This is a genomic window from Streptomyces sp. NPDC049687, assembly GCF_044465285.1.
Classification (GTDB): domain Bacteria; phylum Actinomycetota; class Actinomycetes; order Streptomycetales; family Streptomycetaceae; genus Streptomyces.
Genome location: NZ_JBITLN010000001.1, coordinates 1 through 111,958, shown reverse-complemented (window position 1 = coordinate 111,958; position 111,958 = coordinate 1). Strand labels below are relative to the sequence as shown.

108 protein-coding genes and 1 riboswitch (1 of these 109 cut by a window edge) are annotated in these 111,958 nt (G+C 71.8%); of the genes, 54 read left to right on the top strand and 54 right to left on the bottom strand.

Going from position 1 to position 111,958, the window contains the following annotated elements; translation table 11 throughout:
* From ACIBVL_RS00540 to ACIBVL_RS00530, 3 genes are all read right to left on the bottom strand, one after another.
* Nucleotides 1-1,108 carry the 5' portion of a peptidoglycan D,D-transpeptidase FtsI family protein gene (locus tag ACIBVL_RS00540; RefSeq protein ID WP_399089417.1) on the bottom strand. 344 nt of this gene lie to the left of the window's left edge, so 1,108 of the gene's 1,452 nt are visible here — the first part of the coding sequence; its start codon is at nt 1,106-1,108; its stop codon lies beyond the left edge, outside the window.
* 89 nt (nt 1,109-1,197) lie between these two features.
* Entirely contained in the window at nt 1,198-1,668 is a 471-nt protein-coding gene (locus ACIBVL_RS00535; protein ID WP_399089414.1) for a GNAT family N-acetyltransferase, read from the bottom strand.
* Nucleotides 1,669-1,671: 3 nt separating this feature from the next.
* A complete protein-coding gene (locus ACIBVL_RS00530; protein ID WP_399089411.1) occupies nt 1,672-2,445 on the bottom strand; it encodes an IclR family transcriptional regulator in 774 nt (257 codons plus the stop codon).
* 149 nt (nt 2,446-2,594) lie between these two features.
* Between ACIBVL_RS00530 and ACIBVL_RS00525 the strand changes: the two genes are divergently transcribed.
* The 8 genes from ACIBVL_RS00525 to ACIBVL_RS00490 all read left to right on the top strand — a co-directional run bounded on the left by ACIBVL_RS00525 (nt 2,595) and on the right by ACIBVL_RS00490 (nt 10,756).
* Nucleotides 2,595-4,124, top strand: coding sequence for an aldehyde dehydrogenase (NADP(+)) (locus tag ACIBVL_RS00525; RefSeq protein WP_399089408.1), 1,530 nt, complete (start codon nt 2,595-2,597; stop codon nt 4,122-4,124).
* A gap of 102 nt (nt 4,125-4,226) precedes the next feature.
* Nucleotides 4,227-4,835, top strand: coding sequence for a DUF1349 domain-containing protein (locus tag ACIBVL_RS00520; protein WP_399089405.1), 609 nt, complete (start codon nt 4,227-4,229; stop codon nt 4,833-4,835).
* A 139-nt stretch (nt 4,836-4,974) separates the two neighbouring features.
* Nucleotides 4,975-6,465, top strand: a complete 1,491-nt coding sequence (locus ACIBVL_RS00515) for a metallophosphoesterase family protein (protein WP_399089402.1) — start codon at nt 4,975-4,977, stop codon at nt 6,463-6,465.
* 57 nt (nt 6,466-6,522) lie between these two features.
* Nucleotides 6,523-7,041, top strand: a complete 519-nt coding sequence (locus ACIBVL_RS00510) for a GNAT family N-acetyltransferase (RefSeq protein ID WP_399089399.1) — start codon at nt 6,523-6,525, stop codon at nt 7,039-7,041.
* 75 nt (nt 7,042-7,116) lie between these two features.
* Nucleotides 7,117-7,833, top strand: a complete 717-nt coding sequence (locus tag ACIBVL_RS00505) for a DsbA family oxidoreductase (protein WP_399089396.1) — start codon at nt 7,117-7,119, stop codon at nt 7,831-7,833.
* Nucleotides 7,834-7,929: 96 nt separating this feature from the next.
* Nucleotides 7,930-8,982, top strand: a complete 1,053-nt coding sequence (locus ACIBVL_RS00500) for an aminotransferase class V-fold PLP-dependent enzyme (RefSeq protein WP_399089393.1) — start codon at nt 7,930-7,932, stop codon at nt 8,980-8,982.
* Nucleotides 8,983-9,030: 48 nt separating this feature from the next.
* A complete protein-coding gene (locus tag ACIBVL_RS00495; RefSeq protein WP_399089390.1) occupies nt 9,031-9,678 on the top strand; it encodes an RNA polymerase sigma factor in 648 nt (215 codons plus the stop codon).
* Nucleotides 9,679-9,706: 28 nt separating this feature from the next.
* Nucleotides 9,707-10,756: a maleylpyruvate isomerase family mycothiol-dependent enzyme gene (locus ACIBVL_RS00490; RefSeq protein ID WP_399089386.1), complete on the top strand. Its 1,050-nt coding sequence runs from the start codon at nt 9,707-9,709 to the stop codon at nt 10,754-10,756.
* A gap of 9 nt (nt 10,757-10,765) precedes the next feature.
* Here ACIBVL_RS00490 and thpD read toward each other — a convergent pair whose 3' ends face one another.
* The 8 genes from thpD to ACIBVL_RS00450 all read right to left on the bottom strand — a co-directional run bounded on the left by thpD (nt 10,766) and on the right by ACIBVL_RS00450 (nt 18,147).
* Nucleotides 10,766-11,653 (bottom strand): ectoine hydroxylase, encoded by an 888-nt coding sequence (gene thpD, locus ACIBVL_RS00485; protein ID WP_399089383.1) that lies wholly within the window; start codon nt 11,651-11,653, stop codon nt 10,766-10,768.
* 7 nt (nt 11,654-11,660) lie between these two features.
* Nucleotides 11,661-12,086, bottom strand: a complete 426-nt coding sequence (locus tag ACIBVL_RS00480) for an ectoine synthase (protein WP_399089380.1) — start codon at nt 12,084-12,086, stop codon at nt 11,661-11,663.
* A gap of 11 nt (nt 12,087-12,097) precedes the next feature.
* Nucleotides 12,098-13,372, bottom strand: coding sequence for a diaminobutyrate--2-oxoglutarate transaminase (gene ectB / locus ACIBVL_RS00475; protein ID WP_399089378.1), 1,275 nt, complete (start codon nt 13,370-13,372; stop codon nt 12,098-12,100).
* Between the two features lie 23 nt (nt 13,373-13,395).
* Entirely contained in the window at nt 13,396-13,917 is a 522-nt protein-coding gene (gene ectA / locus ACIBVL_RS00470; RefSeq protein ID WP_399089375.1) for a diaminobutyrate acetyltransferase, read from the bottom strand.
* 257 nt (nt 13,918-14,174) lie between these two features.
* Complete coding sequence (locus ACIBVL_RS00465; protein WP_399089372.1) at nt 14,175-14,702, bottom strand: DinB family protein; 528 nt, start codon at nt 14,700-14,702, stop codon at nt 14,175-14,177.
* A 46-nt stretch (nt 14,703-14,748) separates the two neighbouring features.
* Nucleotides 14,749-15,645 carry an RNA polymerase sigma-70 factor gene (locus ACIBVL_RS00460; RefSeq protein WP_399089369.1) on the bottom strand — a complete coding sequence of 299 codons (897 nt, stop codon included), beginning with the start codon at nt 15,643-15,645 and terminating at the stop codon, nt 14,749-14,751.
* A gap of 37 nt (nt 15,646-15,682) precedes the next feature.
* Entirely contained in the window at nt 15,683-16,903 is a 1,221-nt protein-coding gene (locus ACIBVL_RS00455) for an NAD(P)/FAD-dependent oxidoreductase (RefSeq protein WP_399089366.1), read from the bottom strand.
* A 143-nt stretch (nt 16,904-17,046) separates the two neighbouring features.
* Nucleotides 17,047-18,147, bottom strand: coding sequence for a pyridoxal-phosphate-dependent aminotransferase family protein (locus tag ACIBVL_RS00450; RefSeq protein WP_399089364.1), 1,101 nt, complete (start codon nt 18,145-18,147; stop codon nt 17,047-17,049).
* A gap of 173 nt (nt 18,148-18,320) precedes the next feature.
* Between ACIBVL_RS00450 and ACIBVL_RS00445 the strand changes: the two genes are divergently transcribed.
* From ACIBVL_RS00445 to ACIBVL_RS00405, 9 genes are all read left to right on the top strand, one after another.
* Nucleotides 18,321-19,172, top strand: coding sequence for a transporter substrate-binding domain-containing protein (locus ACIBVL_RS00445; RefSeq protein ID WP_399089361.1), 852 nt, complete (start codon nt 18,321-18,323; stop codon nt 19,170-19,172).
* A complete protein-coding gene (locus ACIBVL_RS00440; RefSeq protein WP_399089358.1) occupies nt 19,169-20,002 on the top strand; it encodes an amino acid ABC transporter permease in 834 nt (277 codons plus the stop codon). Before ACIBVL_RS00445 ends, ACIBVL_RS00440 begins: the two co-directional genes overlap by 4 nt.
* Nucleotides 19,999-20,820 carry an amino acid ABC transporter ATP-binding protein gene (locus ACIBVL_RS00435; RefSeq protein WP_399089355.1) on the top strand — a complete coding sequence of 274 codons (822 nt, stop codon included), beginning with the start codon at nt 19,999-20,001 and terminating at the stop codon, nt 20,818-20,820. The genes ACIBVL_RS00440 and ACIBVL_RS00435 overlap by 4 nt, the downstream gene beginning before the upstream one ends.
* A gap of 186 nt (nt 20,821-21,006) precedes the next feature.
* Nucleotides 21,007-22,098: an amidohydrolase family protein gene (locus ACIBVL_RS00430; protein WP_399089352.1), complete on the top strand. Its 1,092-nt coding sequence runs from the start codon at nt 21,007-21,009 to the stop codon at nt 22,096-22,098.
* A 219-nt stretch (nt 22,099-22,317) separates the two neighbouring features.
* Entirely contained in the window at nt 22,318-23,172 is an 855-nt protein-coding gene (locus tag ACIBVL_RS00425; RefSeq protein ID WP_399089349.1) for an ABC transporter permease, read from the top strand.
* Entirely contained in the window at nt 23,169-24,056 is an 888-nt protein-coding gene (locus tag ACIBVL_RS00420) for a carbohydrate ABC transporter permease (RefSeq protein ID WP_399089346.1), read from the top strand. The genes ACIBVL_RS00425 and ACIBVL_RS00420 overlap by 4 nt, the downstream gene beginning before the upstream one ends.
* A gap of 56 nt (nt 24,057-24,112) precedes the next feature.
* Nucleotides 24,113-25,765, top strand: a complete 1,653-nt coding sequence (locus tag ACIBVL_RS00415; RefSeq protein WP_399089343.1) for a sugar ABC transporter substrate-binding protein — start codon at nt 24,113-24,115, stop codon at nt 25,763-25,765.
* Between the two features lie 57 nt (nt 25,766-25,822).
* Nucleotides 25,823-26,908: a LacI family DNA-binding transcriptional regulator gene (locus tag ACIBVL_RS00410; protein WP_399089340.1), complete on the top strand. Its 1,086-nt coding sequence runs from the start codon at nt 25,823-25,825 to the stop codon at nt 26,906-26,908.
* Nucleotides 26,905-28,788, top strand: coding sequence for a DUF2264 domain-containing protein (locus ACIBVL_RS00405; protein WP_399089337.1), 1,884 nt, complete (start codon nt 26,905-26,907; stop codon nt 28,786-28,788). Before ACIBVL_RS00410 ends, ACIBVL_RS00405 begins: the two co-directional genes overlap by 4 nt.
* Here ACIBVL_RS00405 and cobC read toward each other — a convergent pair.
* From cobC to cobM, 6 genes are read right to left on the bottom strand one after another with little or no spacing between them, the layout of a single operon-like run.
* Nucleotides 28,736-29,797: an Rv2231c family pyridoxal phosphate-dependent protein CobC gene (cobC, locus tag ACIBVL_RS00400; protein ID WP_399089334.1), complete on the bottom strand. Its 1,062-nt coding sequence runs from the start codon at nt 29,795-29,797 to the stop codon at nt 28,736-28,738. The two genes, ACIBVL_RS00405 and cobC, sit on opposite strands and share 53 nt — an antisense overlap.
* Nucleotides 29,787-30,710 carry a sirohydrochlorin chelatase gene (locus tag ACIBVL_RS00395; protein ID WP_399089331.1) on the bottom strand — a complete coding sequence of 308 codons (924 nt, stop codon included), beginning with the start codon at nt 30,708-30,710 and terminating at the stop codon, nt 29,787-29,789. Before ACIBVL_RS00395 ends, cobC begins: the two co-directional genes overlap by 11 nt.
* Nucleotides 30,707-31,294, bottom strand: a complete 588-nt coding sequence (locus ACIBVL_RS00390; protein WP_399089328.1) for a precorrin-8X methylmutase — start codon at nt 31,292-31,294, stop codon at nt 30,707-30,709. Before ACIBVL_RS00390 ends, ACIBVL_RS00395 begins: the two co-directional genes overlap by 4 nt.
* Nucleotides 31,291-32,973 (bottom strand): precorrin-3B C(17)-methyltransferase, encoded by a 1,683-nt coding sequence (cobJ, locus tag ACIBVL_RS00385; protein ID WP_399089325.1) that lies wholly within the window; start codon nt 32,971-32,973, stop codon nt 31,291-31,293. Before cobJ ends, ACIBVL_RS00390 begins: the two co-directional genes overlap by 4 nt.
* Complete coding sequence (cbiE, locus tag ACIBVL_RS00380) at nt 32,970-34,232, bottom strand: precorrin-6y C5,15-methyltransferase (decarboxylating) subunit CbiE (protein WP_399089323.1); 1,263 nt, start codon at nt 34,230-34,232, stop codon at nt 32,970-32,972. Before cbiE ends, cobJ begins: the two co-directional genes overlap by 4 nt.
* Nucleotides 34,229-35,047, bottom strand: coding sequence for a precorrin-4 C(11)-methyltransferase (gene cobM, locus ACIBVL_RS00375; protein WP_399089320.1), 819 nt, complete (start codon nt 35,045-35,047; stop codon nt 34,229-34,231). The genes cbiE and cobM overlap by 4 nt, the downstream gene beginning before the upstream one ends.
* Nucleotides 35,048-35,147: 100 nt before the next feature.
* Here cobM and ACIBVL_RS00370 point away from each other — a divergent pair, with 100 nt between their 5' ends.
* Nucleotides 35,148-35,876, top strand: coding sequence for a ZIP family metal transporter (locus tag ACIBVL_RS00370; protein WP_399089317.1), 729 nt, complete (start codon nt 35,148-35,150; stop codon nt 35,874-35,876).
* An 11-nt stretch (nt 35,877-35,887) separates the two neighbouring features.
* Here ACIBVL_RS00370 and cobI read toward each other — a convergent pair whose 3' ends face one another.
* The 9 genes from cobI to ACIBVL_RS00325 form a co-directional block, all read right to left on the bottom strand.
* The gene (gene cobI / locus ACIBVL_RS00365) at nt 35,888-36,652 is read right to left on the bottom strand and encodes a precorrin-2 C(20)-methyltransferase (protein WP_399089314.1); all 765 of its coding nucleotides are present in this window, start codon (nt 36,650-36,652) and stop codon (nt 35,888-35,890) included.
* On the bottom strand, nt 36,637-38,001 hold the full coding sequence (locus tag ACIBVL_RS00360; protein ID WP_399089311.1) for a cobyrinate a,c-diamide synthase: 1,365 nt from the start codon (nt 37,999-38,001) through the stop codon (nt 36,637-36,639). The genes cobI and ACIBVL_RS00360 overlap by 16 nt, the downstream gene beginning before the upstream one ends.
* Nucleotides 37,995-38,594, bottom strand: coding sequence for a cob(I)yrinic acid a,c-diamide adenosyltransferase (gene cobO, locus ACIBVL_RS00355; RefSeq protein WP_399089308.1), 600 nt, complete (start codon nt 38,592-38,594; stop codon nt 37,995-37,997). The genes ACIBVL_RS00360 and cobO overlap by 7 nt, the downstream gene beginning before the upstream one ends.
* A complete protein-coding gene (locus tag ACIBVL_RS00350) occupies nt 38,594-40,588 on the bottom strand; it encodes a putative cobaltochelatase (protein WP_399089305.1) in 1,995 nt (664 codons plus the stop codon). The genes cobO and ACIBVL_RS00350 overlap by 1 nt, the downstream gene beginning before the upstream one ends.
* Entirely contained in the window at nt 40,585-44,241 is a 3,657-nt protein-coding gene (cobN, locus tag ACIBVL_RS00345) for a cobaltochelatase subunit CobN (RefSeq protein ID WP_399089302.1), read from the bottom strand. Before cobN ends, ACIBVL_RS00350 begins: the two co-directional genes overlap by 4 nt.
* Nucleotides 44,238-45,746, bottom strand: coding sequence for a cobyric acid synthase (locus ACIBVL_RS00340; RefSeq protein ID WP_399089299.1), 1,509 nt, complete (start codon nt 45,744-45,746; stop codon nt 44,238-44,240). Before ACIBVL_RS00340 ends, cobN begins: the two co-directional genes overlap by 4 nt.
* Entirely contained in the window at nt 45,743-46,684 is a 942-nt protein-coding gene (locus tag ACIBVL_RS00335) for a cobalamin biosynthesis protein (RefSeq protein WP_399089296.1), read from the bottom strand. Before ACIBVL_RS00335 ends, ACIBVL_RS00340 begins: the two co-directional genes overlap by 4 nt.
* Before the next feature lie 99 nt (nt 46,685-46,783).
* A riboswitch (cobalamin riboswitch) is annotated at nt 46,784-46,926 on the bottom strand.
* Between the two features lie 126 nt (nt 46,927-47,052).
* The gene (locus ACIBVL_RS00330; protein ID WP_399089293.1) at nt 47,053-47,274 is read right to left on the bottom strand and encodes a hypothetical protein; all 222 of its coding nucleotides are present in this window, start codon (nt 47,272-47,274) and stop codon (nt 47,053-47,055) included.
* A 34-nt stretch (nt 47,275-47,308) separates the two neighbouring features.
* Entirely contained in the window at nt 47,309-48,550 is a 1,242-nt protein-coding gene (locus tag ACIBVL_RS00325) for an anion permease (RefSeq protein ID WP_399089290.1), read from the bottom strand.
* 286 nt (nt 48,551-48,836) lie between these two features.
* Between ACIBVL_RS00325 and ACIBVL_RS00320 the strand changes: the two genes are divergently transcribed.
* From ACIBVL_RS00320 to ACIBVL_RS00310, 3 genes are all read left to right on the top strand, one after another.
* Nucleotides 48,837-49,538, top strand: a complete 702-nt coding sequence (locus ACIBVL_RS00320) for a class II aldolase/adducin family protein (protein WP_399089287.1) — start codon at nt 48,837-48,839, stop codon at nt 49,536-49,538.
* 135 nt (nt 49,539-49,673) lie between these two features.
* Nucleotides 49,674-50,810, top strand: coding sequence for an alpha/beta hydrolase family protein (locus tag ACIBVL_RS00315; protein WP_399089284.1), 1,137 nt, complete (start codon nt 49,674-49,676; stop codon nt 50,808-50,810).
* Nucleotides 50,811-50,980: 170 nt separating this feature from the next.
* Nucleotides 50,981-52,417 carry a hypothetical protein gene (locus ACIBVL_RS00310; protein WP_399089281.1) on the top strand — a complete coding sequence of 479 codons (1,437 nt, stop codon included), beginning with the start codon at nt 50,981-50,983 and terminating at the stop codon, nt 52,415-52,417.
* Nucleotides 52,418-52,436: 19 nt separating this feature from the next.
* Here ACIBVL_RS00310 and ACIBVL_RS00305 read toward each other — a convergent pair whose 3' ends face one another.
* Nucleotides 52,437-52,850, bottom strand: coding sequence for a VOC family protein (locus ACIBVL_RS00305; RefSeq protein ID WP_399089278.1), 414 nt, complete (start codon nt 52,848-52,850; stop codon nt 52,437-52,439).
* Between the two features lie 277 nt (nt 52,851-53,127).
* On the opposite strand from ACIBVL_RS00305, the gene ACIBVL_RS00300 reads away from it, so the two are divergent.
* The 3 genes from ACIBVL_RS00300 to ACIBVL_RS00290 all read left to right on the top strand — a co-directional run bounded on the left by ACIBVL_RS00300 (nt 53,128) and on the right by ACIBVL_RS00290 (nt 56,216).
* The gene (locus ACIBVL_RS00300) at nt 53,128-54,726 is read left to right on the top strand and encodes an ABC-F family ATP-binding cassette domain-containing protein (RefSeq protein ID WP_399089275.1); all 1,599 of its coding nucleotides are present in this window, start codon (nt 53,128-53,130) and stop codon (nt 54,724-54,726) included.
* A gap of 348 nt (nt 54,727-55,074) precedes the next feature.
* Nucleotides 55,075-55,296, top strand: a complete 222-nt coding sequence (locus ACIBVL_RS00295; RefSeq protein WP_004002281.1) for a helix-turn-helix domain-containing protein — start codon at nt 55,075-55,077, stop codon at nt 55,294-55,296.
* A 116-nt stretch (nt 55,297-55,412) separates the two neighbouring features.
* A complete protein-coding gene (locus tag ACIBVL_RS00290) occupies nt 55,413-56,216 on the top strand; it encodes an enoyl-CoA hydratase/isomerase family protein (protein WP_399089272.1) in 804 nt (267 codons plus the stop codon).
* Between the two features lie 3 nt (nt 56,217-56,219).
* Here the strand turns inward: ACIBVL_RS00290 and ACIBVL_RS00285 are convergent, their stop codons facing one another.
* The gene (locus ACIBVL_RS00285; RefSeq protein ID WP_399089270.1) at nt 56,220-56,930 is read right to left on the bottom strand and encodes a nucleopolyhedrovirus P10 family protein; all 711 of its coding nucleotides are present in this window, start codon (nt 56,928-56,930) and stop codon (nt 56,220-56,222) included.
* 87 nt (nt 56,931-57,017) lie between these two features.
* Here ACIBVL_RS00285 and ACIBVL_RS00280 point away from each other — a divergent pair, with 87 nt between their 5' ends.
* From ACIBVL_RS00280 to amaP, 5 genes are read left to right on the top strand one after another with little or no spacing between them, the layout of a single operon-like run.
* Nucleotides 57,018-57,500, top strand: a complete 483-nt coding sequence (locus ACIBVL_RS00280; RefSeq protein WP_399089267.1) for an Asp23/Gls24 family envelope stress response protein — start codon at nt 57,018-57,020, stop codon at nt 57,498-57,500.
* Nucleotides 57,501-57,528: 28 nt separating this feature from the next.
* Complete coding sequence (locus tag ACIBVL_RS00275) at nt 57,529-57,714, top strand: hypothetical protein (protein WP_399089264.1); 186 nt, start codon at nt 57,529-57,531, stop codon at nt 57,712-57,714.
* Nucleotides 57,711-58,130: an Asp23/Gls24 family envelope stress response protein gene (locus tag ACIBVL_RS00270; protein ID WP_399089261.1), complete on the top strand. Its 420-nt coding sequence runs from the start codon at nt 57,711-57,713 to the stop codon at nt 58,128-58,130. The genes ACIBVL_RS00275 and ACIBVL_RS00270 overlap by 4 nt, the downstream gene beginning before the upstream one ends.
* Entirely contained in the window at nt 58,127-58,774 is a 648-nt protein-coding gene (locus ACIBVL_RS00265) for a DUF6286 domain-containing protein (protein ID WP_399089258.1), read from the top strand. Before ACIBVL_RS00270 ends, ACIBVL_RS00265 begins: the two co-directional genes overlap by 4 nt.
* Nucleotides 58,771-59,358, top strand: a complete 588-nt coding sequence (amaP, locus tag ACIBVL_RS00260) for an alkaline shock response membrane anchor protein AmaP (protein WP_399089256.1) — start codon at nt 58,771-58,773, stop codon at nt 59,356-59,358. The genes ACIBVL_RS00265 and amaP overlap by 4 nt, the downstream gene beginning before the upstream one ends.
* A gap of 24 nt (nt 59,359-59,382) precedes the next feature.
* Here the strand turns inward: amaP and ACIBVL_RS00255 are convergent, their stop codons facing one another.
* Genes ACIBVL_RS00255 through ACIBVL_RS00235 form a run of 5 tightly spaced genes read right to left on the bottom strand, consistent with a single transcriptional unit; the run spans nt 59,383 to nt 64,405 of the window.
* Entirely contained in the window at nt 59,383-60,138 is a 756-nt protein-coding gene (locus ACIBVL_RS00255) for an SDR family oxidoreductase (RefSeq protein ID WP_399089253.1), read from the bottom strand.
* Nucleotides 60,139-60,143: 5 nt separating this feature from the next.
* A complete protein-coding gene (locus tag ACIBVL_RS00250; protein ID WP_399089250.1) occupies nt 60,144-61,931 on the bottom strand; it encodes a glycoside hydrolase family 15 protein in 1,788 nt (595 codons plus the stop codon).
* A gap of 34 nt (nt 61,932-61,965) precedes the next feature.
* Nucleotides 61,966-62,280 (bottom strand): hypothetical protein, encoded by a 315-nt coding sequence (locus ACIBVL_RS00245; RefSeq protein ID WP_399089247.1) that lies wholly within the window; start codon nt 62,278-62,280, stop codon nt 61,966-61,968.
* Entirely contained in the window at nt 62,277-62,852 is a 576-nt protein-coding gene (locus tag ACIBVL_RS00240) for an RNA polymerase sigma factor (protein WP_399089244.1), read from the bottom strand. Before ACIBVL_RS00240 ends, ACIBVL_RS00245 begins: the two co-directional genes overlap by 4 nt.
* Nucleotides 62,849-64,405, bottom strand: coding sequence for a sodium:solute symporter (locus ACIBVL_RS00235; protein WP_399089242.1), 1,557 nt, complete (start codon nt 64,403-64,405; stop codon nt 62,849-62,851). The genes ACIBVL_RS00240 and ACIBVL_RS00235 overlap by 4 nt, the downstream gene beginning before the upstream one ends.
* 225 nt (nt 64,406-64,630) lie before the next feature.
* Between ACIBVL_RS00235 and ACIBVL_RS00230 the strand changes: the two genes are divergently transcribed.
* The 3 genes from ACIBVL_RS00230 (at nt 64,631) to ACIBVL_RS00220 (ending at nt 68,095) form a co-directional block, all read left to right on the top strand.
* The gene (locus ACIBVL_RS00230; protein ID WP_399089239.1) at nt 64,631-66,784 is read left to right on the top strand and encodes a carbon starvation CstA family protein; all 2,154 of its coding nucleotides are present in this window, start codon (nt 64,631-64,633) and stop codon (nt 66,782-66,784) included.
* The gene (locus ACIBVL_RS00225; protein WP_399089236.1) at nt 66,781-66,972 is read left to right on the top strand and encodes a YbdD/YjiX family protein; all 192 of its coding nucleotides are present in this window, start codon (nt 66,781-66,783) and stop codon (nt 66,970-66,972) included. Before ACIBVL_RS00230 ends, ACIBVL_RS00225 begins: the two co-directional genes overlap by 4 nt.
* 169 nt (nt 66,973-67,141) lie before the next feature.
* The gene (locus ACIBVL_RS00220) at nt 67,142-68,095 is read left to right on the top strand and encodes a hypothetical protein (protein WP_399089233.1); all 954 of its coding nucleotides are present in this window, start codon (nt 67,142-67,144) and stop codon (nt 68,093-68,095) included.
* 10 nt (nt 68,096-68,105) lie between these two features.
* Here ACIBVL_RS00220 and ACIBVL_RS00215 read toward each other — a convergent pair whose 3' ends face one another.
* From ACIBVL_RS00215 to ACIBVL_RS00205, 3 genes are all read right to left on the bottom strand, one after another.
* Entirely contained in the window at nt 68,106-68,900 is a 795-nt protein-coding gene (locus ACIBVL_RS00215) for an SURF1 family protein (protein ID WP_399089230.1), read from the bottom strand.
* Nucleotides 68,901-68,977: 77 nt separating this feature from the next.
* A complete protein-coding gene (locus ACIBVL_RS00210) occupies nt 68,978-69,211 on the bottom strand; it encodes a hypothetical protein (protein WP_078947469.1) in 234 nt (77 codons plus the stop codon).
* 80 nt (nt 69,212-69,291) lie between these two features.
* Nucleotides 69,292-70,311 (bottom strand): DEDDh family exonuclease, encoded by a 1,020-nt coding sequence (locus ACIBVL_RS00205; protein ID WP_399089227.1) that lies wholly within the window; start codon nt 70,309-70,311, stop codon nt 69,292-69,294.
* Between the two features lie 256 nt (nt 70,312-70,567).
* Here ACIBVL_RS00205 and ACIBVL_RS00200 point away from each other — a divergent pair, with 256 nt between their 5' ends.
* On the top strand, nt 70,568-71,290 hold the full coding sequence (locus ACIBVL_RS00200) for a VIT family protein (protein ID WP_399089224.1): 723 nt from the start codon (nt 70,568-70,570) through the stop codon (nt 71,288-71,290).
* A gap of 12 nt (nt 71,291-71,302) precedes the next feature.
* Here the strand turns inward: ACIBVL_RS00200 and ACIBVL_RS00195 are convergent, their stop codons facing one another.
* A complete protein-coding gene (locus ACIBVL_RS00195; protein ID WP_399089221.1) occupies nt 71,303-74,377 on the bottom strand; it encodes an NACHT domain-containing protein in 3,075 nt (1,024 codons plus the stop codon).
* A 148-nt stretch (nt 74,378-74,525) separates the two neighbouring features.
* On the opposite strand from ACIBVL_RS00195, the gene ACIBVL_RS00190 reads away from it, so the two are divergent.
* The gene (locus ACIBVL_RS00190) at nt 74,526-75,404 is read left to right on the top strand and encodes a sterol desaturase family protein (RefSeq protein ID WP_399089219.1); all 879 of its coding nucleotides are present in this window, start codon (nt 74,526-74,528) and stop codon (nt 75,402-75,404) included.
* Nucleotides 75,401-76,078 (top strand): lysoplasmalogenase, encoded by a 678-nt coding sequence (locus ACIBVL_RS00185; RefSeq protein WP_399089217.1) that lies wholly within the window; start codon nt 75,401-75,403, stop codon nt 76,076-76,078. The genes ACIBVL_RS00190 and ACIBVL_RS00185 overlap by 4 nt, the downstream gene beginning before the upstream one ends.
* Here the strand turns inward: ACIBVL_RS00185 and ACIBVL_RS00180 are convergent.
* Nucleotides 76,055-77,458 (bottom strand): CoA transferase, encoded by a 1,404-nt coding sequence (locus ACIBVL_RS00180; protein WP_399089214.1) that lies wholly within the window; start codon nt 77,456-77,458, stop codon nt 76,055-76,057. The genes ACIBVL_RS00185 and ACIBVL_RS00180 overlap by 24 nt on opposite strands.
* A gap of 46 nt (nt 77,459-77,504) precedes the next feature.
* The gene (locus ACIBVL_RS00175) at nt 77,505-79,034 is read right to left on the bottom strand and encodes a S8 family serine peptidase (protein ID WP_399089213.1); all 1,530 of its coding nucleotides are present in this window, start codon (nt 79,032-79,034) and stop codon (nt 77,505-77,507) included.
* 237 nt (nt 79,035-79,271) lie between these two features.
* Here ACIBVL_RS00175 and ACIBVL_RS00170 point away from each other — a divergent pair, with 237 nt between their 5' ends.
* From ACIBVL_RS00170 to moaA, 3 genes are all read left to right on the top strand, one after another.
* On the top strand, nt 79,272-79,628 hold the full coding sequence (locus tag ACIBVL_RS00170; protein ID WP_399089210.1) for a DUF485 domain-containing protein: 357 nt from the start codon (nt 79,272-79,274) through the stop codon (nt 79,626-79,628).
* Nucleotides 79,625-81,253 carry a cation acetate symporter gene (locus ACIBVL_RS00165; RefSeq protein ID WP_399089207.1) on the top strand — a complete coding sequence of 543 codons (1,629 nt, stop codon included), beginning with the start codon at nt 79,625-79,627 and terminating at the stop codon, nt 81,251-81,253. The genes ACIBVL_RS00170 and ACIBVL_RS00165 overlap by 4 nt, the downstream gene beginning before the upstream one ends.
* 145 nt (nt 81,254-81,398) lie before the next feature.
* A complete protein-coding gene (gene moaA, locus ACIBVL_RS00160) occupies nt 81,399-82,388 on the top strand; it encodes a GTP 3',8-cyclase MoaA (RefSeq protein ID WP_399089205.1) in 990 nt (329 codons plus the stop codon).
* Nucleotides 82,389-82,400: 12 nt separating this feature from the next.
* Here moaA and ACIBVL_RS00155 read toward each other — a convergent pair whose 3' ends face one another.
* Entirely contained in the window at nt 82,401-82,616 is a 216-nt protein-coding gene (locus ACIBVL_RS00155; protein ID WP_399089202.1) for a hypothetical protein, read from the bottom strand.
* A 187-nt stretch (nt 82,617-82,803) separates the two neighbouring features.
* Nucleotides 82,804-83,217: a DUF3099 domain-containing protein gene (locus tag ACIBVL_RS00150; protein ID WP_399091940.1), complete on the bottom strand. Its 414-nt coding sequence runs from the start codon at nt 83,215-83,217 to the stop codon at nt 82,804-82,806.
* Between the two features lie 201 nt (nt 83,218-83,418).
* On the opposite strand from ACIBVL_RS00150, the gene ACIBVL_RS00145 reads away from it, so the two are divergent.
* Entirely contained in the window at nt 83,419-83,700 is a 282-nt protein-coding gene (locus ACIBVL_RS00145; protein WP_399089199.1) for a GlsB/YeaQ/YmgE family stress response membrane protein, read from the top strand.
* A gap of 80 nt (nt 83,701-83,780) precedes the next feature.
* Here ACIBVL_RS00145 and tyrS read toward each other — a convergent pair whose 3' ends face one another.
* Genes tyrS through ACIBVL_RS00130 form a run of 3 tightly spaced genes read right to left on the bottom strand, consistent with a single transcriptional unit; the run spans nt 83,781 to nt 88,005 of the window.
* Entirely contained in the window at nt 83,781-85,046 is a 1,266-nt protein-coding gene (gene tyrS / locus ACIBVL_RS00140) for a tyrosine--tRNA ligase (protein ID WP_399089196.1), read from the bottom strand.
* A gap of 44 nt (nt 85,047-85,090) precedes the next feature.
* Nucleotides 85,091-86,485 (bottom strand): metallopeptidase TldD-related protein, encoded by a 1,395-nt coding sequence (locus ACIBVL_RS00135; protein ID WP_399089193.1) that lies wholly within the window; start codon nt 86,483-86,485, stop codon nt 85,091-85,093.
* Nucleotides 86,482-88,005: a TldD/PmbA family protein gene (locus ACIBVL_RS00130; RefSeq protein ID WP_399089190.1), complete on the bottom strand. Its 1,524-nt coding sequence runs from the start codon at nt 88,003-88,005 to the stop codon at nt 86,482-86,484. Before ACIBVL_RS00130 ends, ACIBVL_RS00135 begins: the two co-directional genes overlap by 4 nt.
* Before the next feature lie 243 nt (nt 88,006-88,248).
* On the opposite strand from ACIBVL_RS00130, the gene fabG reads away from it, so the two are divergent.
* The 3 genes from fabG to ACIBVL_RS00115 all read left to right on the top strand — a co-directional run bounded on the left by fabG (nt 88,249) and on the right by ACIBVL_RS00115 (nt 90,210).
* Nucleotides 88,249-88,953, top strand: coding sequence for a 3-oxoacyl-[acyl-carrier-protein] reductase (fabG, locus tag ACIBVL_RS00125; protein WP_399089187.1), 705 nt, complete (start codon nt 88,249-88,251; stop codon nt 88,951-88,953).
* 5 nt (nt 88,954-88,958) lie between these two features.
* Nucleotides 88,959-89,726 carry an enoyl-ACP reductase FabI gene (gene fabI, locus ACIBVL_RS00120; RefSeq protein WP_399089184.1) on the top strand — a complete coding sequence of 256 codons (768 nt, stop codon included), beginning with the start codon at nt 88,959-88,961 and terminating at the stop codon, nt 89,724-89,726.
* Nucleotides 89,727-89,886: 160 nt separating this feature from the next.
* Nucleotides 89,887-90,210, top strand: coding sequence for a hypothetical protein (locus ACIBVL_RS00115; RefSeq protein ID WP_399089181.1), 324 nt, complete (start codon nt 89,887-89,889; stop codon nt 90,208-90,210).
* Here the strand turns inward: ACIBVL_RS00115 and ACIBVL_RS00110 are convergent.
* Complete coding sequence (locus tag ACIBVL_RS00110; RefSeq protein ID WP_399089178.1) at nt 90,191-90,880, bottom strand: FadR/GntR family transcriptional regulator; 690 nt, start codon at nt 90,878-90,880, stop codon at nt 90,191-90,193. The genes ACIBVL_RS00115 and ACIBVL_RS00110 overlap by 20 nt on opposite strands.
* Before the next feature lie 70 nt (nt 90,881-90,950).
* On the opposite strand from ACIBVL_RS00110, the gene ACIBVL_RS00105 reads away from it, so the two are divergent.
* The 4 genes from ACIBVL_RS00105 to ACIBVL_RS00090 all read left to right on the top strand — a co-directional run bounded on the left by ACIBVL_RS00105 (nt 90,951) and on the right by ACIBVL_RS00090 (nt 93,508).
* Nucleotides 90,951-92,393, top strand: a complete 1,443-nt coding sequence (locus ACIBVL_RS00105; protein WP_399089175.1) for a CynX/NimT family MFS transporter — start codon at nt 90,951-90,953, stop codon at nt 92,391-92,393.
* Between the two features lie 4 nt (nt 92,394-92,397).
* The gene (locus ACIBVL_RS00100; protein WP_399089172.1) at nt 92,398-92,514 is read left to right on the top strand and encodes an SGM_5486 family transporter-associated protein; all 117 of its coding nucleotides are present in this window, start codon (nt 92,398-92,400) and stop codon (nt 92,512-92,514) included.
* A gap of 159 nt (nt 92,515-92,673) precedes the next feature.
* Nucleotides 92,674-92,889 (top strand): hypothetical protein, encoded by a 216-nt coding sequence (locus ACIBVL_RS00095; protein WP_399089169.1) that lies wholly within the window; start codon nt 92,674-92,676, stop codon nt 92,887-92,889.
* Nucleotides 92,890-92,989: 100 nt separating this feature from the next.
* Nucleotides 92,990-93,508, top strand: coding sequence for a SixA phosphatase family protein (locus ACIBVL_RS00090; protein ID WP_399089166.1), 519 nt, complete (start codon nt 92,990-92,992; stop codon nt 93,506-93,508).
* A gap of 74 nt (nt 93,509-93,582) precedes the next feature.
* Here the strand turns inward: ACIBVL_RS00090 and serB are convergent, their stop codons facing one another.
* The gene (serB, locus tag ACIBVL_RS00085) at nt 93,583-94,803 is read right to left on the bottom strand and encodes a phosphoserine phosphatase SerB (protein ID WP_399089163.1); all 1,221 of its coding nucleotides are present in this window, start codon (nt 94,801-94,803) and stop codon (nt 93,583-93,585) included.
* Between the two features lie 225 nt (nt 94,804-95,028).
* Nucleotides 95,029-96,942, bottom strand: a complete 1,914-nt coding sequence (locus ACIBVL_RS00080; RefSeq protein ID WP_399089160.1) for a streptophobe family protein — start codon at nt 96,940-96,942, stop codon at nt 95,029-95,031.
* 247 nt (nt 96,943-97,189) lie between these two features.
* Here ACIBVL_RS00080 and ACIBVL_RS00075 point away from each other — a divergent pair, with 247 nt between their 5' ends.
* Nucleotides 97,190-99,697: an FHA domain-containing protein gene (locus tag ACIBVL_RS00075; RefSeq protein WP_399089157.1), complete on the top strand. Its 2,508-nt coding sequence runs from the start codon at nt 97,190-97,192 to the stop codon at nt 99,695-99,697.
* Nucleotides 99,698-99,762: 65 nt separating this feature from the next.
* On the opposite strand, the gene ACIBVL_RS00070 is transcribed toward ACIBVL_RS00075, so the two are convergent.
* The 3 genes from ACIBVL_RS00070 to ACIBVL_RS00060 form a co-directional block, all read right to left on the bottom strand.
* A complete protein-coding gene (locus ACIBVL_RS00070; protein WP_399089154.1) occupies nt 99,763-100,482 on the bottom strand; it encodes a transglycosylase SLT domain-containing protein in 720 nt (239 codons plus the stop codon).
* Nucleotides 100,483-100,780: 298 nt separating this feature from the next.
* A complete protein-coding gene (locus ACIBVL_RS00065) occupies nt 100,781-101,866 on the bottom strand; it encodes an S-adenosylmethionine:tRNA ribosyltransferase-isomerase (RefSeq protein WP_399089151.1) in 1,086 nt (361 codons plus the stop codon).
* Nucleotides 101,863-102,561, bottom strand: a complete 699-nt coding sequence (locus ACIBVL_RS00060) for an SDR family NAD(P)-dependent oxidoreductase (protein ID WP_399089148.1) — start codon at nt 102,559-102,561, stop codon at nt 101,863-101,865. The genes ACIBVL_RS00065 and ACIBVL_RS00060 overlap by 4 nt, the downstream gene beginning before the upstream one ends.
* A gap of 241 nt (nt 102,562-102,802) precedes the next feature.
* Here ACIBVL_RS00060 and ACIBVL_RS00055 point away from each other — a divergent pair, with 241 nt between their 5' ends.
* The 3 genes from ACIBVL_RS00055 to ACIBVL_RS00045 all read left to right on the top strand — a co-directional run bounded on the left by ACIBVL_RS00055 (nt 102,803) and on the right by ACIBVL_RS00045 (nt 104,995).
* Nucleotides 102,803-103,969, top strand: coding sequence for a GAF domain-containing sensor histidine kinase (locus tag ACIBVL_RS00055; protein ID WP_399089145.1), 1,167 nt, complete (start codon nt 102,803-102,805; stop codon nt 103,967-103,969).
* Entirely contained in the window at nt 103,962-104,603 is a 642-nt protein-coding gene (locus tag ACIBVL_RS00050; RefSeq protein WP_399089142.1) for a response regulator, read from the top strand. Before ACIBVL_RS00055 ends, ACIBVL_RS00050 begins: the two co-directional genes overlap by 8 nt.
* Before the next feature lie 146 nt (nt 104,604-104,749).
* Nucleotides 104,750-104,995 carry a chaplin gene (locus ACIBVL_RS00045; protein ID WP_399089139.1) on the top strand — a complete coding sequence of 82 codons (246 nt, stop codon included), beginning with the start codon at nt 104,750-104,752 and terminating at the stop codon, nt 104,993-104,995.
* 195 nt (nt 104,996-105,190) lie between these two features.
* On the opposite strand, the gene ACIBVL_RS00040 is transcribed toward ACIBVL_RS00045, so the two are convergent.
* Complete coding sequence (locus tag ACIBVL_RS00040; RefSeq protein WP_399089136.1) at nt 105,191-105,979, bottom strand: hypothetical protein; 789 nt, start codon at nt 105,977-105,979, stop codon at nt 105,191-105,193.
* 154 nt (nt 105,980-106,133) lie between these two features.
* On the opposite strand from ACIBVL_RS00040, the gene ACIBVL_RS00035 reads away from it, so the two are divergent.
* The 3 genes from ACIBVL_RS00035 to ACIBVL_RS00025 all read left to right on the top strand — a co-directional run bounded on the left by ACIBVL_RS00035 (nt 106,134) and on the right by ACIBVL_RS00025 (nt 108,528).
* On the top strand, nt 106,134-106,931 hold the full coding sequence (locus tag ACIBVL_RS00035) for an ABC transporter ATP-binding protein (RefSeq protein WP_399089133.1): 798 nt from the start codon (nt 106,134-106,136) through the stop codon (nt 106,929-106,931).
* Nucleotides 106,932-106,991: 60 nt separating this feature from the next.
* The gene (locus ACIBVL_RS00030) at nt 106,992-107,426 is read left to right on the top strand and encodes an NfeD family protein (protein WP_399089130.1); all 435 of its coding nucleotides are present in this window, start codon (nt 106,992-106,994) and stop codon (nt 107,424-107,426) included.
* 151 nt (nt 107,427-107,577) lie between these two features.
* Nucleotides 107,578-108,528 (top strand): SPFH domain-containing protein, encoded by a 951-nt coding sequence (locus ACIBVL_RS00025; RefSeq protein ID WP_399089127.1) that lies wholly within the window; start codon nt 107,578-107,580, stop codon nt 108,526-108,528.
* Between the two features lie 59 nt (nt 108,529-108,587).
* Here ACIBVL_RS00025 and ACIBVL_RS00020 read toward each other — a convergent pair whose 3' ends face one another.
* The 3 genes from ACIBVL_RS00020 to ACIBVL_RS00010 form a co-directional block, all read right to left on the bottom strand.
* Nucleotides 108,588-109,094 (bottom strand): HNH endonuclease, encoded by a 507-nt coding sequence (locus tag ACIBVL_RS00020; RefSeq protein WP_399089124.1) that lies wholly within the window; start codon nt 109,092-109,094, stop codon nt 108,588-108,590.
* A 182-nt stretch (nt 109,095-109,276) separates the two neighbouring features.
* Complete coding sequence (locus ACIBVL_RS00015) at nt 109,277-109,816, bottom strand: YbhB/YbcL family Raf kinase inhibitor-like protein (protein ID WP_399089121.1); 540 nt, start codon at nt 109,814-109,816, stop codon at nt 109,277-109,279.
* 172 nt (nt 109,817-109,988) lie between these two features.
* Nucleotides 109,989-110,771 (bottom strand): sporulation protein, encoded by a 783-nt coding sequence (locus ACIBVL_RS00010; RefSeq protein WP_399089118.1) that lies wholly within the window; start codon nt 110,769-110,771, stop codon nt 109,989-109,991.
* A 150-nt stretch (nt 110,772-110,921) separates the two neighbouring features.
* On the opposite strand from ACIBVL_RS00010, the gene ACIBVL_RS00005 reads away from it, so the two are divergent.
* The gene (locus tag ACIBVL_RS00005) at nt 110,922-111,572 is read left to right on the top strand and encodes a DNA-3-methyladenine glycosylase (RefSeq protein WP_399089115.1); all 651 of its coding nucleotides are present in this window, start codon (nt 110,922-110,924) and stop codon (nt 111,570-111,572) included.
* Nucleotides 111,573-111,958: the final 386 nt, after the last annotated feature.

The window sequence follows — 111,958 nt, the reverse complement described above, 5'->3', positions numbered from 1 at the left end:
CGTCACCGCCGCTGTCGGTGATCTGCGAGACCATGTGCGGCGAGACCAGTTCCCCGCCGTTGGCTATGGCCGCCGACACCATCGCCATCTGCAGCGGCGTCGCGGTCACGTCGAACTGGCCGATGCCGGTGAGGGCGGTGGACGACTCGTCCATGTCGGAGGGGTACACGCTCGGGTACGCCCGCACCGGCACATCCAGACTGTCGTCGTTGAAGCCGAACTTCTCGGCCATCGCCTTCACCTTGTCCTGCCCGAGCTGAACGGCCATGTGGGCGAAGACGTTGTTGCAGGAGTACTGCAGCGCCACCCGGATCGAGGCGTTCTCGCAGGGCGCGGAGGTGTTCTCGTTCTTCAGGACCGTGCGTGTGCCCGGCAGCGTGTAGGGGTCCTCGCTGTCGGTCCTCTCGTCCACCGACGCGTACAGCCCGTCCTCCAGCGCGGCCGCCGCCACCACCAGCTTGAACGTCGAGCCCGGCGCCAGCGGCTGCCGCAGCGCGCGGTTGACGAGCGGTTTGTCGGAGTCGGCGTTCAGCTTCTTCCAGGCGGTGGCGGCGGTGTTGGCGTCGGTGAGCGACGAGGGGTCGTACGACGGCGTCGACACGACGGCCAGGATCCTGCCGGTCGCCGGATCGATCGCGACGGCCGCGCCCTTCTTGTCGCCCAGCGCGTCGTACGCCGCCTTCTGCACGCCCGGGTCGATCGTCGTGATCACGTCACCGGGATCGGCCCGCTGGTCGGTGACCATGTCCATCGCGGTCTTCAGCCGGGTGTCCGTCCCGTTCAGCAGGTCGGCGTAGATGCCCTCCAGCTGGGTGGGTGCGTAGGCCTGCGAGGCGTAGCCCGTCACCGCCGCGTAGAGCTTGCCGTTCGTATACGTGCGCTTGTACCTGAGGTCGCCGCCCGAGGTGACGGCCGAGCCGGTGATCGCCTTTCCGGCCACGATGATGTCCCCGAGCGGCTCCGCGTACGTCTCGATCGCGTTGCGCCGGTTGTCCGTGTCGTCCGCGAGTGCCTGGCCCTCGTAGAACTGCACCCAGGTCGCCCTGATCAGCAGGGAGAACACCAGCAGCAGCGCGAAGACCGAGGCACGCCTGATCGTCTTGTTCATTGCGAACGGAAGGACGAACGGGCGGAGAGGGATCGTTCCCGACCTCCGCTTTTCTCATCTTTCTCACCGTATGTTCACCCAGGGTCCGTTCAGGCCTCCAGGCGCAGCACGACCTCGTCGATCTCCTCGCGGCGCGCGTTCGCGTACCCGACCGCCCACGCGGTCGTCCGGAAGCCGCACTTCTCCAGGACCCGGAGGGAACCGGCGTTGTCGGCCGCCGCCCGGGCGTAGAGAGGACGCTCCCGGACCTCGGCGAGCAGCGCCCGCAACGCCGCCGTGGCGATGCCCTTGCCCCAGTACGCGCGGTCCACCCAGTACGTCACCTCACGCTCGCCCGGCTCCCCGTACACCGCCGTGCTGCCGACGACATCCCCGTCGGCGAGGATCGTGCGCAAAACGGCGGACGAGGAGCGGATCTTGTTCCAGTGGGCGTCGAAGGCGTCCCGGTCGGCCGGATCCTCCGGGGTGAACGCGGCCATCCTCAGGGCCTCGGGGTCGTTCATCTGGCGGTAGAACACCGGCAGGTCGCTGTCGTGGACGTGGCGCAGATCGATCAGCATGCCTCAGAGCCTACGGGTTGCCAGGGTCAGCCGGTCCCGCGCGTCGAAGAGGGCGTCCTTCACCATCTGCTCGTGCGCCGGGGTCAGCCGGGCCACCGGCACCGAGCAGCTGATCGCGTCCCGGGCCGGGGTGCGGTACGGGATCGCCACGCCGAAGCAGCGCAGGCCCAGGGTGTTCTCCTCGCGGTCCACCGCGAAGCCCTGCTCGCGCACCTGGTGCAGCTCCTCGATGAGCTTCTCGCGGTCCGTGATCGTGTGCTCGGTGAGCCCCGGGAGTGTCTCCGGGAGCATCTTGCGGACCTGCTCGTCGGTGTACGTGGACAGCAGTGCCTTGCCCAGGGAGGTGGAGTGGGCGGGCAGCCGGCGGCCGACGCGGGTGAAGGGGCGCAGATAGTGCTGGGACTGGCGAGTGGCGAGGTAGACCACGTTCGTGCCGTCGAGACGGGCCAGGTGGATGGTCTCGGTGGTGTCGTCGGAGAGCCGGTCCAGGGTCGGCCGGGCCGCCGCCACCACCTCGTCGCCGTCGATGTAGGAGGTGCCGACGAGCAGCGCCCGCACGCCGATGCCGTACCGCGTGCCCGTCGCGTCCGTCTCCACCCAGCCCAGCTCCACCAGCGTGCGCAGCAGCATGTAGAGGCTGGACTTGGGGTAGCCGACGGCTTCCTGGACCGCCGCGAGGGAGTGCATACCTGGGCGGCCGGCAAAGTATTCCAGCAGCTCAACCGTCCGCACCGCGGACTTGACCTGCGCCCCGCCCCCCGTCTCGCCAGCCGACATCTCCCTTGACCCCTTCGTTCGACGAGAAGCTGAAGTTATAGTCTCCAACAGCATATTCACCATGAGAGACAGTGTTCAGTATATCGAACGTCCCTGGTGGATGAGCCAGTACCGAACGTGGCCAGTGAGCAAGCGTGGAGGGACCCGCGGTGGCAGCAGCACCAGTCTGGAGTGTCGACCCCCGAACCGGGAAGCAGCGTGAACAGGTTGCGGTGGAGGCCACGGCCCAGGAGGTCGACAGCGTCGTGCGCGCCGCGCACGCCACCCGCGGCTCCCTCGTCGACCGCACCGTCCGCGCGGCCTTCCTGCGTACCGCCGCCGACAAGCTGGAGGCGGCCAAGGACCAGCTGGTCGAGGTCGCCGACGCCGAGACGGCACTGGGCCCGGTCCGGCTGAACGGCGAGCTGGCCCGCACCTGCTACCAGCTGCGCGCGTTCGCCCGCATCGTCGACGAGGGCGCCTTCCTCGACGTCGTCATCGATCACCCCGACGACACCGCCACCCCGCCCATCCCGGACCTGCGCCGCTACAAGGTGCCGCTGGGCGTGGTCGCCGTCTACTCGGCGTCCAACTTCCCCTTCGCCTTCTCCGTCGCCGGCGGCGACACCGCGAGCGCGCTGGCGGCCGGCAATCCCGTCGTCGTCAAGGCGCACCCCGACCACCCGGCGCTGTCGGAGCTGGTCGCCAAGGTGCTGCGGACGGCCGCCGCCGCGCACGGCATCCCCGTGGACGTCCTCGGTCTCGTGCACGGCTTCGAGGCGGGCGTCGAGCTGATCAAGCACCCCCTGATCGCCGCGGCCGGGTTCACCGGGTCCATCCGGGGCGGGCGCGCGCTGTTCGACGCGGCGGCGGCCCGGCCGGAACCGATCCCGTTCCACGGGGAGCTGGGGTCGCTGAACCCCGTCGTCGTCACGGAGGCCGCCGCCGCCCAGCGTGCGGAGGCCATCGGCGCCGGGCTCGCCGGGTCCATGACCCTCGGTGTCGGGCAGTTCTGCGTCAAGCCGGGGCTGGTGCTCGTACCGTCCGGCGCGGCCGGTGACGGGCTGCTCAAGTCCCTCACGGACGCGGTCAGCGACACCGAGGCGGGCGTGCTGCTCGACCACCGGATGCGGGACAACTTCATCGCCGGGGTCGCCGAGCGGGCCGAGCTGCCCGACGTCGAGTCGCCGGTGACGCCCGGCGCGGGCGGGGAGCACACCGTCAGTGCGGGCTTCCTGACCGTGCCCGCGGCGCGGCTGGCCGCGGAGGGCGCGCACGATCTGCTCCTGGAGGAGTGCTTCGGCCCGGTCACCGTGGTGGCCCGCTACGAGGACGAGGGCGAGGTCAAGGCCGTCCTGTCGCGGCTGCCGGGGAACCTCACGGCGACCGTGCAGCTCTCCGACGAAGAGGCCGCCGGCGAGGGGCGGGGCGGGGAGATCCTCGCCGAGCTGACGCCGCTGGCGGGGCGGGTCCTGGTGAACGGGTGGCCGACCGGTGTCGCGGTGGCGCCCGCCCAGCACCACGGCGGTCCGTACCCGGCGACCACGTCCACGTCGACGTCCGTGGGTGGCACGGCGATCGAGCGGTGGCTGCGGCCGGTGGTCTACCAGAACGCGCCCGCCGCGCTGCTGCCGGTGGAGCTCCGGGACGAGAACGAGCTGGGGCTGCCCCGTCGGTTGAACGGGCGTCTGGAGCGATGACGCCATGGGGGCGCGGGTGATCTGCGGGGCCGCGGCTCGGTCGTGGTGGCCGCGCGGTTCCCCGCGCCCCTGAGTCTCTCCACCCACCTGGATAATCGGGCCATGGACGTCGAACTTCCCGAACTGCCCTTCCCTCTCCGTACGTACGGGCCCGACGGGCACTGGTCCCACGAGGACGGGGTGCTCACCGGGTGGGCGGGGGCTCGGCAGGACCGGTTCGTGCCGCCTACCGGGGAGGGGCTGGAGCCCGCCGCCGACGCGCCGCGGCTGCTCGGGGCGCCCGAGGGGGACTTCCAGCTGATCGCGCGGGTCACCGTGGGGTTCAACTGGGCCTTCGACGCGGGGGTGTTGTACGTCCATGTCGGCGAACGGGCCTGGGCCAAGCTCTGTCTGGAGTACTCCCCGGATGTGGCCACCGTCTGCACGGTGGTCACCCGGGGTCATTCCGACGACGCCAACTCCTTCACCGTGGACGGCAGTTCGGTCTGGCTGCGGGTCAGCAGGACCGGCCGTGCCTTCGCCTTCCACGCCTCCCGCGACGGCCGGCGCTGGACCTTCGTCCGGCTGTTCACCCTCGGCGAGGAGAAGGAGACCGGCGCCGCCCTGGTCGGCTTCATGACCCAGTCGCCGATGGGGGAGGGCTGTGTGGTGACGTACGACCACATCGAGTTCCGGGACAGCTGGCCGGACGACCTCAGGGACGGCAGCTGAGGAACCGGTGCGGCGGGGGGTGTAGGCCGTTCGCCGGAGTCGTCGTGCGCGGTCCCGAAGCGGTGCCGACGATTCCAGGTGTGCCCGTAAGGCGATGACGTACGCCGTGTCCGGGCCGCTTGGACGGAGGTACGTGAACATGAGGCACCGAATCGTCGCCCTCGCCGTGGCGGGTGTGCTGGCCGCGGCGTTCCCGGCCGGCGCGACTCCCCCGGGGCCCGTGCCCGGGTACGGGTACGGGGACGCGCCGCCGGGACCGACCGCTCCGCCGCCCGGTTCGGCGCTGGACGGCGAGGCCTGGGCCTGGACCCAGCTGACCGGCGACGGCACGCAGATCCGATACGTGTCCACGGACTCCAGTCATACGTGTCCCAGTGTGAGCTACACCTACCAGGGAAGTTCGCACACGGATCCGCTGAGCTTGAAGAGCTTGCCCTGGGGGTCGCAGTTCCCGACCACCGTCTGCGAGGCCGAGGTGCGCCTGACGGCCTCCGACGCGACGCTGGTGCCCGGGACGGTACGGGCGGCCACCCTGCATCCGTCGAACCGTCGGCTGCCCCTGCCGAACTGGACCCCGGGCACCCGTCCCGCCAGGATCGGCGTGATCGGCGACACCGGCTGCGAGCTCCCCCTGTCGAGTGGTGAGCCCGCGCAGGACTGCGCGAACGGCTGGCCGTTCCGGCGGGTCGCGAACAGTGTCGTCTCCCGGACGCGGCCGGATCTGGTGATCCACGTCGGTGACTACCTGTACCGGGAGGACCCCGGCAGGGCGAACGACAAGCCGGCGAATCCGGGCTGCACGGACACCCCCGACAGAGCCGGCTGGGCCTGTGTCGTCGCCGACTTCTTCAGACCCGCCGAACGGCTGCTGGCCACGGCTCCCGTCGTGCTGACCCGCGGCAACCACGAGGACTGCAACGCGATGCAGCAGGGCGGCGCGGGCGGCGCGTGGTTCCGCTACCTCGCCGACGAGCTGCGCTCGAACCGCTCGTGCAGCCTGTTCACCCAGCCCGCGGTGATCCGGGCGGGCGCGCTGACCCTCATCTCCGTGGACACCTCGTTGGCCGACCGGAACGACAACGGGAGCCCAGCGAACCTGGGCCCCTACACCGGCCAGTTCGATGCCGTGAACCGGGACGCGTCGCAGGCCCCCGGCGACGTCTTCGTGGTCACGCACAAGCCGCTGTGGATGGTGAAGGCGGCCGGATCGATGTCAGGGGCGGTCACCTGGGCGACGCACGTCCTCGACAGGGCCGTCGCCGACACCCAGCTGCATCAGCTGCACCGCAAGGTGCGCCTGGTGCTCTCGGGGCACTTCCACCTCGCCCAGAAGATCGACTTCGACAGCACCCGGCCGCCCCAGCTGACCCTGGGATCCTCGGGTGGCCCCCTGGACAACGGCCCGGTTGACGCCAACGTCGAGCTGCAGTCCATCGGCACGCCGCCGCAGCAGGTCCACGAGTCGGTGACCAAGCTGCAGGCCCCCGCAGGTCCGGGGATCTTCGGCTACGGGGACCTGCGCTACGGCGGCACGACCTGGACTCTCACCTTCCGCGACAGGAACGGCGACCGCCTGGACGGCAGCTGCAGGCTGAGCACGAGCACCGACCATCGGAACTTCGTCTGTTAGCGAGCCCGGGCAGCGGGGGCGGGGAACCGGATCGGCGGCCTCCCCGTCCTCCGTTGCATGATCGGAGAACGCCCCACCCGAGTGATCCGCACCGCTGTGCCCGCCGAGGCCCCGGCCGTCGTGGCGCTGCACGCGCGCGCCCGGGCCACGTACTACCCCGACGGGATCCCGCAGGACGGCACCGACTGGCTCGCCGTGTGGCGGGCGGCCATCGAGCGGCCCGACGGGCATGTGCTGTGCGTCGTGGAGCGGGGGCGGATCGTCGGCCTCGCCTCCTTCCGGAGGCCGGAGGGCGGCGGCGCGGAGACGGTCAAGCTGTTCCAGTTCCATGTCGACCCGGGCCACTGGCGGGCGGGCATCGGCACGGACCTGCACACCGCCTGCGTGGAACAGTGGCGGGCGGACGGCCACCGTACGGCCGTGCTCGACGTGCACGTCGACAACCGGCGCGCCCAGGCCTTCTACGCCCGCCAGGGCTGGTTCCCGGACCCGGAGAACCCGCGCGCGGAAGGTGATCACCATCTCTTCCTGCGCTTCTCCGTGAGCGGGGGGAGGCCGGGGACGAGCGGGGAATGAACACCGCTGCTTGAACGTTCATGCACATGGCGGAGGGAGTCTCCGTCGCCCCGACGACCTGGAGAGAACCGAGACATGCGCGTCGAGATCTGGAGCGACATCGCCTGCCCCTGGTGCTACGTGGGCAAGGCCCGCTTCGAGAAGGCGCTCGAGGCCTTCCCGCACCGCGACCAGGTCGAGGTGGTGCACCGGTCGTTCGAGCTCGACCCGGGGCGCGCCAAGGGCGACGTCGAACCCGTGATCAAGATGCTCACCAAGAAGTACGGCATGAGCGAGGCGCAGGCCCGTGCCGGTGAGGAGAACCTGGGCGCGCAGGCCGCCGCCGAGGGCCTCGACTACCGCACCCGGGACCGCGACCACGGCAACACCTTCGACATGCACCGCCTGCTGCACTTCGCCAAGGAGCAGGGCCGGCAGGACGAGCTGATCCAGATCCTCTACCGGGCCAACTTCGCCGAGGAGCGGTCCGTCTTCACCGAGGGCGAGGAGCGGCTCGTGGAGCTCGCCGTCGAGGCCGGCCTGGACGCCGACGCCGCCCGCAAGGTGCTCGCCGACCCGGCCGCGTACGCCGACGAGGTCCGTGCCGACGAGCGCGAGGCCGCTCAGCTCGGCGCGAACGGCGTGCCCTTCTTCGTCCTCGACCGCGCCTACGGCGTCTCCGGTGCCCAGCCCGCCGAGGTCTTCGCCCAGGCGCTCACCCGGGCCTGGGGCGACCGCTCTCCGCTGAAGCTGATCGACGAGGGCGGCGCGCAGGCCTGCGGCCCGGACGGGTGCGCGGTGCCGCAGCACTGAGAAGCGCAGGTCGGGGCCGATGTATAAGCGTTCCTTGGCTGAACCGCTCAGACATCGGCAATGGACGGGGAGTTGCCGGGGGCCCACAGTGGACTCATGGAGACCTTCGAGACCCTCGTCCACGCCGAGTTCGCCCCGAGGAACACCTACCTGAACACCGCGAGCAACGGCCTGCTGCCGGCCCGCGCCGTGACGGCGCTGCAGGAGGCCGTGCGGCTGCGTGCCGAGGGCCGGCCGCTGGCGCCCCTGTACGCCGATGTGGAGGCCGCCCGTGCCTCCTACGCCCGGCTGGCCGGTGTGCCGGCCGAACGGGTGGCGGCCGGGGTCTCGGTCGCCGCCCACACCGCCGTGATCGCCGCCGCCCTGCCCGCCGGCGCCGAGGTCCTCACCGCCGAGGACGACTTCGCCTCCGTCCTCAACCCGTTCCACGTCCGCGGCGACCTCAAGGTGCGCGCCGTGCCCCTGGAGCGGATCGCCGAGTCCGTCCGCCCGGGCACCGCGCTCGTCGCGGTCAGCGCGGCCCAGTCCGCCGACGGGCGGATCGCCGACCTGCCCGCCCTGCGCGAGGCGGCCCGGCAGCACGGGGCCCGCACCTACGTCGACTTCTCCCAGGCCGCCGGCTGGCTTCCGATGGACGCCGACGCGTACGACTACACAGCCGCCGTCTGCTTCAAGTGGCTGCTCGGCCCGCACGGGGCCGCCTTCCTCGTCGTACCGGAGGACTTCGGCGGGCTGACACCCCTGCTGGCCGGCTGGGTCGCGGGCGAGCGGCCCTGGGACAGCTGCTACGGCCCCGTGACCGAACTCGCCCACTCCGCACGGCGGTTCGACCTCACCCACGCCCTCTTCACCTACGCCGGGCTACGGCACTCCCTCGAACTCGTCGAGGAACTCGGCGTGGACGCCGTACGCACTCACGACCTGGCCCTCGCCGACCGCTTCCGCGCGGGACTCGCCGGCCTCGGCCACGAGCCCGTGCCCGCCCCCGGCTCCGCGATCGTGTCCGTACCCGGACTCGGCCACCGGCAGCCGGAGTTGAGCGAGGCGGGTATCGAGGTCTCCGACCGGGCGGGCAACCTGCGTGCCTCCTTCCACCTCTACAACACCCCCGCCGACGTCGACCGCCTGCTGGACGTCCTCTCGGGCTGAACACCCTTGCCGCACCCGTGCCCGGGACGCTAGGAAAGGGCACCGGGGGTGATGGTGCCGGTGGATCCCACGGACACGGACGCGTCGACGGGGGCGGGCGCGGGGCGGGCGTCCGCCCGCCCGGCCGCCGACGCCGAGCTGCACGGGCGGCTGGTGTACGGGGACGGATCCGCGCTGGCCGAGACGTACGCCGCGTACGGCGGGCTGGTACGGCGGATCGCCCTGCGCGTCACGCACACCCCGGCCGCCGTCGAGGACATCGCGCAGGAGGTCTTCACCGAGCTGTGGACCAGGCCGTACGCCTTCGACGCGCGCCGGGGCAGCCTGCGCACCTGGCTGTCGATGCTCGCGCACCGGCGCGCCGTGGACTGGGTGCGCCACGAGGCCCGGCACCGCAAGGGCGGCCCCGCCGACGACAGCGAACTGCACACCGTCCCGGACGCGGCACCCGGCCCCGACGAGACGGTCGTGGACCGCGAACGCTCCCTGCTTCTGCACTCCGCGCTCGCCGAACTCCCGGAGCCCCAGCGGGAGGTGGTGCACCTCGCCTACTTCGCGGGCCGCACCTACCGTCAGGCCGCCGCCGAGCTCGGCATCCCCGAGGGCACCGCCAAGACCCGTCTGCGCACCGCCCTGCGCGCCCTGGCCAGAACCCTGGCCGACCCACCGGATCCCGCCGTGGAAAGAGGCGCATGATGGCGACAGCGGAAGGAGGCGGCGCCCGGTGACCACCTACCACGACCACGGCCACGACGACCTGCGGGACCTGGTGGCCGCCTCGGCCTTCGACGCCGTGACGCCCGCCGAGCGGCAGACGGTGGCCCGGCACCTGGCCGGCTGCGCGGAGTGCGCGGCCGAGGCACAACGGCTGCGCGCGACCGTACGGCTGCTGGACGTGCCGCCCGGCCGACCCGAGGAGTGCGCCCCGCCGGCCGACGCGGGGGCCGCCCCGTCCGAGGACCGCGGCCTCCTGGCGTTCCGCTGCCGTCCCGCCGCCACGCCGGTGGCCGGGCACGCGGCCCCCTACGCCGGCGCGGTGGCCGCGCTGACCGCGTTGCTTCCCCGGGTGCGCGGCACCGGCGGGCCCGACCGCTGGAAGGCCGCGGTCGTCCACGACTGGGACGTCCAGGCGACCCTCGCCCACCTCGTCGCCGCCGACGAGCGGCTCGCGGTGGAGCTGGGCCTCGACCCGAGGGTGCCGCCCTCCCCGGTCGAGGAGGGCGAGACCTGGGTGGAGACCTGGAACCGGCGCACGGCCGACGTCGTCCGCCACGAGCGCGGCCGTACCCCCGAGCGGACGCGCGCCTGCTGGGAGGCCCAGTCGGCCGCGCTGCTCGCCACGCCCGAGGCGCACGACCCGCGACGCGCGGCACGGGTCGTCGAGTTGATGGGCATGCGGCTGCCCGTCGCCGATCACTTCACGGTCCGTGCCTTCGAGACCTGGATCCACACCGACGACATCGGCCGCGCCCTCGGGGTGGACGTCCCCCCGCCGCCCGCGGCGCACCTGGAGCGGCTGGTCGGTCTCGCCGTACGTGTCCTCGGCCAGGCACTCGGCCCTGCCGCGCCGCCCGTCCGCCTCACGCTCACCGACACCGGCGAGTGGACCCTCGGCTCGGGCCCGGCGCGTGCCGGACTCGCCCTGGACCCGGTCGACTTCTGCTTCCTGGCGGGCGGGCGGCGCGCCCCGGACACGGTGCCGCACACGGCCACGGGCGACGCCGACGCCGTACGGAACGTACTGGAGCGCACGGCGTCGCTCGCGTGGCTGTGATGCCGGGACTCAGCGCACGGGGGTGAAGTCCCTCGCGCCGATGAACTCCGGCCGCCGGACCGGGGCCGCGAACGGCTCCACCGCCGTGTTCTCCACGCTGTTGAACACGATGAAGACATTGCTGCGCGGGAACGGTGTGATGTTGTCGCCCGAGCCGTGCATGCAGTTGCAGTCGAACCAGGTCGCGGAGCCCGCCCGGCCGGTGAACAGCCGGATGCCGTACTCGCCGGCGAGCGAGGTCAGGGCCTCGTCCGAGGGCGTGCCCGCGTCCTGCATCTGGAGCGACTTCTTGTAGTTGTCCTCGGGGGTGGCGCCCGCACAGCCGAGGAACGTCTTGTGCGAGCCCGGCATGATCATCAGGCCGCCGTTGGTGTCGAGGTTCTCGGTGAGCGCGATCGAGACGGACACCGTCCGCATGTTCGGCAGGCCGTCCTCGGCGTGCCAGGTCTCGAAGTCGGAGTGCCAGTAGAAGCCACCGGCCCCGAAGCCCGGCTTGACGTTGATCCGCGACTGGTGGACGTACACGTCCGAGCCGAGGATCTGCCGGGCCCGGCCCACGACCCGCTCGTCGCGGACCAGGGACGCGAACACGGGACTCAGCTTGTGCACCTCGAAGACGGACCGGATCTCCTTGGACCGCGGCTCGACGATCGACCGCTCGTCGGCCCGGATCTCCGGGTCGGCGACGAGCCGCTCCAGCTCGCGCCGGCAGACGGCGACCTCGTCGTCGCTGATCAGCTGCTCGACGGCGAGGAAGCCGTCGCGCTCGTACGTCTGGAGGTCGGCCGGCGGGATCGGGCCCGGGGCACTGGGGGTGCCCCAGACGACGGGGTCCTGGCGGGGCACGGACACCTCGGTGGTGCCGCGGGTGGGATAGAGATCGGTGACGGTGGTCATGTGACGGTCACACCTCCTCGGGTTCGGTGAGCTCCGGAGCGGGCTCCGTGAGCAGGGGGTAGACGCCGTTCTCGTCGTGGTCCTCCCGGCCGGTCACGGGCGGGTTGAACACGCAGAGGCAGCGGAAGTCCTCCAGGACGCGCAGCGTGTGCCGCTCATGGCCGTCCAGGAGGTACATGGTCCCGGGAGTGATCGAGTGCGTCCTCCCGGTCTCGTGGTCGGTGAGCTCGGCGGCGCCCTCCACACAGACCACGGCCTCGACGTGGTTGGCGTACCACATCGATGTCTCGGTGCCCGCGTACAGAATCGTTTCGTGCAGGGAGAACCCGACACGCTCGCGGGCCAGAACGATGCGTTTGCTCTCCCAGGTGCCGGACGCGGCCCGGACGTGCCGGTCGGTGCCCTCGATGTCCTTGAACGAACGGACGATCACGGCGTTCCTCTCTACTGGACGGTCTCGCGGACGGCACGGGCGAGGACGCTCAGGCCCTCGTCCAGTTCCTCGGGGCTCACGGTCAGGGCCGGCAGCAGCTTGACGACCTCGCTCTCCGGACCGGAGGTCTCGACGAGCAGGCCGAGTTCGAAGGCCCGGCGGGCGACCCGCCCGGCCCGCTCCTTCTCGTGGAACTCCAGCCCCCACACGAGCCCCCGCCCCCGGTACTCCTTCACATCGGCGAGGTTCTCCTCGGTGATGGAGATCAGCGCCTCCTCCACCTGCTCACCGCGCGTCCGGGTCTGCTTCTCCATGGCGGAGCCGTCGGCCCAGTACGTCTCCAGGGCGGCCGTGGCGGTGACGAAGGCCGGGTTGTTGCCGCGGAAGGTGCCGTTGTGCTCGCCCGGCTCCCAGACGTCCAGCTCGGGCCGGAACAGGCACAGCGACATCGGCAGCCCGTACCCGCTGATGGACTTGGACACGGTGACGATGTCCGGCGTGACCCCGGCCTCCTCGAAGGAGAAGAAGGCCCCAGTGCGCCCGCAGCCCATCTGGATGTCGTCGACGATCAGCAGCATGTCCTGCCGCTCGCACAGGCCCTTGAGGGCGCGCAGCCACTCGGGCCGCGCGACGTTGATGCCGCCCTCGCCCTGCACGGTCTCCACGATCACCGCGGCGGGCTTGTTGAGCCCGGACCCCTGGTCCTCGAGCAGCCGCTCGAACCACAGGAAGTCCGGGACGGTCCCGTCGAAGTAGTTGTCGAAGGGCATGGGCGTGCCGTGCACGAGCGGAATTCCCGCCCCGGCCCGCTTGAAGGCGTTCCCGGTGACGGCGAGGGAGCCCAGTGACATCCCGTGGAAGGCGTTGGTGAACGAGACGATCGCCTCACGCCCCTTCACCTTCCGCGCCAGCTTCAGTGCGGACTCCACGGCGTTGGTGCCGGTCGGCCCCGGGAACATGACCTTGTACGGCAGATCGCGCGGCCGCAGCACCAGATCCTGGAAGGTCTCCAGGAACGACCGCTTGGCGGCGGTCGACATGTCCAGGGCGTGGGTGACGCCGTCGCGCGACAGATAGTCGATCAGCGCCCGTTTCAGCACGGGGTTGTTGTGGCCGTAGTTGAGAGATCCGGCTCCGGCGAAGAAGTCGAGGTACCGGTGCCCGTCCTCGTCGTACATGAGGCTGCCCTGCGCACGGTCGAAGACGACGGGCCAGCCACGGCAGTAGCTGCGCACCTCGGATTCGAGGGTCTCGAAGACGCTGAGGTCGGGCTGGGTGATGGTCACGGCGACGCTCCTGGGTGTGGGGTTCAGAGGGCGGGGGTGCGGGGGGAGAGGGGACCGATGCGGTACAGCACCTCGGGGTCGTGCGGCCCGTCCGGGAACAGCCCGGTCTCGAAGAGCACTTCCCGTCCGACGTCCGCGCCGTGGCGGGCGGCGTACGAGGTGAACAGCCGCTCGGAGGCGGTGTTGCCGGGGGTGATGGTGGTCTCGACGGCGGTGATCGGACGCTCGGCCGCGAGTCGCGCCGTCAGCCCGTCGAGCAGGGCCGCGGCGAGACCGCGACCACGGTGTCCGGCATCGACGGCCACCTGCCAGACCAACAGGGTGCCCGGGTCCTCCGGCCGTACGTACCCGGTGACGAACCCGACCGCCTCCCCGCCCTCCGCGCGCGCCACCGCCGAGGTGGCGGCGAAGTCGCGGCACCACAGCAGATAGCTGTACGAGGAGTTCAGATCGAGCGTTCCGGATTCCTTGGCAATACGCCATAGGGCGGCCCCGTCCGTCACGGACGGGCGGTCGATGTGCAGGTCTGGTTGTACGGCAGTCATGCGGATTGAACTTACCCAGGGAAATTCAATGACGCATGGAGGGGCTGTGGGGATTCCGTGGTGCAGGAGGGACAGGGGGGAATTATGCCCGCATTTGCCCGCAACAAAAGAGACATAACACCCCTGCTGTGCAATGCGTCACGCGCCTGTAACCTCACCGAAAAGGCAGGGTGTTTAGGTGCGGGAATTCGGGGCAGGAGAACTCGGGAAAACTACCGGAAGGATCGGAGAAGCGTGCTCTCGTAATTGCCGTTAATTCAGACTCCGGTAACCCCGTCGAGGTTCTCCCGAAGAATGTCCGCGTGACCGTTGTGCCGGGCGTACTCCTCGATGAGGTGAATAAGCACCCAGCGCAGACCGACCTCGACCCCGGCCATCGGTCCGTCCACGATCCGCCCGGTCTCCTCCAGGGAACGCCCGGCGATCAGCTCCCGCCCCCGCGAGATCTCCCGCCGCCAGATCTCCATCACCTCCTCGAGACCCCGCTCCGGGTCCAGGGCGTATCCGGTCTCCTCCTCGAAGAGCGGCGGCACATCCAGCCCGGCGAACACCCGCTGGAACCAGTTCCGCTCGACCTCGGCGAGATGCTGAACGAGGCCGAGCAGGGTCAGCTCGGACGGCGCGGCGGACGCCAGCCGCACCTGCCGGTCGTCCAGGCCGGCGCACTTGAGCTCCAAGGTGGCTCGGTGGAAGTCCAACCAGCTTTCCAGCATGGGGAGTTCATCCCCGCTCAGAAACGGAACGGGCCGGCCGTCGGGAAGCCTCGCGGGCGTGTCACTGTTCATCCGGCGAGCATGCCAGGGACCACTGACACCGATCGGCCGCCGGTGTTCAGCGCAGGGTGAGCGGGGTCTCGGATTGGACGCGGGTCAGCTTCTCCGGATTGCGGACGTAGTAGAGGCCGGTGATGCGGCCCTCCTCGACACGGATCGCCATGACACCGTCGATCTCGCCGTCCAGGCGAAGGACGAGCGCCGGGTTGCCGTTGACCACGGTGGGTTCACCGGTGATCGTGGCCACGGTCCTGGCGGTGCCGCCCACGATGAAGCGGGCCACCTTGTCGGCGCCGACGACCGGCCGTCGCGCGGCCTGCCTGACGCCGCCGCCGTCGCTCAGCAGGACGACATCCGGGGCGAGCACGTCCAGCATGCCCTGCAGGTCCCCGGTGTCGAGCGCACGCCGGAACGACTCCAGGGCCGCCCTGGTCACACTCTGGGAGACCACCTCGCGGGGGCGGCGGGCGTCGACGTGCCGGCGTGCGCGGTGCGCGATCTGACGGACGGCCGCGGGGCTCTTGTCGACGGCGGCCGCGATCTCGTCGTAGCCGACGTCGAAGACCTCGCGCAGCACGAAGACGGCGCGCTCGGTCGGCGACAGCGTCTCCAGGACGAGCATGAGCGCCATCGACACGCTCTCGGCGAGCTCGACGTCCTCGGCCACGTCCGGCGCGGTGAGCATCGGCTCGGGCAGCCAGGGACCGACGTACGCCTCCCTGCGGCGCGTCAGGGCGCGCAGCCGGTTGAGCGCCTGGCGGGTCGTGATCCGGACCAGGTAGGCGCGCTGGTCGTGCACCCGCTCCGTGTCGACCTCGACCCACCGCAGCCAGGTTTCCTGGAGGACGTCTTCCGCGTCGGCGGCGGAGCCGAGCATCTCGTAGGCGACGGTGAAGAGCAGGTTGCGGTAGGCGACGAACGTCTCCGTCGCCGCGTCGGTGGCGTGGTCGCTCATGTCTCGGCCTCACTCCTTCTGTCGCTCGACCGGACCGTCACCGCTGCGTGGCCCGGGCCGCCCCTTCGGCGACGGCCGGTGTCCCGCCGCGCTCGGCCCGCAGCAGCTGGTGGCGCTTGGCGCCTCCCGGGACGCGGTGCAGGCGGTACGAACCGGGCTTGCCCGCCTCGCCGGCCAGATGCTTGACGATGCCCTCGCACACGATCTCCTTGAGCCTCGCGCCAGGGCGGCCGTCGATGTGGAACCCCACCGCGACGTCGTACCGGTGGGCGAACTGGAAGATGCCGGCGCGCCGGCCCAGGCTGATGCACTGGCCTGCGAACACCTGGTTGAGAGGCGAGGGCTGCTCACCCGCGATCCTCGCCAGCACCGTGTCGGCGGCCCGTGCGCCCAGGGGTATCGCGGCCTGGCAGCTCATCCGCAGCGGCAGGCCCGACGGCGCCGCCGAATCCCCGGCCGCCACGATGCGTACGTCGTCCACGCTGGTCAGCGTCTCGTCGGTGAGGAGACGGCCCAGGGCGTCGGTGCTCAGTCCGCTGCGCGCGGCCAGGTCCGGTACGCCGAAGCCGGCGGTCCAGATGGTCACCGCGCTGGGCAGCACACGCCCGTCGCCGAGCTGCACGGCATCGCGCGTCACAGCCGTCACCCGCGCGTCCGGGCCTTCGAGCACGGTCACGCCGAGCCCGGCCAGCCGGTTGGCGACCGAGCGCCGGCCCCGGGGGTGCAGATAGGGGCCGAGCACCCCGCCGCAGACCAGGGTCACGGCGCGGCCCGCCTCCGCCAGCTCGGCGGCGGTCTCGATGCCGGTCGGACCGGCTCCGACCACCGTCACCGCTGCCGTCGCGGGCGCGGCGTCGAGCACCGGCCGCAGCCGCTGCGCCTCCTCCAGGGCGGCGATCGGGTAGGCGAACTCGGCCGCGCCGGGCACGCCCGGGTCGGCGCTGCCACTGCCCACGGCGTACACCAGATAGTCGTAACCGACCGTGCCGCCACTGCCCAACGTCACGCTGCGCCCGGCCGCGTCGATCCGCGCCACGGTGTCGACCACCAGGCCGACGCCCCCGCCCAGGACCTTCCGAAACTCGACGACCGCGTCGTCGGACCCGCCCACCAGTTGATGCAGGCGGACCCGATGCACGAAGGCCGGTCGCGGGTTGATCAGCGTCACGGTCACGTCGTCCCGCCGCGTCAGGCGATTCGCCGCCATCACACCGGCGTACCCGCCCCCGACCACGACAACCTCGATGTTCTCAGCCACGGTGTCTCCTCCGATTCAGCCCGTTCGCCCTCAAGACACCGCACCCCCGACCTCTGTGACAGCACGTGACCCGGATCACGGCACGGGGACGGATTCCCAGGGCGCCAGGCGCCGCCGGGCAGGCGGGACTTTCACAACACGCCCTAGGCCCACGCCTCGGCCGTCGCCCGCAGCGCTCCCGTCAGGTCCACCTCGATCCCCTTCTCCGTCAGCGCGGCGCCCAGCGCCGTCAGGCTGCTTCGCACCGCACCCGGGGTGGCGTCGGCCCCGTAGTGGTTCACCCGGATCATCTCCTCGGCCAGCGCGCCCCCACCCGCCGCCAACGGCAGCGCGGGGTCCATCACCAGGGCCCGTCCCACGAGTTCGGACGCCGGCACACCCGCCGGCACCCTCAGCGTCGTGGCGACCGGAGCCGCCGCCGAGGCCTCGTACACATACGGCTCCAGACCCCCGCCCAGCGCCACCGCACCCGCGCGGGTCGCCGCCGCGGCGGACGCGTGGCGGGCCATCACCGTCTCCAGCCCGTCCGCCTCGATCCGCTCGACGCACGCCTCCAGCGCCAGCATCTCCAACTGCGCCGGCGCGTGCGGCAGCGCCTTGCGGCCGCCGTCCACCCACCGCTCCTTCCAGTCCAGCAGCGAGAGGTACGAGCGTCGCGGCGCCCTCGGGTTCGCGGCCATCCGCGCCCACGCCCGCTCGCTCACCGACACCGCCGACACCCCGGCCGGTCCGCCCATCGCCTTCTGTGCGCCGATCACGCACAGGTCCACCCCCCACGCGTCCGGCAGCACCGGCTCGGCCCCGACGGAGGCCACGGCGTCCAGAGAGAACAGCGCCCCCTGCTCCCGCACCACTTCACCGATCTCCGCGACCGGGTTGGTGTTGCCGGTAGCCGCCTCCGCGTGCACGAGCGACACGAAGTCGATCTCCGGATGCGCGGCGAACGCCTCCCGGATCTGCGCGGCCGTCACCGCCGTACGGAAGGGCACCGCCAGATCGATCACCGTGGCGCCGCAGTCCCGCAGCCAGTCACCGAAGGTCTGCCCGTAGGGCCCGGTGATCACGTTCAGTGCCACCGTGCCCGGACCGGCGGTCGACCGGATCACGCCCTCCAGCGGCAGCAGCGCCTCCCCCTGCATGATCACGACATCCTGCCCGGTGTCCAGCAGTCGCGCCACCCGGTCCTCGATCGACGCGAAGCGGGCGGCAGTCAGCGGGGCCAGGTCCAGGAACGGATGTGTCACAGCGGTGCCCTCTTCGACTCACGGGGTAGAGGAGACGAGAGTAACCGGCACACCCGCACTCACTGACTGGCGACTTCTTAGGTCCAACGACCCTCAGACCATGGGTTTGGTTTGAGGGCCTCAAAGTTCTCCTTATAATCGGAACCCACAGTTTCCTTACAGGAAGGCCCGCCGTGAACACGCTCCCCGGGCGACGGACCCGCATTCTTGCCGCCACCACCGCGACGGCCGGGTTGATGCTCGTGGCCGCCTGCACCTCCACCGACGACGGAGGCAGCGGCTCGAAGACGGCCGCGGGCGGGGTCGAGCTCGTCAAGGCCGGTCAGCTCACCACCTGCACGCACCTGCCCTACCCGCCCTTCCAGTCGGAGATCGACGGCAAGGTGCAGGGCTTCGACGTGTCGCTGATCGACCTCGTCGCCAAGGACCTCGGTGTGAAGCAGGAGATCCTGGACACGCCGTTCGAGAACTTCAAGACCGGCGCCTTCCTCAACTCCGGCGAGTGCGACCTGGCCGCGGCCGGCATGACCATCACCGAGGAGCGCAAGAAGAACGTCGACTTCTCCGACCCGTACTTCGACGCCACCCAGGCCGTCCTGGTCGACAAGAACGCCGGCCTCACCTCCCTCGCCGACGTGAAGTCCAAGAACGCCAAGCTCGGCGCCCAGGCGCAGACCACCGGCGAGGACTACGCGAAGAAGCAGGGCTTCGACCCGGTCTCCTTCGAGTCCTCCGACGCCGTCCTCAACGGCCTGCGCACCGGCCAGGTCAAGGCCGTCGTCATCGACTACCCGGTCGTCCAGGGCTGGCTCAAGGACAAGGCCAACGCCGACGCCTTCAAGGTCGTCGACAACCTCAACACCGGCGAGCAGTACGGCTTCACGGTGAAGAAGGGCAACACCAAGCTCCTCGCCGCCGTCGACAAGGCGCTCGCCGACGCCAAGGCGGACGGCACGTACAAGAAGCTGTACGAGAAGTGGATCGGCCCCTACGACGAGTCCGCCGCGTCGCCCTCCGCGTCATGACCGGCGCCGAGGCCGAACTCCAGCCCCGCAGAAAAGGGCTGACCCGGCGTCAGAAGCGCAGCCTGTCACGCGGCGCGCAGTACGTGGTGTTCGTCGCGGCCGTGATCGTCTTCGCGGTCTCGGCCGACTGGGACCGGCTGCGGAACCAGTTCGCCCAGTGGGACATCGCGCAGCGGATGTGGCCGGACGTCATCACGCTGGCGCTGAAGAACACCGTGCTGTACACGGTGAGCGGCTTCGCGCTCGGCCTGGTGCTCGGCCTGGTCATCGCGCTGATGCGGCTGTCGTCCGTCGGCCCGTACCGCTGGGTGGCCGGGATCTACATCGAGATCTTCCGCGGACTGCCCGCCCTGCTGATCTTCGTCTTCATCGGCGTGGCCGTCCCCCTGGCCTTCCCGGGCACGGAGATCGTCGGCGGCACGTACGGCAAGGCCGCGCTCGGTCTCGGACTGATCGGCGCCGCGTACATGGCGGAGACGTTCCGCGCCGGCATCCAGGCGGTGCCCAAGGGGCAGATGGAGGCGGCCCGCTCGCTGGGCTTCTCGCCGGCCCGCGCGATGATCTCCATCATCATCCCGCAGGCGTTCCGGATCATCCTCCCGCCGCTCACCAACGAGTTCATCATGCTCTTCAAGGACTCCTCCCTGGTGCTGCTGCTCGGCGTCACCCTGGAGGAGCGCGAACTGTCCAAGTACGGCCGTGACCTCGCCAGCACCACCGCCAACTCCACGCCGATCCTCGTCGCCGGTCTGTGCTACCTGCTGGTGACCATTCCCCTCGGCTTCGTCGCGCGCAGGCTGGAGGCCAAGGCCCAGGAGGCCGTGAAATGAGCGAGAGGCTGTCCACGACGCGGCCCGAGATCGAAGTCCGCGGCCTGCACAAGTCGTTCGGCGCCAACGAGGTCCTGCGAGGCATCGACCTGGAGATCCGCCAGGGCGAGGTCGTCTGTGTGATCGGCCCGTCCGGCTCGGGCAAGTCGACCCTGCTGCGCTGCGTGAATCTCCTCGAGGAGCCCAGCAGGGGCCAGGTCTTCGTCGGCGGCACCGAGATCACGGATCCGGACGTCGACATCGACGCCGTACGCCGCCGTATCGGCATGGTCTTCCAGCAGTTCAACCTCTTCCCGCATCTGTCGGTGACCGAGAACCTCACGCTGCCGCAGCGCCGGGTGCTCCGGCGGGGCAGGGAGCAGGCCGCGAGGATCGCCGCCGAGAACCTCGACCGGGTCGGCCTCTCGGAGAAGGCGGACGCCTACCCCTCCTCCCTCTCCGGCGGCCAGCAGCAGCGCGTGGCGATCGCCCGGGCGCTCGCCATGGGCCCCGAGGTGATGCTGTTCGACGAGCCGACGTCGGCCCTCGACCCGGAGCTGGTGGGGGACGTTCTGGCCGTCATGCGCATGCTCGCGAACGAGGGCATGACGATGATGGTCGTCACCCACGAGATGACCTTCGCCCGCGAGGTCGCCGACCGGGTCGTCTTCATGGACGGCGGAGTGATCGTCGAGGAGGGCGCCCCCGCCCAGGTCATCGGCGACCCCGGCCACGCACGCACCCGCCACTTCCTCTCCCGCCTCCTCGACCCGGCGATGGCGAACGTGGAGGAGGAGGCGTCGGACCAGGTGGGCAAGGGCGACCAGAGCGTGTGGTGAAAGTCCCGCCTGCCCGGCGGCGCCTGGCACGCACGCTCGCTGCGTTGTCGGGGTCGCCCCGACACATCCGGTGGCGGGGCGACCCTCCGCCTTGCGATCGCACGCACCAGGCACCGCCGGGCCCGCCCTCCGGGCGGACGACGCTACTTTCACAACCCGCCCCAGCCGGTCACTAAGGTGCCGTACATGAGCGATGAGCCGGTGCTGCACGTGAAGGGCCGGGTCCTGGCCGGACCCGATGACGTCCGGGACGGACTGTGGGTCGTCGACGGCCGGATCTCCTACGACCGTCCCGTCGGCGCCCGCGACGTCCGAACCGTCGAGGGCTGGGCGCTGCCCGGCCTGGTCGACGCCCACTGTCACGTGGGCCTGGGGCCGCACGGCCCGGTCGAGCCGGACGTGGCCGAGAAGCAGGCGCTGACCGACCGCGAGGCGGGTACCCTGCTGATCCGCGACGCCGGCTCGCCGTCGGACACCCGCTGGGTCGACGACCGAGACGACCTCCCGAAGATCATCCGGGCCGGCCGGCACATCGCCCGCACCCGCCGCTACATCCGCGGCTACGCCCACGAGATCGAGCCCGAGGACCTGGTCGCGTACGTCGCCCGGGAGGCCCGGCGCGGCGACGGCTGGGTCAAGCTGGTCGGCGACTGGATCGACCGCGAGGTGGGCGACCTGGCCCCGAGCTGGCCCCGGGAGGCGGCCGAGGCGGCCATCACGGAGGCCCACCGCCTGGGCGCCCGGGTCACCGCGCACTGCTTCGCCGAGAACTCCCTGCGCGATCTCGTCGAGTCGGGCATCGACTGCATCGAGCACGCGACGGGCCTCACCGAGGACCTGATCCCGCTCTTCGTCGAGCGTGGCGTCGCGATCGTCCCGACCCTGGTCAACATCGCGACCTTCCCGCAGCTCGCGGCGGGCGGCGAAGCGAAGTTCCCGCGCTGGTCGGCCCATATGCGCCGGCTCCACGAGCGCCGCTACGACACCGTGCGGTCCGCGTACGACGCCGGTGTCCCGGTCTTCGTGGGCACGGACGCCGGCGGCACCCTCCCGCACGGCCTGGTGGCCGCCGAGGTGGCGGAGCTGGTGACGGCGGGCATCCCGGTGGTCGACGCCCTGGCGGCGACCACCGGGACGGCCCGCGCCTGGCTCGGCCGCCCCGGCCTGACGGAGGGTGCCCCGGCCGACCTCGTCGTCTACGAGAGCGACCCGCGCGCCGACGTCCGGGTGCTGGCGGCACCCCGCCGCGTGGTGGTGAACGGGAAGGTCGTGGACTGAACCCACCGGCCGCGCGCAGCAAGCGTTTTCACCCTTGGCCCAGGTCGGCGCGGAGCGCTGACCTGGGCCAACTCCTTTTCTTTGTCAGGAGTGTTGACCACTCCATGAAAGCGTTTTAACTTCCTCTTCGCTCCTACCCGCAGAAGTGAAGGGGAACCCGTGGCAGAAGTCCGGCACGCAAGACGAAAACGTTTTCAGGGCCGGGCCCTCCTGCTCCTGATGCTGCCCGGTCTCGCCTACTTCCTGCTCTTCCACTACGGCGCCCTGGCCGGCAACGTCATCGCGTTCAAGGAGTACGTCCCCTTCGACGGCCTCTGGGGCAGCCCCTGGGTGGGCTTCGGCAACTTCCGGCGGATGTTCGAGGACGACGAGTTCTGGGCCGCCGTCCTCAACACCCTCTGGATCGCGGTCCTGCAGCTCGTCTTCTACTTCCCGGTGCCGCTCGCCCTCGCCCTGCTCCTGCACAGCCTCACCTGGAGCAGCGTCCGCCGCTTCGTGCAGTCGGTGGCGTATCTCCCGCACTTCATCTCATGGGTGATCGTCGTCGCCCTCTTCCAGCAGGTCCTCGGCGACACCGGCCTGCTCAACTCCGGTCTCGGCGACCTGGGTGTGCACACCGTCGACATCATCGGCAACCCGGACGCCTTCCGGCCGCTCGTCGTCGCGCAGGTGATCTGGAAGGACGCCGGCTGGGGCACGATCATCTTCCTCGCCGCACTCGCCCAGGTCGACGAGCAGCAGTACGAGGCCGCCGCGATCGACGGCGCGGGCCCCTGGCGGCGCTTCTGGCACGTCACCCTGCCCGCCATCCGCCCGGTGATCGTGCTGCTGCTCATCATGCGGCTCGGCGACATCCTCTCCGTCGGCTTCGAGCAGATGCTGCTCCAGCGCGACGCGGTCGGTCCCGAGAGCGCCGAGATCATCGACACCTTCGTCTACTACCGGGGCATCGTCGGCGGCGACTACGGATTCGCGGCCGCGGCCGGCCTCTTCAAGGGCCTGATCGGGGCGCTCCTCGTCTATGCCGCCAACAAGGTCGCCCACCGTCTCGGCGAACAGGGGGTCTACAGGTGAGTGTCCAGGTCCGTCCGGGATGGATGGAGAAACCGAAACCCGTGACGCAGGCCGGCAAGGCCCTCGCCCTCGCCGCCGTGGTCCTCCTGGTCTGTGTGCCGTTCCTCGTCATCGTGTCGACCTCGCTCGCCTCCACCGACGAGGTCGTCGCGAACGGCGGCTGGGTGCTGTGGCCGACGGACCCCTCCCTCAAGGCGTACCGCGACATCCTCGACGGCGGCATCGTCACCCACGCCCTCGGAGTCAGCGTGGGCGTCACCGTCGTGGGCACCCTCCTCAGCCTCGTCTGCACGGTGACCCTCGCCTACGCCCTGTCCCGCCCCCGCGTGTTCGGAGCCCGGCCGGCCCTCCTCCTGATCCTGTTCACCTTCCTCTTCCCGCCCGGCATGATCCCGAGCTTCCTGCTGGTCAAGGAGCTGGGCCTGCTGGACAGTTACTCCTCACTGGTCCTGCCCGTCCTCGTGAACGTCTTCAACCTCGTCGTCCTGCGCGGCTTCTTCCAGGGCATCCCCGAGGAGCTGTACGAGGCCGCGCGCCTCGACGGGGCGGGGGACTGGCGGGTGCTCGTCTCGGTCGTCCTGCCGCTGTCCAAGGCCGCGCTCGCCGTCGTGGGCCTCTTCTACGCGGTGGCGTACTGGAACTCCTGGTTCTACGCCTCGCTCTACCTGGAGAGCGACCACTGGCCCCTCCAACAGGTGCTGCGCACCTACGTGGTGGCCGGCTCCGGACTCACCGACGCCACCACCGGCGAGGGCACGGTCACCGCCCCGCAGACCGTGCAGATGGCGGTGCTCGTGATCGCCACCGTGCCGATCCTGCTCGTCTACCCCTTCCTGCAGAAGTACTTCACCAAGGGCGTGCTCACCGGCGCCATCAAGAGCTGACAGCCCTCCAGAGCCGACACGTCATCAAGAGCCGCGTCCCGAAAGGTGACCTGCCCATGCCCAGCATGTCCCGACGCACCCTCCTGCGCTCCCTGGCCGCAGGCGGCGCCGCACTCTCCGCCCCCGCCCTGCTCACCGCCTGCTCCACCGGCTCCGGCGACAGCGACGTCTCCAACGCCGGCAAGAAACTCGCCGCCTGGCCCGCCTACAAGCCCACGACCACCGCGCCCAGGCCGGACCTGGCCCCCACCGCGGCCGGCGTCCAGGCCGGTTACACCGCCTACCCCGCCGACCTGGTCAAGTCCGTCTCCCGCACCCCCGGCGACGGCTCCACCGTCAAGGTCATGTCGGTGTCCTTCGGCACCCCGCCCAAGCCGAGCTCCGCCAACCGGTTCTGGGCCGCCGTCGAGAAGGCGCTCGGCGTGAGGATCGAGTACACGATCGTCTCCCAGGCCGACTACCAGAAGAAGATGGCGACGGTGATGGCGGGCGACGCCGACACCCTGCCGGACATCATCAACCTGTTCTCCGGCTTCGTCCTGCCGCGAGAGGCCGAGTTCGTACAGCGGCGGGCCGAGGACCTCACGCCGTACCTCTCCGGCGAGGCGGTCGCCGACTACCCCAACCTCGCGAACATCCCCACCCACGCCTGGAAGGACATGGGCCGCATCGGCGGCCGGATCTACGGCATCCCGCTGGAGCGCCCGCTGCCCGGCTCCACCCTCTGGATCAACCAGGGCGTGTTCACCGACGCGGGCATGACGCAGGGCTGGACCGCCGACGACTTCGCCGCCGTCGCCCGTCGGGCCACCGGCGGCAAGCGGTACGCGCTCGGCGCCGCCAACGGCTCCCTGTTCGGCAACGCCGCGCACTCCGCCGCCCACCGCGCCCCCCAGGAATGGGCCGTCACCAAGGACGGCACCTTCCTGCCGGGCTGGGCCGACGAGCGCTTCAAGGCCGCCATCGCCTTCCAGGCCGGGCTCCGCAAGGCCGGCAGCTACCTCCCGGACGCCACCTCGATCTCCCAGATCGACCTGACCACCCTCTTCTACAACGGCACCGTCGGCTCCATGCAGGACGGCTTCGGCGCCTACCTGCCCAAGTACCGGGAGTCGAAGGGCAAGATGACCCCGGCCGCCGCCCTCCCGTACAGCGTGGACGGCGAACCCGGCGGGATCGTCGCCGCCCGCCGCTCCTTCGGCTACACCGTGCTGAAGAAGGCGAAGAAGGAACGCGTCGAGCTGCTCCTGCGCATCCTCGACTACCTCGCCGCCCCCTTCGGTAGCCAGGAGTGGGAACTCGTCCACTACGGCGTCGAGGGCACCCACTTCACCCGCGGCAAGGACGGCTCCCCGCAGCCCACCGAGCTCGGCGAGGTCGAGAACAACACCAACCTGCCGCTGAAGTACCTCGCCGAAGGGCCCCAGGTGCTGTTCGTGCCCGGCATGCCCGAGGCCGTACGGGCCCTGCACGCCTGGCAGCAGAAGGTGGTTCCGTACGCCATCCGCAACGCCTCCTTCGGCCTGCAGTCCCGGACCAGGAACGCCCAGGGCACCACCCTCAGGGCGCTCATCGACGACACCGTCACCGGGATCGTCGCCGGACGCCTCCCGCTGTCCGAGTGGGACGCCACCGTGAAGAAGTGGCGCGGCCGGGGCGGCGACAGAATGGCCGAGGAGTTCGCGAAGGACTATGCGGCCAACACCTGAACGGCCGCCGGTGACAGCCACTGGTGACAGTCGCTCGTGCGGGAGGAGACGCGGGGGATGGGGAACGACATGGGAGCCACGGGGTCCAAGGGACGGGTCACGATCCGGGAGGTCGCCGAGCGGGCGGGCGTGTCCATGGCCACCGCCTCCCGCGCGCTCAGCGGCAACCATCCGGTGCCCGCCGCGACCCGCTCCCGCGTCCTGCGAGCCGCCCGCGAGCTCGACTACGTCGCCAACGCGCACGCCCGCGCCCTGGTCGGCGGTGGCCGCAAGATGGCCGCCGTCGTCGTCCGCCAGGTCACCAGCCCCTTCTACGCCCAGGTCGCCGAGGGCGTGGAGGCGGAGGCCGCCGACCGGGGCTGGCTGTGCGTGGTCGGCGCGACCGGCGGGGATCCGCAGCGCGAGATGGAGTTCGTGCGGCTCATGCGGGAGGAGGGCGCACGGCTGGTCATCCTGGTCGGCGGAGTGGTCGAGGACGACGCGTATCGCGAGCGGGTCGCCCACTACGCCCAGGCCCTGGACGCCTCCGGCGCCCGCCTCGTGCTGTGCGGGCGGCCGGCGCCCGACCCCGACATCCCGGCGCTGGTCGTCGAGTTCGACAACGAGGCCGGGGCGCGGGCGATCACCGGGCACCTGCTGTCGGCCGGCCACCGCCGGATCGTCTTCCTCGGCGGGCTGCCCGGGAACACCGCCCTGGACGCCCGCGTCGCCGGATATCGCGCCGCGCTCGCCGAGCACGGGCTGCCGCCCGGGGCCGCGCACGTCGTGGACTGCGGCCTGGGCCGGTCGGCGGGCCTGCGCGCGATGACCGAACTACTCAAGGAGACACGGGAGTTCACCGCCGTCTTCGCCGGCGACGACATGGTCGCGGCCGGTGCGCTGCGGGCCGTCGCCGACGCGGGACTGCGCGTCCCCGAGGACGTCTCCGTCGTCGGCTACAACGACATCCCCCTCGCCGAGGACTTCAACCCGCCCCTGACCACCGTGCGCACACCGGCCGAGGAACTCGGCCGCGCCGCCGTGCGGATCGCTCTGCGCGATCCCGAGCAGGCCGCCGGTACGCATCATCTGCTGGGCACCCACATCGTCGTACGCAGAAGCGTGGCCCCACCACCCACCGACGGAGGAATCACCCCCGTATGACCGCGCCGTCCCTGACGCACCTCCCCGATGCCGACTTCCTTCTCTCGCCCCTCACCGGCTGGACCCGCGCCCACTGGGAAACCCTCGCCGACCGTCTCCTCGACGGACTCCTGCCGTACGCGACCCCCGGGCTCGCCCAGTACCGGCTGCCCGGGCCGCCCAGCCACTCCGGACCCTGGTCCGACGGGCTGGAGGGCTTCGCGCGCTCCTTTCTGCTCGCCGCCTTCCGCATCGCCGGTTCGCACGGCCGTGTCGGTCCCGCCCTCATCGAGCGGTACGCCGCCGGACTCGCCGCCGGTACCGACCCGCACCACCCCGAGCACTGGCCGCCCATCACCGACCGCGCCCAGCCCATGGTCGAGGCCGCGTCGATCGCCGTCGCCCTGCACGAGTCCCGGCCCTGGCTGTGGGACCGGCTCGACGACACCGTGCAATCCCACGTCGTGGACTGGCTGGGCGGTTTCGTCGGCGCCGACGTCAACGACTCCAACTGGCGGCTGTTCCAGGTCATCACGGAGGAGTTCCTGGCCTCCGTCGGCGCCCCCCACAGCCGTGCCGAGATCGACGCGGGACTCGCCCGCCTGGACGACTGGTACCGGGGCGACGGCTGGTACACCGACGGCGACGGCCGGAAGTTCGACTACTACAACGCCTGGGCGCTGCACCTGTACCCGGTGCTGTGGGCGCGGATCGCGGGCCCGCGCGCGCAGACGGGGACGGTCGACCGGCACCGGGCCCGGCTGCGCGCATTCCTCACCGCCCACCAGCACTTCTTCGGCTCCGACGGCGCCCCGGTCCACCAGGGCCGCTCCCTGGTCTACCGGTTCGCGACCACCGCCCCGCTGTGGGCGGGCGCCCTCGCCGACGCCACCCCGCTCCCGCCCGGCCGCACCCGCCGCCTCGCCTCCGGCGCCCTGAAGCACTTCGCCGAGCGGGGAGTGCCCGACGAACGGGGACTGCTCACCCTCGGCTGGTACCGGCCGTTCCTCCCCGTCACCCAGCGCTACTCGGGCCCCGCCTCCCCGTACTGGGCGAGCAAGGCCTTCCTCGGCCTCCTGCTGCCCGAGAGCCACCCCGTGTGGACGGCCACCGAGGAGCCCGGCCCCGTCGACACCGCCGACACCACCCTGGCCCTGCCCGCACCGGGCTGGCTGCTGCACTCCACCGCGGCCGACGGGATCGTACGGCTCGTCAACCACGGCAGCGACCGTCTCCCGCCCCCGCCCGCCACGGCCGACGACAGCCCCCACTACGCCAAGCTCGCCTACTCCAGCGCCACCGCCCCCGACACACCACCCGGCCCCGACAACCACATCGCCCTGCTCGCCCCCGACGGGACGCCCTCGCAGCGGGGACGCATCGACCCCCTGGGCGTCCACGGCCGGCGCGCCGGGTCCCGGCAGGCCGGGGGGATCGAGACCGTGAGCGTGGTGCACGGCCCCTGGGAGATCCGGGTGCACCGCGTCGACGCACCGCCCGGCACGCCCGTGCGGGAGGGCGGCTGGGCCGTCGCCGACGACACCGGACCGCCGATCGCGCAGACCGGCCCGGGCCGTGCGCTGGCCCGCCGCGCCGACGGCCTGACCAGCGCGCTCGTCGCCCTGTACGGCTGGTCCGACGCGGACGGCACCGTCGTACGCTCCCTGGACGCCAACGCCTGCGGACGGCACTCCGCGACCCCGGTCCTCGAAGGCGCGGGCCCGCTGCTGGTCACCCTCGTCGTGCTCGGCGCCGACGCCCGGAGCACGGGAGCGGGCGCCACCGTCGACGCCGACGGCACGGTGGAGGTCCACTTCCCGGACGGCCTCCGGGAGCGGGTGCCTGCGCTCAGCGGTCGGCCAGCGTCATCGCCCGGTCCAGCGCCTGGAGGAACGAGTTGACCGTCACCCGGTCCCGCACCGCCAGCCGCAGCCACTCCTCGTCGAGACCGGGGAAGGTGTCCCCGCGCCGGACCGCGAACCCCAGGTCCCGCAGGTGCCGGCGCACGGCGGCCGCCCGGGGGAGCCGTACGAGGACGAAAGGGGCCTCGGCGGGCCCCGCGATCCGCACCCCGTCGGCGGCGAACTCCTCCAGACCGGCGACGAGATGCGCCCGGTCCGTGGCGACACGGTGGGCCGCGTGGGCCGCCTCCGCCAGCGCCCGCGGCGACACGCACGCCTCCGCCGCCGCCAGCGCCGGCGTGGACACCGGCCACAGCGGCTGCGCCCGCTCCATCTCGGCGACCGTCTCCGGCGGGGCGAGCACGTACCCGATCCGCAGCCCCGCCAGCCCCCAGGTCTTCGTCAGGCTGCGCAGCACGACGAGACCCGGCACGTCCGTGCGCCCGGCGAGGGCCTCGCGCTCGCCGGGCACCGCGTCCATGAACGCCTCGTCGACCACCAGCGTCCGCCCGGTCCGGGCCAGCCGAGTGAGCGTGTCCGCCGGGTGCAGCACCGAGGTCGGGTTCGTCGGGTTGCCGATCACCACCAGGTCGGCGTCCTCCGGGACGGCCCCCGGATCGAGCCGGAAACCGTCCTCGGCCCGCAGCACCACCCGGTCCACCCGGTGCCCGGCGTCCCGCAGGGCCGCCTCCGGCTCGGTGAACTGCGGGTGCACGACCACGGCTTGACGGACCTTCAGTGCCCGCGCCAGCAGCACGAACGCCTCCGCCGCGCCCGCCGTCAGCAGCACCCGCTCCACCGGCAGCCCGTGCCGTCCCGCCACCGCCGCCCGCGCGGCCCGCCCGTCCGGGTAGGCCGCGAGGCCGGTGAGGGACGCCGCGATGTGCTCGCGCAGCCAGCGCGGGGGAGTGCCCGCGCGGACGTTCACGGCGAGATCGACGAGCACCGACCCGTCGTCCCGCACCTCGGCGTCCCCGTGGTGGCGCAGATCGTGCCCGTCAGCGCGCATGGGAGTGCGAGCCGTGATGGTGGCCGTGGTGGTGGTGACCGTCGTCGTCCGGGTGGAAGTGCGGCTGCTGGGGCAGCCCCACCCTGTCCTCGAAGCCGGGCAGCGCGATCCGGTACACGCACGAGTCGCAGTTCATCCGCAGATCGCCCTTGACCGCCTCCTCGTACCGCTCCCACACCAGGTCGAGCAGCTCCGGCTCCGGCCCGATGACGTCCGCCGACCGCACCTCCACGTCCGGGTGCGCGGCCGCCCAGCCCTCGGTCTGCTGCCGCACCCGGTCCGGCAGGATGCCGGTGAACAGGAAGTAGGGGAGCACCACGATCCGGCGCGCCCCCAGCCGCACACACCGGTCGAGACCGCTCGGCACGTCCGGCGCGGCCAGCGACACGAACGCCGTCTCCACGCCCGCGTACCCGCGCCCCTCCCACAGCAGCCGCGCCGCCTTGTACACCTCGGCGTTGGCGTCCGGATCCGTCGACCCGCGCCCGACCAGCAGGACGGTGACGTCCGCGCGGTCCTCGGGGGTGCGCCCGGCCCCGCCCAGCGCCTCGTCGAGCCGCCGCGCCAGGACGTTCAGCAGCGCCGGATGCGGGCCCAGCGGACGGCCGTAGGTGTAGGAGATCCCCGGGTGCCGCTCCTTCTCGCGGGACAGGGCCGCCGGGATGTCCCCCTTGGCGTGCCCGGCGGACACCAGCATCAGCGGGACGGCGGCGAACCTCCGCACGCCCCGCTCCACCAGCTCGGTCACCGCCTCGCCGAGCGGGGGAGGGGACAGCTCGATGAAGCCGCCCCCGACGGGCAGTTCGGGGTGGCGGCGCCCCAACTCCCGGACGAAGTCGCGGAACGCCTCGGCTCCGGCATCGTCCCGGGTGCCATGGCCGGCGATGAGCAGGGCGGGCGGCGGGGTGGTCACGGTTTCTCCTCAGCGGAAAGGGGGTGGTACAGCAGGGCGTTGAGCGCGGCGGCGGCGACCGCCGACCCGCCCTTCTCGGACACGTTGCTCACGGCGGGCAGCCCGCTCTCGCGGAGCGCGGCCTTGGACTCGGCGGCGCCGACGAAGCCGACGGGCAGCCCGATGACGAGCGCGGGGGAGGCGTCGAGTGTCAGCAGCTCCTCCAGGGCGGTCGGCGCGCAGCCGATCACCCAGAGCGCCCCCGGGCCGACCTCGTCGTACGCCAGCCGGATCGCATGGGCCGAACGGGTCAGCCCCGGGCCCGCCTCGGCGTCCTTCAGTCGGCACACGGTCTCGCGGCGTGTGATGCCCGCCGCGACCATCTCCACGTCCACGACGACGGGCGCCCCGGCGTGCAGCGCGGCATGCGCCTTCGCCAACTCGCCCTCGTCCATGACGAGATCGCTCGCGTACTCCAGATCGGCGGCGGAGTGGATGACCCGTTCCACCACGGCCCGGGTCAGCGGCGGAAAGCGCGAGGTGTCCAGCCGGGCCCGCAGCCGCCGGAAGGACTCCTGCTCGATGGGGTGGACGACGCGGTTCACTCGGTCTCCTCCTGCCAGCGGTAGCCGCGGGGCGTCACCATGCGTCCCGCGATCAGCCGGGTCGCCGTGTTGCCCACGGTCACGACCGTCATCATGTCGACCGTCGCCGGGTCGAGGTCCACGAGGGTCGTCACCCGGGCGGTCTGGTCCGGGCGCGAGGCGTTGCGCACGACACCCACGGGCGTCTTCGGCTCCCGGTGCTCCGCGAGGATCGCGAGCGCCTTGGGCAGCTGCCAGTCGCGGCCCCGGGAACGCGGGTTGTAGAAGGTGACCACGATGTCCGCCTCGGCCGCCGCCCGCACCCGGCGCTCGATGACCTCCCACGGCGTGTGCAGGTCGGACAGGCTGATCGACACATGGTCGTGGCCGAGCGGCGCACCGAGGAGCGCGGCGGCCGCGAGCGCGGCGGTCACCCCCGGCACCCCGATCACGTCGATGTCGTCGGACGCCTCGGCGAGCGCCGGCGAGGCCATGGCGTACACCCCGGCGTCCCCGCTGCCGATCAGCGCGACCGCCTGCCCCTTGCGCGCCTCGGCGACGGCCGTGCGGGCCCGCTCCTCCTCGGCCCCGAGCCCCGACTCCAGGATCCGGGTACCGGGCCGCAGCAGATCGCGGATCTGGTCGACGTACTGGTCGAGCCCGACGAGCACCGAGGCCCGCCGCAACTCGTCCTTCGCGCGCGGCGTGAGCAGATCGCGCGCACCCGGTCCGAGCCCGACCACCGCGAGCCGCCCGCGCCCGGGACGCCGTACCACCGCACAGGTCGCCATCGCGGGAGCACCCGCCGACTTCCGCTTGGGCACGAGGAGTTCACCCCCGCCGAGCAGGGCGGCGGCTTCGGCGACCGAGGGCGTGCCGACGGCGGCGAGCGGCGCCTCGGAGGGATTCGGCACCTCGACGGCGGCCAACTCCTCGGCGGAGTAGGTCACCACGGGCACCCCGAGCCGTGAGGCCGCCGCCACGATGCCGGGTTCCGCGGCCTTGGCGTCGACGGTGGCGAGAGCGGCGACGCTACGAGGAGACAGTCCCGCATCCCGCAGGGCCCCCTCGACGACGTCGAGCACCTCCTCCACCGGGGCGCCCCTGGAGGCGCCGACCCCGACGACGAGGGACGGCGGCCGCAGCAGCACCTCCTGGGGGGCGGGCTCGACGGCGCGGTCGGTGACCCGGACGGTGTACGCCCCTTCGCGCGCGAACGGCACCGGCGGCAGCGGCCACGCCACCTCCGCGTCCAGCGCGACCGGCGCCCCGTCCAGCAGGGCCCGCGTCACCCCGGCGACATCGCCCTCCACGGGGAGGCCGAGGGTGTCGAGGCCGGGAATGCCGACGGCGTCCGTGGCCGTGGTCACCACCGGCTCCGCACCCAGCAACTCGCCCACTTCCAGGGCCAGTCCGTTGGCGCCGCCGCCATGTCCGCCGACCAGCGACACGGCGAACCGGCCGCCCTCGTCGACGCACACCACACCCGGGTCGGACGCCTTGTCGCCGAGCAGCGGCGCGAGAAGCCGCACCACGGCCCCCGTCGCGAGGAAACACACGAGCTGCTCGCACTCCGCGAACGCCCGCCGTACGGCGTCCCCGACGGGCCCGTCGTACACGCGCGTGCGGTCCGGCCACGCCACGGCCAGCCGGTCCCGCGCCGCCGCCCCCGCCGCGGTGGCGGAGATGAGACCGATCACTGAGCGACTCCTTCTTGCTGGACTTCTCGATGGACTTCTCGTCGGCCGGGGGCTCTGGTCCCCCACAGCAGGAAGACGGGGTTGGTCGCCGCGAGCCGGGTGACGTCACCCGGCAGCGGTGCCAGCCGAGAGGACTGCAACAGCACCCCGTCGACGTCGAACGCGGCGTCCGACAGCGCGGCCCGAACGGCCGGCACCCGGTCGAGGGCGGCCATCGCCACGACCACCGTCCGCCGGGCCCGCCGCGCGCACACGCCCACGATGTCGGGCAGCTCCCGCCCGCCACCGCCGACGAACACGGCGTCGGGCTCGTCGAGCCGGTCCAGCGCCTCCGGTGCCGTGCCGTGCACGACATGCACGTCCACGCCGTGCGCGTCGGCGTTGGCGCGGATCCGCTCCACCCCATCCGGGGCCTTCTCGACCGCGCTGACGGCGGCACCGAGCCGCGCGCACTCCACGGCCACCGACCCCGACCCGGAGCCGACGTCCCACACCAGGTCGCCGGGGCGCGGCCCGAGCCGGGCCAAAGCCAGTGCCCGCACCTCGAACTTGGTGATCATCGAGTCGCGGTGCGCGAACTCGCCCTCGTCCAGGGCCCATCCCCCCGGACGCCCGCCGCCCGCGAGGGTCCGTACGGGTCCGAGCACCCGTGTCTCGTCCAGGCACAGGACGACACTCACCGCCGTACCCCAGTCGCGGCCCGCCGCCTCGGCGGGGGAGATCCGCCGCACCCGCTCGGCCACCGGATCGCCCAGCGCGGAGGCGACGACGAGGACGCGGCCGGGGGCGGTCCGGGCGAGGGCCGCGCCCAGCTCGGCGGGCCCGGCGCCGGGGCCGGTCAGCACCGCGACCTTGGGATGCGCCCGGCAGACGTTGACGGCCGTCCGCGAATCCCGCCCGTGCGCACTGACGACGACCGCGTCGTCCCAGGCCAGCCCGAGCCGGGCGAAGGCGGTGGCGACGGAGGAGACCCCGGGCCGCACGTCGAGCCGCTCCGGCCCGAACCGCTCGGCCAGCGCCCGCGCGATCCCGAAGAACCCAGGGTCGCCGGAGGCCAGCACGACCACTCGCCGCTCTTTGCGGGCGTACGACTCGATGACGTCGAGGGCGGGCGCGAGCGGTCCGAGCACGATCCGCTCGACGGTCGCGGGCAGCCGTACCGCGTCCAGATGCCGGCGCCCGCCCACGACGAGCTCGGCGCCGGCCAGGACGTCCTGGGGAGGCGGCGCGCCCGTCCCCGTGCCGATCACCGTGATCACGTACTGGCACCCCGCTCGCGCAGGGCCCGGCGGGCCTCCGGGTCGGCCTTGCGGTGGCCGTGGAAGTGGCCGGGGTGGTAGAGGTGCGAGCGGGTGCCGTGGGCGTCGAGGGCCGGGCCGACCAGGAAGAGCGTGTGCTTCCAGAGCTTGTGCTCCTTGACCGTCTCCTCCAGCGTGCCGATCGTGCACGTCACGACCAGCTCCTCCGGCCAGGTGGCCTGGTGGGCGACCACGACCGGCGTGCCGGTCGGGTAGCCGCCCTCCAGCAGCTCGCGCACCAGCTGACCGCTGCGGGCGGCCGACAGGAAGATCGCCATGGTCGTGCCGTGACGGGCGAACTCCCGCACCTCCTCCCCGGGCGGCATCGGCGTCTTGCCGCCGCCGAGCCGGGTGAGGATGACGGACTGCGCGACCTCGGGAATGGTCAGCTCGCGCCGGGCGAGCGCGGCGACGGCCGAGAAGGAGGAGACACCGGGGACGATCTCGGTGGCGATCCCGATCTCGTGGCACCGGTCGACCTGCTCCTGGGTTCCGCCCCAGAGGGCGGGATCGCCGGAGTGGACACGGGCCACCTTCAGGCCCTCCCGACGGGCCCGCCGGTACACGGCGACGACGTCCTCCAGGGACATGGTCGCCGAGTCGAGGATCTCCGCACCCTCCCGTGCGTGGTCGAGGACCTCCGCCTGGACCAGGCTCGCCGCCCAGATCACGACGTCGGCCTCGGCGATGGCGCGCGCGGCACGGAACGTCAGCAGGTCGGCGGCGCCGGGGCCGGCACCGACGAAGGTCACCTTGCCGGTGGGGGCATCGGCCATGGGTTCGAGTCCTCTCATAACGGTCTTTGTCGGTTCAGCGAAAGCGTCGGCGGAGGGGGCGGATGTGCGCGATCGGGGGTCGATCGGATAGCAAGGGCCCATGGCGGTCTTCGTCGCGCTCGGCGCGTTCCTCATGACGCTGGCCGGCGGCTGGACGGCACAGCGTGTCACCGACCGCCGCCACCTGGTCCTCGGCCTGGCCGGCGGCCTGATGCTGGGCGTCGTCGGCCTCGATCTGCTGCCGGAGGCCCTGGAGGCCGCCGGCACGGAGGTCTTCGGCGTCCCGGCCGCACTCCTGCTCTTCGTCGCGGGCTTCCTGCTGGCCCATCTGGTGGAACGCCTGCTGGCCGTCCGGCAGGCAGCACACGGTGCCGAGGAGCGGGACGGCAGGACCCCCGAGGTGGGCCTGACGGCAGCCGCCGCCATGGTCGGCCACAGCGCCATGGACGGCGTGGCGATCGGCGCGGCCTTCCAGGTGGGCGGCGGCATGGGAGTGGCGGTGGCGCTGGCGGTGATCGCCCACGACTTCGCGGACGGCTTCAACACGTACACGATCACGAGGCTGTACGGGAACGCCCGCCGCAAAGCCCTGACCATGCTGTTCGCGGACGCGGCGGCACCGGTGATCGGCGCGGCCTCGGCGTCCTTCGTCACCATCCCGGAGCCACTGCTCGGCGGCTACCTCGGCTTCTTCGGCGGGGCGCTGCTGTATCTGGCGGCCGCCGAGATCCTGCCCGAGGCCCACCACGAACACCCCGCCCGCTCGACCGTGCTGTGCACGGTCGCGGGCGCGGCCTTCATCTGGCTGGTGGTGGGCATCGCCGGCTGACGTCCCGGGTCTCACAGCTTGCCGCCCCGCCCGCCCTCGCGCCGCGCGGGAGCGATGAGCGTGGAGAGGTAGGGCAGCGGCTCCCCGTCCAGCTCGGCGGCCGGCCGGATGGATTCCTCCGCCAGCCCGAGCGCCGACCCCCACACGGCGTCCCCGATCCGCCCGGTCTCCCGCAGCGCCTCGGCGACCTCGGCGGCCTGCCGCCCGAACTTGTACGCCACGACCGTTCCGGGCCCGGCCAGCGCGTCCTTCAGCACGGCGGACCCGGCGGTGACCGGCACGAGGGTCAGCGGTTCGGTGCCCTCGGTCAGCACGGCCCCGGAACGCGCCGCGAGATCCTGCATGGCGGTGATGCCCGGGACGGTCTCGATCGCCGTCCCCGGCACGAGCTCCACGACGGTCTGCGCGAGATAGGTGAAGGTCGAGTACACGTTCGGATCACCGATGGTCGCGAAGGCGACGGTCCCGTGCTCCCTCAGCAGCCCGGCGACCCGCTCCCCGGCCGCGTCCCAGGCGGCCTCCCGCCGCCCCTGGTCGGTCCGCTCGTTCAGCGCGAACACGACCCGGACGACCTTCTCCTGCGGCACGTAGTGCAGCACGGTCGCCTCGGCCCGCCCCCGCTCACCCCCGTCCTTTCCGTCGGGTGCGGCCATCACGGGTACGACGACGACATCGGAGGCCCGCAGGGCGTTGACCCCCTTGACGGTCACCAGCTCCGGATCACCCGGGCCGACCCCGACTCCGACCAGCCTGCTGTCGCTCATGACGTCCGGCACCTCTCCACGAACCGACGGGCCACACCGGGCTCGGCCGCCCAGTGGGTATGCAGATAGCTCGCGTGCACACTCTGTTGCACGAAGCCTTCGACCCGCCGGTCAGGGGCGCGCACGCCCCACGCGGGGGCCGCCCCGGCCCCCGGTTCGACGACGGTCCGGTGAAACTCGTGCCCCCGCATCCGCGTTCCGGCGACGGCCAGCACACTGTCGCTGACGGCGACGGCGTCCCGGTAGCCGAGGGTCAGCCGTTCACTCATCCGCGCGGTGGCCTCCAGCACACCGCACATGGGCCGGCCGTCCAGTTCCCGGCAGAGATAGAGCAGTCCGGCGCATTCGGCGGCCACCGGAGCACCACGGAGAGCGAGTGCGGCGATCGCCTTGCGCAGCGGCTCGTTGGCCGACAGCTCGGCGGCGTACACCTCGGGGAACCCGCCCCCGACGACCAGCCCGGCGGTCCCCTCCGGGAGGCTCTCGTCACGCAACGGATCGAAGGCGACGACCTCGGCACCGGCGGCGCGGAGCAGCTCGGTGTGCTCGGCGTAGGAGAAGGTGAACGCCTCCCCACCGGCCATGGCCACCACGGGCGTCGGGCCGTCGTCGGTGGGCGGGGCGACGGCCCCGGCCGTGTCCCAGGGCGCACTCGACAGCGCACCGGCACTGCGCGCCAGCGCCATCAGCGCATCCACGTCGCACCCTCGGTCGACCTGCGCCGCCATCGCCGCGACCGCCTCCACGGCTTCCCCCCGCCGTTCGGCGACGGGCACCAGCCCGAGATGCCGAGAGGGCGTGTCCACCTGCTGAGCCCGCCGCAGCGCACCCAGCACCGGCACCCCGGCCGAGTCCAACGCCTCCCGCAGCAGCTCCTCGTGCCGGTCCGAGGCGACCTTGTTCAGGATCACGCCCCCGACCCGCACCTCCGGATCCCAGGAGGCGAACCCGTGCACCAGCGCCGCCACCGACCGTGACTGCGACGAGGCGTCCACGACCAGCACCACCGGCGCCCGCAGCAGCTTCGCGACATGGGCGGTGGAGGCCAGTTCGCCCTCCCCCGCCGCCCCGTCGTACATCCCCATCACGCCCTCGACGACGGCGACGTCACAGCCGTGCGCACCGTGCGCGAACAGCGGACCGATCAGCTCCGGCCCGCACAGATACGCGTCGAGGTTGCGCCCCACCCGCCCGGTCGCGAGCGCGTGATACCCGGGGTCGATGTAGTCCGGCCCGACCTTGTGCGGGGACACGGCGAGCCCCCGCGCGGCGAGAGCGGCCATCAACCCCGTGGCGACGGTGGTCTTGCCGCTGCCCGAGCAGGGCGCGGCAATGACCAGCCGGGGCACAGAAGTCACCACTCGATGCCCCTCTGCCCCTTCTGCCCGGCGTCCATCGGGTGCTTGACCTTGGACATGTCGGTGACGAGGTCGGCGAAGTCCACCAGTTGCGCGGGCGCGTTCCGTCCGGTGATCACGACATGCTGGGTCCCGGGCCGGTCCCGCAGCACGGAGATCACCTCGTCCGTGTCGATCCACCCCCAGTGCATCGGGTAGGCGAACTCGTCGAGCACGTACAGCTGGTACGTCTCGGCCGCCAGGTCCCGCTTGACCTGCTCCCAGCCCTCCCGGGCCTTCTCCTCGTTGTCCATCTGGGCATCCCGCTGAACCCAGGACCACCCCTCGCCCATCTTGTGCCAGTCGACGGTCCCGCCCTCCCCGGACGCCCCCAGCACCCGCAGCGCGTTCTCCTCGCCGACCTTCCACTTCGCCGACTTGACGAACTGGAACACCCCGATCGGCCACCCCTGGTTCCAGGCCCGCAGCGCCAGCCCGAAGGCGGCGGTCGACTTGCCCTTCCCGATCCCCGTGTGCACGACCACAAGCGGCCGGTTCCGGCGCTGACGCGTCGTCAGTCCGTCGTCCGGCACCACACTCGGCTGTCCCTGAGGCATTACGCGACCCTCCTCTGTACGTCTTTCACCAGCCCGGCGATGCTGTCCGCCCGCAGCTCGTCCAACGTCACCGCCGTACCGCCGAGCTCACCCGCGAGCTGCCCGGCGAGCCCCAGCCGCACGGGCCCCGACTCGCAGTCCACCACCACGGAGGCGACCCCGTCGGCGGCGAACAGCCGCGCGGCCCGCCCGGCGAGCGCCACCGGCTCCGGACCCCCGGTGGCCCGGCCGTCCGTCACCACGACGACCAGCGCCCGCCGCGCCGGATCCCGCAGCCGCTCCACGCGCAGCACGTCGTGCGCCTTCAGCAGCCCGGCGGCGAGCGGCGTCCGCCCCCCGGTGGGCAGCGACTCCAGCCGGGCGGCGGCCGCGTCCACGGACGAGGTGGGCGGCAACGCCACATCGGCGCCCGCCCCCCGGAACGTCACGAGCCCCACCTTGTCGCGCCGCTGGTAGGCGTCGAGCAGCAGCGACAGCACAGCCCCCTTCACCGCGCTCATCCGCTGCCGGGCCGCCATGGACCCGGAGGCGTCCACGACGAACAGCACGAGGTTGCCCTCCCGCCCTTCCCGCGTCGCCTGCCGCAGATCGTCCCGCCGGACCACCAGCCCCGGCCCCGAGCGCCCCCGCGCCCGCTGATGCGGCGCGGCGGCCTGCACGGTGGCCGCCAGATGCAGCTTGGTCAGGGCGCCTCGCGGCCGCCGCGCACCCGTCGTCCGCCCGTGCTCGGTCCGGGCCCGCGACCGCCGCCCGGCGGCCCCCTCACCGATCCCGGGCACACTCAGCACCTTGGCCCGGAACGGCTCGGAGGCGCGTACGGCCGACTGCTCCGAAGCCCCCGACGCCTGCGGCTCGCCGCCCTCCCCGGCCTCGGGCCGCGCGCCCGTGTCACCGCCCTGCGGACCGGCGTCCGGCGCCGGCTGTCCGCCGCCTCCGCCGGGCCCGTCGCCGGGGTCGGTGTCGTCGGGGTCGGTGCCGTCCTCGCCGCTGAACTCCTCCAGCGTCTCGTCGAGCTTGTCCTCGTCCAGGCCCGGCGCGTCGAAGGGATTGCGGCGCCGGCGGTGCGGCAGCGCCAGCAGCGCGGCCTGCCGCACGTCCTCCGCGAGCACATCCGTCCGCCCGGCCCAGGCGGCCAGCGCGGTGGCGGTGCGCGCCATCACGATGTCGGCCCGCATGCCGTCCACCTCGAAGGCCGCACAGGTCGCCGCGATCTGCCGCAGCGCCCCGTCGCCCAGCCGCACCGACGGCAACAGCTCACGCGCCGCCACGATCCGCGCCCGTACGGCGGCCTCCTCGTCCGCCCACCGGGCCGCGAAGGCGGTCGGATCGTCGTCGTGGGCGAGCCTGCGCCGTACGACCTCCACCCGCTGGTCGGGCTCCCGCGAGGCGGCCACCTCCACGGTCAGCCCGAACCGGTCGAGCAACTGCGGCCGCAGCTCGCCCTCCTCGGGGTTCATGGTCCCCACGAGCAGGAACTTCGAGGCGTGCCGCACGGAGACACCCTCGCGCTCCACGTACGACGCGCCCATCGCCGCCGCGTCCAGCAGCAGGTCGACCAGGTGGTCGTGGAGGAGGTTGACCTCGTCGACGTAGAGGATCCCGCGGTGCGCGTCGGCCAGCAGTCCCGGCTCGAAGGCCTTCACGCCCTCGGCCAGCGCCCGCTCGATGTCCAGCGCGCCCACGAGCCGGTCCTCGGAGGCGCCCACCGGCAGCTCGACCATCCGCGCCGGGCGCGTCTCGAACGCCCCCGGTTCGTGCGGCCCGTCCGGGCACGCCGGGTCGGGGGAGGCGGGGTCGCAGGAGAACCGGCAGCCGGAGACGACGTCCAGCGTGGGCATCAGCGCCGAAAGGGCGCGCACCGCCGTGGACTTCGCGGTGCCCTTCTCACCACGGACCAGCACACCGCCCACCGCCGGCGACACGGCGTTCAGCAGCAGCGCGAGCCGCAGATCGTCCTGGCCGACGACGGCCGTGAACGGGAACGGGGTACTCACTTCTCGTCGCCCTCCAAGTCGCCTTCCAGCTCCAGGTAGGTGGCGCGCAGCCGCTCGAGCGTGTCGGCGTCCGGCTCGGCCCACAGCCCGCGGTCCGCGGCCTCGAGGAGCCGCTCCGTGATGCCCCGCAGCGCCCACGGGTTGGACTTCTTCATGAAGTCCCGGTTCTCCGCGTCGAAGACGTACTCGGCGCTGAGCTTCTCGTACATCCAGTCGTCGACCACGCCCGCCGTGGCGTCGTAGCCGAAGAGGTAGTCCACCGTCGCCGCCATCTCGAAGGCTCCCTTGTAGCCGTGCCGCCGCATGGCCGCCATCCAGCGCGGGTTGACCACCCGGGCGCGGAACACACGGTGCGTCTCCTCGCCCAGCGTGCGGGTCTTCACCTGGTCCGGTGTCGCGGAATCACCCACGTACGCCTCGGGGTTGGCGCCCGTCAGATGCCGCACCATCGCGACCATGCCGCCGTGGTACTGGAAGTAGTCGTCGGCATCGACGAGATCGTGCTCGCGCGTGTCGACGTTCTTGGCCGCCACGGCGATCCGCTTGAACGCCGTCTCCATGTCCCCGCGCGCGGCCCGCCCATCCAGCCCGCGCCCGTAGGCGTAGCCGCCCCAGACGGCGTACACCTCGGCGAGGTCGGCGTCCGAGCGCCAGTTGCGGGCGTCGATCAGCGGCAGCAGACCGGCTCCGTACGCCCCCGGCTTGGAGCCGAAGATACGGGCGGTGGCACGCCGTCGGTCGCCGTGTTCGGCGGTGTCCTCGTCGGCGTGGGCGCGGACGTAGTTCTGCTCGGCGGGCTCGTCCAGTTCGGCGACCTCGCGGACCGCGTCGTCGATCAGCCCGACCACGTGCGGGAACGCGTCCCGGAAGAAGCCGGAGATGCGGACCGTGACGTCGATGCGCGGCCGCCCCAGCTCGGCGAGCGGGATGATCTCGAAGCCCGTCACCCGGCGCGAGGCGTCGTCCCAGACCGGGCGGCAGCCCAGCAGCGCCAGGATCTCGGCGATGTCGTCGCCCTGCGTCCGCATGGCCGACGTCCCCCACACCGTCAGGCCGACGGACCTCGGGAAATCGCCGGTGTCCTGCAGATACCGCTGCACGAGGGAGTCGGCGAGCGACTGCCCGACCTCCCAGCTCAGCCTGGACGGGATGGCCTTGGGGTCGACGGAGTAGAAGTTCCGGCCGGTCGGGAGCACGTTGACCAGACCGCGCGTGGGGGAGCCGGAGGGACCGGCGGGCACGTAACCGCCGTCCAGCGCCTTGAGGATGTGCCCGATCTCGTCCGTCGTCCGGGCGAGCCTCGGCACCACCTCGTCGCACGCGAACTCCACCACCGCGACGGCGTCCGGCAGTTCGGCGCCGAGGACCTCACGCACGAGCGCGCGGCTCTCGGCGACCGCCCAGTCCCGCGCCTCCATGCCCTCCGCGACCCGCCGGCACAGCTGCTCCAGCAGATCGATCGCGTCCGCCGCCGTACGCGACGGTCCCTCGACGAGATCCGTCAGCTCCACCGGCACCTTCACGGGCGCACCCGGCTCGGCCAGCAACTCCTTCTCGTCGAGCCCGAAATGCGCCGCGAACGACGCCCTCAGCCCCGGCAGCGCGTTCGCCTGCCCGCCCCACACCTGCGAGGCGCGCAGCACGGCGAGCACGAGGTTCACACGCGGCTCACCGACCGGCCCGCCGCCCAGGATGTGCAGTCCGTCACGGATCTGCACGTCCTTGATCTCGCACAGATAGCCGTCGATGTGCATGACGAACTCGTCGAAGTCGTCGTCGCCCGGCTGCTCGTCGACATGCAGGTCGTGGTGGAGCTCGGCCGCCTTCACCAGCGTCCAGATCTGCGCGCGCACGGCCGGCGCCTTGACCGGGTCCAGGTCGGAGACGAGCGCGTACTCGTCGAGCAGCTGCTCCAGCTTCGCCAGATCGCCGTACGTGTCCGCCCGCGCCATCGGCGGCACCAGATGGTCGACGACCGTGGCGTGCCCGCGCCGCTTGGCCTGGGTGCCCTCCCCGGGGTCGTTGACGATGAACGGGTAGACGAGCGGCAGGTCGCCGAGGACGGCGTCCGGCGCACAGCTCCCCGAGAGTCCGAGGCCCTTGCCCGGCAGCCACTCCATCGTGCCGTGCTTGCCCATGTGCACGATCGCGTCGGCGCCGAAACTGTTCTCCAGCCACCGGTAGGCGGCCATGTAGTGGTGGGACGGCGGCATGTCGGGGTCGTGGTAGATCGCGATCGGGTTCTCGCCGAAGCCGCGCGGCGGCTGGATCATCACGACGACGTTCCCGAACCGGAGCGAGGCGAGCACGATGTCGTCCCCGTCGACGTACAGCGAGCCGGGCGGCTCGCCCCAGGCCTCCAGCATGGCTCCCCTGAGGTCCGGGTCGAGCTTGTCGAACCAGGCCCGGTAGTCCGCGAGCGGCACCCGTGCGGGCGCGGCGGCCAGTTGCTCCTCGGTCAGCCACTCGACGTCGTGCCCGCCGGCCGCGATGAGCCGGTGGATCAGCTCGTCGCCGTTGTCGGGGTACGCGGTGAGGCCGTATCCGGCCTGCTGGAGCGCGTCCAGGACCCGGACGGCCGAAGCGGGCGTGTCGAGGCCGACCGCGTTGCCGACCCGCGAGTGCTTGGTCGGGTAGGCGGTGAAGACGAGCGCGAGCTTCTTCTCGGCGTTCGCCTTGTGCTTCAACTGCGCGTGCCGTACGGCGATTCCGGCGACGCGCGCGGATCGCCCGGGGTCGGCGACGTACACCGGGACGTCGTCGGGACCCTGCTCCTTGAAGGAGAAGGGGACGGTGATGAGCCGCCCGTCGAACTCGGGGATCGCGACCTGCATCGCCGCGTCCATGGGGGAGAGCGCGGCGTCGGACTCGTCCCAGGCCGCATGCGACGAGGTGAGGCAGAGCCCTTGCAGCACCGGCACGTCGAGCTCCGCGAGCGCCCCGATGTCCCAGGCCTCCTCGTCGCCGCCCGCCGAGGCCTGCGAGGCGTGCGTGCCGCCGGCGGCGAGGACGGTGGCGACCAGGGCGTCGGAGCGGCCGAGGATCTCGTACAGGCCGGCGTCCGCCCCGCGCAGCGAACCGCAGTAGACGGGAAGGGCGTTGGCGCCGCGCGCCTCGATCGCGTCGCACAGCGTGTCCACGAAGGCGGTGTTGCCGCTCAGCTCATGGGCCCGGTAGAAGAGCACACCGACGGTCGGCCGGCCCTCGACCAGGTCTCGCTCGCCGTGGACGCCGTACTCGGGCATCTTCTGCGGCTCGACGAACCCCTCACCCGTCAGCAGCACGGTGTCGGAGAGGAACCGCGCCAGCTCGGTCAGGTTGGCGGGCCCGCCCTCGACGAGGTACTTGAGCGCCTCCGCCACCACACCGGCAGGCACCGACGACTCGGCCATCAGCTCGGCGTCCGGCACGGCCTCGCCGCCCAGCAGCACGGTCGGGATCCCGGATGCCCGCAGCGCGGCCAGACCGTCCTCCCAGGCCCGCTTCCCGCCGAGCAGCCGTACGACGGCGATGTCCGCGCCGTCGAGGAGAGCGGGCAGCTCGTCCTCGACGCCGACGCGGGCCGGGTTGCCGATCCGGTAGTCGCAGCCGGAAGCGGCCCGGGCCGCCAGCAGATCGGTGTCGGCGGTCGACAACAACAACACTGTGCTCATGCGGGCGCTCCCGGTGGAATGAAAGGCAGTCCTTGCGGCGCGCCCGACTCGATGAGCCGCCAGAGCGCGTCGGTGTCCGCGTGCTGTTCGATCAGGTCGCCGAGCCGGTCGAGCTGCTCCTCGCGCAGCGCGGCGAAGGAGGTGTCGGGGGCCGGAACGAACCGGCGGCCCGCGGCGGCGGCCACCTCGCGCAGAAACGCGCGCCGGAACCCGTCCGACTCCAGCGAGCCGTGCCAGTGAGTGCCCCAGGTCTGACCGACCCGGCACCCGTCCAGGAAGGGATCCCCTCCTGTGATCTCGGCGACTCCGTGATGGATCTCGTAGCCCTCGACCCGCTCGCCGAGGGCTTCCCCCACCGGCCGCGTGAGGGTCTTCTCCCGGGCGAACCGCACCCGGACGGGGAGGACGCCGAGCCCGTCCACATGGCCCTGCCGGCTCTCGACCTCGTCCTCGATGTGCTCGCCGAGGATCTGGAAGCCACCGCAGATGCCGAGCACGGGCCGCTGTTCGGCGGCCCTGTGCCGCAGAGCGTCGGCCAGCCCGCGTTCCCGCAGCCACTCCAGGGCCCGCACGGTGCCCCGGGTCCCCGGAACGACGACGAGGTCGGCGTCGGCCAGTTCCTCGGGCCGGTCCACGAAGCGCACGACCACGCCGGGTTCGGCGGCGAGCGCGTCCACGTCGGTGAAGTTGGACATGAGCGGTATGGCGCACACGGCGACCCGCAGCACGTCCTCCCCCACGGGCGGGGAGACGCTGGACTCCCTGACGGTCCCCCGCAGGGACACCCGCAGTCCGTCCTCCTCGTCGATCCCGAGCCCGTGCCGGAACGGCAGCACCCCGTACGTCCGCCGCCCGGTGAGGCCGTGCAGCATGTCGAGCCCGGGCTCCAGCAGGGAGACGTCCCCCCGGAACTTGTTGACGAGGAACCCGGCCACCAGCGCCTGGTCCTCGGGGGAGAGCAGCGCGACGGTCCCGAAGAAGGAGGCGAAGACGCCGCCGCGGTCGATGTCCCCGACGACGAGCACGGGCAACCCGGCATTGCGGGCGATCCCCATGTTCACGATGTCGGTCCGCCGGAGATTGATCTCGGCGGGAGAACCGGCCCCCTCACAGATCACCGCGTCATACGTGCCCCGCAACCGGGCGAGGCAGTCGAGCACGGTCCCGAGCAGTTTCTGCTGCCGCCCCCCGTGATACCCACGGGCACTGAGTTCCCCGACGGGCTTCCCGAGCAGCACCACCTGGCTGCTCTGCTCGCCACCGGGCTTGAGCAGCACGGGATTCATCAACGCGGTCGGCTCGATCCGGCAGGCCTGCGCCTGCATGGCCTGCGCCCGCCCGATCTCGGCGCCTTCGCGCGTGACGAACGAGTTCAGGGACATGTTCTGCGCCTTGAAGGGCGCGACCTTCACACCCTGCCGGACCAGCCACCGGCAGATCCCGGCCGTGACGACGCTCTTGCCGGCGTCGGAGGTGGTGCCGGCGACGAGGAGACCCCCGCTCATGCCCTGTGCCCCCTGATGATGAGGCGCCCGGCGACGCAGACGCCGAGCGCGAGCAGACCGACGCGCCGGGAGAGCCGTACGGCCCGCTCGATGTCGCCCGTGGCGACCGCGCGTCCTTCCCGGTTGAGCACGGGCCGGTGTTCCACCCGGCCGCCGTACGCCAGCGTCCCGCCCAGCCGCAGCCCGAGGGCCCCGGCGAACGAGGCCTCGACGGGGCCGGCGTTGGGGCTGGGGTGCCTGCGCGCGTCCGCGCGCCAGACCCGCAGGGCCCCCCGGGGATCGTCCCCGGCCGTGGCGGCGAGTACGGCGGTCAGTCGTGCCCCCGGCCACCCGGCGAGGTCGTCGAGCCGGGCGGAGGCCCACCCGAACCGCCGGTAGCGGGCCGACTTGTGACCGACCATCGCGTCGAGGGTGTTGACGGCACGGAATCCGAGCAGCCCCGGCACGCCGCCCACGGCGCCCCACACCAGGGCCCCCACGACGGCGTCGGAGGTGTTCTCGGCGACGGACTCGACGACGGCCCGCGCCATCCCGTCGGCGTCCAGCGTCTGCGGGTCCCGCCCGCACAGATGAGGCAGCCGAGCCCGCGCGCCCTCGACGTCCCCCGCGTCGAGGGCCCGCCCGATGAGCCGGGCCTCGCGCGCGAGCGAAGTTCCCCCGACGACGGCCCAGGTGGCGGCGGCGGTGAGGGCGAGGGAGGCGGCCGCGGAGGGGCGTACGGCTCGTCGGGCGAGGACCCCCAGAGCCACGACCCCACCGGCGCACACGGCGGTGTGGACGGCCCCCCACCCCCGGTGATCCCGCCACAGCACCCGCTCCACGGCACCGGCGGCCCGCCCGAACGCGGCGACCGGATGCGCCCGGCGGGGATCGCCGAGGATCAGGTCACCGAGCAGGCCGGCGGCGGCGCCGTACGCGTAGAGGCGATCGGCACGCATCGGCTCAGCCGGCCGTGGGGTCGGGCAGCGAGCTGGTGCTGTACCTCAACGGCCGTGCGAGCATGGCGATATGTCCTCACTCAGGGTGTCCACGCCCTGGTTCGACGAGACCGGCGGTGAGAGTTCCTGGCTCCCGGGGGTGTCTACCCCGGTGACAGTGGCGGGACCGCGCCGGATTCACACCGGCTTCCTCTCCTGCCGCCGTACATGGCTCCGGCAGTCCACCACGCCCCCGGAAGGGCCGTCAACTTGCCGTTGACCTGCGGGGCTGGAGTGTGCTGAGCCCCACACAGGGGTGGTTCGCGAGGCCACAAAAAGAGGGTGTGGGACGGAGGTCCGTCCCACACCCGGGGTGTTCGAGTCGGCGGTCAGGCCACGATCAGCGAGATGCCGTACGCCACCGCCGCCGCGCACGCCGCGAAGCAGGCGTACGCGCCGGTCACCGCGAGGGCGGCCGAGCCGCCCTGTTCGGCGGCGCGTTCCTGGCGGGACAGGCCCATGACGCCGAGGGTGAAGAGGGCCACCAGGGCCACGGTGACCACGAGGCTGACGCCGAAGACGGAGCCCAGGGCCGCCCAGTCGATCTTCATGCTGGTTCTCTTCCTTCGTACCGGGTGCGCGGGCTCAGACCGCGGGGGCGGTGGGCTCGGCCGCCGTCGCGGCGGCGGCCGGGGACGGGATGGTGGCCGTCAGGTCCTCGGCGACCGTGCCCGCCGGAGGCGGGGTGACGGCCGCGATCGCCGTGGTGACCACGCCCGCCGGCTCCTCGGTCTCGTTGACGTTGGACGCGTCCACGACCTCGCGGCGGGAGATCTTCCAGATCGCCGCGCTGGAGGCGACGAGGAAGACCGCGACGAGCGCCGTGCCCCAGTCGCCCAGGTTCGTGACCGACTCGGCCAGCGCGCCCACCAGGGCCGCCGCCGGGAGCGTGAGGCCCCAGGCCACGAACATGCGGGTCGCCGTCGACCAGCGGACCACACCGCCCTTGCGGCCCAGGCCCGCGCCCATCACCGAACCGGAGACCGAGTGGGTGGTGGAGAGGGAGAAACCGAGGTGGGAGGAGGCCAGGATGACCGTCGCCGCGCTGGTCTGGGCGGCGAAGCCCTGCTGCGGCTGGAGGTCGGTCAGGCCCTTGCCCATGGTGCGGATGATGCGCCAGCCGCCGAGGTAGGTGCCGAGCGCGATGGCCAGACCCGCGGAGAGGATGACCCAGGTGGGCGGGTCGGAGTCGGGGGCGACGGCACCGCCGGCGACCAGGGCGAGGGTGATGATGCCCATCGTCTTCTGCGCGTCGTTCGTGCCGTGCGCGAGGGAGACCAGGCCGGCCGAGGCGATCTGGCCCGCGCGGTAGCCCCTGTCCGCGGCCTTGCCGTCGGCCTTCTTGCCGAGGGTGTAGGAGAGGCGGGTCGCGAGCATCGCGGCGACGCCCGCCACGATCGGGGCCGCGACCGCCGGGATCAGGACCTTGGTGACCAGGACGTCACCGTGCACCGCGCCCATGCCGGCCGAGGCGATGGTGGCGCCGATCAGACCGCCCATGAGGGCGTGGGAGGAACTGGAGGGCAGGCCCACCAGCCAGGTCAGCAGGTTCCAGAGGATCGCGCCGACCAGGGCGGCGAAGATGACCTCGGGACGGATGCCGGTCTCGTCGACGAGACCCTTGGAGATCGTATTGGCGACCTCCACGGAGAGGAAGGCGCCCACAAGGTTCAGCACGGCGGACATGACCACCGCGACCTTGGGCTTGAGTGCACCGGTCGAGATGGTCGTGGCCATCGCGTTGGCGGTGTCGTGGAAACCGTTCGTGAAATCGAACGCGAGTGCGGTTACCACCACAATCGCGAGGATCAGCGAGAAGTTTTCCATTTACCCAGGCAATCGTTCGAAGTCATTGGCATGTTGAAGGTAGGTAACCTGAGTGAACGGAAGGTGAACTGAGGTGGGCGTGAGGGTGTCTGATTGTGGGCGCCGTCACTCAATTCCGAACGGCTGCCACACGCCGCCCGGTCAGGCGCCCCCCGACGGGCGATCCGCAGGGCGTGGTCGTCCGCGACGGCGAGGCTGCCGCTGTGCGGACTTTCACAGGGCCGGCTTCCGGCCATCGGCGCCCCCCTCGCCGGCCCGTCCCGCCGTCCCCTGGCAGGATCGGGGCATGGCTGAGCAGCGGCGCGACGGACGGGAGGCCCGGGACCTCCGGGACGGCACGCGGGATGCGGCGGAGGCGCGGGCCTGGGAGGCGCTCGTGGCGACGGCCCGCCGCACCGTCACCGACGGCCTGGTCGTCGGCACCTCCGGCAACGTCTCCGTACGCGTCGGCGACATCGTGCTGGTGACGCCGTCGGGCGTGCCCTACGACCGCCTCGCTCCCGACGACCTCACGGGCGTCGACCTCGCGGGCCGGCAGGTGCTCGGCACCCTCGTCCCGACCAGCGAGCTCCCCATGCACCTCGCCGTCTACCGTCATACCGACGCCCGCGCCATCGTCCACACGCACGCGGTGCACGCCACCGCCGTCTCCACGCTCGTCCCCGAGCTCCCGTCCGTCCACTACATGGCGGGCGCGCTGGGCGGGCCCGTCCGGGTAGCCCCCTACGCGACGTACGGAACCGAGGAGTTGGCCCAGAACACCCTGCGCGCCCTGGCCGACCGCACCGGCTGCCTCCTCCAGAACCACGGCACCCTCACCTACGGCACCACCCTCGACCAGGCGTTCGACCGCACGGCCCAACTGGAGTGGATGTGCCACCTCTGGCTGACCGCCTCCTCCGTGCCGGGCCTGACCCCCACCCTCCTGACGGACCAGCAGGTGGCGGAGGCGGGGGAGCGCCTACGGGGCTACGGCCAGCAGGGCTGAAGGGAATCTCCCGGGCCGGCACCCAGTCACGACAGCGCACCCCGGCGGTGCCGAACCTGCCGCACCACCCCGCCGTCACCACCCCCGCCCCCGCCACCACTGGCCCTCGCGAGGGATGGCCAGGACACTGGACGGGTGCGCACTGTCACAGCGACGGCCGCCGCCGTCACCGCAGCCCTGGCCGCCGGCGCCGCCAGTGTCGCCGCCGGCCGGTTCGCCAGCGACGCCGCGCTCAAGGCGCCGCCCGGCCGGCCCCTGCCCACCGAACCCCGCCTCACCGTGCACGGCACCGCCGCCGGCCAGGTGACCCTCACCCGCCACCTCGCCGCCCTGCGCCCCGGCACCTACGGCCTCTCCGGCAACGGCTCCCACGCGGTCGTCGGCCCCGTCCTCACCCATGCCCCCCACTCCGCCGACACCGTCGTACGCCGCCTCGAACGCGTCACGCACGGCACCCTGAACCCCGGCGACGCGGTCTGGCTCACCCCCAACCTGTACGTCGGCAACCCCCGCGACACCCTCGGCCTGGACCACACCGACGTCGAGGTACCCGGCGAGCTCGGCACCCTGCCCGCCTGGTTCGTCCCCGCCGCCCGCCGCACCTGGGTGATCGCCGCGCACGGCCTGGGAGCCACCCGCGAACACGCCCTGAACCTCCTGGCGTTCCTGCACCAGCGCCGCTTCCCCGTGCTCGCCCTCTCCTACCGCGGCGACCTCGGCGCCCCCCGCCCCCCGGACGGCCTGAACCACCTCGGCCAGACCGAGTGGCGCGACCTGGACGCGGCGATGCGCCACGCCGTCCGCCACGGCGCCGAACGTGTCGTCCTGTTCGGCTGGTCCACCGGCGCCACCATGGCCCTGCGTGCCGTCGCCCACTCCGGACTGCGCGACCTCGTCTCAGGGCTCGTCCTGGACTCCCCGGTGCTGAACTGGCAGTCGACCCTGCGCGCCCTCGCCACCGCCCGGCACACCCCCGGCGTCCTGCTGCCGCTCGCCGTCCGCGCCGCCCAGGGCCGCACCGGTCTGCACGGCGCCACGGACGGCCGGGGCGACGAGATCGCCGATCCGGCCCGGCTGACCGTCCCGACGCTGCTCTTCCACGGCCCCGACGACACCGTCGCCCCCTGGGACGTCTCCCGCCGCCTCGCCGCCCGCCGCCCCGACCTCGTCACCCTCCACACCGTCGCCCAAGCCCCGCACGGCGCCATGTGGAACGCCGACCCCGCGGCCTACGAGGAGGTGCTCCGCCGCTTCCTCACCCCGCTCAGCTGAACCTCGCCGTAGCCCTGTGCCACACCGGCCGCGAGAGTTCCGTTTAAGCCCGTACCACTGGCCTGAACCCACCTCCTCGCCGCTCTCCGCACCCCGTGCGTTGGCCAGTCCCCTGGCCCGCCGTGACATTCCGTTTGGGTTTTCGGACCGTCAACCGGAAGACTGCACCCGTGACGTCCCGTATCCCGCGCGACTCCAGGCTTCGACTCGTCCGCCCGCGACCCCTGGCCGCCGCCCCCACAGCAGTGAACCAGCGGCGCCCGCGCCGCCCCGCGCCCCGCCCTCCGGAGGGCACCCCGGCCCCGGCGGAGCTGGCCAGAATGGCACGCTCAGGTCTGGCCGCCGCGGCCCGTGTCGCCCGCTGGGCCGACAACGCCCTCGGCCCCGGCCGTGACGCCGCGACCACCGACGGCAAGGCCACCCTCTCCGACGCGACCGCCGAACGCGCGGCCGGCGATCTGGGCCTGACCCCCGATCAGGTCCGCGCCGACTGGGACACCGCCCGGCTGGCCGGTCTCGTCGAGGTGCACGGCGACAGCGCCCGCCCCGGCTGGCGGCTGCGCGCCTGGGACCGCGACGACAGCGCCGTACTGCGCGGCTGGGTCGCCCTCTTCGACGCATGGTCGCTCGCCACCCCGGAGCCCGCCGACGAGGAGCCCGCCACCGTCGCCGAGGTCGTCTCGGCCATGCCCCAGGTGCTCTCCTTCCTCCAGCTGTCCGCCGGGCCCGTCCCCGTGGACCAGCTCCTGGACCTGCTGCGCCAGCGCGTCACCGAACTGCGCACCGAGCGCTGCGAGGTCCCCTACGCCGCCGACGCGGCCGGTCCCCCGGCCCCCACCACCTCCGAGCCCTCCGCCGACGCCGACCCGGCGGAGCCCGCCCAGGACGCCGAACTCGCCCCCCTCCTCGACTGGGCCCTGCACGCCCTCGCCTCCGTGGGCGCCCTCACCTGCGGCGACGGCCAGGCCACCCTCACCCCGCTCGGCAACTGGGCGGTCTGGGTCAAGCTGGAGCAGATCTGCGTCGCCGCGCAGAGCCCCGCCGGCAACATCGAGCAGGCCGCCGAGGACATGCTCCGCGGCTGCGCCCAGCTCCGCCCCAACGCGGCCCGCGCCGAGTACCGGGCCTGGCTCGCCGCCCGCCCCGTCGGCAGCGCCGTCACCGAGCTCCTGGTCGCCGCCCGCGGCGAGGACGCCCTCCTGCGCGGGCTGGCCTTCGAGGCGCTGCGCGTGGTCGGGGCCCCCGCCGAGCCCGACGTACGGGCCGTCGTCGACGAGCCGGCCCTGCGGCCCTATGCCCTCCTCTGGCTCGCCGAGCACGACGGCGTCGACCCCGAGGACGCGCACGAGGTGCTCACCCGCGAGGAGGCCACCTGGCTGTGGGTCGACACGGCCGCAGCCGTCGCCGACCACGGCGAGGCCCCGATGCTCGTACGCCACCTGGAGTCCGCGCTGCAGCCGACCGTGCCCGCGCTGCTGGCCGAGGTCCGGGCCGTCGGACACCCGCGCACCGTGCAGGTGCTGGTGGCGCTCGCGGCCGCGCACCCCGACCCGGCGCTGGCCAAGGCCGTCCGCCGGGCCGCCTTCCAGGTGCACACCGGGGGCTGAGCCCCCGGTCCCCGGGCCGTCAGCCCTGTATGTCCGGGGCGTACGTGCCGAAGCTCCAGATGTTGCCCTCGAGGTCCCGGGCCATGTAGTCGCGGGAGCCGTAGTCCTGGTCCGTCGGCGGCATCAGGATCTCCGCGCCGTGCTCCACGGCCCGCCGGTGGTGGGCGTCGACGTCGTCCACCACGACGTACACCCCGGACGGCCCCGCGTCCTTCATCACGGTGTCGAAGAGACCGCCGCGGCCCTTCGAGCCGAGCATCACCGCGCCGTTGCCCTGCACCAGCTCGGCGTGCATCACCGAGCCGCCCTCACCCTCGTACACCGACAGCTCCGTGAATCCGAAGGCCTCCGTGAGCTGCCGGATCGCCGCCTTCGCGTCGGCGTACAGCACCGTCGGACAGATGCTCGGACGGGTGCCGTTCGTGCCTGCCATGCCGACCACTCCCTTGTGATCACAGCGGAAGAACCGCAGAGGGACCGCGGAAGAACCGCGGAGAAATCGCGGGAAATTCACCCACGGCCCAGTCTCGCAGCGACCACTGACAACGCCCTTCGGACCGAAGCCCGGCAAGATCGAACACCCGATCGCAGAAAAAGTGCTTGCACGGGGCCGTTAGAATGGCCTCATGGCCATTCTCCTCGCGCATTAGACGGCGGGAACGTCCTCAGCCGCCCAACCCCCGCCACCGACCCCGCACAGGAGTCTGACCGTGATCTCCGCCTCCGGCATCGAGCTGCGCGCCGGTGCCCGCATCCTCATCGAGAGCGCCTCCTTCCGTGTCGCCAAGGGCGACCGCATCGGCCTGGTCGGGCGCAACGGAGCGGGCAAGACGACCCTGACCAAGGTCCTGGCGGGCGAGGGCATCCCGGCCGCCGGCCAGGTCACCCGCTCCGGCGAGGTCGGCTATCTCCCGCAGGACCCCCGCACCGGCGACCTCGACGTCCTCGCCCGCGACCGCATCCTCTCCGCGCGCGGCCTCGACGTGCTGATCCGCAAGATGCGCGAGAACGAACAGCGGATCGCCAACGGCCAGGGAAGCACCCGCGAGAAGGCGCTTCGGCAGTACGAGCGCCAGGAGACGGAGTTCCTCACCAAGGGCGGGTACTCCGCCGAGGCCGAGGCCGCCACCATCGCCGCCGCGCTGAATCTGCCCGACCGCGTGCTCGGCCAGCCGCTGCACACGCTCTCCGGCGGTCAGCGCCGCCGCGTCGAACTGGCCCGCATCCTGTTCTCCGACGCGGACACGCTCCTGCTCGACGAGCCGACCAACCACCTCGACGCCGACTCGATCGTCTGGCTGCGGGACTACCTCAAGACCTACCGCGGCGGCTTCATCGTCATCAGCCACGACGTCGACCTGGTCGAGACGGTCGTCAACAAGGTGTTCTACCTGGACGCCAACCGCTCCCAGATCGACGTCTACAACATGGGCTGGAAGCTCTACCAGCAGCAGCGCGAGGCCGACGAGAAGCGCCGCAAGCGCGAGCGGCAGAACGCCGAGAAGAAGGCCGCCGCCCTGCACTCGCAGGCCGACAAGATGCGCGCCAAGGCCACCAAGACCGTCGCCGCGCAGAACATGGCCAAGCGGGCCGACCGGCTGCTCGCCGGACTCGAGGCGGTCCGGGTGTCCGACAAGGTCGCCAAGCTCCGCTTCCCGGAGCCCGCGCCCTGCGGCAAGACCCCGCTGATGGCCGAGGGCCTGTCGAAGTCGTACGGCTCGCTGGAGATCTTCACCGACGTCGACCTCGCCATCGACAAGGGCTCCCGCGTCGTCATCCTCGGCCTGAACGGCGCCGGCAAGACCACCCTGCTGCGCCTGCTGGGCGGCGTGGAGCAGCCCGACACCGGCGAGGTCCGCCCCGGCCACGGCCTCAAGCTCGGCTACTACGCCCAGGAGCACGAGACCCTCGACCCGGAGCGCACGGTCCTGGAGAACATGCGCTCCGCCGCCCCCGACATGGACCTCGTCGAGGTCCGCAAGGTGCTCGGCTCGTTCCTGTTCTCGGGCGACGACGTCGACAAGCCCGCCGGCGTCCTCTCCGGCGGCGAGAAGACCCGCCTCGCCCTGGCCACCCTCGTGGTCTCCTCGGCGAACGTCCTGCTCCTCGACGAGCCCACCAACAACCTCGACCCGGCCAGCCGCGAGGAGATCCTGGGCGCGCTGCGCACCTACAAGGGCGCGGTCGTCCTCGTCACCCACGACGAGGGCGCCGTGGAGGCGCTCCAGCCGGAGCGGATCATCCTGCTGCCCGACGGCGTCGAGGACCTGTGGGGCGCCGACTACGCGGATCTCGTCGCCCTGGCGTGATCGAATGCGTGATCCACGGTGTTGGATCATCCGCATGGATCATTCGGCCTACCGGTGATCCACCATCTGTGTGAGATCTCCTCGTATCGAGGTGTGTCCTACATCCATTTCCCGGCCGATCCCTTTGTCGACAAGGGATCGGCCGTCGCGCGTCTCTGACCTGCAACTTTCGCACAACAACCCGTTCGGCCGTACGAACACCCCCGGGTGGAATCACAGATTCCACTTGTGGGGACGCGCTCCTGTCGTCAAAACCGTGTCTTACGGACCTTGCCGAATGGGTGGCCATCGCGCGCCGGAGGGGTGATCATGAGGGGACCAGAGCGCACTTCCCATGAGGAGGCACGGGTGGCCGAGACTCTGAAGAAGGGCAGCCGGGTGACCGGCGCCGCGCGCGACAAGCTCGCGGCAGACCTGAAGAAGAAGTACGACTCCGGTGCGAGCATCCGGGCACTGGCCGAGGAAACCGGCCGCTCGTATGGCTTCGTACACCGGATGCTCAGTGAGTCGGGCGTCACGCTCCGTGGGCGTGGCGGGGCGACGCGAGGCAAGAAGGCCGCCTCGTCCTGACGCGGGCGGCCCACCGGCTTCGATGGTGCCACCCGGTCGGTCGTCCGATCGGCCGGGTGGTTACTGTGCAGTCACTTAGCTGACCGCTGACTGACCGCACGCATCGGAGGCGCCCCATGGCCACGCCCGACCAGGAACTCGTTCCCCTGCTCGACAAGGACGGCGTACGGCTCACCGTCGACGACGCGCTCGCCACGGTGACGCTGACCAACCCGGCCAAGCGCAACGCGCAGAGCCCCGCGATGTGGCGGGCGCTCGCCCAGGCCGGACGGCAGCTGCCGGGATCCGTCCGTGTGGTCGTGCTGCGCGGCGAGGGCAAGTCCTTCTCCGCCGGCCTCGACCGGCAGATGTTCACGCCCGAGGGGATCGAGGGCGAACCGTCCTTCATCGATCTCGCGCGCCGTGGCGACGCCGAACTCGACTCCGCCATCGCCGAGTTCCAGGAGGGCTTCACCTGGTGGCGACGCAACGACGTGGTGTCCGTCGCCGCCGTCCAGGGCCATGCCATCGGCGCGGGCTTCCAGCTGGCGCTCGCCTGTGACGTGCGCGTCGTGGCCGACGACGTGCAGTTCGCCATGCGCGAGACCAGCCTCGGGCTCGTACCGGACCTGACGGGCACGCATCCTCTCGTCTCCCTCGTCGGCTACGGCCGTGCGGCCGAGATCTGCCTGACCGGGCGGTTCGTGGGCGCCGAGGAGGCGGTGAACTCCGGCCTGGCCAACCTCGCCGTACCGGCGGCGGAACTCGACGCGGCGGCCCACGACTTGGCCGCCGCGATTCTGGCCGCGCCGCGCGAGGCCGTCATCGAGACCAAGGCGTTGCTGCGCGGCGCCGGGGACCGTACGTACGACGAGCAGCGCGCCGCCGAACGTGCCGCGCAGACGCGTCGGCTGCGGGACCTGGCCGGCCTCGGCGAGTGACCCTCAGCTGACCGCCGTCACCAGCACGGCGACCGTCGGACGGTCCGGCAACGCGTCCGACACCACCGCGCGGACCTCCCGGGCCACATCCAGTGTCCGCCGGTCCGCGCGGACCACGATCTCCACGCGCGCGTGCCGGTGCGGGAGGGCGGTGCCCGCCTCCTGACGGTCCTCCAGGCGCACCGCCCGGCCGAGGACTGCGCTCATACCGGTCACCCCCGGCACGGACAGCGCCGCCTCGGCCGCACGCGCCTCGTCGCCGGTGAGCGCCGGCCCGGCCTCGGGCGCGTCCGGCGGTCGTACGGCCTCGGGTTCCGGCTCGTCCGCATCGAGCAGGTCCGTCACCCGCAGATCCACCTCCGCCACCACCAGGCCCAGCCGTTCGGCCGCTGCCGTGAGCAAGGCGCCACGCACGCGTGCCGCCGCCGTCGGCAGCGGTTCGGAGACCGCCGCCGCGAAGTCCGCCGTCACCCGGAGGGGCCCCGGCGGCAACCCGCTCGGCGGAGGCGGTACGACCGCCTCGTACCCGCCGTCCCGATCGGCCGGCGCGATCCGCAGCACCCCGAGCCGCACCCCCGGCACCCCCCGTACGGCCGCCCGCAGCACGCCCTGCGCCGCGCTCTCCGCGATCCACGCCCCGTCGCGGGGTCCGCCCAGGGGCAGCAGCCTGCCCAGGCCCAACTGATGTCGTACCGCACTCGTCCACCCGTCCATTACCCCAGCCTGCCGCATCCCTGGGGCGCAGTCGGGCAACGGCGCTTACCGTGGTCGAAGGGACGACGACCGAAAGGACGTACGGCCATGACTGAGGCAATGGAGCAGCCCCGGACGCAGAGCACGGAAGGCGGGACGGAGTCCGTGTCGACCCGCACGGCGACCAGGCGGGGCGGCGGCGACCCGGCGTCCCGCGGGCGGACCACCATCGCCGACGGGGTCGTGGAGAAGATCGCGGGCCTCGCGACAAGGGACGTCGTGGGCGTCCATGCGATGGGCAGCGGCATCAGCCGCACCTTCGGAGCCGTACGGGACCGGGTGCCCGGCGGGACGAAGTCCGTGACGCGCGGTGTGAAGGCCGAGGTCGGCGAGGTGCAGACCGCGCTCGACCTGGAGATCGTCGTCGACTACGGAGTGTCGATCACCGAGGTCTCGCAGGACGTCCGGGAGAACGTGGTCGCGGCCGTGGAGCGGATGACCGGCCTGGAAGTGGTCGAGGTCAACATCGCGGTGAGCGACGTGAAACTGCCCGAGGAAGAGGACGAGGAGCCGGAGCCCCGCATCCAGTGACGCCGGCTGACGAGCGGAGGAACGCAGCATGAGCATGGCCGTGGTCGGGATGATCGTCGGCATGGCGCTGGGCTTCGCCGGATACTTCGGTGGATTCGGCGCCTTCGTCCTGGTGGCCGCCCTGGGCGCCGTCGGGTTCGTCGTCGGCCGGTTGCTGGAGGGCGACCTGGAGCTCGGTGACTTCTTCCGGGCGCGTGACGACAGGCGCAGGTGACGCGGGTGAGCCAAGGGACGGGCGGCGTCGGCAATCTGCCGGGCGTCGTACCGGCGGGTGAGCGCGGCGCGACCCGCATCGCGGACCGGGTGGTGGCGAAGATCGCCGCGCAGGCCGCGCGCGAGGCGATCGGCCCGCTGCCGCCCGAGGCCGCCCCTCCGCACGCCACCGTGGTGGTCCGCCTTCACTCCCCAGCAGGTGCGAGCGGGGGGACCCCCGTCCAAGCCGCGCACATCCGCGTCCACCTGGAACTCGGCTACCCCGGCGACATCGGCACCCGTTGTCACGAGGTGCGTCGGCATGTCACCGAGCGGGTAGGCGCGTTGGTGGGAATGCGGGTTCCGGAGGTCGCAGTGCTGGTCGAACGGCTGCACCTGACGGCGGCCCACGGCTTGGCACACGGGAGGACGCGATGAGCGAACCCGGCGGCTCGGAGGGCACGACCACCGTGCCCGTCCTGGACAAACCGGATCGGACGGACAAGCCGGACGTCCAGGAGACCGGCACCGATCCCGGCGGTGGCCGCCGCTTCTGGTCGGCCCGCCGCGTCCCGGCCGCCGTCGTCGCGGCCCTGTTGTTCGTCGTCGCGGGCGCCTTCCTCTACGACATCGCCGCCGTCCGCGCCGGCCGGTCCGCCCTGGCCTGGCGGCGCGATCTTGCACGGCAGCTCGCCGAACGCCCTCTTGACGACACCTGGGTGCTGGTCGGCGCGGGCGTCGCGGCAGCCCTCGGCCTGTGGCTCGTCCTCCTGGCCGTCACCCCGGGCCTGAGGGACGTCCTGCCGATGCGCCGCACCCGCCCCGACGTCCGCGCCGGCCTCCACCGGGGCGCCGCCGCGCTGGTGCTGCGCGACCGGGCCATGGAGGTCTCCGGGGTCCAGTCGGTGAGGGTCAGGACAGGCAGGCGCAGGGCCGACGTCCGCGCGCTCTCGCACTTCCGCGACCTGGACGACGTACGGGCGGACCTGGACGCCGTGCTCCAGGACGCTGTCCGCGGGCTCGGCCTGACGCGCCCGCTCGCCCTTTCGGTGCGAGTCCGGCGACCCGGGAAGAAGGGGTGAGGGCCGTGCTCAGGACCGTCAACCGGGTGCTGCTCGCCGTCGTGGGCCTGGGACTGCTCGCCGTCGGCGGGGCCGTCCTCGCCGTCGGCCTCGGGGTCTCCCCGCCCTCCTGGTGGATCCACGACGGCCCCCACGACGTACTGCTCAGCACCGCCGAACGCACCCGCCGGCGGGACGAGACCTGGTGGTGGCCGACGGTCATCGCCGTCCTCGCGCTCCTCGTCCTGCTCGCCCTGTGGTGGCTGACGGCGGTCCTGCGCCGCCGCCGGCTCGGCGAGGTCCTGGTCGACACCGGCGACGGCGCCGGCGCGCTGCTGCGCGGCCGGGCCCTGGAGGGCGTCCTGGCGGGCGAGGCGGACCGGCTGGACGGCGTGACCCACACCCGCGTCCGTCTGACGGGCCGCAGGGAGGCGCCGGAGACACGCGTACGGCTGCGGCTGGAGCCCCACGTCGAGCCGGCGACGGCCCTGGACCGACTGACGGCGGAGGCCCTGACCCACGCGAGGGACTCGGCGGCCCTGGAGGCGCTGCCCGCCGACGTGCGGATGAGGGCCGCCAAGCACAAGGCGGAGAGGGTCGGTTGACCGGCTTGGGCCGATCCCTTCGGATCAGAAGCCGTGCCGCATCCCGCCGTCCACCGGCAGCATGATCCCCGTCAGGTAGGAAGCGGCGGGCGACAGCAGGAAGGCCGCCGTCCTCCCGAACTCCTCCGGCGTCCCGTACCGCCGCAGCGCGATCCGGGACTCGTTGGCGGCCCGGGTGGCGGCGGGGTCGGCCGACATCCCGTCCAGCTCGCGCACGCGATCCGTGTCGATGCGTGAGGGCAGCAGCCCCACGACCCGGATCCCGCGCGGACCCAGTTCGTCGGAGAGCGACTTCGCGAAGCCCGCGAGTCCCGGCCGCAGCCCGTTGGAGATGGTCAGCCCCGGAATCGGCTCGTGCACCGACCCGGACAGCACGAACCCGATCACCCCGCCGGCCTCCAGCTCGGCCGCGGCCGCCCGCGCGAGCCGGACCGCTCCCAGGAACACCGACTCGAAGGCCGACTGCCACTGTTCGTCGGTGTTGTCCGCGACGAACCCCGCCGGCGGCCCGCCCACGCTCACCAGCACCCCGTCGAAGCCGCCGAAGGACTCCCGCGCGGTGGCGATCAGCCGCGCCGCCGCCTCCGGATCGGCGTTGTCCACACCGACGCCGACCGCGTTCGGCCCCAGTTCGGCCGCCGCTTCGAGGGTCCGCTTCTCGTCCCGCCCCGTCACGACCACCTTCGCGCCGTCCGCGACGAGCTCGCGCGCGGCCGCGTTGCCGAGACCGCGCGTGGCCCCGGTGACGACGTACACCCGGTCCTTCAGTCCAAGATCCATGGCTCCTATCCTGCCTCCTCGCCCCCGAACAGGGCGAGGGCGGTGTTCACCAGGCCGATGTGGCTGAAGGCCTGCGGGAAGTTCCCGAGGTGACGGCCGGCCACCGGGTCGTACTCCTCCGACAGCAGGCCCACGTCGTTGGCGAGGTCCACCAGCCGTTCGAACAGCTCCCGCGCCTCCTTCGGACGGCCCGTCGCGTGCAGCGCGTGCGCGAGCCAGAACGAGCAGGCCAGAAAGCTGCCCTCGTCGCCCGGCAGACCGTCCACGGTCGTGCCGTCGGTGCTGTAGCGGCGCACCAGGCCGCCGTGGCCGAGCTCCTCGCGGATCGCGTCGACCGTGCCGACCACCCGCGGGTCGTCGGGGGGCAGGAAACCGAGGCGCGGGATGAGCAGCAGGGAGGCGTCCAGATCGCGGGAGCCGTAGGACTGGGTGAAGGTGTTGCGTTCGGGGTCGTAGCCCTTCTCGCACACCTCGCGGTGCACCTCCTCGCGCATCGCCCGCCAGCCCTTCAGGTCCCCGCGCAGCTCCGGGTTCTCCTCCAGCGCGCGCACGGCCCGGTCGGCGGCCACCCACACCATCACCTTCGAGTGCACGAACTGCCGGCGGCCGCCGCGCACCTCCCACAGGCCCTCGTCGGGCTGCCGCCAGTTCTCGCTCAGCCAGTTCATCAGCGAGCACTGGATCGCCCACACATGCGGCTTCGCCGACAGTCCCGAGGCGCGGGCCAGCGCCATCGAGTCCATGACCTCGCCGTAGACGTCCAGTTGCAGCTGGTTCACGGCCGCGTTGCCGATGCGTACGGGCCTGGAGCCGGTGTAGCCGGACAGCCAGGGGAGTTCGACCTCGGGCAGCCGACGCTCGCCCGCGAGCCCGTACATGATCTGCAGGTCGGCCGGGTCCCCGGCGACGGCCCGCAGCAGCCAGTCCCGCCAGGCCTCCGCCTCGTCCTGGTAGCCGGCGGACAGCAGCGCGCCCAGGGTGAGGGTGGAGTCGCGCAGCCAGCAGTACCGGTAGTCCCAGTTGCGCACGCCGCCCAACTCCTCGGGCAGGGAGGTGGTGGGGGCCGCGACGATGCCGCCGGTGGGCTGGTAGGTGAGGGCCTTGAGGGTGATGAGGGAGCGCACGACGGCGTCCCGGTGGGGGCCGTCGTAGCGGCAGCGGGACACCCACTCCCGCCAGTCGTCGACGCTGGTGCGCAGCGCCTCGCGCGGGTCGACCAGCGGTGGGCGCCGCTCGTGCGAGGGGTGCCAGGTCAGCACGAACGCGACCGACTCGCCCTCGCCGACGGTGAACTCCGAGCGGGTGACGTAGTCCTCGCCCCAGGTGCGCACGGCCGGTTCGCTGCGCAGCCAGACCGCGTCCGGCCCGGCGACCGCCACCCGGTGGCCGTCCGTCCTGCGCATCCACGGCACGATCGAGCCGTAGTCGAAGCGCAGCCGCAGCTCACTGCTGACGGTGACCCGGCCGCGCAGACCTTCCACGACGCGTACGACGTCGGGGTGGCGGTCGCGCTGGGGCATCAGATCGGTGACCCGGATCGCGCCCCGGCCGGTCTCCCACTCGGTGTCCAGGACGAGGGTGTCGGGGCGGTAGGCACGCCGGGTGCAGGGGCCCTCGACACCCTTGGGGGCGATGCGCCAGTGGCCGTTGTCCTGGTCGCCGAGGAGCCGGGCGAAGCAGGCGGCGGAGTCGAAGCGGGGCAGACAGAGCCAGTCGACGGAGCCGTCCCTGCCGACCAGGGCGCAGGTCTGTTCGTCGCCGATGAGGGCGTAGTCCTCGATGCGGGGGTGCACGCAGTTGCGGGTTCCCGGCGCGGCCGGGGGGCAATCAGGGGTGCGGCTGGGGGAGTGACGCCTGGCTCACGGCGTCCCCGGTGCCCGAGAAGATCACCCCGGGGTGGGACGGCGCCTGGTTCAGCACCCACAGGCCGATCAGGGTGGCCAGGGCGAACACGAGGGCGACCAGGAGGGCGAGCACGAGCCGGCGCCGGCGTTCGCGGCGCAGCCACTCGCCGCGCGCCGTGCGGTAGGCGTCGGGGGCCGGGTGCACCCCGCCGGCCAGCGCATCCAGCGCCTCGCGCAGCTCCCGCTCGGTCCGGTCCACGGCCGGCGGGCGGGTGCGGTCGGGTCCGGTGTCGGTCATCGCCGGGCCTCCATCGCCTGGGTGAGCGCGGCCAGGCCGCGTGAGGTGTGGGTTTTGACGGACCCGCAGGAGATGCCCATCGCGGCGGCGATCTCGCTCTCCTTCAGGCCGAGCCAGTGCCGCAGCACGAGCGCCTCGCGCTGCCGCGCCGGCAACTGCTGGAGCGCGTCGATCAGTACCCGCTGGTCGTCGCGGAGCAGCGCGGCGCTCTCGGCGGAGGCGACGGTCTCGTCGGGGAGTTCCGGCGGGCTCTCCACGTGCTTGCGGGCGACCTGGAGGTGCCGTATCCGCATCCGGGTCAGATTGCAGACCGTGGAGCGCAGATAGGCCTCCGCCGCCTCCACGTCCCGCAGCTTCCGCCACTTGCGGTAGATCTGGTAGTACGCCTCGGCCACCACGTTCTCCGGGTCGTCGGCGCCGAGCAGCACGGCGAGCCGCAGCATCGAGGAGTAGTGCAGCTGGAAGAGCCGGGCGAGTCCGGCCTCGCGTTCCAGCTCGGCCGGGTCGGTCACGGCGACCGCGAGCGGCTCGGCGTACGCCTCCCGCACGGGGATCGGCTGTCTGCGTCTCACGCGTTCTTCGCTCCCGTCCGGGGACGCCGCCTGACGGTCAGGCGGGAGGGCAGGTCGGTGGTGTCGGCGCCGCGCGGGACGCCGAGATGTTCCAGGGCCGCGGTGCCGGCCACCGCGACGGTCAGGTTGAGCAGCAGGGCCACCAAGCCGGCGTAGATCTCCAGCGGCCCGAACCCGAGGGTCACGATGGAGGAGAACCCTTCGCGTACGACGAGGAAGGTGCCGGCCGCCATGCCGGCGCCCCATCCGGCGAGCAGCGCCCGCGGATGCAGCCGCCCGGTGAACAGCCCGACGGCCACGGCCGGGAAGACCTGCAGGATCCACACCCCGCCCAGCAGCTGCAGATTGACGGCGTCCTGGTCGCGCAGTCCGAACACGAACGCGACCGCCCCCACCTTCGCGGTCAGCGACACCGCCTTGGCGATGCGCACCTGCCGCTTGGGCGTGGCCGTCGGCTGGACGTACTCGACGTAGACGTTGCGGACGAAACTCGTGGCGGCCGCGATCGACATCACGGCGGCCGGGACCAGCGCGCCCACGGTGATCGCGGCGAACACCAGCCCGGCCAGCGGCGCCGGCATCAGCCGGTCGACCAGCATCGGTACGGCGGCCTCGGCGCCGCCCCGCGGAGCCCGCACCCCCGCCGCGAGCGCCGCGATGCCCAGGAAGCCGAACAGGGCGAGCAGCCCCGTCCAGGCGGGCAGGGCCACGGACACCTTGCGCAGGGTGCGCGCCCCGTCGGCGGCGAACCCGGCGGTGAGCACATGCGGGTACATCAGCAGCGCCAGCGCGGAGCCGAGCGCGAGCGTGGCGTACGCGGGCTGCTGCTCGGGTGAGAGGACCAGCGGCGAGTGGGCCACGTCGGTGCCGCCCAGCCGCCGGGCCGCGCCCTCGAAGACCGGGCCGGGCCCGCCGAGCTGCCGCAGAACCAGCCAGCACACGGCGGTGAGCGACACGAACACCGCCACCGCCTTCAGCGCCGAGATGACCGCCGGCGCCCGCAGCCCGTGCCGGTACGTGGCCACCCCCAGCCCCGCGAACAGCGCCACCATCACCAGATCGCCCACCGCGCCCCGCGGATACACGCCCCCGGCCGTCAGTACGGCCCGTATCCCGAGCAGTTGCAGCGCCAGGTACGGCATCGTCGCGAGGATCCCGGTCAGCGCCACGACGAGGGCCAGCGGTGGTGATCCGTACCGCCCCCGCACGAAGTCGGCGGCGGTGACGTAGCCGTTGCGCCGGGCCACCTCCCACAGCCGGCTCAGCAGGACGAAGGCGAGCGGACAGAGGATCACCGTGTACGGCACCGCGAAGAAGGCCGGCGCGCCGTTGCCGTACGCCAGTCCCGGTACGGCGGTGAAGGTGTACGCGGTGAAGATCGTGCCGCCGAGCAGCAGCCAGGTCCAGACGGGGCCGAGGGAGCGGTCGGCCAGCGCCCAGCCCTCCAGGGAGGGCAGCCGGTCGCTGGGGCGCAGCCGGCGCGCGGTCACGGCGAGCAGCGACGCCCCGCCGATCACGGCGAGGAACGTCGTCGTCATGGCGCCGTCGGCCATGGGTCACCGCCTTTGGTGTGCCTGAGCCCTCACCGGTCAGTTGCGCGGGCGGCGGATTCGGTTGACGGGGAACCGGCGGAAAATCCTCTGGAAATTCGCTGTCAACCGGTCTCGAGGGGTGGGCAACTCTTGCACAGACCGACAGCGAACGGGAGAGCCGTCGTCGCTGATCTCCACGCACCTCGGGTCCCGAGGTGTCCCACACCGCCCAGGTGAGGAGCCGCCATGTCAACGTCCACCCTGCCCGAAACCGGCCGACCGGCGCCCAAAAAGTCGCGAATATCACCTCGGTCCCTCCTGCTGTGGACCACCGTCGCCCTGCTCGGCGCGGTCGGCTGGGGGGTCCTCGCGCTGTCCCGGGGCGAGGAGATCTCCGCCGTCTGGCTGGTGGTGGCCGCGCTCGGCTCGTACGCCATCGCCTACCGCTTCTACTCCCGGTTCATCGCCCGCCGGGTCCTGGAGGTCGACGACAGCCGCGCCACTCCGGCTGAGCGCCTGGAGGACGGGGTCGACTACCACCCGACCGACCGCCGGGTGCTCTTCGGCCACCACTTCGCGGCCATCGCCGGCGCCGGTCCGCTGGTGGGCCCGGTACTGGCCGCGCAGATGGGCTATCTGCCGGGCACGATCTGGATCATCACCGGTGTGATCTTCGCCGGCGCGGTCCAGGACATGGTCGTCCTCTTCCTCTCCATGCGCCGGGACGGCAAGAGCCTCGGGCAGATGGCCCGGGACGAGATCGGCAGGGTGGGCGGCGCCGCCGCGCTGATCGGTGTCTTCGCCATCATGATCATCCTGCTCGCGGTGCTGGCGATGGTCGTCGTCAACGCCCTGGCGGAATCCGCCTGGGGCACCTTCTCGGTGGCCATGACCATCCCGATCGCCCTCTTCATGGGCTTCTACCTGCGCTATCTGCGGCCCGGCCGGGTCGTGGAGACCAGCTTCATCGGCGTGGCGCTGCTGCTGCTCGCCATCCTCGGCGGCGGTTGGATCCAGAACTCGTCCCTGGCGGAGTACTTCGTCTGGAGCCCGACCACTCTGGTCTTCTGTCTGGTCGGCTACGGCTTCGTCGCCTCCGTGCTCCCGGTGTGGATGCTGCTGGCGCCCCGCGACTACCTGTCCACGTTCATGAAGGTCGGCACGATCGCCCTGATGGCCGTGGGTGTCGTGATCGCCGCCCCGACCCTCAAGGCCGGTGCGGTGACCGAGTTCGCCTCGACGGGCGCCGGGCCGGTCTTCGCCGGATCCCTCTTCCCCTTCCTCTTCATCACCATCGCCTGCGGCGCCCTGTCCGGCTTCCACGCGCTGGTCTCCTCCGGCACGACCCCCAAGCTGATCCAGAAGGAGTCCCAGGTCCGGCTGATCGGCTACGGCTCCATGCTCACGGAGTCCTTCGTCGCCGTCATGGCGCTGATCGCCGCCTGCGTCCTCGAACCGGGCCTGTACTACGCGATGAACTCCCCGGCCGCCCTGCTCGGCCCGACCGCGCAGAGCGCGGCGGAGGCGGTCAAGGGCCTCGGCTTCTCCATCACCCCCGACCAGCTGACCGCGGCGGCCAAGGCAGTCGAGGAGCAGACGCTGGTCGGCCGCTCCGGTGGCGCTCCCACCCTGGCCGTGGGCATGTCGGAGATCTTCTCCAGTGTGTTCGGCAGCGGGCTCAGGGCGTTCTGGTACCACTTCGCGATCATGTTCGAGGCGCTGTTCATCCTCACCACGGTGGACGCGGGCACCCGAGTGGGCCGCTTCATGCTCCAGGACATGCTGGGCAACGTCTGGAAGCCGATCGGCCGCGTCACCTGGAAGCCCGGTGTCTGGATCACCAGCGCCCTGGTCGTCGCCGCCTGGGGCTACTTCCTGTACGCCGGTGTCACCGACCCGCTGGGCGGGATCAAGCAGCTCTTCCCGCTGTTCGGCATCGCCAACCAACTGCTCGCCGCGGTCGCCCTGGCCGTCACCACGACCATGCTCGTCAAGACGGGCAAGGCTCGATGGGCGTGGGTGACCGGCATCCCGCTGGCCTGGGACGTGGCCGTCACCTTCACGGCCGGCTGGCAGAAGATCTTCTCCGACAATCCGAAGATCGGTTTCTTCGCCCAGCGTGACGTCTACGCCGACGCCGTCGACGCCGGCAAGCTTCTGCCCGGTGCCACCACCATGGACGACATGCGCACCATCGTCCTCAACAACACGGTCGACGGCGTGCTCATGGCGGTCTTCCTGGTGCTGGTCCTCACGGTGCTGGTCAACTGCGCGGCGGTGTGCGTGCGCGCCCTGCGCGCCACCGCGCCGCTGCCGACGAGCGAGGCCCCGTACGTCGAGTCCCGGATCGACACCCCCGAGCGGCGCGGCAGCGAGCCGCTGGTCGGAGCGGGTTCATGACCGCCGTCCGGAAGGCCCTGGTCGGCGTGGTCCGGTACGCGCGCGAACTGACCGGCGAGACCGAGTACGACCGCTACTGCGAACGGCGCCGCCGCCACCACCCGCAGGCCCCCGTGCCCACCCGCCGGGAGTACCAGCGGATGCGCACCGCACAGCGCGAGGGCGAGTCGCCCGGCCGCTGCTGCTGATCCCCGCACGGCGCCCGCACCGTACGGCGCCCTTCCCCGACCGCGCGGCGGGCGTGCCCCTCCCCAGCTCTGACGGCACGCCCGCCCCGCTCACCGGCGCCGCTCGGTCGCGGCCGCTTTCCTGCGACGTGACCGGCGGGACAACACACCTAGCCGCTCCGGGACCGAAATGCTGAGACGCCGACCCTCCCTGCTGATCCGCGCCGAGCTCGACGACGACCTCCTCCACACGACCCTCCGCGAACTCAAACCGGCCCGGCAGCTCCACGGGCTCGGCGCGGGCAGCTCCCGTCCGGTCTGGGAGCCCGTGGCCCACCTGCTGCGCGGCACCGGGCGGGACTGGGACCGCAGGGCGCACCGGGTCTCGGTCCTGGCACGGAGCCTGCCGGCCGTGGTCTCGCAGCGCTGGGCCGCCGACCGGCCCGGCGACGGTGACGCCCTGGTCCTTCGGGCCTGCGTGGAGGCTTTCCGGGCGCCGGCCGACGGGCCCGCAGCCGTGCGCGGGGCCGAGCGGACCTGTCTGCGCGCCGCCGACGCCTGTCCCGAGGACCCGACGCCGTGGCTCGCCCTGCTGTCCCTGATGTACTCGTGCGCCGTACCGGTGAAGGACGCCGTGCCCGCGTGGACCGAGGCCGTCAAGCGCGCGCCCTGGCACCGGACGGCCTACCACCGGCTGCTGGTGTACCTGTCCCCGCGCGGACACGGGACGCTCCCGGACATGATGGACTTCGCCTGGCAGGCCGCCGCCCGCGCCCCCCACGGATCGCCGGTGGCCCTCCTCCCCGTGGCCGCCCGTGTCGAACTGACGGCACATCGGCAGCGGGAGTCGCCCCTCGCGGCCCTCGGCGCGAGCGGCAACTGGAACGAGCCGCGAGCGGACCAGGAGATCGACGTGGCTCTGAAGGGCTGGTTCCACACCGCCGCCCCGGCGCACGCCGAAGCCGTCACCGACCTCAACATCCTCGCCTTCGCGCTGACCCGCGCGCACCTTCCCGACGAGGCCACCCCCGTGTTCCGGCGCATCGGCCGCCATATGACCCGCCACCCGTGGGACCTGCTGCCCGAGCCGGAACGCACCTTCGTCTACTGGCGGGACAGACTGACCGACCACCGCCGGACATGAGAGGAGGCGGCTAGGCCGGACTCGGCGCCGCTTCCTTCTCCTCCTCCGCCACCGCCGGAGCCGCACCGTCACGGCGCTCGCGGCGGACCAGGACCACCCACCCCACCGGCACGCCCGCGGCGAACAGCCACCACTGAACGGCGTACGCGTAGTTCAGCGCGGCGTCCTCGCTGCCGGGCTTGCCGACCAGCTCCGGGGTGTCGCCCTTCGGCTCGGGCGCCGTCTGCGCGATGTAGCCGCCGAGCACCTCGGTACCCAGCCGCTTGGCCTGCTCCGCGCTGTTGATCAGCATGATCTGCCGGTCGGGCAGCCCCTTGAGGTCCTTGATGCCGCTCGCCGCGGTCGTCTCGTCGGGCATCAGCCGCCCGGTCACGGTGACCCTGCCGGAGGGCGGTGCGGGGATCTTCGGGAAGGCGGTCTGGCTCGGGCCGTTCGCGGGGATCCACCCCCGGTTGACCAGCAGCACCTTGCCGTCCGTCAGCACGAACGGGGTGAGGACGTGGAAGCCGACCGTCTCGTCGGAGTTGACCCGGCGCCGTACGACGACCTCGCGCGCGGTGTCGAAGGTGCCGGTCGCGGTCACCGGGCGGTACCGCTCGCTGCGGGTGACGGCGTGCCCCGGGGAGGTCAGCCGCTCCGCGGGCACCGGCTTGGCGTTCAGCGCGTCGGAGACGAGCTGGTTGCGCGCGGTGCGCTCTTCGTAGCGGTGCATCTGCCAGAAGCCCAGCCGGATCATTGTGGGGATGAGGAGGAGGGCGACCAGCGTGAGGATCACCCACTGCCGGGACAACAGGAAGCGGTACACCCCACGACCGTACCTCTCGGGCCGTGGGGTGCTGGGGGAGGGGGTGCTGTCGGACGCACCCCGTGGACGGGGTGCGGTCAGACGCGGTCGACGATCCCCGCCTTCCCCTCCGCCCGTGCGCAGTGGGCCCCGCAGTACCAGTGGCCCTCGACCTCGACGCCCTGGCCGATGATCTGGACCCGGCAGTGCTCGCAGATGGGGGCCATGCGATGGATCGCACAGGAGAAGCAGTCGAAGACGTGCACCGCGCCCTGGGCGTGCACCTCGAAGGTCATTCCGTAGTCATTGCCGCAAACTTCGCATCTCGCCATGCGCCACAGGGTGAGCGGTCACCGGGGCGCGGGCGAGCGGGCGGCGGGCGAGTCGCGCGGCAATCACCCGTACGTACGGCTCACTCGTCGGCGGGCTCGACATCCCTGAGCAGTTGCCCGAAGGCCGCCTCGTCCACGACCGGCGTCCCGAACTGCCGCGCCTTCACCACCTTCGACGTACCGGAGTCGGGATCGTTGGTGACCAGCAGACTGGTCAGCCGGGACAGGCTGGTCGCCACATGCAGCCCCGCCTCGGTGGCGCGGTCCTCCAGCAGTTCACGGTCGATCGACGTGTCGCCCGAAAAGGCTACCCGCATGCCCTGTTTGAGCCTTTTGCCGTCCTCGTACCGTCCGGGGTTGGGGTACGGGCAGGCGGGCCGCTTACGGGACGGCCGCCAACCGCCGGACCGATGGCCGCCGTATCCGCCACCGCCGTACCCGGTGCCGCCCGGACCGCCCGCCTGCTGCCCGATCCGGGACATGGGCCGGTCGTTCCACTCCGTCAGCGGCCGGCACTCGTGCAGCGGCAGCCGCACCCCGCCCGCCGCCGCGGCCCGCAGACTCGGCCGGAACGCCTCCGCGAGGACACGCGCGTCATCGAGGGCGTGGTGCGCCTGCCGCTGCACGACACCGAAGTGCGCCGCCAGCGACTCCAGCTTGTGGTTGGGCAGCGGCAGCCGCAGCTCCTTGGAGAGCGCGATGGTGCACAGCCGCTGCTTCACCGGGGGCTCGCACTCCGCGCGCGCGTACTCCCGCGCGATCATCTGCCAGTCGAAGACCGCGTTGTGCGCGACGAGCACCCGGCCCGCGAGCCGCGCCGCGAACTCCTCGGCGACCTCCCGGAAGAGAGGCGCGCCCTCCAGCACCTCGCTCGTCAGACCGTGTATCCACACCGGCCCCGGATCGCGCTCCGGATTGACCAGCGTGTACCAGTGGTCCTCGACCTCACCGCGCGCGTCCAGCCGGTAGACGGCGGCGGAAATGATCCGGTCGTCCCGGGCCAGCCCGGTGGTCTCCACGTCAACGACCGCGTATCCCTGGGGATACGCGGCCGGCCACTCCGTGGGGGCGGACGCTGTGGTCGTGCGGTCTGCGAGCATGGTCATTGAGGATACGGGCCGCCACCGACACCTCGCTCGGCATGCCCGGACAGAGCGCACGGGAAGCCTCCCGGGCCGTACGGGAGTTCGCCCGGCGCACACGCTCGTGGAAGCGACGCACCGTCAGCCCAGTGCGGTGACCGGGTCGTCGGCACCGCAGTGGGATGCGGCTCGACGACGACCGTGGGCGGCCCGAGAACCGCCGGGCCACTGGATTGACGGCCGGGACCACGCAAGGGGTGCCATCCTCCGTCCTGTGACGGAACCTGTTGCGGAACCACCCCACGCGGAGGCCCACGAGGCCACCCTCGGATCCCGGCTGAACTGGCTGCGCGCCGCCGTCCTCGGCGCCAACGACGGCATCGTCTCCACCGCGGGCCTCGTCGTCGGCGTGGCCGGCGCCACCGACGACCGCTCGGCACTCCTGACGGCCGGCCTGGCGGGTCTGCTGGCGGGCTCGATGTCGATGGCGGCGGGGGAGTACGTCTCCGTGTCCACCCAACGGGACTCCGAGAAGGCCGCGCTCGCGGTGGAGCGCCGGGAACTGCGCGAACAGCCGGAGGCCGAGCTGGAGGAACTGACGGAACTCCTGGAGGAACGCGGCCTGTCCCGCAGGGTGGCCCGGGAGGCCGCCGTCCAACTCACGGAACGCGACGCCCTGAAGGCCCACGCGCGCGTGGAGCTCGGCATCGACCCCGACGACCTCACCAACCCCTGGCACGCGGCCTGGGCGAGCTTCCTCGCCTTCACGGCGGGCGCCCTGCTGCCGCTGCTGGCGATCATCCTGCCCCCGCCCGACCGGCGGCTTCCCGTGACCGTCGTGTCGGTCCTGGTCGCCCTGGTCGGCACGGGCTGGAGCAGCGCCCGCCTCGGCGCGGCGGCACCGCGACGGGCGGTGCTGCGCAACGTGGGGGGTGGGGCGCTGGCCATGGGGGTGACGTACGGGGTGGGGGTTCTGTTGGGGGCGGCGGGGGTGTGAGAAGGCCCCGTCTCAGTCGATGATCAGGCGGTCCCGGGGGAAGAGGCCGGTGCCGAGTACCTGGCCGCAGTCGAAGAGGCGGATGTCCACGTGGGAGAGGTCGGCGAGCGGGGTGAGGTCGAAGGGGCCGCAACGGGAGAACTCGACGAGCTTCAGATCTGGCAGGTCGGCGAGGGCGGCGACGTGGTCCACCTGAGGAATGTTGCCGAGATAGACGTGGCTCAGGCCTTGGTGGGACACCACGTCCGCGAGGTCGACGCGGGGCACGTCCAGAACTTGGAGCGTCTTCAGCGGTGAGAACGTGCCGGCGGCCAGGAACTCGCGCCACTGCGTCTCCGCGTTGACGGTGAGCCACGCCAGCGAGGTCAGGGCTTCGAGCCCGGTCAGCCTGGTGGCGCAGGCTCGCAGGAAGAAGCCGAGGCCGGTGAGCTTCGGGGCGAAGGTGAGCTGGTCCAGTCGCGTTTCGGGGGCCGCGAAGTCGAAAACGAGATGCCGCAGGTCGGGCAGGTCCGCCAGAGGGGCCAGCGAGAGTCCGTCCGCAGGGCTGTACAGGTAGACGTGGGTCAGCGGGAGGCCGGCGAGAGGACGGAGATCGGTGACGAACCGGAGGTGGTTGAGGGAGAGCTGCCGCAGGTTCGGCAGGTCCCTCAGCGGCGAGAGGTCACTGATCCCGTCGTTTCGGGAGAGCCCGAGAAATTTCAGAGCCGTGTGCCGCAGAACCTGGCTAGGGAGGCCGTGGTCGCCCACCAGGTTCAGCTCGGTGAGCTGAGGGAGACGCGCAAGCAGCGACAGGGACGCGGCATCTCGCATGTTGAGCATGTCGTCGGAGGTGACGGTGCCTTCGAGGATCGTTTCGAAGTACTCGACGGTGTCGAACGACGGCCAGGCGAAGTCGAGCGAGGAACGCACACGGGGGCGCTCGTCGGCCCGGAACCGCGCGATCACCCCCAGTGCCGCATCGCCTCCGATGCGCCCTGCCGTGTGGACCACCGCCGCGGCCTCCCGTTCCGTCAGTCCCTCCGGAGCCGGCAACAGCTCCAACACCAACTCGCCTACCTTGGCGAGGGCGTTCGCCTGCCTGGGCGACCGCGGCGGCATCAACTCCGCCGTCCGCTCCTCAACCTCGGCGCGCACGCCCGGATCCAGTTCCGGCGCATGCTCCAGACTCGCCGCCGCCAGCAGCACCAGCCGCTCCCGGTGCCGCCGCACCTTGTCCGCGCGTCTCAGCAACTGCCGTAGCAGACGCCCGCGTTCGTCCATGCGCGCGTGCCCGACCGCCATACGCACCACGTCGTCCCACTGGTCGTCGTGGGCGTTGCGCACCAGCACCCCGAAGTCGCGGGCCTCGACCGCGGCCTTAGCTCCCAGGTAGTCCTGGAAGGTGCGGTGGACGAAGTCCACATAGCCCGGAACCGGCTCGCGCAGCAGCCCGCTGCGGATCAGCAGATGGGCGAAGACCTGCTCGGCGTCCCCCTGCTCCCGCACCTGCGGCATCGCCGCCAGCCACTCCTCGAGCAGGGCCACGACCTCGCCCCGGGAGGCCTCCACCTGACCGTTGCGGATGAGCCAGTACGCCAGCCGCTGGAGCAGGGCCGCCTGCTCGTCGCGGGAGAGCACCACGCCCTCCACTGACGCGATCTCGCGCTCCGTGTCCCGCCGCACCAGCAGCATGTCGAGCGCCGCGTCGTACAACTCCTTCCGAGCACGGGGGAGTTGCATGTGCCGGTCCCGGTTGAGCGCGCACAGCAGGGCGCACATCAGCGGATTCGTCGCGAGCCGCCCCAGGTCACGGCGGGTCGCCACCGCCTGGTTCAGCCCCGCTTCGTACCGGTCCAGCGCCTCTGTCTCCGCGTCCGGTCCGCACTCCAGCCGCGCCGCCTCGTGCCAGTGCCGGATGAACGTTCTGATGTCGTCCCGCTCCATCGGCAGCAGGGAGTGCTCGGTGAAGCGCTGCTCCGACAGCCAGTCCTCCGGTACCGCCGACGGACGGGTCGTCACCACGTATCGGGCCAGCGGGAAGGCCGCGATCAGTGACTTCAGCCAGCTCTCCGTGCGGTCGCGCAGCCGCACCGGCACCTCGTCGACCCCGTCCACCAGCACCAGCGCCCGGCCGCTAACGAGAAGTTCCTCGACCCATCCCACCGGCGCCCGCAGCGGTACCCCCGACGCCGACAGGAAGTCCTCGGGCAGGGGCAGTCCACCGGGGGTGTTGAAGGACCGCAGCCGCAGCACGAACGGCACGCACCGGTTCCAGTCCGTCAGCTCGGGCCCGAAGCTCTGCCGTGCCGCGTTCAGCGCCAGCCACTGCAACAGCGTCGACTTGCCCGACCCGGCCGGGCCCCGTAACACCAGACGGTCGCAGTCCGCCAGCGCCTGTTCCACCTTCACGGCGGTCTGCCCGGCGGCCGGCCCGCCGAGCCCCTCGGGATGCGGTCCGTGCGGCCGATCCCCGCTCACCGTGAGCGACAGATATGCCGTGTCCAGCGGCCACTCGGCCCGCTTTCGTCCGCCCAACGTCACGCCGTACAACTCCAGCCGCGCGTGCGTCCGCGCGACGAAGTCCGCGTACCGCTGCTCGAAGCCCCCCTCGGCGCTCTGCTCCGCCACCCGCTCCCGCAGGAGCGCCCCCGTCCGCCGTGTCTGCTCGACCGCCGCCCGGGCCGCGAACGACGGCTGCGTGGTGAGCTGTTCGACAGCATGGGCGCAGCAGAGCCGCAGCAGCTCCGTGTAGAGGACCTGAGCCGGTTCCGACAGGTCGTCGACGGGACGCCGCAACCCGTCCGCGAGCCGGCCGGGGTCGAGATCCGCGGCGAACAGCCGCTTCGCGTCCAGCGGAGCCGCCGCCGCGAACGTGTCCTGGACCGCCGCGACCGCCGCCAGCCGCTCATGCTCCGGCAGCCCCGCGTACCCGCCGGCGATCCGCTCGCCCAGCACCCGCGCCAGCTTCTCCGGCTCCGCCGGCTTCGGCAGCGGCCGTACCGGATCCGGCACCAGCCCCGCCCCCGGACTCGGCTTCAGCAACGACCTCGCGACCGTCGAAACCACCGTCGACGCCAGCCGCACCACTACGACCTCGAGCCCCTGCATCCGGCCTCCCCGTCCGCTGCCCACGGCATCGTAGGCAGCACCCGGCCCCCTCTTGGCGGAGATCGCCAACAAGCAAGCGCATACCCCCGGAAATACTTGTGGGTAACAACGTCTAGCCCCGGCCGACCTGCGGTTCTACGGTGCCCCCATGCCGAACCTGCCCGATGTCGTGCTGTGGTCGATACCCGCCTTCGTGCTGCTCACCGTGGTCGAGATGATCAGCGTCCGGATCCATCCCGACGAGAACGCGGCCGGATACGAGGCGAAGGACGCCGTGACGAGCGTCGGCATGGGGCTCGGGAGCCTCGTCTTCGACTTCGTCTGGAAGATCCCGATCCTCGTCGTCTACACGGCGGTCCACGAACTGACGCCCCTGCGGGTCCCGGTGCTGTGGTGGACCGTCCCGCTCATGCTGCTCGCGCAGGACTTCTTCTACTACTGGTCCCACCGCGGCCACCACGTCATCCGCATCCTGTGGGCCTGCCACGTCGTCCATCACTCCAGCCGCAACTTCAACCTCACCACCGCCCTGCGCCAGCCCTGGACCTCCCTCACCGTCTGGCCGTTCTACGTCCCGCTCGTCGCCGTCGGCGTGCACCCGGCCGCGCTGGCGTTCTGCTCCTCCGCCAACCTCGTCTACCAGTTCTGGATCCACACCGAGCGGATCGACAGGATGCCCCGGTGGTTCGAGTTCGTGTTCAACACGCCCTCGCACCACCGTGTCCACCACGCCTCCCAGGGCGGCTACCTCGACCGCAACTTCGGCGGCATCCTCATCGTCTGGGACCGGCTCTTCGGCTCGTTCGTCGCCGAGACCGAACGGCCCGTCTACGGGTTGACCAAGAACATCAACACGTTCAACCCGATCAAGGTCGCCACCCATGAGTACGTCGCGATCGTCAAGGACATCAAGGCGGCGAGCGGTTGGCGCGAGCGCGCGGGGCGGGTGTTCCGCGGGCCGGGGTGGCAGCCGGCCCGGACCGGCGCCGACGTGCCGGCGCCGGTCGAGGAGAGCACCGCCGCGTGAACCACCGGCCCCGCCCCCGACCTCTCCTCGCCGCCTTCGTCCTCGTGACCGCCGTCGACCTCGGCTCCCTCGCGGCCGGCTGGCATCCCGGGCACACCGTCGCCAAGCCGCTCCTCATGCCCCTCCTCGCCGCCCGCGCGGCCGCGAGCGGTGCGCCCCGACTGCTCGTCGCGGCCCTCCTGTGCGGCTGGGGCGGCGACGTCCTGCTCCTCTCCGACGCCGACCCCGCCTTCCTCGCCGGCATGGCGTGCTTCGCGGCCGGGCACGTGTGCTACCTCGCGCTCTTCGCGCGATACGGCCGCCCACGCGCGCGTGCCGCCGTTTTCGCCCCCGCCTACGCCGCAGTCCTGGTCGCCACCCTCACCCTCCTGTGGCCCGATCTCCCGCCCGGCCTGCGCATCCCCGTCGCCGGCTACAGCACCCTCCTCACCGCCATGGCGTACACCGCCGCCACCCGCCTGGGCCCCCTTGCCTGCGCCGGAGGCGTGCTCTTCCTGCTCTCCGACACGCTCATCGCGACCGGCGTCGCCGAGTGGCCCCAACCGCCACGCCCCGACCTGTGGATCATGCTCACCTACGTCGCCGCACAGTTCCTGCTGGTCCGGGGCGCCCTGGGCGGGCGGGTTGCCTGTGTTGATCCATCGACAAAATCAACCCGCACGCTCAACTCTTGACGCCCAGCCCGTCGGATCCGACCCCCAGGGTCCCGGCGGACGCGTCCAGTCACCCGGACCGCCGTCGAAGGACACCGCCGGCAGGGCGTACCGCAGTCGACCGAGGGGACTGTCGGTCTCCGCGAGCCAGGCCTCCGGCCCGACGTAGATCTCCCTGTCCTTGCCGCCCTCCCCGTCTTCCTCCTCGGCCCCCGTACCCTCCATGAGCCACGCCGCCGTCCGCGCCAGCGCCACCCGCGCGAATCGGCTCCCGCCGTCGTACGACTGCTCGGTCAGCGCCCGCAGTACGGCCGCCGCCAGCAGGTACCCCGTGCCGTGGTCGAGCGCCTGCGCGGGCAGCGCGCCGGGCCGCTCCGCCGACCCCTCGACGGCCGCGATGCCCGTGGCCACCTGCACGAGGCTGTCGAAGCCGCGCCGCCCGCCCCACGGCCCGTGCGCACCCCACGCCGACACTTGCGCCACCACCAGCCCCGGCCGGCGCTCCGCCAGCGCCTCGGGGGAGAGCCCGAACCGGTCCAGTGTGCCCGGCCGGTAGCCGGTGACGACGACGTCCGCGGCCGCGAGCAGCTCGTCGAAGGCGCGCCGGTCGGTGGTCAGGTCCAGCAGGGCCGAGCGCTTACCGAAGCCGGTGTCGGCGTGCAGGTCGGGCAGTTCGGGCAGGTGGGGCGCGTCGAGGCGCAGGACGTCCGCGCCCAGCAGGGCGAGGGTGCGGGTGGCGACCGGCCCGGCGAGGACCCGGGTGAGGTCCAGGACGCGCACCCCGGCGGCGGGCAGCAGGGGAGCGCCATGGAGGGGCGGGAGCGCACGCGCGCGTGTCCCGTCCAGCCGGCCGCGCTCGATGAGAGGGCGCGCGGCCACCGCCGCCTGCTCGTGCGCCGCCCACTCCTCGGGCGTGCGCAGCGCGACGGCCAGGCCACCGGCCGCGTACACCGCGTCCTCGACCTCCCGCGCGGACCGTTCGGCCAGGGCCGCCTCGACGGCGCCCGGGTCCTGCGGCAGACCGCCCAGCGCCTTCAGCAGCCGCTCCCGGTGATGCGGGTAGTTGGCGTGCGTGCGCACCCATCCGTCGGCCGTCCGCCAGAGCCGCGACAGCGGTGCGAAGGCCTCCGGCGCCCGCCCGTCGACCGACAGCTGCCGCTCACTGGTGAACGCGGTCGCCACCGCCCCGTCGTCCACGCGTACCCCGGGTACCCGCGCGAGTCCCGCGCGCCGCGCCGCCAGTTCCGCTCCGGCCAGCGCGCACGCGCCCACACAGGCCCGCCCCAGCTCCCGGACGGGCAGCCGCGCCCGCAGGGCGCCCTCCCTGACGACGGTGGACACGTGTGCGAGCCGGGCGGGGTCTCCGCCCAGCTCCGACCACACGAACGTGATTGATGTCATGACTGCATTGTGCAGTATTGACTCAATCAATATATGGCAGGTGCTCCTACTTCACAGCGCGCAGCGCGTTCACCACGCCGAAGCCGAAGAAGCCGTTGAACCGCTTGGCACCCACGCACGTCGCGTCCACCACGCCGTCACCGTTGCCGTCGTACGGCTCCGTCGGGCAGCCCGGGTTGTCGGCCTGTGCCTTGAGCAGCGCCTGGAGCTGCGCCGGGGAGGCGAACGGGTACTTCGACTTCAGCAGCGCGGCCACGCCGGCCACGTGCGGCGAGGCCATGGACGTGCCCTGCAGGAAGCCGTACGTGTTGTTCGGCAGCGTCGACAGGATGCGGCCGTTGGCCGACGGCGTGTCCGGGATCTGGTATTTGTCGCCGCCCGGAGCGGCCACGTCGACGACGCCCAGGCCGTAGCTGGAGTAGTACGACTTGGTGCCCTTGACGCCCGTCGCGCTCACCGTGACCACACCCGGCAGCTGGGTCGGCACGTCGAAGCACTCGTGCGGGTCGACCGTGCGGGTCACCGGCGTCGAGTCGTCGGGGCTGCTGGTGTCCGTGAGCGAGTCGGCGTCCAGGTCGTGGTTGGAGTTGCCCGCGGAGGCGACGTTGAGCGTGCCCTTCTTCTGGGCGTACAGCTGGGCCCTGTTGACCGCGTCAACAATGGCCTTCTGATCGGGGTCGTCCATGCAGTTGTACAGCCACGGGTCAACGTAGTAGCTGTTGTTCGTGATCTCGACGCCGTGGTCGGCGGCGAACACGAACGCGCAGACGACGTTCTCCGGATAGAACAGGCCGTCCTTCGGGTCGCTCACCTTGATGCCGGCGACCTTCACACCGGGCGCGACACCGGCCACGCCGATGTCGTTGCGGGCCGCCGCGATCTCACCGGCGACATGCGTGCCGTGGTAGTCGTCCGCGGTGTACGGCCGCCAGGCGCCCTCACTGGTGTCGGCGACGCCGCCGACACAGTTGGCGGACTGGGACGCGGAGAAGTTCGGCGCGAGGTCCGGGTGGGTGTCGTCGACGCCGGTGTCGATCACGGCGACCGTCACCTTCTTGCTGCCCGGGTTGATCGCGGCGGCCTTGTCGGCGCCGATCGCCCGCAGGTCCCACTGGTCGGCCTCGAGCGGCTCGCTCTGGCCCGCCGCGTCGGACGCCTTCTCGATCTTCGCGGCCTCCGCCTTCGACAGGACCTGGACGGCTCCCTCGTCGGTGGTCCCCGCGGGGCTCAGCGGCGCGGTACGCGTCGCACCCGCCGACTGCACCCCGCGCACCGCGCGTATCCGCGGCCCGAAGTTGGGGTTCGCCGAGTGGACGACGAGCACGCCGATCTTCTCGTACGACGCGACGAGGGTGCCGCCGGCCGCGGCGACCGCCTTCTTCACCGACTCGATCGTGCGGTGGTCCACCTTCGTGTTGACGACATAGGCCAGCGTCCCGGCCTCGGTCGTCTGGGTGGTCGACGCCGTGACGGGAGCCGCCGAGGCAGCCGTCGGCAGGAAGCCGAGCGAGGCGGTCAGCGACAGCACGACGGGCACCGCGAGAGCGAGGCGGCGTCTGGAAGGCAGATGAGCCATGGGGTCTCCACATCATCCGGAAACGGGACCGGCCCGGACACAGGTAGCGGCTGGGCAGGTACATGACGGGTGTTGCTGTCGCCGAAGCTATCTCCCCTACTCACCGGCCAGCAATGACCTTTCGAAACAACGCGATCGAGTTGAACCGGCCCTAGCGCGCCGCCGTGCCCTTGGTCAGGGAGCGCATGCACGATCGAGCCCCCGCCCGACCCGCCACCCGCAACGCGAGGAGACTCCGTGGCCACCGAGACACCGCCCCCCTCGAAGACCCAAGCCCAACTCCCCTCCACGGAGGAGTTCGTCGCGGTGCAGGAGAGCGCGGAGTTCGGTGAACTGCGCAGCTCCTACCGCGGCTTCGCCTTCCCGCTGACCGTCGCCTTCATCGCCTGGTACCTGCTGTACGTCCTGCTCTCCAACTACGCGGGCGACTTCATGGGCACCAAGCTCTTCGGCAACATCAACGTGGCCTTCGCCCTGGGCCTCGCCCAGTTCCTCACCACGTTCCTCATCGCCTGGTGGTACGCGCGCACGGCCGCCGCCAAGCTCGACCCCAAGGCCGACGCCATCAAGTCCCGGATGGAGGGCGGCGCATGAGCCCCGCACAGCACACCACCCTGCTCGCCGCCGGCGAGGCCAGCGAGCACCGCTCCCTGATCGTCACCCTGTTCGCGGTGTTCGTCGTGGCGACCCTCGTCATCACCGTGTGGGCGGGTCGCCAGACCAAGGACGCCGCCGACTTCTACGCGGGCGGACGCCAGTTCACCGGCTTCCAGAACGGCCTCGCCGTCTCCGGCGACTACATGTCCGCGGCGTCCTTCCTCGGCATCGCGGGCGCCATCGCCCTCTTCGGGTACGACGGCTTCCTGTACTCCATCGGCTTCCTGGTCGCCTGGCTCGTCGCCCTCCTGCTGGTCGCCGAGCCACTGCGCAACTCCGGCCGCTACACGATGGGCGACGTCCTCGCGTACCGCATGCGCCAGCGCCCGGTCCGCACGGCCGCCGGCACCTCCACCATCGTCGTCTCGATCTTCTACCTGCTGGCCCAGATGGCCGGCGCGGGCGTCCTGGTCTCGCTCCTGCTCGGCATCACCAGCGACGGCGGCAAGATCGGCATCGTCGCCCTGGTGGGCGTACTGATGATCGTCTACGTCACCATCGGCGGCATGAAGGGCACCACCTGGGTCCAGATGGTCAAGGCCGTGCTCCTCATCGCGGGTGCCCTGCTGCTGACCTTCCTGGTCCTGCTGAAGTTCGACTTCAACGTCTCCGAACTGCTCGGCTCGGCCGCCGACAACAGCGGCAAGGGCGCGGCCTTCCTGGAGCCCGGCCTGAAGTACGGCGCCACCGGCACCACCAAGCTGGACTTCATCTCGCTCGGCATCGCCCTGGTCCTGGGCACCGCGGGCCTGCCGCACATCCTGATCCGCTTCTACACGGTCCCCACCGCCAAGGCCGCCCGTAAGTCGGTCATCTGGGCCATCGGCCTGATCGGCGCCTTCTACCTGATGACCCTCGCCCTCGGCTTCGGCGCCGCCGCGCTGATCAAGCCGGACGAGATCATCGCCTCCAACAAGGCGGGCAACACGGCGGCCCCCCTGCTCGCCCTCCACCTCGGCGGCGTCGACTCCAACTGGGGCGCGATCCTGCTCGCCACCATCTCCGCGGTCGCCTTCGCCACCATCCTCGCCGTCGTCGCCGGCCTCACCCTGGCCTCGTCCTCCTCCTTCGCGCACGACATCTACGCCAACGTCATCAAGAAGGGGCAGGCCTCCGAGAAGCAGGAGATCAACGCGGCCCGGTACGCCACCGTCGGCATCGGCGCCGTCTCCATCCTGCTGGGCGCCCTCGCCCGCGACCTCAACGTCGCCGGACTGGTCGCCCTCGCCTTCGCGGTCGCCGCCTCCGCCAACCTCCCGACCATCCTCTACAGCCTCTTCTGGAAGCGGTTCACCACCTCCGGAGCCCTCTGGTCGATCTACGGCGGCCTGGTCACCGCGGTCGGCCTGGTGCTGTTCTCCCCGGTCGTCTCCGGCAAGCCCACCTCGATGTTCCCGGACGTCGACTTCCACTGGTTCCCGCTGGAGAACCCCGGCATCATCTCCATCCCGGTCGGCTTCCTGCTGGGCATCGTCGGCACCCTCCTGTCGAAGGAGAAGCCCGACCACGGCAAGTACGCCGAGCTGGAGGTCCGCTCCCTGACGGGCACCGGCGCCCACTGAACCCACCGACCGCGGCCGCGTCGTGGATCTCCACGACGCGGCCGCTTCGCACGTGGGGGGATCGGGCACTGTTGATGTCAGCGGCGTCGCGTAGGCTCACAGGTGACGACAGAAACACGCGATCCGCTACGGGGAGGGGGCCCACGTGCTCATCGACACCTACGGCCGAGTGGCCACCGACCTGAGGGTCTCGCTGACCGACCGGTGCAACCTGCGCTGCACGTACTGCATGCCCGAGGAGGGCCTGCAGTGGCTGGCCAAGCCCGACCTTCTCACGGACGACGAGATCGTCCGCCTCATCGACATAGCGGTCTCCACCCTCGGCATCGAGGAAGTCCGCTTCACCGGCGGCGAGCCGCTGCTGCGCCCCGGCCTGGTCGGCATCGTCGAACGGGTGGCGGCCCTGACCCCGCGCCCCCAGATGTCCCTGACGACGAACGGCATCGGCCTCAAGCGCACCGCGCCCGCCCTCAAGGCGGCGGGCCTGGACCGGGTCAACGTCTCCCTCGACACCCTCCGCCCCGACGTCTTCAAGACCCTCACCCGCCGCGACCGCCACAAGGACGTCCTCGAAGGACTCCAGGCCGCCCGCGACGCCGACCTCACCCCGGTGAAGGTCAACTCCGTCCTCATGCCGGGCCTCAACGAGGACGAGGCCCCGGACCTGCTCGCCTGGGCGGTCGAGCACGACTACGAGCTGCGCTTCATCGAGCAGATGCCCCTGGACGCGCAGCACGGCTGGAAGCGCGAGGGCATGGTCACCGCCGGAGACATCCTCGCCTCGCTCCGCACCCGCTTCGACCTCACCCCCGAGGGCCAGGACGAGCGTGGCTCCGCCCCGGCCGAGCGCTGGCTGGTGGACGGCGGCCCCCACCGCGTCGGCGTCATCGCCTCCGTCACCCGCCCGTTCTGCGCGGCCTGCGACCGCACCCGCCTCACCGCCGACGGCCAGGTCCGCACCTGTCTCTTCGCCCGCGAGGAGACCGACCTGCGCACAGCCCTGCGCTCCGGGGCCCCCGACGAGGAGATAGCCCGCATCTGGCGCCTGGCGATGTGGGGCAAGAAGGCAGGCGCAGGCCTGGACGACCCGGACTTCGTCCAGCCGGACCGCCCCATGTCGGCCATCGGGGGCTGAGGGCCGACCTCCTCAGACGCCCCGTTCCTCCCACTCCTTCAACGGAACGACATCCTTCAGGAACCCCCGGACACCGAGGAACTGCGACAAGTGCTCCCGATGCTCCTCGCACGCGAGCCACGTCTTGCGCCGCTCCGGCGTATGGATCTTCGGGTTGTTCCAGGCGAGCACCCACAAGGCATCGGCACGGCAGCCCTTGGCGGAACAGATGGGGGTCTCGTCAGTCACAGATCCGTCTCACAGATGCGCACAAAAAGGCGACGCCGAGCAGCCACGGGGGGAGCTGCCCGGCGTCGGTCCGTCGCTCCGACGGGGGATGCGGAGCGCGTACGAAGTATGTCACGGCCGACCCGTCGCAGGGCACTGGAACAGCATGATTGATCTGAGCTTTTCCTGAGCTTGGCGCACGGGCGCCTCATGGCCGGCGCTCGGGCTGCTCGGACGCGGAGTCCTTGTGAAGGGATTCCGCGAAGCGCTCCTCTTCCGAAACCGATTCCGCACCCGAACCGTCCGCCGCCGGCGGCGGCGGCGTGATCATGGGCCGCAGGGGCGCGGTCACGAACGTCGACGGCAACCCGGGCGCGTTCTCCCGCCCGGCGTTGGCGATCACCACCGCGATATAGGGCAGGACCGCTCCCAACACCAGTGCCACGATGGCGACATGGCGCTCCACGTTCCAAAGTGTCGCCGCGAGGATCACCGACACCGTACGGATCGTCATCGAGATCACATACCGCCGCTGCCGGCCCCGCACGTCGTCCTGGAGCCCCTGCCGGGCCCCGGTGATCCGGAACACCTGGACGTTCCCGCCGGCACCCTGCTTCCGCATCACATTCCACCGTCCGCCCGCTTCGAACTCTCCCCGGCTCTCCACGTTACGCCGCAGGTGCGACGCCTTCGAGACCGGGTCGACTCCGCCCGCCCGGACGTCCTGCGCGTTACCGCGTACGGCCGTACCCGACATGCGTCGTACAAAGCGGGGAACCAGACTGAGGGCAGTGCTCACGTCGAGCCGTACGAGGAGGCAGCCATGGGCTGGTTGTGGGCGATCATCGTAGGTTTCGTGCTGGGGCTGATCGCCAAGGCGATCATTCCGGGGAAGCAGCACAGCCCCCTCTGGCTGACCACCATCTTCGGCATGCTGGGCGCGATCGTCGGCAACGCCCTCGCCCGCGCCTTCGGCGTCGAGGCCACCTCCGGTGTCGACTGGACCCGCCACCTCTTCCAGCTGATCGCCGCGATCGTCATCGTGGCCCTGGGGGACGGGCTGTACATGGCGACGCTGGGCAAGAGGAAACAGCAGCGGGCCTGAGAGCTCCGGGACGACCACGACGACGGGGGCACCCCTTCCCGGTCCCGGAAGGGGTGCCCCCGTCGTCGTACTCCCGCCGATCAGCCGGTGACCTCGACGGCCGCCAGATTCTTCTTGCCCCGCCGCAGCACCAGCCACCGCCCGTGCAGCAGATCCTCCGTCGCGGGCACCGCGTCCTCGGCCGCGACCTTCGCGTTGTTCACGTAGGCCCCGCCCTCCTTCACGGTCCGTCGCGCAGCCGACTTGCTGGCCACGAGGCCGACCTCGGCGAACAGGTCCACGACCGGACCGAGCTCCAAGACCTGGATGTGCGGCACCTCAGAGAGGGCCGCGGTCAGCGTCCGCTCGTCGAGGTCGGTCAGCTCACCCTGCCCGAACAGCGCCTTCGACGCGGCGATCACGGCGGCCGTCTGGTCGGCGCCGTGCACCAGCGTCGTCAGCTCCTCGGCCAGCGCCCGCTGAGCGGCCCGCGCCTGCGGACGCTCCTCGGTCTGCTTCTCCAGTTCCTCCAGCTCCGCACGGGACTTGAAGGACAGGATCCGCATGTACGTGGAGATGTCCCGGTCGTCCACGTTCAGCCAGAACTGGTAGAACGCGTACGGTGTCGTCATCTCCGGGTCGAGCCAGACGGCGCCGCCCTCGGTCTTGCCGAACTTGGTGCCGTCCGCCTTGGTCATCAGCGGCGTCGCCAGCGCGTGCACGTCGGCGTGCGGCTCCAGCCTGTGGATCAGATCCAGGCCGGCCGTGAGGTTGCCCCACTGGTCGCTGCCGCCCTGCTGGAGCGTGCAGCCGTAGCGCCGGTAGAGCTGGAGGAAGTCCATGCCCTGGAGGATCTGGTAGCTGAACTCGGTGTAGCTGATGCCCTGGTCGGACTCCAGGCGCCGGGCCACGGAGTCCTTCGTCAGCATCTTGTTGACGCGGAAGTGCTTGCCGATGTCCCGAAGGAACTCGATCGCGGACAGGCCGGCCGTCCAGTCGAGGTTGTTGACCATCACCGCCGCGTTCTCGCCCTCGAAGGACAGGAACGGCTCGATCTGGGCGCGCAGCTTGCCGACCCAGCCGGCGACCGTCTCCGGGTCGTTCAGCGTGCGCTCGGCGGTCGGGCGCGGGTCGCCGATCAGACCCGTGGCCCCGCCCACCAGCGCCAGCGGCCGGTGGCCCGCCTGCTGGAGCCGACGGACGGTGAGCACCTGCACCAGGTGCCCCACGTGCAGGGAGGGCGCGGTCGGGTCGAAGCCGCAATAGAACGTGACGGGACCGTCCGCGAGCGCCTTGCGCAAAGCGTCCTCGTCAGTGGACAGGGCGAACAGCCCCCGCCACTTCAGCTCGTCGACGATGTCCGTCACGGTTCTCTTGTCTCCTCGCGTGGGCTCGTGAATCAGGTACGAGGTTATACGCCCTGACTGACAGAGCTCATATTGAAGTCCGGCACCCGCAGCGCGGGCATCGCGGCCCTGGTGAACCAGTCGCTCCACTCCCGGGGCAGTGTCTTTTCCGTGCGCCCCGCCTCCGTCGCCCGGCCCAGCAGGCCCACCGGCGACTCGTTGAACCGGAAGTTGTTCACCTCGCCCACGACCTCGCCGTCCTCGACGAGGTAGACGCCGTCGCGGGTCAGCCCGGTCAGCAGCAGGGTCGCCGGGTCGACCTCGCGGATGTACCACAGACAGGTCAGCAGCAGCCCGCGCGAGGTGTTCGCGACCATCTCCTCCAGGGAGCGGTCGTCACCGCCGTCCAGGATCAGGTTGTCGATCCCCGGCGCGAGCGGCAGCCCGGTCAGGCCCGCGGTGTGGCGGGTGGTGAGCAGATTCCTCAGCTCGCCCTCGCTGATCCACTCGGTCGCGGTGAGCGGCAGCCCGTTGTCGAAGACCGACGAATCGCCGCTGGAGGAGTGGGCGAGTACGAAGGGCGCCGCCTCCAGACCCGGCTCGTTCGGGTCGCTGCGCAGGGTCAGCGGCAGCGCGGACAGCTTCTCGCCGAGCCGGGTGCCGCCGCCCGGCTTGGAGAACACCGTGCGCCCCTCGGCCGCGTCCCGGCCCGACCCCGACCACATCTGGTAGATCAGCAGGTCCGCGACGGCGGTCGGCGGCAGCAGCGTCTCGTACCGACCGGCGGGCAGCTCGATCCGCCGCTCCGCCCAGCCCAGGCGTACGGCGAGCTCGGCGTCGAGCGCCGCCGGGTCGACGTCCTTGAAGTCCCGCGTCGAGTGGCCCGCCCACGCCGAGCGTGTACGGTCCGGGGACTTGGCGTTGAGCTCCAGCGTCCCGTTCGGCTGGTCGTGCCGCAGTCGCAGCCCCGTCGACGTGCCCACGTACGTCGACACGAGCTCGTGGTTGGCGAAGCCGTACAGCTCGCGGCCGCCCTCACGCGCGCGTGCGAAGGCCTCGCCCAGGGCGGGTGCGAAGTCGGCGAACACGGCGGACGAGGTCTCCGCGGGCGCCTCGGTGAACGCGGGCGACTCCGCAACGCCCGTGACCAGCGGCTGCGCGTCCTCGGCGGGGCCCGCGCCCCGGGCGGCGGTCTCGGCGGCCCGCACCAGGGACTCCAGCTCGTCCGCGGTGACGGCGGCCCGGGAGACGACCCCGGAGGCGGTGCCCTCCTTGCCGTCGACCATGGCGATCACGGTGAGGGTACGGGTGCGCGTGACGCCGTTCGTGGTGAGCGCGTTGCCCGCCCAGCGCAGGTTCGCCGTCGACTCCTCGTCGGCGATCACGACACACCCGTCGGCCCGCGACAGCTCGAGGGCGCGCTCGACGACCTCGTACGGCTTGTTGGTGGGGGCGCTCATCGGCCGGCCTCCTGCGTGGTGTTCAGAATGTTGACGCCCTTGAACAGGGCCGACGGGCAGCCGTGCGACACGGCCGCGACCTGCCCCGGCTGGGCCTTGCCGCAGTTGAAGGCACCGCCCAGGACGTACGTCTGCGGGCCGCCCACCGCGGCCATCGAGCCCCAGAACTCGGTGGTCGTCGCCTGGTAGGCCACGTCCCGCAGCTGCCCGGTGATCTGCCCGTTCTCGATCCTGAAGAAGCGCTGGCCGGTGAACTGGAAGTTGTAGCGCTGCATGTCGATGGACCACGACCGGTCCCCGACGACGTAGATGCCCCGGTCGACGCTGCCGATCAGACCCTCGGTCGACATCCCGGCCGGATCCGGCTGCAGCGACACGTTCGCCATGCGCTGCACGGGCACATGCCCGGGGGAGTCGGCGAAGGCGCACCCGTTGGAGCGCCCGAGCCCGGTGAGCTTCGCGATCCGCCGGTCCAGCTGGTAGCCGACGAGCGTGCCGTCCTTCACCAGGTCCCAGGACTGGCCCGCCACCCCCTCGTCGTCGTACCCGACCGTCGCCAGGCCGTGCTCGGCGGTGCGGTCACCGGTGACGTTCATCAGGTCGGAGCCGTAACGCAGCTTGCCGAGCTGGTCGAAGGTGGCGAAGGAGGTGCCGGCGTAGGCGGCCTCGTAGCCGAGCGCCCGGTCCAGCTCGGTGGCGTGGCCGATGGACTCGTGGATGGTCAGCCACAGGTTGGACGGGTCGACGACCAGGTCGTACAGACCCGGGTCCACGCTGGGCGCCCGCATCTTCTCGGCGAGCAGCTCCGGGATCCGCTCCAGCTCCTCGTCCCAGTCCCAGCCGGTCCCCGTCAGGTACTCCCAGCCCCGCCCGACGGGCGGGGCGATCGTCCGCATCGAGTCGAACTCGCCACTGGACTCGTCGACCGACACCGCCGTCAGCGACGGATGCAGCCGCACCCGCTGCTGGGTGGTCACGGTCCCCGCCGTATCGGCGTAGAACTTGTTCTCGTGGACGGTGAGCAGCGAGGCGTCGACATGGTTGACCCCGTCGGCCGCCAGCAGCCGCGCGCTCCACTCCGCGAGGAGCCCCGCCTTCTGCTCGTCGGGCACCGTGAACGGGTCGATCTCGTACGACGACACCCAGGTCTTCTCGGCGTGCACCGGCTCGTCGGCCAGCTCGACCCGCTCGTCGGACCCGGCGGCCTTGATCACCTGCGCGGACAGCTTGGCCATCGCCACGGCCTGCGAGGCCACTCTGGCGGCCGCGTCCATCGTCAGATCCACGCCGGACGCGAACCCCCACGTACCGCCGTGCACCACCCGCACCGCGTATCCCAGGTCGGTCGTGTCCGACGACCCGGCGGGCTTGGCGTCCCGCAGCCGCCAGGACGCACTGCGCACGCGCTCGAACCGGAAGTCCGCATGCTGCGCTCCGAGTGCACGTGCGCGGGCGAGCGCGGCGTCGGCGAGGGCGCGTAGAGGTAGGGCCGTGAAACTCTCGTCGATGGTATGAGGCACCTACGTATCTCCCTGAAATCGTCGCCTGTGTGACCCCGATCATGTCGCGCCCGGCGGCCCGCGGACCACACTTTTCCGACTGGTGTCCGCAAACTTTCTGTAGGGATTCCACAGTCAGTCCCGTGACCCACTGTCGGTGCCCGAATGTCCCCGCGCGGGCGTGGACCGATAGGTTTCGAGTGAAGCAGCCTGCCGCCCAGGTCTCGGGCAGGTGTGTCAGACCCCTATGGAAAGGGTGATCCGTTGAGCCGCTCGGTTCTCGTCACCGGAGGAAACCGGGGCATCGGCCTCGCCATCGCCCGCGCGTTCGCCGACGCCGGCGACAAGGTCGCGATCACATACCGCTCGGGGGAGCCGCCGGCCGGCTTCCTGGCCGTCAAGTGCGATATCACCGACTCCGAGCAGGTGGAGCAGGCCTACAAGGAGATCGAGGAGGCGCACGGCCCCGTCGAGGTCCTGATCGCCAACGCCGGCATCACCAAGGACCAGCTCCTGATGCGCATGTCCGAGGAGGACTTCACCTCGGTCGTCGACACCAACCTCACCGGCACCTTCCGGGTCGTCAAGCGCGCCAACCGCGGCATGCTGCGCGCCAAGAAGGGCCGCGTCGTCCTGATCTCGTCGGTCGTGGGGCTCTACGGCGGCCCCGGCCAGGCCAACTACGCCGCCTCCAAGGCCGGCCTGGTCGGCTTCGCGCGCTCCCTCGCCCGTGAGCTGGGCTCGCGCAACATCACCTTCAACGTCGTCGCACCCGGCTTCGTGGACACCGACATGACCAAGGTGCTCACCGACGAGCAGCGCGAGAACATCGTGAAGCAGGTCCCGCTGGGCCGGTACGCGCAGCCGGAGGAGATCGCCGCGACGGTGCGGTTCCTCGCCTCGGACGACGCCTCGTACATCACTGGAGCCGTCATCCCCGTTGACGGCGGACTGGGAATGGGTCACTGATCACCATGAGCGGAATTCTCGAGGGCAAGCGCGTCCTGATCACCGGTGTGCTGATGGAGTCCTCCATCGCCTTCCACACCGCCAAGCTGGCCCAGGAGCAGGGCGCCGAGATCATCCTGACCGCGTTCCCGCGGCCCACGCTGACCGAGCGCATCGCCAAGAAGCTGCCCAAGCCCACCAAGGTCATCGAGCTCGACGTCACCAACGACGAGCACCTGGGCCGCCTGGCCGACATCGTCGGCGAGGAGCTGGGCGGCCTCGACGGAGTCGTCCACTCCATCGGCTTCGCGCCGCAGGACGCCCTCGGCGGCAACTTCCTGAACACGCCCTTCGAGTCGGTCGCCACGGCCATGCACGTCTCGGCGTACTCGCTGAAGTCGCTCACCATGGCCTGCCTGCCGCTGATGCAGAACGGCGGCTCGGTCGTCGGCCTCACCTTCGACGCCCAGTTCGCCTGGCCGCAGTACGACTGGATGGGCCCGGCCAAGGCCGCCCTGGAGGCCACCAGCCGCTACATGGCGCGTGACCTGGGCAAGCAGAACATCCGCTGCAACCTCATCTCGGCGGGCCCGATCGGCTCCATGGCCGCCAAGTCCATCCCGGGCTTCGGCGAGCTGGCCTCCGTGTGGGACACCCGCTCCCCGCTGGAGTGGGACCTCAAGGACCCCGAGCCGGCCGGCCGGGGTGTCGTCGCCCTGCTGAGCGACTGGTTCCCGAAGACCACGGGCGAGATCATCCACGTGGACGGCGGTCTGCACGCCATCGGCGCCTGATCTGTCGCGTTTCCGATGCCCCGGCCCCCGCACCGCGCGGGGGCCGGGGCATCACCCGTTCGGCCTACCTGACCGGGCGGCGGACGGCTCCCACCAGGCACTCTGAAGAGCGCGTTCACTGACGCGCTGCCCTCCCCAGCCCTGCCGAGGAGGTTCCCTTGTGCGCCTGTTCCGTAGCCTCGCCCCAGTGACCGCCGCCGTCGCCCTCGTCCTCGCCGTGCCGACCGGGGCACTGGCCGACGAGCACCCGGATCCGTTCGGCGCCGAGTGCCGCATCGACGTCCGCGGCTCGCACGTCGTCGCCCACTGCCACAATCCCTACGCCGACACCGACCGCGTCAGCCTGCACATCGAGTGCGACCGCTGGTGGGACCTGGACATCGACGGTGCCCCCGCCGACGCCGGACCGGCCATGACCGTACGGCTGACCGGCCGCTGCTGGAAGGAGGTCCGCTCGGCCTGGGTCAGCCACCAGAGGGCGTGACGCGCCCCGGGCGGCACACCAGCGGATAGCCGGCCGCCTCCGCCGCGGCCGTCTCCGCGTCGCCCGCGCGGATCGCGTCCACCAGCCGCCTGTGGTCCATGTACGTCTCCGGCGTGAGCTCGTCGCCGACGTCCTCGCGCAGCCAGTCCCGCAGCACCTCGCCCAGGTCCGCGTACACGGCGGTCATGACGTCGTTGCGGGAGGCGGCCACCACCGCCAGATGGAAGGTCGCGTCGGCCGTCACGAAGGCCTCCGTCTCGCCCGACTCCCAGGCCTCGTCGCGCCGCAGCAGCAGCGCGTCCAGCTGCTTGAGGTCCTTCTCCGTGCGCCGCTCGGCGGCCAGCCGCGCCGCTCCCGACTCCAGGTTGGAGCGCAGCTCGGCGATGTGCCGGGGGTCGGCGTCGGCGAACCGCCGGTGCATCACACCCGCCAGCTCGCTGGTCGCCACGACGTACGTCCCCGAACCCTGCCGGATGGCCAGCAGGCCGTTGTGCGCCAGCGCCCGGACGGCCTCCCGGACCGTGTTGCGGGCGACGCCCAACTGCTCGACCAGCTCGGGCTCCGTGGGAATGCGCGTGCCCACCGGCCACTCGCCCGAGGTGATCTGGCTGCGCAGCTCGGCGATGACCTGCTCGGAGAGCGCCGAGCGTCGGGGATGACTCAGGGGCATGGCACACCTTCGCACGAGCGGGGCGGGGGATGGGCACCCGGGGGTGGACAAGTAATCATCCCATGATTCTATGATGGGTGGCATGGCGCGTGAGGAAACCATGACGACGATGTCCACGGCCCTTCGCGGCTCGGCGTCGAAGGAGGCCACGGGGGCCGAAGACGCCCCGCGAGCGGCCACGCGCGCGTGGCGGATCCGGCTGCTCGTCGCCGGCATCGTGCTGGCCGCCCTCAACCTCCGCCCGGCCATCACCAGCCTCGGCGCACTCCTCGAAGAGGTCCGCGACGGCCTCGGCATGAGCGGCGGCACGGCCGGCCTCCTCACCGCCGTCCCCCCGCTCTGCTTCGCCGTCTTCGGCGTCACGGCCCCGCGCCTGGCCCGCCGCTTCGGCGCCGGCGCCGTGGTGTGCGCGGGCATGGCGGCCATCACGGCGGGCCTGCTGATACGGCCGTACATCGGCGGTCCCGCCGGTTTCCTGGCCGCCAGCGCCCTCGCCCTGATGGGTATCGCCGTCGGCAACGTCCTGATGCCGGTCATCGTCAAGCGGCACTTCCCCGACCGGGTCGGTTCCATGACCGGGCTGTACTCGATGGCCCTCGCCCTCGGCACCTCGGCCGCAGCCGCGGTCACCGTGCCCATGACCGAGGCGCTGGGTGGCTGGCAGTCCGGTCTCGCGTTGTGGGCGGGCCCGGCGGCGGCGGCCGTACTGGCGTGGCTTCCCTTCGTACGGGAGCGGCGGGAGACGGTGGGCCACGCCGAGGCGTCGGTACGGCCCCGGGAGGCGGGAGACGAGGCGGAGAGGTCCCTACGGCTCCCCGAGAGCGGGTCCGCCCCGCGCGCGGTACCGGGCCCGCGTACACACGCGCCCGGGGAACCGCCGGCCGGCCCGCGCGTCACCCGTAGCCGCACCGCCTGGGCACTCGCCGCGTTCTTCGGCCTCCAGGCCACCGCCGCCTACATCACCATGGGCTGGATGGCGCAGATCTTCCGGGACGCGGGCGTGCCGGCGGGCGAGGCCGGTCTGCTGCTCGCCGTCACCATGGCGATGGGCGTGCCCCTGGCCTTCGTCATCCCGCGCGTCGCCACCCGGCTGCCGCATCAGGGTCCCATCGTGGTCGCGCTCGGCGTGTGCGGCCTCGCGGGATACGCCGGCCTGTACCTCGCGCCCGCCGAAGGCGCCTGGGCCTGGGCCCTGCTGCTCGGCGTCGCCAACTGTGCCTTCCCACTGGCCCTCACGATGATCGGGATGCGCGCGAGGACCGGCGCCGGCGTGGCCCGGCTGTCCGCCTTCGCCCAGAGCACCGGCTATCTCCTGTCGATCCCGGGCCCGCTCCTGGTGGGCGTGCTCTACCAGCACAGCGGCGGCTGGGGCCTGCCTCTCGCGCTCATGGCGGCGCTGATGGTCCCGCAGATGGCGGTGGGTGTCCTGGCCGGCCGCCCCCGCACGGTGGAGGACGAGACCGCCGCCCGCCGACCCCGGCGGACGTGGGCCCGGTGCCGGGTGCGAGACTGAGCGCATGCCCGTGCTCGACCCGAACCCCCAGAACGGCCAGAAGAAGATGCTGATCGTCTTCGGCTCGTTCCTCGCCATCTTCGTGATCATCGCCATCATCGCGACGATCGCCTCCCCATGACCGCCGAAGGTGGGGTTAACCCCCCTGTCCCCTAGGGGGTGAGGGTCAGGGTCAAGTGGGTGGATCACCGGATGGGCCGGCCGCCGCCGATTCCGTAGCTTCGAGATGTGGCCGCGCGACGCGGACCACGGAGCCCCTCGAAGACGACCGGAGGCACCCATGTCGGCCCCCACGCTCACCAGGCCCCGCCCGACCGCCGCCCGGACCCGCGTCGACACCCGGCTGCCCTGGTGGGCCCTGGCCCTGCCGACGCTCGCCTTCATCACCCTGCTCGTCCTGATACTGAACCCGGCCGACGCCCACGCGACCACCGGCGAGCCGGCGATCACCCACCTCGTCGAGCGCGTGCAGCAACTGCTCGCGCGCCAGCCGTGAAGGGCACGCCCCGGACGCACACCACACACCGGGGGCGGGCGGAGAAGCCCCATGTCAACTCCCTGCGCCCCATGGCCTGTTTCATGCGAAGCTGGGACGCATGAGCGTCGCAGAACCCCGCAGGATCGTCCTCTTCCGGCATGCGAAGGCCGACTGGCCACAGGTGAACGACCATGACCGACCGCTCGCCGAGCGGGGCCGAAAGGACGCCGCAGTCGCCGGACGCAAGCTGGCCGACACCGGCATCTCCTTCGACCTGGCTCTGTGCTCCAGTGCGGTCCGCACCAGGGAGACGTGGAAGCTCGCCGTCCACGAGTTCCCGCACCGGCCGAAAACGGTCTACGAGGAGCGGATCTACGAGGCCTCCCCGGGCGAGCTGATCGCCCTGCTCAACGAGACTCCGGACGACGTGCGCAACGTCGTCGTGATCGGCCACAATCCGGGCGTGCACGCCCTCACCGACATCCTGGCCGGCTCGGCCGAGAGTGACGCGCGGGAGCGGATGATGCGTCGCGGCTTCCCGGCCGCCGCCTTCGCGGTCCTCACCCACGACGGCCCCTGGAAGTCCCTGGAGCCCGCCGTGGCCACGCTGACCGACTACTGGGAGCCCTCCGAGTAACCGTCCGCCACGCACGAGGGCCCGGCACCGCATCGGGACGCTGTCCCGCATCGGCACCGGGCCCTCCCGATGCACTACTGAATGTGGGTCTCCGCTGCCTCGACCTCTTCGCGGGTGACGCCCAGCAGGTAGAGGACGGTGTCGAGGAAGGGTACGTTCACCGCGGTGTGCGCCGCCTGGCGCACCACCGGCTTGGCGTTGAAGGCGACCCCGAGACCGGCCGCGTTGAGCATGTCCAGGTCGTTGGCGCCGTCACCGATCGCCACGGTCTGCGAGAGCGGTACGCCCGCCTCGGCGGCGAACCGGCGCAGCAGCCGCGCCTTGCCCGCGCGGTCCACGATCTCGCCGGTGACCCTGCCGGTCAGCCGCCCGTCGACGATCTCCAGCGTGTTGGCCTGCGCGAAGTCCAGCCCGAGCCGCTCCCTCAGATCGTCGGTGACCTGGGTGAAGCCGCCGGAGACGACTCCGACCTGGTAGCCGAGCCGCTTCAGCGTCCGGATCAGTGTGCGCGCGCCCGGCGTCAGCCGCACCTCGGCGCGCACCTTCTCCACGACCGAGGCGTCGAGCCCCTCCAGCAGCGCCACACGCGCGTGCAGCGACTGCTCGAAGTCCAGCTCACCGCGCATCGCGGCCGCCGTCACCTCGGCGACCTCGGCCTCACAGCCGGCGTGGGCGGCGAAGAGTTCGATCACCTCGTCCTGGATCAGGGTCGAGTCGACGTCCATGACGACCAGCCGCTGGGCACGCCGGTGCAGGCCCGCGTCCACGACGGCGACATCCACCCCGAGTGCGGCGGCGTCCGTGACGAGTGCGGTGCGCAGCGGCTCGGCCGCCACACCGGAGATCGCGAACTCCACGGCCGTGACCGGGTACTTGGCCAGCCGGAAAATACGGTCGATGTTGCCGCCGGCCTTGGTGATCTTGGCGGCGATGGCGGCCGTGGCCTCCGCGGTGAGGGGGTGTCCGAGCACGGTCACCAGGGAGCGTCCGAGACCGCGCGGACGGTTGTCGCCGAGGCCCGAGATGATCTCCGCCTGCATCTTGATCGACTCTGCCCAGTTGTGGACCGTGCGGCGCAGGTCCCCCTCCAGGGAACGCGGGGGCGCGGTCACGAGCGCGCACAGCACCATCCGGCCACGGGTGACGACCTGCTCGATGTCGACCACGTCGACGGAGTAGGCGGCGAGGGTGTCGAAGAGGCCGGCCGTGATACCGGGCCGGTCCTTGCCGAAGATCTTGACAAGGAGGGTGGGGACATCGGAGGACGAGGTCGGCGAAGTCTGCGAAGCGCTCATGATGTATCCCACCGTATCCGGCACGGAGTGCCTTCCGCCGCAGAGGTCCGCCCAGCGGACATGGAACAGTGGAGGAAGCGGCGATGACGGGCATGTGAAGAGCCCGCCAAGCATCCCGCTGCCCCGATCACCACCATCCCACGGGCTGCCGCACCCCGCTCAGGGCGGCCCCATGGACTTCTCCACCCCTCTCACCGCGCGCTGCCGTGGGCCCGTGCGCCCCGCTCACCGCGACCCCTTGGGCTTCTTCGGCGGAAGCGGGGGAGGAGGCGGCGGTGGGGGAGGCGGCCCCTCGCCCCCGGAAGCACCGCCGGGCCGCCGCGGAGCCGGCCCGACCGGTCCCACCACGGTCGGCGCCCCGTACACATCCCCCCGTCCCCCCGCCCCACGGCCCTCGCCGGACGGGGGCCCACCCTGCGAGCCAAGCGGCGGTGGCGGCATCTGTCCGCTCCCACCGCGCCCCTCCCCGGAGGCGGGCCCACCCATGCGCCCGCCTCCGTGCGGTCCCGCTCGGCCCGTCGCGTCGCGTTCCTCGCCCGGTCGCGCGTCCTGCGGCTCCCGCAGTTCGTCCGGGACGCGCAGATACGGATTGGTGGCGGGGTTCGGCGCCCGGTACGACGCACTCGGCACATACGGCCCGGCCTCCGCACCGCCGTGCCGCTGTCGCCCGCCCTCGCCCGCGTACTCCCGCACGGCACCTCGCGGCACGTCACCCAGTGCCAGCGCCGCCGCCCGTCGCCCGGCCGTCCCCGTGGCGCACGCCAGCAGCGCACCCGCGGCCCCCGCTCCCGCTCCCCACGCGCCGCCGAGGAGCAGCGCCATGCCGAGACGCCCGTGCAGCTCGACCCCCGCCCCGAACGCGCCGAACCCCAGCACGGACAGCGAGGCGTCGACGGACAGCCCCGCCAGCCGTCCGAGCAGGGGCAGCGTCAGCGCCGTCACCACCCCCAGCCGCACCGCACACCGCCCGACGAACCCCCCGACCCCCCGTGAGACCCGCACCCTGCCCACGCCTGCCGGCCCCACGGGCGTCCGCACCGCCACCAGCACCCCCGCGAACAGCATCATCACCGCGGTGGCCACCGCCAGCAGCCACACGCGTCCCTCCAGGTCGGCCAGGCGGCCCAGCGTCACGGGCTGGTCCGTGCCGACGCTCAGCAAGTTGTCGAGGGGATCCGGCAGCACCTTGATGAGGGCGCCCGTGGCGCGCCCGTCCCAGCGGACGAAGAGGCCGATCGAGATGCCCAGCCAGACCCCGTTCGGCGCGCCGAGCAGCGCCGCTCCGGCGATCCGCCGGGGATGGTCGTCGCCGAGCGCGGCATACGCGGCCGCCGCGAGCCCGGCGGCCACGGCCACCAGCAGCACGGTGACGACGGCGGACACCGCGGGCCGTGCCACCCGGTGCACCGCCTCCCACCCGCGCGGCAGCGGAGTGCGGCGCGAGGCCAGCAGGGCGATCAGCAGGATCCCCGCCGACCAGACGAGCCCGCCGAGCAGGGTGGGTGCCGTGTCGACGGTGAAGCCGACCGCCGCCTTCGCGTCCACGAGGTCGCCGACCCGGTCGGGCAGCAGTCCCCCGAGGTCCCCCACGTCCCCGAGCCCGGGGATCTCCAGGCCACCGCCGCCGCCCCCGCCGGGCAGGTCGTCGAGACCCAGCGAGCTCCCGTCGAGCGTGATGACGTCGTGGCCGGCCCAGGCCAGCCCGCCCAGCATCGCCACGAACAGCGCGACCACCGCGCCCGCACGCGCGAGGAGTTCGGCCGGTGCGATCACAACTCCGGCGGCCCGCAGGGACCGTAGGAAGAACCACGACAGCAGCAGGGCGCCGACCAGGCTCACGCCCAGTGGCGTGATCTCGATGGCGGTGTTTGCTTCGGCTCCGGTCAGGCCGAAGGCCGAGACATCGCCCGACGGTGCGACCGAGCCGCCCGCCCCCAGAGCCACCACCGCGGCCGTCATCGGTCCCAACGAGCCCGCGGTGTCCGCCCCGAGCAGATGCAGGCCGAGCGCCGCCGTCCCCGCCATCCCGATCAACGCCCAGCTCACCGCGGCGATCGCGGCCAGTCCCACGTCCACCCACGGCACACCCTCGCCGTACTCCGCGCGCCTGTTGCTCTCCAGCCCTGTGCCGGCACCCATGCAGACCCCCCGATCCGCAGCGCGGTACGGCGAAGATCGCCGCTTCCATCCCCCTCGCGTGCTTTTACCACTCTCCGGGCCGATTTCAACCCCGTCAACGGGAACGGCCGATGTGCTCCTGCAAGCTCTTCACCGGGCCCCACTTTCGGTCAGGCGGCCGCTACTGAAATAGTTCCCGACGATGTTCGCCATCCCTAGACTCCCTGTTGATGGGGGTAACTCGGGGGACTACTCAGTGGGGCATGGAGTGCCGGAACTCGTACTGGAATTGAACGGACGCACCTGGACGCTCGATCCGTCCAGGCCATACACCCTCGGACGCGATCCGCAGGGGGACATCGTGTTCGAGGACGCCAGGGTCTCCTGGCGCCACGCCACGGTCAGCCACAACGGCCGCAGTTGGGTCATCGAGGACCACGGCAGCACGAACGGCACGTTCGCGCAGGGCAGGCGAATCAGCCAGTTGGAGATCGGTCCCGGCTCGGCGCTGCACCTGGGCAACGCGACCGACGGCCCGCGCGTGACCCTCTCGGGAGCGCAGGCGCCGGCCGCGCAGCCCCAGCAGCAGCCGTACGCCGCGCAGGCCGCGAACCCGGGCTGGGCCCAGCAGGCGCCCCAGCCGCAGGTCGCGCAGGCCGCGCCGCAGGCCGGCTGGCAGCAGCCGCAGGCCGCCGCACCGCAGATCCCGCAGCAGCAGGGCCCCGGTGGTGGCGCGGGGGCGCCGCCGGTCTACGGCGACCGCAGCCCGACCACGTTCCACCAGTTCTCCCTCGGCCGCGTGATGCGCATCGGCCGTGCCCTGGAGAACGACCTGGTCGTCTCCGACCTGCAGGTCTCGCGCAATCACGCCGAGTTCCACTCGACGCCCGACGGCCGGATGGAGATCCGCGACCTCGGCTCGCACAACGGCACCTACGTCAACGGCCAGCCGATCCCCAAGGGCGGCTCGGTCCATCTGGGCCCCGCCGACATCGTCGGCGTCGGTCACTCGACATTCCGGATCGTCGGCGACCGGCTCGAGGAGTTCGTCGACACCGGCGAGGTCTCCTTCTCCGCCCGCCACCTCACCGTCACGGTCGACGGCGGCAAGCAGATCCTCAAGGACGTCTCCTTCGGCGTCCCGGAGAAGTCGCTGATCGCGGTGATCGGACCGTCCGGTTCCGGCAAGTCGACGCTGCTCAAGGCCCTGACGGGCTACCGCCCCGCCAACCAGGGCGACGTCCTCTACGACAACCGCAACCTGTACAAGCAGTTCGCCGAGCTGCGCCAGCGCATCGGCCTGGTCCCGCAGGACGACATCCTGCACAAGGAACTGACCGTCAAGAAGGCCCTCAAGTACGCGGCCAAGCTCCGCTTCCCCGCCGACACCACCGGCGTCGAGCGCGAGGCCCGCATCGACGAGGTGCTGCGCGAGCTGAAGCTGGACATCCACAAGGAGAAGAAGGTCACCTCCCTCTCCGGCGGCCAGCGCAAGCGCGTCTCCGTGGCCCTGGAACTGCTCACCAAGCCGTCCCTGATCTTCCTGGACGAGCCCACCTCGGGCCTCGACCCGGGCATGGACCGCGATGTCATGCAATTGCTGCGCGGCCTCGCCGACGACGGCCGTACGGTCCTCGTCGTCACCCACTCCGTGGCCGAGCTGGCCCTGTGCGACAAGCTGCTGGTGATGGCGCCGGGCGGCGCGGTCGCCTACTTCGGCCCGCCCGAGGAGGCGCTGAACTTCTTCGGCTACGACACCTGGGCCGATGTCTTCTCCGCCTTCGAGAACTACCGCGACTACGACTGGGCGGGCCGCTGGAAGGGCTCGCAGCACTACCAGATGTACGCCGCGGACATCGACGCCATCGCACCGCAGTCCGTACAGATGCCGCCGATGCAAGCCATGAAGCCGCCGAAGCCGCAGGGCTGGATGTCGCAGTTCCTCACGCTGGTGCGCCGCTACACGTCGGTGATCGCGTCGGACAAGGGCTTCCTCGCCCTGTCGGTGATCCTGCCGGTCGTCCTCGGCTCGGTGAGCCTGCTCATCGACTCCGGCAACAGCCTGCTGCCCAACCCGGTCAATCCGAAGACCGGACGGATCATCCCCAACGGCACCGCCACCACCGTCCTGCTGATCCTCGCGGTCGGCGCCTGCTTCGCGGGCGCGGCGAACTCCGTCCGTGAGCTGATCAAGGAACGGGTCATCTACGAGCGGGAGCGCGCCACCGGCCTGTCCCGCTCCGCGTACCTGATGTCCAAGGTGTTCGTGCTCGGCGTGGTCACCGTGCTGCAGGGTCTGCTGGTGGGCGTCATCGGCTTCTCCAGCCGGGAGATCCCGGAGGAGGGCGTGGTCGTCGGAAACGCGCTGGTGGAGCTGTGCCTGCCGATCATGGCGCTGGGCTTCACCTCGATGATGTTCGGCCTGATCATCTCCTCGCTGGTGAAGACGGCCGAGAAGACCATGCCGCTGCTGGTCATGTTCGCGATCATCCAGGTCGTGTTCACCGGCTGCCTGTTCGCCCTGAGCGGCTCGATCGGCGTCAACCAGTTCTCGTACCTGATGCCGTCGCGCTGGGCGGTCGGCGCGGCCGGCGCCACCCTGGACTTCAACAAGATCAGCCCGCCCAAGGACGGCGGCGACAACGACCCGCTGTGGGAGCACACCGCCGGCACCTGGACCCTGGACATGGTCGTCCTGATCGCCCTCGGCGTGGTCTGCGCCTTCTTCGTGGCCCGCTTCCTGCGCCGCCACGAGCCCGAGGTCATGCGCAAGTAGTCCACTTCCGTACGACGCCGAAGGGCGGCACCCGGGTGGGGCGCCGCCCTTCGGCGCTCGGGGCGTCAGTACGCGCTGTTGACGTTGTCGATCGAGCCGTACCGGTGGGCCGCGTAGTTGGCGGCGGCCGTGATGTTGGCGACCGGGTCGTAGATGTTCCAGGACGTGCCGGCCACGTGGTACGTCTTGAAGGTCGGCGGGATCACCTGCAGCAGGCCCTTGGACGGAATGCCGTTGATCGCGTTGATGTCCCAGTCGTTGATGGCGTTCGGGTTGCCCGAGGACTCCCGCATGATGTTGCGGTGCAGGCCGCTGTAGCTGCCCGGGATGCCCTTGGACTTCATGATGGCCAGGGAGTGCCTGATCCAGCCGTCGAGGTTGTTGCCGTAGCTCTTGGCGGCGACCGGCCTGACCACGGCACGCTTCGTGGAGCGGCTCGCGGCAGCCTTGGCCTTGCGCGCGGCGGCGGCCTTCTTGGCGGCGGCCTCCGCGGCCGCCTTCTTCTTCGCCGCGGCTTCGGCGGCGGCCTTCTTCTTGGCGGCGGCGTTCGCCGCGGCCTTCTTCTTCGCCTCGATGGCGTCGATCTTCACGCTCGAGCCGGCCATCCGGTCGGTCACGCCGGCCTTGACGTCCCGCACCGGCTCGGAGCTGTAGGCGACACGGGAGGAGGAGACGGCGTCCGTCGTGGTCGTCTGCGCGTCGGCCGGCACCACGGTGAAGGCGAGGGCGGCGGCACCGAGGGTGGCGGCACCGGCGATCGCGATCTTGTGAGTGTTCATGGGCATGCGGAAAGACCTCTTCGAAATAGCGCGGAGGTCGCTCGTCCGACGGCGGACGCGGTGCTCCTGGCACGAACGCACGCCGCGGACGAACCCGCGGCGTTGAGCGACGGCAGCAATTCTTAGCGGCCGCAAAATGGCCAGGCAAAGGTGTGACGTACTATCCCCGATAGTGGATCAGGGAAGGGCAAAACGGGACAGACCAGGTCGTCTGCCCCGTTCACGTGGGACCTATTTATCTCCTATTGTCCTTCGTACGTGATGTGCGCCCTATGTGCGGCCTCACATCGCCCCGGCCCGCTTTTTACGAACAGTTGCTCAAGCAATGCTCTGCGTGACGGCCCTCCTCCGGGAGGAGCAGATGGACGTCTCCGAACTCGTGCCACAGATAGCGCCCCCGCACCGCCTCGTCGTACCCCCGGTCGATCGCGGCCCGCCCCGCCACCGCCTCCAGCATCAGCAGATGCGAGGCCTCCGGCTCGTGCAGCCCGGTCAGCAGCCCGTCCACCATCCGCACCCCGCGCTCGGGCGTGACCACGAGATCCGTCCACCCTGCACGCGCGTGTACGACCCCGTCCGCCCCGGCCGCCGACTCCACCGCCCGCACGGCCGTCGTCCCCACGGCGATCACCCGCCCGTCCCCGGCCCTCACGGCGTTGATCAGCCGCGCCGACGCCTCCGGCACCGCGAACCGCTCCGGATACGGCGGCTCGTGCACCTCCGCCGAGGCCACCCCGGTGTGCAGCGTGACCGGCGCGAACTGCACCCCCCGGCTCACCAGCTCCGCCACCAGCCCCGCCGTGAAGGGCCGTGCCGCACTCGGCATCTCCGCGCTCCCCGCACCGTCGGCCGACGGCAGCGCGAACACCGTCTGGTACACGGACAACGGCTGGTCCCGCTCCGTATAGGAGTAACGAATGGGCCGCCCGTGCTCCCGCAGCAGCCCCGCCACACCGCCGCCCGCCACCCGTGCCCACCACAACCGCCCGCTCCCCGGGCTCAACGGCTCCTCCAGGACCAGCCGCACACCCCCGGCCAGTCGCACCTCCGTCCCCGCGGGCCCGCCCGCACGCGCGCGCGTGGTCCCCGCCCCGTCCGGATCCCGCAGCTCGACCGCCCACCGCCCGTCGTCCCCGCGCGTGGAGAAATGCACCACCACACGCGCGTGCCCGATCCGCCCGTCCACGGCCGCCGCCAGCGTCGGCGAGGTGTTCACCACCAGCAGGTCCCCGGCCCGCAACAGGCACGGCAACTCCCGGAACGCGTGATGCGCCACCTCCGTCCCGCGCGATACCAGCAGCCGTACGTCGTCCCGCCCCCGCCCCGGCCCGCGCTGCTCCGCCGGCACCCGCGCCGACAGCTCCTCCGGCACACTCACCGCCAGCGTCATCGCCGTCCCTCCAGCAGCGCCGGAGCCCCGTACCGCCCGCTCGCCGGACGCTCGTCCAGCAGCCACAGGAAGGCCGGCACCACACTCCCCGGCTCCGGCCGGGGACCGTCGTCGTCCGGTACGGCCGCCGCGTACAGGTCGGTGGCCATGTCCCCGGGGTCCACCGCCCACACCCGCAGCCCCGGCTCCTCCTCCCCGAACACCGCCGCTAGCTGGTCCAGGGCAGCCTTCGACGCCCCGTAGCCGCCCCAGCTCTCGTACGCCTCCGCCGCCGCGTCCGAGCTCACGGTGACCACGGCACCCGCCGACGCCGCCCGCAACAGCGGCAGCGCCTCCTGGACCAGGCCCAGCGCGGCCACGACGTTCACCTCAAGCGCCCGCCGCAGCCCCTCCAGGGGCAGCTCCGCCAGCCGTACCAGCGGCTCGGCGCCGAGCGCGCTCGCGTTGTTCACCACCAGGTCGCACCCGCCCAGCCGCCCGGCGGCCGCCACCAGCGCCGAGCGGTGCGCCGCGTCGGTGACGTCCCCCGCGAGCGCCCGGACGGCCGTACCGTGCTCCGCGACCCCGGCCGCCGCCTCCTTCAGCGCGCCCTCGTTCCTGGCGTCCAGAACCAGATCCCAGCCCCGCGCGGCCAGCACCTCGGCCAGTGCCCGCCCCAACCCCTTCGAGGCCCCCGTGATGATCGCTACCGGCATGACAACCGTCCCCTCGTCCGACCCGCCTCCGTCCGGCGGTGACCCCAACCTAGGAACCGGCCTCCCGGCCCCGCCTCAGACGCGGGACGGGGTCTGCCGGGGCCCTTCGACGTACGCCCGCACACCCCGTCCCCCCGCCCTACGCCGCAGTACCGGCGACCTCCGGCCTAGGTCCCGCGCCCTACCCCGGGCCGTCACAGGTCCCATCCGCGCCGTCATCCCCCGCCGGTACCGTGAAGGCATGAGCCAAGGTCCCCGGTCCGGTCTCGCCGCGGTGAGTTCCGCGCTGCTGGCCATGAGCAGGCATCTCGAGGTGCGCGACGTCCTCAAGACGATCGTCGCCTCCGCCCGAGAGCTCCTGGCCGCGCAGTACGCCGCGCTCGGCGTCCCGGACGACCACGGCGGCTTCGCCCAGTTCGTGGTGGACGGCGTCAGCGAGGAACAGTGGAAGGCCATCGGCCCCCTGCCCCGCCAGCACGGCATCCTGGCGGCGATGCTCCAGCAGGCCCGTGCCGAGCGCCTGGCCGACGTGCGCCAGGACCCCCGGTTCGAGGGCTGGCCGTCCGCCCACCCCGAGATGTCCGACTTCCTGGGCCTGCCCATCCGCGACGGCGACGAGGTCATCGGCGCCCTGTTCCTCGCCAACAAGCTGCGTCCTGTGGGGGAAAACCCGTGCCCCGAGCCGCAGGGCGGCTGCGGCTTCACCCAGGAGGACGAGGAACTGCTCTCCATCCTCGCCCAGCACGCGGCCATCGCCCTCACCAACGCCCGCCTCTACGAGCGCAGCCGCGAACTGACCATCGCCGAGGAACGCTCCCGGCTGGCCCATGAGCTGCACGACGCGGTGGCCCAGAAGCTGTTCTCCCTGCGTCTGACGGCCCAGGCGGCCGCCGCCCTCGTCGACCGCGACCCCTCCCGCGCCAAGGGCGAACTGCATCAGGTCGCCACGCTCGCCGCGGAGGCCGCCGACGAACTGCGCGCCGCCGTAGTGGAGTTGCGCCCCGCCGCCCTCGACGAGGACGGCCTGGTCGCCACCCTGCGCACCCAGGTCCAGGTCCTCGACCGCGCCCACGCCGCGCGCGTGACCTTCACCGGCCACGGGGTACGCGCCCTGCCCGCCGCCCAGGAGGAGGCTCTGCTGCGGGTCGCCCAGGAGGCCCTGCACAACGCCCTGCGCCACTCCGGCGCACAGCACGTGGAAGTGACCCTCCGCAAGCGCGGCACCGACACGGTCCTGCGCGTCACGGACGACGGCACCGGCTTCGATCCCACGTCGGTCCGCCGGGCGGGCCGCCATCTGGGCCTGGTCTCCATGCGGGACCGGGCGAGCGGGATCGGGGGCAGCCTGACGGTGGAATCGGCGCCCGGCAAGGGCACCACGATCGAGATGGAGGCCCCCGGTGGCTGACGCAATCAAGGTGCTGCTCGTCGACGACCACCAGGTCGTCCGCCGCGGCCTGCGCACCTTCCTGGAGGTCCAGGACGACATCGAGGTCGTCGGCGAGGCCGCCGACGGCGCCGAGGGAGTCGAGCGCGCCGAGGAGCTGAAGCCCGACGTCGTCCTCATGGACGTCAAGATGCCCGGCATGGACGGCGTCGAGGCGCTGCGCAGACTCCGTGACCTGGACAACCCAGCGCGCGTACTCATCGTCACCAGCTTCACCGAACAGCGCACGGTGGTCCCGGCCCTGCGGGCGGGAGCCGCCGGGTACGTCTACAAGGACGTGGACCCCGACGCCCTCGCCGGCGCCATCCGCTCGGTCCATGCCGGCCACATCCTCCTCCAGCCCGAGGTGGCCGGCGCACTCCTCTCCCAGGAGGAGGCCAACTCCGGCCAGGGCAGAGGCGGTTCGCTCACGGAACGGGAGCGCGAGGTGCTCGGCCTGATAGCGGACGGCCGCTCCAACCGCGAGATCGCCCGGGCCCTGGTCCTCTCCGAGAAGACCGTCAAGACCCACGTCTCGAACATCCTGATGAAGCTGGACCTCGCCGACCGCACCCAGGCCGCGCTGTGGGCCGTACGCCACGGCGTGGCCGGCTGACGGCAATACGGAAGGTCTCCCTCCGGACTGAGATTCATACCGTCGTGGGAATGTCCCCCGAACGGCGCATCCTCCGCCGGTCTCCGCCGTTCTCCAGTGCGTGCCGCGGCGACTGCCGCGGCAATCGCCAGGAGGGCTTGAGAAACGTGAAGAACCTGAAGAAGGCAGCGGCCGTGACGATGATGGCCGGCGGCCTGGTGGCCGCGGGAGCCGGCCTGGCCTCCGCCCACGGCGGCGCCTCGGCCCTCGGTGAGGCCAAGGGCTCGCCGGGCGTCGCCTCGGGCAACATCATCCAGGCGCCGGTGCACGTCCCGGTCAACGTGGTCGGCGACAGCGTCAACGTCATCGGCGCGCTCAACCCGGCCTTCGGCAACCAGGGCCTGAACCACTGAGGTCCCGCCCGGACGCCCAGTGACCCCCGGTCTCCCCCGGCCCCCACCGGGGGAGACCGGTCCGCGTCCGCATGCACCCAGCTGCGGGCCTCCTGCCGCCGGGGCGGCACGGGTGGGCGCACCGGCACCCCGCAAGCGCCGGGCCGCGGCCCCCACCCCCGTTCGGCACCAACACCGCTCACGCGCCCCCAGCGCTCACCGAGCCCCCCGCTCCCGCTCCTCCACATACGCGTTGTAGGCGGCGACCTGCGCCCGACGAGCCGTCCGCTCCACCGGCCGCAACGCCTCCGACCGCGCCGCCATCTCGGCGGAGCTGACCGCACCCCCGTGCCCGTTCTCCAGGGCGAGCGACACCAGCAACCCCACCCGCTGCGCCAGCTCCAGCACCCGCACCGCCCGAGGCGGATACCCCGGCGCCAGCACCTCCCGCCCCCGCTCCGCCCGAGCCCGGTACGCGTCGATCGCCGCCTCCGCCACTGGCCCCGAGCCCGCCACGTCCAGCCGCGACAGCACCGCCGTGGCCTCCCGCAACGCCTCCGCCAGCTCCCGCTCGGCCTCACCCAGCGACGGCACATCGGCCGGCGGAGCCTCCCGCACGGCCAGGCAGTGCCACACCACCTCGACATGCACGTCACCGGCGGGCCCGGCCTCGGACACCTCCGGCACCAGGCCCAGCGCGGCCCCGTGACAGACCACCGCCTCCTCCGCCTCCAGCGCCCGCGCGTTGAACTCCGGCGGTCCGCTCAACCCCAGCGGATGCCCGGGAGCCGGCAACGCGACCCGCAGCCCCGTCACCCCCAGCGCCCGCAGCCGCCCCAGCGCCAGCGTCAGCCCGACCGGCGCCGACTCGCCGGGCAGCCCCTCCACCCGGTGCACGGCGTCCTCCCCGACGACGGCGAGGACGGCGTCGTCCGGAGAGACAAGTCCGGCCAACAGGGCATTTCCCCAAGCGGCAAGGCGACCAGAGCGCGGTTCCGAGAGCATGCCCCCACCCTAAGGACCGGACCGATGGAACGGCCCACCCGACCGGTGGCGTAGATTTTCCCGAGGGGCCGCGCCCACCCGCGCGCGGCGGTCCGAGCCACAGGCACCCGCGACAACCGAGACCGGCCACACTGCAAGGGGAGACAACGCGCTCATGAGCGATGTTCTGGAGCTTCAGGACGTATCCGTGGTCCGCGAGGGCCGGGCTCTGGTGGACCAGGTCTCCTGGTCGGTCAAGGAGGGCGAGCGCTGGGTCATCCTCGGTCCCAACGGAGCAGGCAAGACCACTCTCCTGAACATCGCCTCCACCTACCTCTTCCCCAGCTCGGGCACCGTCTCCGTCCTCGACGAGACCCTCGGCAGGCCCGGCACCGACGTCTTCGAGCTGCGCCCGCGCATCGGCATGGCCGGCATCGCCCTCGCCGACAAGCTCCCCAAGCGCCAGACCGTCCTGCAGACCGTCCTGACCGCCGCCTACGGCATGACGGCCGGCTGGCAGGAGGAGTACGAGGACATCGACGAGCAGCGCGCCCGCGCCTTCCTCGACCGCCTCGGCATGAGCGAGTACCTCGACCGGAAGTTCGGCACCCTCTCCGAGGGCGAGCGCAAGCGCACCCTCATCGCCCGCGCCCTGATGACCGACCCCGAGCTGCTGCTCCTCGACGAGCCGGCCGCCGGCCTCGACCTCGGCGGCCGCGAGGACCTCGTACGCCGCCTCGGCCGCCTCGCCCGCGACCCGATCGCCCCCTCGATGATCATGGTTACGCACCACGTCGAGGAAATCGCCCCCGGCTTCACCCACGTCCTCATGATCCGTCAGGGCAAGGTTCTCGCCGCGGGCCCGGTCGAGCTCGAGCTCACCTCCCGCAACCTCTCCCTCTGCTTCGGCCTCCCGCTCGTCGTGGAACAGGTCGGCGAACGCTGGACAGCCCAGGGCCTGCCCCTGTCCTGACCCTGTGCCGACCCCATCGCGCCCTGTCCCCGACAGGACATACGGCCCTACCATGACCGTGTGAACGACATCGACGCGTGGGTGTGGTGGCTCGTCGGCGCGGCAGCGCTCGGAATCCCGCTCGTGGTCACCGCGATGCCGGAGTTCGGCATGCTCGCGGTCGGCGCGGTCGCCGCCGCGATCGGCGCCGGTGTCGGCTTCGGCGCCGTCGCCCAGGTGCTCGTCTTCATCGTCGTCTCGGTCGCGCTCATCGCCGTCGTACGCCCCATCGCGGCCCGGCACAGCGCCCAGCGCCCCCAACTGGCCACGGGCGTCGACGCGTTGAAGGGCAAGCAAGCCGTCGTACTGGAGCGCGTCGACGGCTCGGGGAACGGCCGGATCAAACTCGCCGGAGAGATCTGGTCGGCCCGTTCCCTCGACACGGGCCGGGCTTACGAGGTCGGTGAGGAAGTCGACGTCGTGGAGATCGAGGGGGCCACGGCGATCGTCATCTGACCTTGCACAACTCCCGCACGACGCAAGTGAGGCGAAGACCTCCCGAGGCAGGCGACGGTCTGTCAGACTCGACCAGCAAGATCTTCAACAACCATAAGATCTTTCCGAAGCGCTCGTGGCGGAGAAGCGGAGAAGGGGACGGGGAAGCACGATGGAACCGGTCATCATCGTCTTGATCATTCTGGTGGTGTTGGTTTTTATCGCCCTGATCAAGACGATCCAGGTCATCCCACAGGCGAGCGCCGCCATCGTCGAGCGCTTCGGGCGCTACACACGCACACTCAACGCGGGCCTCAACATCGTCGTCCCGTTCATCGACACCATCCGCAACCGCATCGACCTGCGTGAACAGGTCGTCCCGTTCCCGCCGCAGCCGGTGATCACCCAGGACAACCTGGTGGTGAACATCGACACCGTCATCTACTACCAGGTGACCGACGCGCGGGCCGCGACCTACGAGGTCGCCAGCTACATCCAGGCGATCGAGCAGCTCACCGTCACCACCCTCCGCAACATCATCGGCGGCATGGACCTGGAGCGGACCCTGACCTCCCGCGAGGAGATCAACGCGGCCCTGCGCGGCGTCCTCGACGAGGCGACCGGCAAGTGGGGCATCCGCGTCAACCGCGTCGAACTCAAGGCGATCGAACCGCCCACCTCCATCCAGGACTCGATGGAGAAGCAGATGCGCGCCGACCGTGACAAGCGCGCCGCGATCCTCACCGCCGAAGGCACGCGCCAGGCCGCCATCCTCACCGCAGAGGGCGAGAAGCAGTCCCAGATCCTGCGCGCCGAGGGTGAGGCCAAGGCCGCCGCCCTGCGCGCCGAGGGCGAGGCCCAGGCCGTCCGTACGGTCTTCGAGGCGATCCACGCCGGCGACCCGGACCAGAAGCTCCTCTCCTACCAGTACCTCCAGATGCTCCCCAAGATCGCCGAGGGCGACGCCAACAAGCTCTGGATCGTCCCCAGCGAAATCGGCGACGCCCTCAAGGGCCTCTCCGGCGCCATGGGCAACTTCGGCGGCATGGGGGGCGGTTCCGGCAACGGCGGAGGCTCCGAGAAGAAGATCCCGGAGCGCAGGGAGAAGCCGTCCATCGACTGACACCGTGCTGATGTGAGTGGGGCCCGCCTCCTGCCAGGAGGCGGGCCCCACTACATCACCTACGCCGCGTCCACCGTGAGCCACTCCGGCAGCGCGACCAAGTCGTCCTGTCCCAGCGCCAGCAGCATCGCGTCCTGCGGAGTCGGCTCGAACGGCAGTCTCAGCAACGGCATCCCCGCCTGCTCCGGAGTACGGTCCGCCTTACGGTGATTGTCCTCCGCGCAGGAGGCCACCGTATTGAGCCAGGTGTCCTGACCCCCCTGCGCCCGAGGCACCACGTGGTCCACGGTCGTCGCACGCCTGCCGCAGTACGCGCACCGGTGCCGGTCCCTGACCAGCACCCCCCTCCGGGACCACGGGGCTTGTCTTCGGAACGGCACCCGTACGTATCTGCACAGCCTGATCACCCGGGGGGCGGGTATGTCGACCTCGGCGCCCCGCATACGCAGTTCGGGGTGGGCCTGCTCGACGACGGCCTTGTCCTGCAGCACCAGAACGACGGCTCGGTTCAACGTCACCGTAGACAGCGGCTCGAAGCTCGCGTTCAGGACCAACGTGTCACGCATCCAGCCCACCTCCCAATTGCACCTGCCCACCCCCCGGCGGGCTTGGATCAACTCTGGACGGGCGCGCCGAGATGGACAACGCAATAAAAAATGCCCGCCCCTGATCACTTCCAAGACCGGGGGCGGGCAAACGTTCAATGAACGATGAGCTGATTCATCCCACCGCGCTCATCGGTCGGAGCTCATCCCTGCGGGGGATTCTCGTACTCACCGATCAGCTGAGCGCGCGCGATCGCGTGGAACCGCAGATTGAACCCGACGACGGCCGGCGAGGCGTCGGCGTCCGGCCCGAGCTTCTCCTGATCCACCGCGTACACCGTGAAGACGTACCGGTGCGGTCCGTCCCCGGGCGGCGGCGCGGCACCGCCGAACTCCTTGCCGCCGTAGTCGTTGCGCGCGTGTACGGCACCCTCCGGCAGCCCCTCGAACTTGCCACTGCCCGCGCCCGCCGGCAGCTCGGTCACCGAGGCCGGGATGTCGAACACGACCCAGTGCCAGAACCCGCTGCCCGTCGGAGCATCCGGGTCGTAGCAGGTGACGGCGAAGCTCTTGGTCTCGGCCGGGAACCCCTCCCACCGCAACTGCGGTGAGGTGTTCCCCTCCGCGTAGACCTGATCGCCCTTGAGCGTGGCGCCCTCCCGCACGTCCTCACTCGTGACCGTGAACGACGGCACCGGCGGGTGGAAGTCGTGGGGCAGCGGCCGCCTCTTCAACTCGGTCACCTCGACACCTCCTGATGGATCGGGAACGAAACTCCAGTGGCGAGCCTACGACTTTCACGCCGTCACATGACGTAGCCCCGATACCGCATCGAAGATCATTCGCCGACCGTCGGACGCAGGAGAGGGCCCCGGTGCACCCCACGGTGCGCCGGGGCCCTCTCCCTCACTGTCCTCAGAACCAGTTGCGCTTGCTGCCCACCTCGGACAGCCACTGGTTGAGGTACGCCGTCCAGTCGGTCGCCTGGTAGTCGTTCAGCCCCACCTGGAACGACCGGAACGTGTCACTGCCCTCGCTGAACAGCCCGGGCTTCTTGTCCATCTCCAGCACGACGTCCATCGCGTGTTCGTCGGCCACGAAGCTCAGCTCGACCTGGTTCAGCCCCCGGTACTGCGACGGCGGGAAGAACTCGATCTCCTGGTAGAAGGGCAGCTTCTGCCGCGTCCCGCGGATGTGCCCACGCTCCATGTCCGCGTTCTTGAAGCGGAAACCCAGCTGGATGAAGGCGTCCAGGATCGCCTTCTGCGCCGGCAGCGGGTGCACGTTGACAGGGTCGAGGTCACCCGAGTCCACGGCCCGCGCGATCGCGAGCTCGGTCGTCACACCGATGTTCATCCCACGCAGCGCCTGCCCGTCGATCATCGTGATCGGCGTCTCCCAGGGGATCTCCAGCCCGAACGGCACCGCGTGCACCGCGCCCGCCTGCAGCTCGAAGGCACCCCCGAGCTGCAGCTTGGTGAACTCGATGTCCTGCTTGTACTCCTGGTCGCCGCTCTCGACCTCGACCTTGGCCTGCAGCCCGACGGACAGCCCCTCGATGTTCTGGGCGACGGAACCGCCCTGGATCCGCACCTCGCCCTGGACGACACCGCCCGGAACGACGTTGACCTCCGTCAGTACCGTTTCGACCGAAGCCCCGCCGGCCCCCAGACTCGCGAGCAGCTTCTTGAACGCCATGACTCTCCCTCTACGACTACTTCTGACGGGATCCCTTGATCCCTACATACGCGATCCGGCCCTGGCCGGTTCCGCCTCCCACACCCTGGCAAGCCAAGTGCCCGCTGACCACCCCGACGCACCCACCGGTCTCCACTACGCTCGGAGGGCATGATCGCGACCCCCGACCGTACGCCCCTCGCCAGGACCTTCTTCGACCGCCCTGTCCTGGACGTGGCCCCCGACCTCCTCGGCCGCCTCCTCGTCCGCACCACCCCCGACGGTCCGATCACCCTCCGCCTCACGGAGGTCGAGGCCTACGACGGCCCGAACGACCCCGGCTCCCACGCCTACCGTGGCCGCACCGCCCGCAACGAGGTGATGTTCGGTCCCCCCGGCCATGTGTACGTCTACTTCACCTACGGCATGTGGCACTGCATGAACCTCGTCTGCGGCTCCGACGGCCGGGCGAGCGCGGTCCTGCTCCGCGCCGGCGAGGTGATCGAAGGCGCCGAACTGGCCCGCAAACGTCGACTCTCGGCCCGCGACGACAAGGAACTGGCCAAAGGCCCCGCCCGCCTGGCCACCGCCCTGGACGTCGACCGGGCCCTCGACGGCACGGACGCGTGCGCCTCCGGCGAGACTCCGCTGAGGATGCTCACCGGCACTCCCGTACCCTCCGACCAGGTACGCAACGGCCCGCGCACCGGCGTCGCCGGTGAGGGCGGTGACGGGGACATCCATCCCTGGCGCTTCTGGGTGTCCGACGACCCCACCGTGAGCCCGTATCGGGCCCATGTCCCCAGGCGCCGCCGAAGTTGACTCGCTCTTGACGGGGGCGTAACGTGGCCCGAGCCGCTTGAACCGGGTACGGCATTCGCCAGCAGCCGGAAGCGGCCAACCCACTACCTACGATGCCCCTCAGCGGGAGCGATTTCGGCGTGTCCGCATGCCCTAATTCGAACGCGTGAGACTCGATTATGAGACGCCGAGGGAATCGGCTAACGTAGTGAATGTCGAAAGGCCGACGGGCGAAAGCCGGAAGCCCCAGACAAATCCCGCCGACCGGGAATCGGACACCGAAAGGATCTGATAGAGTCGGAAACGCAAGACCGAAGGGAAGCCCGGAGGAAAGCCTGAGAGAGTCTCTCGGGTGAGTACAAAGGAAGCTTTCGTTCCTTGAGAACTCAACAGCGTGCCAAAAATCA

Excerpts from the sequence above, each read along its gene's own strand:
- ACIBVL_RS00415 (WP_399089343.1), top strand. The coding sequence starts at position 24,113 with ATGCCCAGCATGTCCCGACGCACCCTCCTGCGCTCCCTGGCCGCAGGC.
- cobO (WP_399089308.1), bottom strand. The coding sequence starts at position 38,594 with ATGCCTCAGGGACAGCCGAGTGTGGTGCCGGACGACGGACTGACGACG.
- serB (WP_399089163.1), bottom strand. The coding sequence starts at position 94,803 with ATGAGCGCTTCGCAGACTTCGCCGACCTCGTCCTCCGATGTCCCCACC.
- ACIBVL_RS00210 (WP_078947469.1), bottom strand. The coding sequence starts at position 69,211 with ATGGCGAGATGCGAAGTTTGCGGCAATGACTACGGAATGACCTTCGAG.
- ACIBVL_RS00235 (WP_399089242.1), bottom strand. The coding sequence starts at position 64,405 with ATGGCCGACGGCGCCATGACGACGACGTTCCTCGCCGTGATCGGCGGG.
- ACIBVL_RS00005 (WP_399089115.1), top strand. The coding sequence starts at position 110,922 with ATGATCGCGACCCCCGACCGTACGCCCCTCGCCAGGACCTTCTTCGAC.
- ACIBVL_RS00330 (WP_399089293.1), bottom strand. The coding sequence starts at position 47,274 with ATGAAGATCGACTGGGCGGCCCTGGGCTCCGTCTTCGGCGTCAGCCTC.
- ACIBVL_RS00180 (WP_399089214.1), bottom strand. The coding sequence starts at position 77,458 with ATGACATCAATCACGTTCGTGTGGTCGGAGCTGGGCGGAGACCCCGCC.
- ACIBVL_RS00405 (WP_399089337.1), top strand. The coding sequence starts at position 26,905 with ATGACCGCGCCGTCCCTGACGCACCTCCCCGATGCCGACTTCCTTCTC.
- ACIBVL_RS00500 (WP_399089393.1), top strand. The coding sequence starts at position 7,930 with ATGGAGACCTTCGAGACCCTCGTCCACGCCGAGTTCGCCCCGAGGAAC.
- ACIBVL_RS00465 (WP_399089372.1), bottom strand. The coding sequence starts at position 14,702 with ATGAACAGTGACACGCCCGCGAGGCTTCCCGACGGCCGGCCCGTTCCG.
- ACIBVL_RS00370 (WP_399089317.1), top strand. The coding sequence starts at position 35,148 with ATGGCGGTCTTCGTCGCGCTCGGCGCGTTCCTCATGACGCTGGCCGGC.
- ACIBVL_RS00305 (WP_399089278.1), bottom strand. The coding sequence starts at position 52,850 with ATGGCAGGCACGAACGGCACCCGTCCGAGCATCTGTCCGACGGTGCTG.
- ACIBVL_RS00230 (WP_399089239.1), top strand. The coding sequence starts at position 64,631 with ATGTCAACGTCCACCCTGCCCGAAACCGGCCGACCGGCGCCCAAAAAG.
- ACIBVL_RS00530 (WP_399089411.1), bottom strand. The coding sequence starts at position 2,445 with ATGTCGGCTGGCGAGACGGGGGGCGGGGCGCAGGTCAAGTCCGCGGTG.
- ACIBVL_RS00535 (WP_399089414.1), bottom strand. The coding sequence starts at position 1,668 with ATGCTGATCGATCTGCGCCACGTCCACGACAGCGACCTGCCGGTGTTC.
- ACIBVL_RS00340 (WP_399089299.1), bottom strand. The coding sequence starts at position 45,746 with ATGAGCGGGGGTCTCCTCGTCGCCGGCACCACCTCCGACGCCGGCAAG.
- ACIBVL_RS00195 (WP_399089221.1), bottom strand. The coding sequence starts at position 74,377 with ATGCAGGGGCTCGAGGTCGTAGTGGTGCGGCTGGCGTCGACGGTGGTT.
- ACIBVL_RS00440 (WP_399089358.1), top strand. The coding sequence starts at position 19,169 with ATGACCGGCGCCGAGGCCGAACTCCAGCCCCGCAGAAAAGGGCTGACC.
- ACIBVL_RS00320 (WP_399089287.1), top strand. The coding sequence starts at position 48,837 with ATGGCTGAGCAGCGGCGCGACGGACGGGAGGCCCGGGACCTCCGGGAC.
- ACIBVL_RS00280 (WP_399089267.1), top strand. The coding sequence starts at position 57,018 with ATGACTGAGGCAATGGAGCAGCCCCGGACGCAGAGCACGGAAGGCGGG.
- ACIBVL_RS00190 (WP_399089219.1), top strand. The coding sequence starts at position 74,526 with ATGCCGAACCTGCCCGATGTCGTGCTGTGGTCGATACCCGCCTTCGTG.
- ACIBVL_RS00520 (WP_399089405.1), top strand. The coding sequence starts at position 4,227 with ATGGACGTCGAACTTCCCGAACTGCCCTTCCCTCTCCGTACGTACGGG.
- ACIBVL_RS00090 (WP_399089166.1), top strand. The coding sequence starts at position 92,990 with ATGAGCGTCGCAGAACCCCGCAGGATCGTCCTCTTCCGGCATGCGAAG.
- ACIBVL_RS00060 (WP_399089148.1), bottom strand. The coding sequence starts at position 102,561 with ATGCCGGTAGCGATCATCACGGGGGCCTCGAAGGGGTTGGGGCGGGCA.
- ACIBVL_RS00135 (WP_399089193.1), bottom strand. The coding sequence starts at position 86,485 with ATGAGCGCCCCCACCAACAAGCCGTACGAGGTCGTCGAGCGCGCCCTC.
- ACIBVL_RS00245 (WP_399089247.1), bottom strand. The coding sequence starts at position 62,280 with ATGACCGACACCGGACCCGACCGCACCCGCCCGCCGGCCGTGGACCGG.
- ACIBVL_RS00020 (WP_399089124.1), bottom strand. The coding sequence starts at position 109,094 with ATGCGTGACACGTTGGTCCTGAACGCGAGCTTCGAGCCGCTGTCTACG.
- ACIBVL_RS00460 (WP_399089369.1), bottom strand. The coding sequence starts at position 15,645 with ATGAGCGACCACGCCACCGACGCGGCGACGGAGACGTTCGTCGCCTAC.
- ACIBVL_RS00225 (WP_399089236.1), top strand. The coding sequence starts at position 66,781 with ATGACCGCCGTCCGGAAGGCCCTGGTCGGCGTGGTCCGGTACGCGCGC.
- ACIBVL_RS00435 (WP_399089355.1), top strand. The coding sequence starts at position 19,999 with ATGAGCGAGAGGCTGTCCACGACGCGGCCCGAGATCGAAGTCCGCGGC.
- ACIBVL_RS00035 (WP_399089133.1), top strand. The coding sequence starts at position 106,134 with ATGAGCGATGTTCTGGAGCTTCAGGACGTATCCGTGGTCCGCGAGGGC.
- ACIBVL_RS00335 (WP_399089296.1), bottom strand. The coding sequence starts at position 46,684 with ATGCGTGCCGATCGCCTCTACGCGTACGGCGCCGCCGCCGGCCTGCTC.
- ACIBVL_RS00010 (WP_399089118.1), bottom strand. The coding sequence starts at position 110,771 with ATGGCGTTCAAGAAGCTGCTCGCGAGTCTGGGGGCCGGCGGGGCTTCG.
- ACIBVL_RS00430 (WP_399089352.1), top strand. The coding sequence starts at position 21,007 with ATGAGCGATGAGCCGGTGCTGCACGTGAAGGGCCGGGTCCTGGCCGGA.
- ACIBVL_RS00505 (WP_399089396.1), top strand. The coding sequence starts at position 7,117 with ATGCGCGTCGAGATCTGGAGCGACATCGCCTGCCCCTGGTGCTACGTG.
- ACIBVL_RS00290 (WP_399089272.1), top strand. The coding sequence starts at position 55,413 with ATGGCCACGCCCGACCAGGAACTCGTTCCCCTGCTCGACAAGGACGGC.
- cobC (WP_399089334.1), bottom strand. The coding sequence starts at position 29,797 with ATGCGCGCTGACGGGCACGATCTGCGCCACCACGGGGACGCCGAGGTG.
- ACIBVL_RS00165 (WP_399089207.1), top strand. The coding sequence starts at position 79,625 with ATGAGCCCCGCACAGCACACCACCCTGCTCGCCGCCGGCGAGGCCAGC.
- ACIBVL_RS00055 (WP_399089145.1), top strand. The coding sequence starts at position 102,803 with ATGAGCCAAGGTCCCCGGTCCGGTCTCGCCGCGGTGAGTTCCGCGCTG.
- ACIBVL_RS00175 (WP_399089213.1), bottom strand. The coding sequence starts at position 79,034 with ATGGCTCATCTGCCTTCCAGACGCCGCCTCGCTCTCGCGGTGCCCGTC.
- ACIBVL_RS00255 (WP_399089253.1), bottom strand. The coding sequence starts at position 60,138 with ATGGATCTTGGACTGAAGGACCGGGTGTACGTCGTCACCGGGGCCACG.
- ACIBVL_RS00100 (WP_399089172.1), top strand. The coding sequence starts at position 92,398 with ATGCCCGTGCTCGACCCGAACCCCCAGAACGGCCAGAAGAAGATGCTG.
- ACIBVL_RS00040 (WP_399089136.1), bottom strand. The coding sequence starts at position 105,979 with ATGCTCTCGGAACCGCGCTCTGGTCGCCTTGCCGCTTGGGGAAATGCC.
- ACIBVL_RS00425 (WP_399089349.1), top strand. The coding sequence starts at position 22,318 with ATGCTGCCCGGTCTCGCCTACTTCCTGCTCTTCCACTACGGCGCCCTG.
- cobM (WP_399089320.1), bottom strand. The coding sequence starts at position 35,047 with ATGGCCGATGCCCCCACCGGCAAGGTGACCTTCGTCGGTGCCGGCCCC.
- ACIBVL_RS00095 (WP_399089169.1), top strand. The coding sequence starts at position 92,674 with ATGTCGGCCCCCACGCTCACCAGGCCCCGCCCGACCGCCGCCCGGACC.
- ACIBVL_RS00325 (WP_399089290.1), bottom strand. The coding sequence starts at position 48,550 with ATGGAAAACTTCTCGCTGATCCTCGCGATTGTGGTGGTAACCGCACTC.
- ACIBVL_RS00275 (WP_399089264.1), top strand. The coding sequence starts at position 57,529 with ATGAGCATGGCCGTGGTCGGGATGATCGTCGGCATGGCGCTGGGCTTC.
- ACIBVL_RS00150 (WP_399091940.1), bottom strand. The coding sequence starts at position 83,217 with ATGCGGAAGCAGGGTGCCGGCGGGAACGTCCAGGTGTTCCGGATCACC.
- ACIBVL_RS00070 (WP_399089154.1), bottom strand. The coding sequence starts at position 100,482 with ATGCCCATGAACACTCACAAGATCGCGATCGCCGGTGCCGCCACCCTC.
- thpD (WP_399089383.1), bottom strand. The coding sequence starts at position 11,653 with ATGACCACCGTCACCGATCTCTATCCCACCCGCGGCACCACCGAGGTG.
- ACIBVL_RS00220 (WP_399089233.1), top strand. The coding sequence starts at position 67,142 with ATGCTGAGACGCCGACCCTCCCTGCTGATCCGCGCCGAGCTCGACGAC.
- ACIBVL_RS00025 (WP_399089127.1), top strand. The coding sequence starts at position 107,578 with ATGGAACCGGTCATCATCGTCTTGATCATTCTGGTGGTGTTGGTTTTT.
- ACIBVL_RS00065 (WP_399089151.1), bottom strand. The coding sequence starts at position 101,866 with ATGACGCTGGCGGTGAGTGTGCCGGAGGAGCTGTCGGCGCGGGTGCCG.
- ACIBVL_RS00410 (WP_399089340.1), top strand. The coding sequence starts at position 25,823 with ATGGGGAACGACATGGGAGCCACGGGGTCCAAGGGACGGGTCACGATC.
- ACIBVL_RS00205 (WP_399089227.1), bottom strand. The coding sequence starts at position 70,311 with ATGCTCGCAGACCGCACGACCACAGCGTCCGCCCCCACGGAGTGGCCG.
- ACIBVL_RS00080 (WP_399089160.1), bottom strand. The coding sequence starts at position 96,942 with ATGGGTGCCGGCACAGGGCTGGAGAGCAACAGGCGCGCGGAGTACGGC.
- fabI (WP_399089184.1), top strand. The coding sequence starts at position 88,959 with ATGAGCGGAATTCTCGAGGGCAAGCGCGTCCTGATCACCGGTGTGCTG.
- ACIBVL_RS00265 (WP_399089258.1), top strand. The coding sequence starts at position 58,127 with ATGAGCGAACCCGGCGGCTCGGAGGGCACGACCACCGTGCCCGTCCTG.
- ACIBVL_RS00145 (WP_399089199.1), top strand. The coding sequence starts at position 83,419 with ATGGGCTGGTTGTGGGCGATCATCGTAGGTTTCGTGCTGGGGCTGATC.
- ACIBVL_RS00105 (WP_399089175.1), top strand. The coding sequence starts at position 90,951 with ATGATGGGTGGCATGGCGCGTGAGGAAACCATGACGACGATGTCCACG.
- ACIBVL_RS00110 (WP_399089178.1), bottom strand. The coding sequence starts at position 90,880 with ATGCCCCTGAGTCATCCCCGACGCTCGGCGCTCTCCGAGCAGGTCATC.
- ectA (WP_399089375.1), bottom strand. The coding sequence starts at position 13,917 with ATGACTGCCGTACAACCAGACCTGCACATCGACCGCCCGTCCGTGACG.
- ACIBVL_RS00510 (WP_399089399.1), top strand. The coding sequence starts at position 6,523 with ATGATCGGAGAACGCCCCACCCGAGTGATCCGCACCGCTGTGCCCGCC.
- ACIBVL_RS00515 (WP_399089402.1), top strand. The coding sequence starts at position 4,975 with ATGAGGCACCGAATCGTCGCCCTCGCCGTGGCGGGTGTGCTGGCCGCG.
- cobN (WP_399089302.1), bottom strand. The coding sequence starts at position 44,241 with ATGAGCACAGTGTTGTTGTTGTCGACCGCCGACACCGATCTGCTGGCG.
- ACIBVL_RS00285 (WP_399089270.1), bottom strand. The coding sequence starts at position 56,930 with ATGGACGGGTGGACGAGTGCGGTACGACATCAGTTGGGCCTGGGCAGG.